General features: G+C 38.5%; 76 protein-coding genes, 1 tRNA gene and 1 pseudogene (1 of these 78 cut by a window edge). 34 read left to right on the top strand and 44 right to left on the bottom strand.

From position 1 onward, the window contains the following. Positions 1 to 266: 266 nt before the first annotated feature. A complete protein-coding gene (locus tag Q4489_RS09555; protein WP_303479524.1) occupies positions 267 to 1379 on the top strand; it encodes a DUF3083 family protein in 1113 nt (370 codons plus the stop codon). A gap of 80 nt (positions 1380 to 1459) precedes the next feature. Beyond that, positions 1460 to 1999 (top strand): peptide-methionine (S)-S-oxide reductase MsrA, encoded by a 540-nt coding sequence (gene msrA, locus Q4489_RS09550; RefSeq protein WP_303479522.1) that lies wholly within the window; start codon positions 1460 to 1462, stop codon positions 1997 to 1999. A 45-nt stretch (positions 2000 to 2044) separates the two neighbouring features. Here msrA and Q4489_RS09545 read toward each other — a convergent pair whose 3' ends face one another. Further along, positions 2045 to 2893, bottom strand: coding sequence for a tetratricopeptide repeat protein (locus Q4489_RS09545; RefSeq protein WP_303479519.1), 849 nt, complete (start codon positions 2891 to 2893; stop codon positions 2045 to 2047). 259 nt (positions 2894 to 3152) lie between these two features. Between Q4489_RS09545 and Q4489_RS09540 the strand changes: the two genes are divergently transcribed. Beyond that, positions 3153 to 4571: a diguanylate cyclase gene (locus tag Q4489_RS09540; RefSeq protein WP_303479516.1), complete on the top strand. Its 1419-nt coding sequence runs from the start codon at positions 3153 to 3155 to the stop codon at positions 4569 to 4571. A 55-nt stretch (positions 4572 to 4626) separates the two neighbouring features. Here the strand turns inward: Q4489_RS09540 and Q4489_RS09535 are convergent, their stop codons facing one another. The 4 genes from Q4489_RS09535 to folB all read right to left on the bottom strand — a co-directional run bounded on the left by Q4489_RS09535 (position 4627) and on the right by folB (position 7770). Further along, positions 4627 to 5784 (bottom strand): acyl-CoA dehydrogenase family protein, encoded by a 1158-nt coding sequence (locus Q4489_RS09535; protein ID WP_303479514.1) that lies wholly within the window; start codon positions 5782 to 5784, stop codon positions 4627 to 4629. A 302-nt stretch (positions 5785 to 6086) separates the two neighbouring features. Then, complete coding sequence (locus Q4489_RS09530) at positions 6087 to 6902, bottom strand: undecaprenyl-diphosphate phosphatase (protein ID WP_303479512.1); 816 nt, start codon at positions 6900 to 6902, stop codon at positions 6087 to 6089. A gap of 2 nt (positions 6903 to 6904) precedes the next feature. Next, positions 6905 to 7414 (bottom strand): 2-amino-4-hydroxy-6-hydroxymethyldihydropteridine diphosphokinase, encoded by a 510-nt coding sequence (gene folK / locus Q4489_RS09525; RefSeq protein ID WP_303479509.1) that lies wholly within the window; start codon positions 7412 to 7414, stop codon positions 6905 to 6907. Further along, positions 7414 to 7770: a dihydroneopterin aldolase gene (gene folB, locus Q4489_RS09520; protein WP_303479507.1), complete on the bottom strand. Its 357-nt coding sequence runs from the start codon at positions 7768 to 7770 to the stop codon at positions 7414 to 7416. The genes folK and folB overlap by 1 nt, the downstream gene beginning before the upstream one ends. A 123-nt stretch (positions 7771 to 7893) precedes the next feature. Between folB and plsY the strand changes: the two genes are divergently transcribed. Then, positions 7894 to 8490 (top strand): glycerol-3-phosphate 1-O-acyltransferase PlsY, encoded by a 597-nt coding sequence (plsY, locus tag Q4489_RS09515; protein WP_303479505.1) that lies wholly within the window; start codon positions 7894 to 7896, stop codon positions 8488 to 8490. A 62-nt stretch (positions 8491 to 8552) separates the two neighbouring features. Here the strand turns inward: plsY and tsaD are convergent, their stop codons facing one another. Continuing rightward, complete coding sequence (gene tsaD, locus Q4489_RS09510; RefSeq protein ID WP_303479536.1) at positions 8553 to 9578, bottom strand: tRNA (adenosine(37)-N6)-threonylcarbamoyltransferase complex transferase subunit TsaD; 1026 nt, start codon at positions 9576 to 9578, stop codon at positions 8553 to 8555. Positions 9579 to 9804: 226 nt separating this feature from the next. Here tsaD and rpsU point away from each other — a divergent pair, with 226 nt between their 5' ends. The 4 genes from rpsU to rpoD all read left to right on the top strand — a co-directional run bounded on the left by rpsU (position 9805) and on the right by rpoD (position 14460). Beyond that, on the top strand, positions 9805 to 10020 hold the full coding sequence (rpsU, locus tag Q4489_RS09505; protein WP_074500846.1) for a 30S ribosomal protein S21: 216 nt from the start codon (positions 9805 to 9807) through the stop codon (positions 10018 to 10020). A gap of 32 nt (positions 10021 to 10052) precedes the next feature. Further along, positions 10053 to 10499 (top strand): GatB/YqeY domain-containing protein, encoded by a 447-nt coding sequence (locus Q4489_RS09500; protein WP_303479495.1) that lies wholly within the window; start codon positions 10053 to 10055, stop codon positions 10497 to 10499. Positions 10500 to 10651: 152 nt separating this feature from the next. Next, positions 10652 to 12406 carry a DNA primase gene (gene dnaG / locus Q4489_RS09495; RefSeq protein ID WP_303479491.1) on the top strand — a complete coding sequence of 585 codons (1755 nt, stop codon included), beginning with the start codon at positions 10652 to 10654 and terminating at the stop codon, positions 12404 to 12406. 149 nt (positions 12407 to 12555) lie between these two features. Beyond that, positions 12556 to 14460, top strand: a complete 1905-nt coding sequence (gene rpoD / locus Q4489_RS09490; protein ID WP_303479534.1) for an RNA polymerase sigma factor RpoD — start codon at positions 12556 to 12558, stop codon at positions 14458 to 14460. 74 nt (positions 14461 to 14534) lie between these two features. On the opposite strand, the gene Q4489_RS09485 is transcribed toward rpoD, so the two are convergent. Further along, positions 14535 to 15662 (bottom strand): MbnH family di-heme enzyme, encoded by a 1128-nt coding sequence (locus Q4489_RS09485; RefSeq protein ID WP_303479488.1) that lies wholly within the window; start codon positions 15660 to 15662, stop codon positions 14535 to 14537. Next, entirely contained in the window at positions 15659 to 16393 is a 735-nt protein-coding gene (locus tag Q4489_RS09480; protein WP_303479485.1) for an MbnP family copper-binding protein, read from the bottom strand. Before Q4489_RS09480 ends, Q4489_RS09485 begins: the two co-directional genes overlap by 4 nt. A gap of 222 nt (positions 16394 to 16615) precedes the next feature. On the opposite strand from Q4489_RS09480, the gene Q4489_RS09475 reads away from it, so the two are divergent. Both Q4489_RS09475 and Q4489_RS09470 read left to right on the top strand, forming a co-directional pair. After that, positions 16616 to 19363, top strand: coding sequence for a choice-of-anchor B family protein (locus Q4489_RS09475; RefSeq protein ID WP_303479483.1), 2748 nt, complete (start codon positions 16616 to 16618; stop codon positions 19361 to 19363). A 162-nt stretch (positions 19364 to 19525) separates the two neighbouring features. Next, positions 19526 to 19602 (top strand) — tRNA-Ile (locus tag Q4489_RS09470). 135 nt (positions 19603 to 19737) lie between these two features. Here the strand turns inward: Q4489_RS09470 and Q4489_RS09465 are convergent. The 4 genes from Q4489_RS09465 to Q4489_RS09450 form a co-directional block, all read right to left on the bottom strand. Beyond that, positions 19738 to 20640 (bottom strand): type II toxin-antitoxin system RelE/ParE family toxin, encoded by a 903-nt coding sequence (locus Q4489_RS09465; RefSeq protein ID WP_303479482.1) that lies wholly within the window; start codon positions 20638 to 20640, stop codon positions 19738 to 19740. 1 nt (position 20641) lies between these two features. Then, positions 20642 to 21712: a DUF3696 domain-containing protein gene (locus tag Q4489_RS09460; protein ID WP_303479479.1), complete on the bottom strand. Its 1071-nt coding sequence runs from the start codon at positions 21710 to 21712 to the stop codon at positions 20642 to 20644. Between the two features lie 2 nt (positions 21713 to 21714). Continuing rightward, entirely contained in the window at positions 21715 to 22926 is a 1212-nt protein-coding gene (locus Q4489_RS09455; protein ID WP_303479478.1) for a DUF262 domain-containing protein, read from the bottom strand. Positions 22927 to 23084: 158 nt separating this feature from the next. Then, positions 23085 to 23777 carry a transposase gene (locus tag Q4489_RS09450; protein ID WP_303479477.1) on the bottom strand — a complete coding sequence of 231 codons (693 nt, stop codon included), beginning with the start codon at positions 23775 to 23777 and terminating at the stop codon, positions 23085 to 23087. Positions 23778 to 24224: 447 nt separating this feature from the next. On the opposite strand from Q4489_RS09450, the gene Q4489_RS09445 reads away from it, so the two are divergent. Then, a complete protein-coding gene (locus Q4489_RS09445; RefSeq protein WP_303479476.1) occupies positions 24225 to 25973 on the top strand; it encodes a diguanylate cyclase in 1749 nt (582 codons plus the stop codon). An 8-nt stretch (positions 25974 to 25981) separates the two neighbouring features. Here Q4489_RS09445 and Q4489_RS09440 read toward each other — a convergent pair whose 3' ends face one another. Beyond that, positions 25982 to 27184 (bottom strand): MFS transporter, encoded by a 1203-nt coding sequence (locus Q4489_RS09440; RefSeq protein ID WP_303479474.1) that lies wholly within the window; start codon positions 27182 to 27184, stop codon positions 25982 to 25984. Between the two features lie 20 nt (positions 27185 to 27204). Next, positions 27205 to 27945 carry an SDR family NAD(P)-dependent oxidoreductase gene (locus tag Q4489_RS09435; RefSeq protein WP_303479472.1) on the bottom strand — a complete coding sequence of 247 codons (741 nt, stop codon included), beginning with the start codon at positions 27943 to 27945 and terminating at the stop codon, positions 27205 to 27207. 119 nt (positions 27946 to 28064) lie between these two features. On the opposite strand from Q4489_RS09435, the gene Q4489_RS09430 reads away from it, so the two are divergent. Then, the gene (locus tag Q4489_RS09430) at positions 28065 to 28682 is read left to right on the top strand and encodes a TetR/AcrR family transcriptional regulator (RefSeq protein WP_303479467.1); all 618 of its coding nucleotides are present in this window, start codon (positions 28065 to 28067) and stop codon (positions 28680 to 28682) included. Between the two features lie 68 nt (positions 28683 to 28750). Here Q4489_RS09430 and Q4489_RS09425 read toward each other — a convergent pair whose 3' ends face one another. Both Q4489_RS09425 and Q4489_RS09420 read right to left on the bottom strand, forming a co-directional pair. Further along, complete coding sequence (locus tag Q4489_RS09425; protein WP_303479465.1) at positions 28751 to 32290, bottom strand: M1 family aminopeptidase; 3540 nt, start codon at positions 32288 to 32290, stop codon at positions 28751 to 28753. Between the two features lie 10 nt (positions 32291 to 32300). Continuing rightward, on the bottom strand, positions 32301 to 33203 hold the full coding sequence (locus Q4489_RS09420) for an ABC transporter ATP-binding protein (protein WP_303479463.1): 903 nt from the start codon (positions 33201 to 33203) through the stop codon (positions 32301 to 32303). Between the two features lie 232 nt (positions 33204 to 33435). Here Q4489_RS09420 and Q4489_RS09415 point away from each other — a divergent pair, with 232 nt between their 5' ends. From Q4489_RS09415 to Q4489_RS09405, 3 genes are all read left to right on the top strand, one after another. After that, entirely contained in the window at positions 33436 to 34959 is a 1524-nt protein-coding gene (locus Q4489_RS09415) for a sensor histidine kinase (protein WP_303479460.1), read from the top strand. Beyond that, positions 34952 to 35668, top strand: coding sequence for a LytTR family DNA-binding domain-containing protein (locus Q4489_RS09410; protein ID WP_303479457.1), 717 nt, complete (start codon positions 34952 to 34954; stop codon positions 35666 to 35668). The genes Q4489_RS09415 and Q4489_RS09410 overlap by 8 nt, the downstream gene beginning before the upstream one ends. A 138-nt stretch (positions 35669 to 35806) precedes the next feature. After that, positions 35807 to 36742 (top strand): C1 family peptidase, encoded by a 936-nt coding sequence (locus Q4489_RS09405; protein WP_303479455.1) that lies wholly within the window; start codon positions 35807 to 35809, stop codon positions 36740 to 36742. Here the strand turns inward: Q4489_RS09405 and Q4489_RS09400 are convergent. From Q4489_RS09400 to Q4489_RS09385, 4 genes are read right to left on the bottom strand one after another with little or no spacing between them, the layout of a single operon-like run. Beyond that, a complete protein-coding gene (locus tag Q4489_RS09400; protein ID WP_303479453.1) occupies positions 36739 to 37998 on the bottom strand; it encodes an ATP-binding protein in 1260 nt (419 codons plus the stop codon). The genes Q4489_RS09405 and Q4489_RS09400 overlap by 4 nt on opposite strands. Positions 37999 to 38041: 43 nt before the next feature. Beyond that, positions 38042 to 38734 (bottom strand): response regulator, encoded by a 693-nt coding sequence (locus tag Q4489_RS09395; protein ID WP_303479450.1) that lies wholly within the window; start codon positions 38732 to 38734, stop codon positions 38042 to 38044. Beyond that, a complete protein-coding gene (locus tag Q4489_RS09390; protein WP_303479448.1) occupies positions 38734 to 39120 on the bottom strand; it encodes a DUF3019 domain-containing protein in 387 nt (128 codons plus the stop codon). The genes Q4489_RS09395 and Q4489_RS09390 overlap by 1 nt, the downstream gene beginning before the upstream one ends. Further along, positions 39110 to 39952 (bottom strand): MipA/OmpV family protein, encoded by an 843-nt coding sequence (locus tag Q4489_RS09385; RefSeq protein WP_303479445.1) that lies wholly within the window; start codon positions 39950 to 39952, stop codon positions 39110 to 39112. The genes Q4489_RS09390 and Q4489_RS09385 overlap by 11 nt, the downstream gene beginning before the upstream one ends. Positions 39953 to 40108: 156 nt before the next feature. Here Q4489_RS09385 and Q4489_RS09380 point away from each other — a divergent pair, with 156 nt between their 5' ends. Together Q4489_RS09380 and Q4489_RS09375 are read left to right on the top strand one after the other, a co-directional pair. Next, positions 40109 to 42145, top strand: a complete 2037-nt coding sequence (locus tag Q4489_RS09380) for a beta-propeller domain-containing protein (RefSeq protein WP_303479442.1) — start codon at positions 40109 to 40111, stop codon at positions 42143 to 42145. Between the two features lie 44 nt (positions 42146 to 42189). Further along, complete coding sequence (locus tag Q4489_RS09375) at positions 42190 to 42723, top strand: hypothetical protein (RefSeq protein ID WP_303479439.1); 534 nt, start codon at positions 42190 to 42192, stop codon at positions 42721 to 42723. A 71-nt stretch (positions 42724 to 42794) separates the two neighbouring features. Here Q4489_RS09375 and Q4489_RS09370 read toward each other — a convergent pair whose 3' ends face one another. Beyond that, positions 42795 to 43856 (bottom strand): YCF48-related protein, encoded by a 1062-nt coding sequence (locus Q4489_RS09370; RefSeq protein ID WP_303479428.1) that lies wholly within the window; start codon positions 43854 to 43856, stop codon positions 42795 to 42797. 175 nt (positions 43857 to 44031) lie between these two features. Here Q4489_RS09370 and Q4489_RS09365 point away from each other — a divergent pair, with 175 nt between their 5' ends. Beyond that, a complete protein-coding gene (locus Q4489_RS09365) occupies positions 44032 to 44880 on the top strand; it encodes an HDOD domain-containing protein (protein WP_303479426.1) in 849 nt (282 codons plus the stop codon). Between the two features lie 96 nt (positions 44881 to 44976). Next, positions 44977 to 45108 (top strand): hypothetical protein, encoded by a 132-nt coding sequence (locus Q4489_RS09360; protein WP_303479424.1) that lies wholly within the window; start codon positions 44977 to 44979, stop codon positions 45106 to 45108. 36 nt (positions 45109 to 45144) lie between these two features. Here the strand turns inward: Q4489_RS09360 and Q4489_RS09355 are convergent, their stop codons facing one another. The 3 genes from Q4489_RS09355 to Q4489_RS09345 form a co-directional block, all read right to left on the bottom strand. Beyond that, on the bottom strand, positions 45145 to 49053 hold the full coding sequence (locus Q4489_RS09355) for a response regulator (protein WP_303479422.1): 3909 nt from the start codon (positions 49051 to 49053) through the stop codon (positions 45145 to 45147). Between the two features lie 18 nt (positions 49054 to 49071). Continuing rightward, positions 49072 to 50223, bottom strand: coding sequence for a PQQ-dependent sugar dehydrogenase (locus Q4489_RS09350; protein ID WP_303479419.1), 1152 nt, complete (start codon positions 50221 to 50223; stop codon positions 49072 to 49074). Positions 50224 to 50687: 464 nt separating this feature from the next. Further along, on the bottom strand, positions 50688 to 51068 hold the full coding sequence (locus Q4489_RS09345) for a YacL family protein (RefSeq protein WP_303479416.1): 381 nt from the start codon (positions 51066 to 51068) through the stop codon (positions 50688 to 50690). Positions 51069 to 51365: 297 nt separating this feature from the next. Between Q4489_RS09345 and Q4489_RS09340 the strand changes: the two genes are divergently transcribed. Continuing rightward, the gene (locus tag Q4489_RS09340) at positions 51366 to 52115 is read left to right on the top strand and encodes a hypothetical protein (RefSeq protein WP_303479414.1); all 750 of its coding nucleotides are present in this window, start codon (positions 51366 to 51368) and stop codon (positions 52113 to 52115) included. An 80-nt stretch (positions 52116 to 52195) separates the two neighbouring features. Here Q4489_RS09340 and Q4489_RS09335 read toward each other — a convergent pair whose 3' ends face one another. Next, entirely contained in the window at positions 52196 to 53467 is a 1272-nt protein-coding gene (locus tag Q4489_RS09335) for a carbohydrate-binding protein (RefSeq protein WP_303479411.1), read from the bottom strand. A gap of 471 nt (positions 53468 to 53938) precedes the next feature. Between Q4489_RS09335 and Q4489_RS09330 the strand changes: the two genes are divergently transcribed. Then, positions 53939 to 54814, top strand: a complete 876-nt coding sequence (locus Q4489_RS09330; RefSeq protein WP_303479410.1) for an AraC family transcriptional regulator — start codon at positions 53939 to 53941, stop codon at positions 54812 to 54814. A gap of 212 nt (positions 54815 to 55026) precedes the next feature. Continuing rightward, positions 55027 to 55827, top strand: a complete 801-nt coding sequence (locus Q4489_RS09325) for a CsgG/HfaB family protein (protein ID WP_303479409.1) — start codon at positions 55027 to 55029, stop codon at positions 55825 to 55827. 74 nt (positions 55828 to 55901) lie between these two features. On the opposite strand, the gene Q4489_RS09320 is transcribed toward Q4489_RS09325, so the two are convergent. Beyond that, positions 55902 to 56504, bottom strand: a complete 603-nt coding sequence (locus Q4489_RS09320) for a LysE family translocator (protein ID WP_303479408.1) — start codon at positions 56502 to 56504, stop codon at positions 55902 to 55904. A gap of 171 nt (positions 56505 to 56675) precedes the next feature. Then, a pseudogene (locus Q4489_RS09315) lies at positions 56676 to 56876 on the bottom strand (VF530 family DNA-binding protein); the annotation flags it as partial. A 356-nt stretch (positions 56877 to 57232) separates the two neighbouring features. Between Q4489_RS09315 and Q4489_RS09310 the strand changes: the two are divergent. Beyond that, positions 57233 to 60028 (top strand): bifunctional aconitate hydratase 2/2-methylisocitrate dehydratase, encoded by a 2796-nt coding sequence (locus tag Q4489_RS09310; RefSeq protein WP_303479404.1) that lies wholly within the window; start codon positions 57233 to 57235, stop codon positions 60026 to 60028. A gap of 199 nt (positions 60029 to 60227) precedes the next feature. Here the strand turns inward: Q4489_RS09310 and Q4489_RS09305 are convergent, their stop codons facing one another. The 8 genes from Q4489_RS09305 to ampD form a co-directional block, all read right to left on the bottom strand. After that, entirely contained in the window at positions 60228 to 60557 is a 330-nt protein-coding gene (locus Q4489_RS09305; protein WP_303479402.1) for a hypothetical protein, read from the bottom strand. Between the two features lie 94 nt (positions 60558 to 60651). Further along, positions 60652 to 62589, bottom strand: a complete 1938-nt coding sequence (locus Q4489_RS09300; protein ID WP_303479399.1) for a S9 family peptidase — start codon at positions 62587 to 62589, stop codon at positions 60652 to 60654. A 142-nt stretch (positions 62590 to 62731) separates the two neighbouring features. After that, positions 62732 to 64162 carry a dihydrolipoyl dehydrogenase gene (lpdA, locus tag Q4489_RS09295; protein ID WP_074498306.1) on the bottom strand — a complete coding sequence of 477 codons (1431 nt, stop codon included), beginning with the start codon at positions 64160 to 64162 and terminating at the stop codon, positions 62732 to 62734. Between the two features lie 198 nt (positions 64163 to 64360). Further along, entirely contained in the window at positions 64361 to 66058 is a 1698-nt protein-coding gene (gene aceF / locus Q4489_RS09290; protein ID WP_303479397.1) for a dihydrolipoyllysine-residue acetyltransferase, read from the bottom strand. 21 nt (positions 66059 to 66079) lie between these two features. Further along, a complete protein-coding gene (gene aceE, locus Q4489_RS09285) occupies positions 66080 to 68758 on the bottom strand; it encodes a pyruvate dehydrogenase (acetyl-transferring), homodimeric type (RefSeq protein WP_303479394.1) in 2679 nt (892 codons plus the stop codon). 137 nt (positions 68759 to 68895) lie between these two features. Further along, positions 68896 to 69651, bottom strand: a complete 756-nt coding sequence (gene pdhR, locus Q4489_RS09280) for a pyruvate dehydrogenase complex transcriptional repressor PdhR (RefSeq protein WP_303479532.1) — start codon at positions 69649 to 69651, stop codon at positions 68896 to 68898. Between the two features lie 333 nt (positions 69652 to 69984). Then, the gene (gene ampE, locus Q4489_RS09275) at positions 69985 to 70917 is read right to left on the bottom strand and encodes a beta-lactamase regulator AmpE (protein ID WP_303479387.1); all 933 of its coding nucleotides are present in this window, start codon (positions 70915 to 70917) and stop codon (positions 69985 to 69987) included. A gap of 120 nt (positions 70918 to 71037) precedes the next feature. Then, positions 71038 to 71628, bottom strand: a complete 591-nt coding sequence (gene ampD, locus Q4489_RS09270) for a 1,6-anhydro-N-acetylmuramyl-L-alanine amidase AmpD (protein WP_303479386.1) — start codon at positions 71626 to 71628, stop codon at positions 71038 to 71040. 66 nt (positions 71629 to 71694) lie between these two features. Between ampD and Q4489_RS09265 the strand changes: the two genes are divergently transcribed. The 10 genes from Q4489_RS09265 to yacG all read left to right on the top strand — a co-directional run bounded on the left by Q4489_RS09265 (position 71695) and on the right by yacG (position 80276). After that, positions 71695 to 72216 carry a TIGR02281 family clan AA aspartic protease gene (locus tag Q4489_RS09265; RefSeq protein WP_303479384.1) on the top strand — a complete coding sequence of 174 codons (522 nt, stop codon included), beginning with the start codon at positions 71695 to 71697 and terminating at the stop codon, positions 72214 to 72216. An 11-nt stretch (positions 72217 to 72227) separates the two neighbouring features. Beyond that, complete coding sequence (gene nadC, locus Q4489_RS09260) at positions 72228 to 73127, top strand: carboxylating nicotinate-nucleotide diphosphorylase (RefSeq protein ID WP_303479382.1); 900 nt, start codon at positions 72228 to 72230, stop codon at positions 73125 to 73127. Between the two features lie 340 nt (positions 73128 to 73467). Further along, on the top strand, positions 73468 to 73893 hold the full coding sequence (locus tag Q4489_RS09255; RefSeq protein ID WP_303479380.1) for a prepilin-type N-terminal cleavage/methylation domain-containing protein: 426 nt from the start codon (positions 73468 to 73470) through the stop codon (positions 73891 to 73893). A 42-nt stretch (positions 73894 to 73935) separates the two neighbouring features. Next, entirely contained in the window at positions 73936 to 74349 is a 414-nt protein-coding gene (locus Q4489_RS09250; protein ID WP_303479378.1) for a prepilin-type N-terminal cleavage/methylation domain-containing protein, read from the top strand. 154 nt (positions 74350 to 74503) lie between these two features. Next, positions 74504 to 76210: a type IV-A pilus assembly ATPase PilB gene (gene pilB, locus Q4489_RS09245; protein ID WP_303479375.1), complete on the top strand. Its 1707-nt coding sequence runs from the start codon at positions 74504 to 74506 to the stop codon at positions 76208 to 76210. Positions 76211 to 76241: 31 nt separating this feature from the next. Continuing rightward, a complete protein-coding gene (locus Q4489_RS09240; protein WP_303479371.1) occupies positions 76242 to 77489 on the top strand; it encodes a type II secretion system F family protein in 1248 nt (415 codons plus the stop codon). Positions 77490 to 77661: 172 nt separating this feature from the next. Next, positions 77662 to 78546 carry an A24 family peptidase gene (locus Q4489_RS09235; protein WP_303479369.1) on the top strand — a complete coding sequence of 295 codons (885 nt, stop codon included), beginning with the start codon at positions 77662 to 77664 and terminating at the stop codon, positions 78544 to 78546. Further along, a complete protein-coding gene (coaE, locus tag Q4489_RS09230) occupies positions 78546 to 79151 on the top strand; it encodes a dephospho-CoA kinase (RefSeq protein WP_303479366.1) in 606 nt (201 codons plus the stop codon). Before Q4489_RS09235 ends, coaE begins: the two co-directional genes overlap by 1 nt. A gap of 78 nt (positions 79152 to 79229) precedes the next feature. Continuing rightward, positions 79230 to 79976: a cell division protein ZapD gene (gene zapD, locus Q4489_RS09225; RefSeq protein ID WP_303479363.1), complete on the top strand. Its 747-nt coding sequence runs from the start codon at positions 79230 to 79232 to the stop codon at positions 79974 to 79976. Between the two features lie 63 nt (positions 79977 to 80039). After that, positions 80040 to 80276, top strand: coding sequence for a DNA gyrase inhibitor YacG (gene yacG / locus Q4489_RS09220; RefSeq protein WP_074498274.1), 237 nt, complete (start codon positions 80040 to 80042; stop codon positions 80274 to 80276). Positions 80277 to 80395: 119 nt separating this feature from the next. Here the strand turns inward: yacG and mutT are convergent, their stop codons facing one another. The 3 genes from mutT to Q4489_RS09205 all read right to left on the bottom strand — a co-directional run bounded on the left by mutT (position 80396) and on the right by Q4489_RS09205 (position 84830). Continuing rightward, positions 80396 to 80812 (bottom strand): 8-oxo-dGTP diphosphatase MutT, encoded by a 417-nt coding sequence (mutT, locus tag Q4489_RS09215; RefSeq protein ID WP_303479361.1) that lies wholly within the window; start codon positions 80810 to 80812, stop codon positions 80396 to 80398. Between the two features lie 72 nt (positions 80813 to 80884). Beyond that, on the bottom strand, positions 80885 to 83584 hold the full coding sequence (gene secA, locus Q4489_RS09210; RefSeq protein WP_303479358.1) for a preprotein translocase subunit SecA: 2700 nt from the start codon (positions 83582 to 83584) through the stop codon (positions 80885 to 80887). 346 nt (positions 83585 to 83930) lie between these two features. Then, positions 83931 to 84830, bottom strand: coding sequence for a M23 family metallopeptidase (locus Q4489_RS09205; RefSeq protein WP_303479355.1), 900 nt, complete (start codon positions 84828 to 84830; stop codon positions 83931 to 83933). Positions 84831 to 84869: 39 nt separating this feature from the next. Here Q4489_RS09205 and Q4489_RS09200 point away from each other — a divergent pair, with 39 nt between their 5' ends. Next, positions 84870 to 85328 (top strand): DUF721 domain-containing protein, encoded by a 459-nt coding sequence (locus Q4489_RS09200; protein ID WP_303479354.1) that lies wholly within the window; start codon positions 84870 to 84872, stop codon positions 85326 to 85328. Positions 85329 to 85393: 65 nt separating this feature from the next. Here the strand turns inward: Q4489_RS09200 and lpxC are convergent, their stop codons facing one another. The 6 genes from lpxC to murC form a co-directional block, all read right to left on the bottom strand. Further along, positions 85394 to 86311 (bottom strand): UDP-3-O-acyl-N-acetylglucosamine deacetylase, encoded by a 918-nt coding sequence (lpxC, locus tag Q4489_RS09195; protein ID WP_074498259.1) that lies wholly within the window; start codon positions 86309 to 86311, stop codon positions 85394 to 85396. A 147-nt stretch (positions 86312 to 86458) separates the two neighbouring features. Then, the gene (gene ftsZ, locus Q4489_RS09190; protein WP_303479351.1) at positions 86459 to 87628 is read right to left on the bottom strand and encodes a cell division protein FtsZ; all 1170 of its coding nucleotides are present in this window, start codon (positions 87626 to 87628) and stop codon (positions 86459 to 86461) included. A gap of 74 nt (positions 87629 to 87702) precedes the next feature. After that, positions 87703 to 88938 carry a cell division protein FtsA gene (ftsA, locus tag Q4489_RS09185; protein WP_303479348.1) on the bottom strand — a complete coding sequence of 412 codons (1236 nt, stop codon included), beginning with the start codon at positions 88936 to 88938 and terminating at the stop codon, positions 87703 to 87705. A gap of 5 nt (positions 88939 to 88943) precedes the next feature. Beyond that, positions 88944 to 89723 carry a cell division protein FtsQ/DivIB gene (locus Q4489_RS09180; RefSeq protein WP_303479346.1) on the bottom strand — a complete coding sequence of 260 codons (780 nt, stop codon included), beginning with the start codon at positions 89721 to 89723 and terminating at the stop codon, positions 88944 to 88946. 5 nt (positions 89724 to 89728) lie between these two features. Beyond that, entirely contained in the window at positions 89729 to 90661 is a 933-nt protein-coding gene (locus Q4489_RS09175) for a D-alanine--D-alanine ligase (RefSeq protein ID WP_303479342.1), read from the bottom strand. Next, a protein-coding gene (gene murC / locus Q4489_RS09170; RefSeq protein ID WP_303479339.1) for a UDP-N-acetylmuramate--L-alanine ligase crosses the window boundary here: on the bottom strand, positions 90651 to 91248 show its end. Its footprint extends 857 nt past the window's final position; the window shows 598 of its 1455 coding nt (coding positions 858-1455); its start codon lies beyond the right edge, outside the window — the gene reads right to left on this strand; its stop codon occupies positions 90651 to 90653. Before murC ends, Q4489_RS09175 begins: the two co-directional genes overlap by 11 nt.

Raw genomic sequence — 91248 nt, 5'->3', positions numbered from 1 at the left:
CACGGCACAAGCTCTGCCTTGTATAAATACCAAACAAATTGCTGCAAAAACAAACTTGAAAGATCAACACGCTCTAAGGAGAAATATCAACATCATAGAAAATTAACAATAGATAGTAAGGGGCTTAGCTAAAATAGCGATAAAATATTGTCATAAAAGTTTCATCATTGTTCACTAATAGCTCGTCTTCAATGACATAAATTTGTCATATCCACCACTTATAATCGCCGCGAATCATCACATTAACCAACAGACAGGGAATTTCAATGTCTATAGTTCGTAAACGCAGTGCCTCACACAAAGCTTTTATTCCTGCTAACGCGAGAGATAATCAGTATATTTTAGCAGAATTTCCAATCAGCAATGAATTACTCAATAAAGTAAGCCCAACGCTTGATCAATCAAATCAACAGGCCTACTTTCAATTTTATCAGAGCATGTCTCAGTTATTGTTTACCCTATGTAACGACTTTGCCATTAAAAATTGTGTTTTTGTTGCCAATGATAAATTAGTACGAGTGCGTTACAGTCAAGAAGTTCATCAATGGCAAACAAGCCAGCAAATTCTTTTCTACTATGATCCAAACATTCATGAATTACAAAATTCATTTTTTGATGCCAATGTACGCGCAAAAAAAATAACACTGCTGTTTCTCGCACAAGGCGATGACATCAGGCAAAATGCTGCTGAATTTCACCAAAAGGTGCTCAAGGTTTTGTTGTGTTACCAAGAGCAATTAGCCTTACCTAAAGAGGACATTCGAGTTCGAGATCACCAACATATCACGTATGATATTTTCGCTCGAAATAAAGGTTGTACGGGTGTTACAGCACATAAATTACGTACCATGGTTCAACGATATGCCAATCAAGGCACTAAAATACCTGATAATTGTTCTAACATTACTTATGCAGTTATTAATCTAGCAATCAACAACCGATTGCTAAATATGGTTGAAATCGATCCTCAATCGATTGATCCCTATAATCCGTTATATACCTTTTTAACCGATAGTTTTTCACTAGTAGCAAAAAGGTTTAATTTAAATAACGGCGCGCTGATTGCTAATGGACTCGTGCCTATTGTCAGATACAGCGCACACGAAACGGTTTCTACGATTGGTGAATTACAAATGTTAGGCTACAATCCTGAAAACAGCCCATGTGGCATCATAAGTAAATGGCAAGCAGATCAACTAACCGACAATGTACAACTTATTTTTGTCGCAACACGCGATAATCGCAGCGATCATGGCTATGGACGATTTCTTAATCAAATAGAACAAGCAACGCGATTATTAGCGACAGAGTTGGCACTTCCGCCAGAAAAAGAGGAATTAACGGTGAGGTTTCACCAACATATTGCATATAACGTTTAGATATAAACTCGGGTACTATTCAACCTCGTGAAGCACGGTATAATGCGTTTCTTTATTCCACCTAATTATAGGGAGTATTTATGGCGTCAACTATTGAAAAAACAACGTTAGCCGGAGGTTGCTTTTGGTGCATCGAAGCAGCTTTCAATAGTTTACAGGGGATTATAAGCGCCGAGTCTGGTTATATGGGCGGACATACTGACGCTCCTACTTACAAAATGGTGTGTGAAGGAAATTCTGGGCACGCAGAAGTTGTTCAATTAACATATGACAGTGGCATGATAAGTTTTCGTGAAATCTTAGAAATATTTTTCACCTTACACGATCCAACGCAATTGAACCGTCAAGGCAATGACATTGGTACTCAATATCGTTCAGCAATTTTTTATCACAACGACGAACAACAACAAATTGCCTCAAACATCATTAAAGAACTTAATGAGTCTACAGCTTTTTCAGCACCAATTGTTACTGAAATAAACCCATTAAGCCCGTTCTTTTCTGGGGAAGATTACCATCAAGATTATTTTAACAATAACCCTGAAAATCAATATTGTCAGGCCGTTGTTTCTCCAAAACTTGCTAAATTTAGAAAAACATTTGTCGAAAAATTAAAATAACGTTTGCTTGTTCCAAAAGAAAAGCGCTTAAGCGCTTTTCTTTTATTAATACATCAAGGTATATAGTTTCCGACGATATTTAGTGGCAAGAGGATCACCGTCTGGCAAGGCTTTAAGTACATCTAGCAATAACTGTTTACTATCCGCATCACTTGAGTCTTGCTGAACTAAACGAAACAATATCGTTAACGCTTCTTCATTACGATTTACTTGATTATATTGCGCAGCCAATTTCCGTTTTAGTTCATTGTTTTCAGGCTCTTTTTCAATTGCTTGTTCTAATGCTTGAATTTCTGGCGAATCAGCAGCTTCATTGGCTAACTCCAATTTAGCAACTAAAGCTGCATAATCACTGTCTTGATCGACCATTTTTATCGTGCCAAGTAATTGTTCAGCTTCTGATATTTTGCCTGTCTGTAAATAAACATCAATCAAAATAAATTTAATATCAGCTCGCTCTGCATCTAGTTGATGTGCTTGAGTAATTAAACCAAACGCTTGGTTCACATCGTTCTCAGCTAAACATGCTTTTGCCTGAGTTAAAAGCTCATCTTCAGGTTTAGGTAAATGCTTACCAATAAAGGCCTCAATGCTCTCATCCGTTTGTGGTCCTGAAACCCCATCAATAGGTTGTCCATCTTTGACTAAAACAGCCGTTGGTAAACCTTGAATGCCAAATTGCGCAGCAATTTGTTGCTCAGCCTGACAATCAACCGTTGTCATTAAGATATGTTCACCTGCACCCGATACTCGCGCTGATAATTTGTCTTTTAATTCGACACTTTCTGGCACTTGCTCAGCCCAAAAAGCGACTAATACGAGCTTCTCCTTTGAATCTTCCAATACAATCTTTTGAAAGTTTTCCATCGTCATGGCTACGGTTACATTCGACACAATTATTCCTCGTCAGATTATTTACTTTTAACGTGGGGGCAAAGGTAAAATTAACAAGTGTAATAGCACTAAACTCTCCAAATAAGCTAGGAACTTTGCCTTTATGGTTTAAAGCCTTTTTGTAATCACAATCTTACCTTAAAACATTAAGTTATAACTAAGTGATTAAATACTTATTTCAATTGATATTAATTAACGATATAGTGAATTTACGCTTGTTTCGTAGTCGGCGTAATAATTTTCACTAATATTACAAAAAATGATGAAACATGCTGTATTGATCGGTTTTTATGCTTTACTCCTTAGCGAAAGTTTTTCGTTGATGGCGGCTTCGTCAAATACTATTACTATTCGTTATTGTATCGACCCAGATTGGGCACCCTACGAGTCACTCATTAATGAGCAACATGTTGGACTTTCTCGCCAATACCTATCGCTCATTGAACAAAACGCCAATCTTAGCTTTACTCTTGTCCCCACAAGTAATTGGCAACAAACACTTGAGTATATTCAAACAAACAAGTGTGATTTGATCCCCATGTTAAATAGCACTTTGAACAGAAAAGGCTTTCTTGACTTTACAAAAGTGTTATTTCGCGCTCCAAATGCACTTTATGGACATTATAATCAACCACTCATTGGGCATTTAGCAAATATTAATCAACAATCGGTTGCTGTGGTTACCGGTTATCGTTTACACCGATATTTATTAGAAAACTACCCTGAAATTAATATTGTTGAAGTAGAAAACGAAGCGCAAGGCTTAGAAAAAGTACAAAATAAAGAAATTGATTTTTACTTAGGTTCTTTTCACGGAGCCAATAAATACATCAAAGACAATGCATTAAATAATTTAAGAATAGTAGGTATATCTGAACTAGAAGATAAACTTCGTATCGGGGTGAGTAAATCATTATCAGATATGGTACCAATACTTAATCAAGCTATTTCACAAATAACGGTTGCAGAGCACGCGCAAGTGTTTTCATATCTAAAAGAAATAAACACCACCCAAGTGAAAGACTATAGTATGGCGATTAAATCAGCTTCTGCGTTTTCCGCGGTGATCATTTGTTTATTATTTGGCTATTGGCGCTCAGTTAACAATGCAAGCATTCTAGAGGCAAAAAATAAGGCGTTGCAGCTTGCCCACCAACAGCTTGATGATAAAAATAAGCAACTTGCTGATCTAGCCATTCGTGACTCGTTAACCCGCTTGTATAATCGCGGGCATTTATCTGAGTGCATTCAACAACAAATAAAACTTAAAGAACGCTACAATAAAGATGCCTGTTTACTTATTTTAGATATTGACGATTTCAAACAAATAAATGATCAATTTGGTCATAAAATTGGCGATGACGTACTACAATATTTTGCAATGCAGTTAACAGAATGTGCCAGAAATACAGATATTGTGGCGCGTTGGGGAGGCGAAGAATTTGTTATACTTTGCCCTGAAACCAACATAGATGAAGCTAAAATTATCGCAAAACGTTTTCAGCAATGTTTATTTGAAACATCTTCAGACGATCTACCCTGTGTAACCTGTAGTATTGGTATCGCCCCATTGCGCGAAAGTAAAAGTGCAGATCAATGGTTTATTGCCGCAGATAATGCAATGTATCAAGCCAAAGAGCTTGGCAAAGATACCATTTTCACCATTGATAATGCCTAGTTGAAAAAGTGATTGGTGCGCCTAACATGAGGCGCACCAATCACAACGCTATGCTCTATTTCACTTCATTGAGTAGCTCGCGGGCAATAATCACTTTTTGTATTTCACTAGTACCTTCATAAATAGAGGTTACACGAACATCACGAGCAAATCGCTCCAACGGATATTCTTTTATGTATCCGGCACCACCCATCATTTGCAAAGCATCATAACAAGCGATATTTGCTTTTTCCGCGGCAAAAAGTTTCGCCATTGATGCTTGTTTTCCAAACGGCAAGCCTTGTTCTTTAGTATAAGCCGCTTGCATTAATAATAATCTTGCAGCTTCAAGCTCTGTATAACGCTCTGCAAGTTTCCATTGTAACCCTTGAAAATTAGCAAGCGGTTGATCAAATTGCTTACGTTCTATTAAATACTCGCGCGCATAATCCATTGCGGCTAAACCAATACCGAGTGCCAGAGAACCGATACCGATTCTACCACCCGCAAGTTCGCCTACAGCAACACCGAAACCTTTGTTTTCTTGGCCAAGTAATGTCGACGCAGGCACACGACAATTTTCAAAATGTACTTCATTCGTGGGCGATGCTTTCTGCCCCATTTTATCTTCTGTTTTACCTATATTTACACCCGGTGTACTCGCTTCGACAATAAAACATGATATGCCTTTGCCTTTTTTGGCGCTCGAATCTGTTACTGCCCAAACAACAAAAACGTCAGCGAATGTTCCGCTCGTTATGTATAACTTGCTACCGTTAATAATAAAGTCATCACCTTCTCGAACAGCGACTGTTTTCATTCCAGCAGGATCAGAACCAGCAGAATTTTCAGTTAAACAAAAACCCCCTGCACGATACTCTCCACCACACAGTTTGGGTAGATATTGTTGCTTTTGAACTTCATTACCAACCGCTTGAATAACTTCGGCCACCATATTTGTGACTGAAGTAGTAACTGCCGTTGAGGCACACGCCTTTGCTAATTCTGTGATCGCTAAACTAAATGCCACACTGCCAGCTTCTACTCCGCCATATTCGGCTTTGATATTAAGCCCCATAAAGCCAAGTTCAGAAAGTTTGGCTAAATTTGATAAAAATAACGACTCATCGGGTGATTCGTCTAGTTGGCTGGCAACAGGTGCTAACTCAGATTCAGCAAACTTCTTTGCCATATCTTGTATCATCACTTGCTCTTCAGTTAACGATAAATTCATTTGATTTGCCCCTTTAGTATTAGGCGTTAAAGGTTTCTTTTCATTCTATACAAAAATACCGTTATAAACACGAAATTATTTAACGTTTACGTTAACTGCAAATCAACATTAAAGGGGTCAGGTACAATTAACTTGAGATAGTTAACTATGATTTACTAGTTCAAAGTATCGCTTTATTAAAAATAACCGCGTACTTAGTATCTTCTTTATGATCAAATATAAAAATGCCAGTCGATTTAATTGACTGGCATGATATCTAGAGTGTGCTTAATGGTGGTCGTTAGCTTAGTATGTGCTATATATTATGCGAATATAAACCATAACAAACCCGCGCCAAGAATAAGGCGGTAAATAACAAAAGGCATCATGCCAAGCTTACCAACAATGATTAAAAAATAATGAATACAAGCATAGGCACAGATAAACGCTAAAACGCTACCTAAACCAAGCACTTGCCAATCAACAGTGGCTGCACTTGTGGCAAATTTATAGGTTAAATATCCACCCGGCATCATTATGCCAGGGATAGATAACAAAAATGAAAATCGAGCTGCATTTTCTTTACTTAAGCCTAACATCATACCAAATGTCATGGTAATACCTGAACGCGATGTACCAGGAATTAGCGCTAATGCCTGTGATAAACCAATAATCATCGCACCTTTAAAACCAAGTTGTTCAACTGATACATTTTCTTTTGCTTTAATATCTGCAAAACCTAACAATACGCCGAATAAAAGTGTTGTTGCTGCAATAACCGCTACTGTTCGTAAATGTGCTTCGATAAAATCGCTACCTAAAAGCCCTACTAAGCCTAGAGGAATAGAAGCGAATAATATCCACCACGCTAACTTGCCATCAAACGAATTACGTTCGTGTTTTGCGGGGCCAACTCCTAATGTGCCAAACCAGGCGACAGCCATTGCACCAACTTCTTTACGGAAATACAGTACCACTGCGAGTAAGGTACCCACATGCACCGCAACATCAAACCCTAAACCTTGCTCTTGCCATCCTAGTATTGCTGAAGGCAAAATTAAATGAGCTGAGCTTGAAATAGGTAAAAACTCAGTTAACCCTTGTATTAATGCTAACCAGAATATTTCTAGAAATGTCATGTTTATGTCAGGTCCTTTTGCGGTTGCTGCCAATGTAAGGCAACTTTTTCTAGTTGTTGTGTGTGTTGATCAAATGCTTGCCATAATTGAGCAAATGTTTTCTTTTCAATTGGATGTATAATGTCAGGCGCTATTTCTGCAAGCGGCCACAGTACAAAAGCATTAAAGCATATTTCATCACGCGGTAATTGTGCCGGTTGCTGACAAATCACATCATCATAAAGTAAAATATCTAAATCTAACGTTCTCGGGCTATATTTTTTTGCATCAAGCGCTCTACCATGACGATATTCTATTTGCCGTAATGTATCGGCAAGTTGATGCAAAGAATGAGTTGTAGTAAAACCAACAACCATATTATAAAACGGTGAGCCACTAAAGCCCACGGCTTCGCTTTCAAAAAGAGACGATAACGTTAATTGACCGAATAACGATGACAAGGCATTTAAACCACTCTCAACATTTTTTTGACGATCAATGTTACTGCCTATCGATAAATAAACACTGGCCATTAATCACACTGCCCACGTTCAATTTCTACCCCGACAGAGGTCGCATTAAAAACAGCATTGGGCTTGTGAATACGTAGCTTAATCCATGGGATCTGATATTGACTCATTAAAAAGGTGGTCATACGTTCCGCTAATGTTTCAATAAGATCAACGGGGTGTTCATTGGCAAAACGTTCTAATGCTTGAGAAATTTCAGCGTAATCAAGCGTTTTAGCTAATTCATCATTTTGTGCGGCTGGTTTAATATCCCAAGCCATTTCAACATCTAGCACCAATGTTTGCTTTATTTGCTTTTCCCATTCGTAAAAGCCAATCGTTGTTTGAATAGACAAACCACTAATAAAAACCTTATCCATTAGATTCTAAACTTAATTATTCTAAATTAAATGGCGAGTTTACCTGTACAAGAGTAGAAAAACTAGTTTGTTAAGGGCACAATGAACATAACGTAATGTTGTTTAACAGGGAAATTGAGTCAAATGTTAACGTTGACGCTAGCCATGGTTGTTTTTGCCTATCTATTGGGTTCAGTGTCTAGTGCCATATTATTGTGTAAGTTATTAAACTTACCTGACCCACGCACACAAGGCTCGGGAAACCCTGGTGCCACTAATGTATTAAGAATTGGTGGTAAACGCGCTGCAGCAGCGGTGTTAATGTTCGATGTGTTAAAAGGCACCATACCTGTTTGGGCTGCTTATTTTCTTGGCATTGAACCTCTGTATCTTGCCAGTATCGCAATCGCGTCTTGCTTGGGCCACATGTTTCCTGTTTTTTTCCAATTTAAAGGTGGGAAAGCTGTTGCAACAGCATTTGGTACTCTTCTACCTATTGGACTTGATCTTGGCGGTTTACTAATTTTAACCTGGTATGGTGTAGCCAGAGTAACCAAATATTCAAGCCTTGCTGCCATTATTACCGTCAGTTTAGCACCGCTTTATACTTGGTTACTTAAGCCTTTATACACCTTTCCAGTATTAATGCTCTCCGCACTGATTATTTTCCGCCATCGGCATAATATTGTCCGCTTATTAACGGGTAGTGAGCCAAAAATTGGTCGTAATAAACTTCCTTAACACAAAAAGCTAACCGCACTGGTTTATACAGCGAAGTATTGACACTTTTATACGAAGTGGTTTTATATTGCAGGTAAAGTATCTAATGGCCACCTTGGTGTTGCCTTAAAGCTTAAGTCAGCAAAAACCCCTGCTTTTAAACGCTGCATACCAGCATAGGCGATCATCGCGCCATTATCAGTACAAAATTCAGGACGAGGATAATACACTTTACCACCTAACTTTTGCGTAATATGTGCTAGTTTTTCACGTAATGCTGTATTGGCACTCACTCCACCAGCAATCACTAAGCGGTTTAGCTGACATTGTTTTAGTGCTCGTTTGCATTTTATCGCTAAGGTATCGACCACGGCCTCTTGAAAAGCGAAAGCAATGTCAGCGTGGGTTTGCTGGTCAAAATTACCAGCGGCTTGCTCTTTACGAATAGTATTAGCTGTAAAGGTTTTTAAACCGCTGAAGCTAAAATCTAACCCTGGGCGATCTGTCATTGGTCGTGGAAACTTATAGCGGCCACTATTGCCACGTTCGGCCATTTTGGCCAGCACTGGACCACCTGGATAATCTAAGCCAAGCAATTTGGCTGTTTTATCAAATGCTTCACCTGCAGCATCATCTACAGATTCACCCAACATTTCATACTGGCCAATACCATTTACCCGAACAAGCTGTGTATGGCCACCAGAAACAAGTAAGGCAACAAAAGGAAATTCAGGTACGTCGTCTTCCAACATGGGGGCTAACAAGTGCCCTTCCATATGATGAACAGGTACCGCGGGTAAATTCCAACCGTACGCTAAGCTTCTACCAATAGAGCAACCTACAAACAGCGCACCGATTAACCCAGGGCCAGACGTATACGCCACACCATCAATGTCTTTTGGCGTCATGCCTGCCTCAGCGAAAACTTCTTTAATTAACGGTAACGTTCTTCTAACATGATCACGCGAAGCTAATTCAGGCACCACGCCACCATAATCAGCATGTACTTTAATTTGGCTATATAAACGATGAGACAAAATACCTGCTTCTTCATCATAAATAGCAATACCTGTTTCATCGCAAGAGGTTTCAATACCTAAAATTCGCATACTTACCGATTCACTTGTCATAGATTAATCAACTTGGCGGCGATTTTACCTAGCAAAGTCGCATTTCACCAGAGAAAAGCAAAATTAAACTTTACTTTCTACACGCTGTGGCAGTAGAATACCGCACCATTTTTTAACAGAGTGGGCGGAAGTAAGGTAATTTTCATCAAAATTACGTAAAGCTCTTCGTCAAATCTATAGAGATTCAACTAAGGTAAGAGGCACAATGCCAGTAATTAAAGTTAGAGAAAACGAACCATTTGACGTAGCGTTACGTCGCTTCAAACGTTCTTGCGAAAAAGCAGGAATTTTATCAGAAGTTCGCCGTCGCGAATCATACGAGAAGCCAACTTGGGAGCGTAAGCGCAAAAAAGCTGCTGCTGTTAAGCGCGCTGCTAAGAAATTATCTCGTGAGAACGCACGTCGCGTTCGTATGTACTAAGCCAACCTTAGTTGCATATCTGAGTGAGTAGCATGAGCCTACTAGAACAACTCAAAAGCGAAATGAAAAACGCTATGCGTGCCAAAGACAAAATTCGTCTTGGCGTTATTCGCATGGCGTTATCTGCGATTAAACAAGCAGAAATTGACCACAATACAGAAGCTACAGATGAGAATATCATTGCGATTTTGACCAAAATGGTTAAGCAACGCAAAGAATCAATCAAAATGTACAATGAAGGTGGTCGCACAGAACTTGCAGAAATTGAGCAAGCCGAAGTATCAACACTTGAAACCTTTCTACCGCAAGCACTTAGCGATGATGAAATAGCAACGCTAATTCAAAACGCGATTGCTGAATCGGGCGCAAGCTCAATGGCAGACATGGGTAAAGTGATGGCTATTTTAAAGCCGAAGATGCAAGGCAGAGCTGATTTAGGTGCCGTAAGCGGACAAGTTAGAGCTACATTAAATAGCTAACTAATCAAGCACGTTTTGTAAGAACCGTAAATGGCAACATTTGCGGTTTTTTTATCCCTGAAAGTGAAAACTAAACCATTTTACGGTAACGTATATTACCAATGTGTTTAAACACTTTTTAACCCGCTTAACCTAACACGAGGATAATCGATATGGCCGGGATGATCCCGAGACAGTTTATCGACGACTTATTAGCTCGCGCTGATATTGTTGAAATTATAGATGCTCGTGTACCTTTAAAAAAAGCAGGGAAAAACTATCAAGCATGCTGCCCTTTTCATACCGAAAAGTCACCTTCTTTTTCAGTCAGTCCTGATAAACAATTTTATCACTGTTTTGGTTGTGGTGAACACGGCAATGCTATTTCATTTTTAATGGAGTTTGATCGTTTAGAGTTCCCCGATGCGATAGAAGAATTAGCCAGTTTTTACTCAATGGATGTGCCAAGAGAGCAATCTCATCAGACACCTGCGCAACTTAAACAGCAACATCAAGCCTATCAGCAAAAACAAAATGATTACGAACTTATGGCAAACATAAGTCGATTTTATCAACAACAGTTAAAAGTTTCCGATGATAAACAAGTCGCCATTGATTACTTGAAAGGCCGCGGTTTAAGCGGACAAATTGCCAAAACATTCGGTATTGGCTATATCAGCGATCAATGGGATGGCATGATGAAAGTTTACGGCCAAACAAGCGACTCTCGTCAACAATTAATTGATTTAGGCATGGCAATACAAGGGGAACGTAACCAACCTTATGACAGGTTTCGTGGCCGCATAATGTTCCCTATTCACGATAAACGTGGCCGTGTTATTGGCTTTGGTGGCCGAGTGTTAGGTGATGGCACACCAAAATATTTAAACTCGCCCGAAACACGAATCTATCACAAAGGGCAAGAGTTATACGGCTTATTCGAAGCAAAACAAGCCAATAAACAATTACAGCGTTTAGTTGTTGTTGAAGGTTATATGGACGTAGTAGCACTTGCGCAACACGGTATAAACTACGCTGTCGCCTCTTTAGGCACTTCAACCACAGCTGAACAAGTTCAAACACTCTTTCGGACCGTAAAAGAAGTCATTTGTTGCTATGACGGTGATCGCGCCGGAAAAGATGCTGCATGGCGAGCCATGGAAAATGCGCTACCGTTAATTCAAGATGGTATCACCTTAAAGTTTGTTTTTCTGCCAGACGGTGAAGACCCTGACTCATTAGTTAGACAGCTCGGTAAAGAAGGCTTTGAGCAAGTGCTCGCTGATGCATCCCCTTTATCTAAGTTTATCTTTGATAAATTTTTAGCAGATAACCCAGCGAAAACCCATGAAGAAAAAGCCGCGTTAATTGATCAATTACAACCCTTACTCAACAAAATGCCTGATAGTATGATCAAAAATGCATTGATTGAAGAAATGGCCTCTCGATTCAGTATCTCCAGTGAAAAGCGTTTACGTGAATTACAAAGTAGAAACAAAAAAACAGCCATTAAAGCGGCTACAAAACCAGCAAAAGTTACCCCTGTAAGGCTAGCCATTGCATTATTGATTGAGCATCCCCATATAGTAAAAGCACTGCCAGATTTAAACATGTTAGCAGGCGTAGAATTGCCTGGCGTAGCATTGCTGAATCAATTGATTATACTGTGTTCACAAAACCCAGAAGCTAACAGTGCGCAATTGCTAGAGCACTTTCGAGGTACAACTGAAGGTGAGCAATTAACCAAATTAATGTGTTGGCAGCACCTCGTAGTCGACGACGCTGCCGAGCAAGTATTTTTAGACAGTATTGAAAAACTGTTAAACCAGTTTGTAGAACAACGAACGGAATATTTACTGGCAAAAGCCAGAACAGATGGCATGACGCCGCAAGAGAAGCAAGAGTTACAAATATTATTAAATGCTTAACAGGCATTTATTTTTGTAAACTTGCTATAATTTATATCATGTGAGTTAACTAACGTTTATTTTCACAAGGTATTAAACATAAATAGTACAAACCAACAGATATTATCGCTGGTAATTTTACAATCAATTTGCTAAAATTTTCGGCTTTACTGTTCGTATTTTATCGTCAAAAAACAGGTGGACACTCGTCAATGGATCAAGCCCCACAATCTAGACTCAAAGAGTTAATAACCAAAGGTAAAGAACAAGGTTACTTAACTTTTGCCGAGGTTAACGATCATCTTCCTCAAGACATCATAGATTCAGATCAAGTTGAAGACATTATTCGAATGATCAATGACATGGGTATTCAAGTATTTGAACATGCCCCTGACAGCGATACATTAATGATGTCAGAAGCTAATACTGATGAAGACGCTGCTGAAGCAGCGGCACAGGCATTAGCGACTGTTGAGAGTGAAATTGGTAGAACAACTGACCCAGTACGTATGTATATGCGTGAAATGGGTACTGTTGAACTTCTAACACGTAAGGGCGAAATTGTAATCGCCAAACGTATCGAAGAAGGTATTAAAGAAGTACAGCGTTCTGTTGCTGAATATCCCCCTGCAATTAACTACTTGCTTGAACAATGGGATAACTTTGAAGCAGAAGAAGGCCGTTTAAGCGATATAATTTTAGGGTTTCTTGACCCTGATGCCGAAGAAGATGAAATTCCGGCAGCTGCAACGCATATTGGTTCAGAACTTTCTGAAGAAGAATTGGACGATGAAGACGAAGATCTTGAAAAAGATAAAGACAAATCTGACGATGACGAAGATGAAGAGGAAGAAGATACAGGGCCAGATCCTGAACTTGCTCGTGAAAAGTTCGGTATGCTTCGTGAAAAATATGAAGCGGCAAATAAAATCATTGATGCAAAAGGCCGTGTACATAAAGATGCCGTTGCGGCCATTGATGAACTAGCTGAAGTATTTAAAGAATTCAGACTTGTACCGAAGGTTTTTGACAAACTTGTTAAGAACATGCGTCAGGTTATGGACAAGTTACGTGTTCAAGAACGTTTGATCATGAAGCACTGTGTTGTTGGCGCAGGCATGCCAAAAGCAACTTTTATCAAGATTTTTCCAGGTAATGAAACATCTAAAGATTGGTTTGTTGCACAGCAAGAAGCTGGTGAGGCATGGTCAACTAAATTAGCTGATGTAGAATTAGACGTTGAACGTTGTATTCAAAAACTTGGTCACCTTGAACAAGAAACCTTTTTAAACGTACATGGCATTAAAGACATTAACCGTCGTATGTCAATTGGTGAAGCAAAAGCTCGCCGTGCGAAAAAAGAAATGGTAGAGGCTAACTTACGACTCGTAATTTCTATCGCGAAAAAATACACAAACCGTGGTTTACAATTCTTAGATCTTATCCAAGAAGGTAATATTGGTTTGATGAAAGCAGTAGACAAATTTGAATACCGTCGTGGTTACAAATTTTCTACCTATGCAACATGGTGGATCCGTCAGGCTATTACGCGTTCAATCGCTGACCAAGCCCGTACAATCCGTATTCCTGTGCATATGATTGAAACCATCAATAAGCTAAATCGTATTTCTCGCCAAATGCTTCAAGAAATGGGTAGAGAGCCTACTCCAGAAGAATTAGCAGAACGTATGATAATGCCTGAAGATAAAATTCGTAAGGTATTAAAAATTGCCAAAGAGCCAATTTCAATGGAAACCCCCATCGGCGATGATGAAGATTCGCACTTAGGTGATTTTATTGAAGATGGCAGTGGTGAATTACCCGTTGACTCAGCAACATCTGAAAACCTTAAAGACGCAACACACGAAGTACTCGCTGGGCTAACTGCGCGTGAAGCTAAAGTATTACGTATGCGTTTTGGTATTGATATGAATACTGATCACACGCTTGAAGAAGTGGGTAAACAGTTTGATGTAACACGTGAACGTATTCGTCAAATTGAAGCAAAAGCATTACGTAAGCTTCGCCATCCTTCTCGCTCTGAGCAACTTAAGAGTTTCTTAGACGGTGAATAAGCAGGTCAAATAAAAATGAAAAATCCAGCCAAGTGGCTGGATTTTTTTTGTCTAACAATCATGACTATTAAACGCTATTTTACCTGTTCTGGTGGCCCGAATTTTGGGTTAGTTAAGAACGTTTGATCCGTAAGTGTTGCTAAGAATGCCAGTAAATCTTGCTTGTCTTGTTCAGTCATTTCAAAGCCTCGAACAAATGGACTTTTTAACGGATTTTTCCTGCCGTCACCAACAAATTCACCTTGCATCAAGCTTCTACCACCAGCAGCATAAAAGTCTAATACCTCACCTAACGTTGTAATACTGCCATCATGCATATAAGGTGCGGTAACTTCGATATTTCTTAGCGTTGGCGCTCTGAAACGTCCGTTATCTCGCATAATTTCAGACACCTCTGCTAGGCCAATATCTTTGCTCGGATAGCCTTTCGTGCTATCAGTAAAATATAAACCGGTATTATGAAAAGGACGACGATCTAGAATTTGCCGTTCATGACTGGTTGATTGGGTAAAATTAAAACCTCCATGGCAATGATGACATTCTAACTTTTCTGAGAAAAATAAGTTCATGCCGCGAATTGCCGCCTCAGAAATTGCAGTATCTTCCCCTTGGTAAGCGTATTGATCAAAGGGGGCATCCAATGAAATCAAACTTCTGACAAAACTTGCAAGTGCCTGAGAAATTGTCACAAAAGAAATACTTTCATCGGGAAATGCCGCAGAGAATAGCGCGGGATAATCTCCCTGCTTAAAACGATTAAGCACAGTTTCTTCGTGTTGAGTGATGCCAAGTTCAATGGGCGCTTCTCCAAACATGGGAATTAACACTTGCTGCTCAATAGACGTAATACCATCATGTGCCCAAGTCAGTGTTTTATTATATGCCACATTAACCAATGCTAAAGCATTTCGTCGATGAGCCTGCCCTGTTGCTCCAGTAGAAGTGTGCCTACTTTCTGCAAAAGCAAACGCTTGCTGATGACAACTAGCGCAAGATTGAGTTTGATTAAACGACAATGCATTATCATAGAAAATTTTTCTGCCAAGCATGACCTTTGCTTCACTCATCGGGTTATCAGCGGGTACTTGAGGTTTAGGAAAACCAGCCATTATTGGCCATTGATACTCAGGTGGCTTAGCATCTTTGCCACAAGCAATAATCAACAGCAAACATGCTATCAGAATTAGAGAGTATATTTTCATAGCGAATTCGGCGTACGGCGTGCAATATTGGCAAAGATTAATTGGCAAGCAATATTATCTCGTGCACTTTTACAGTTACTTTGTTCACTAAAAACAATATCATTAAACCATGGCGCAATATCCAACTGAACAACACCCTGCTTGATTTTTCCTAACGAAATACTTACTCGATTGGGGTGTACACATGCTTGTTTGGGTGATCTAAGTGCACTGGCAGATGAACAACCTGTTGATCCTAAATGAAACAACCAATTCTCAGTATTACTTTGCATTTCAAAGCGCATAAATTTATGGCCGGTTTGCCATACCCAAAACATATTTGGCACATTTAATGGGCTTTGTTGCATCATTGGGTTTTGATGGTTTAAATCAAAAGGCACACCCACAGTGGCTTTTAGTTGCTTGCCTTTTAGGTTATCTGAAAGTTCAAGCTGCCAAGTTGCATTTGTTTCATCAGCGCAATTTACCCCGAGCAAAGCAACGTTTTGATGCTGAGAAGGGGTTTCAGCCAACATTACTGGTTGCCATTTTTGTTGTTCATTCAAAACAGCGATATCACTGAGATACAAATATAATTGCGACAATTGCCACTTATTGGCTAGCAGCGAATTACAATTAAGCGGAATTCCTTGATAAAGAATATCTACCGTTATTAGATGCTTTTTATTTGCTTGCGAACAACCTATGATTGTGAACAAAAACGCTATGTATATCCAAGTTAGGTACTTCATTAAAAACCTTATAATCAGTCACAAAAATAAACAGCTAACATAGATATTATTCATAAATAGTGACCAAAAAGCCAGTGAGTTTACAAGTATAGTACGCCAATACTGACAACTAATTAATACACACACCACATTATTAATTTCATATATAAGTTAAAACTTTATGCCCAAATTGTTAAGTTATACTAAAGAAAGTGAATTCAATGTAAAAATGGACATTCTATAATGAGAACCACCTTAAGCGCGATTCTATTACTGATATCGGCATTATTAACTACACAAGCGTTAGCCCATTCAGAGCACGACAGAGCACGATTTGTTGCCCCTGATGGAAAAGATATTGGAAAGTGCGATAACGCTTTACGCCCCTGTAAAACGATTGCATACGCTGTAACACAAGCGAATAAAGGCGACAAAGTATTAGTCGCTAGTGGCGAATATCATATCAACGACACTAACGAACTTTTTTATTTAAAAAGTAAAATTGTACCAATACGCGGTGGTTATAATAAATTTGATCACTACCAAAGCCAAAGCCCAGCAACCAATATTTCTACTCTTGTAGGTATTCCTCATGAATTTGCTAACGAACTTGCCAGTCATGGTTTTAACATCATTACAGATCGTAAAGCACTTAAAAAAGACGATAGATTAAAAGCTAAGCTAACAGCTTATCAAAGCATGCAATCTGTCCAACAAAACGTTAACTGTGTTAATGGTAAGGCGGGCAGTTTTGATTGCAATAATATTGATTTGCTCGGTCACTTACCCTTAAGCGAATTATCAACAAATAGCGGTGCTGCCAGTGATATTTGGGGACATGTTGATTTAAACACGGGTAAAGAATACGCCATTATTGGTTTAGAGCGTGGCGCAGCGGTTATAGATGTAAGCGACCCTAGTAACCCGACAGAGGTAGGTGCAGTAAATGGCAGAGCCGTTGTTTGGCGAGATATTAAAGTTTATCAATATTTTGATAAAAACATTAGCTTATGGCAGGCTTATGCCTATGTCACCTTAGATGGCGCCTCTCCAAGTAATACCGAATATGTCACGATCATTGATTTAAATAATTTACCCCATTCAATCAATGTGATAGAAAAAAATCAAACCGTTTATAACGCCCATAACGTTTATATTTCAAATGTGGATTATAGCCTTAATATTGCGCATCCAAACACTACACCGATTTTACATTTGGCCGGCACCAATAAAAAAACGGGACAATTTCTTAATTATGATTTAACCAACCCTAAAACGCTAACGCAACTTACTGACAGCTATCAATCAGAACTTTCCGTAGGTTCTCGACCATATACACATGATGGTGCATCTATGACCATCAAAGATAGCCGAAAAGATACTGATTGTGTTAATGCTCAAGCCTTTTGCACTATCTTTTTCGACTTCAATGAGTCGGAATTTTTACTATGGGATATTACAGACACAGCTAAAACAACCGGCTTAGGTCGCGCAAGTTATTCTGGTGCACAATACGTACATTCTGGTTGGTCAACCGAAGACAATAATTATGTCTTTGTGCATGACGAGCTTGATGAAGTTAATTTAGGAATTAATACAACTCTGCGCATTTTCGACATAACTAATTTAAAAGCCCCTACACAAGTGGGTACATGGATAGGTGACAGCAAAGCGATTGACCATAATGGTTTTGTACGTGGTAATCGCTATTACATGTCAAACTATGAACGAGGCTTAACGGTATTAGATATTACCGATCCAGCATCACCTGAACAAGTGGGCTTTTTTGATACCTTCACACCAAGCGATAACGCGAGTTTTAATGGCGCTTGGGGAGTTTACCCTTTTCTCCCCTCTGGCAATATTATTGTCAGTGATATCAACAGCGGTTTGTTTATCTTTAAAGATAATACGCTAGACGAAGCACAAGGCACGGTTGCCTTTAGCCAAGCAAATATTACCACAAATGATAATGAAACATTGTCAATCACCATTGAGCGCAATAATGCAGATGCCACGAGCAATGAGGTTTCAGTTGACTATGTTATTTTGCCTGGCAGCGCTGATAGCAATGATTTTCAGGTAGCGAATGGTTCTCTTACTTGGGCAGCCAATGACAATTCCCAAAAAACCATTGAAGTAGATATATCTGAAAACAATATAGGTGTTGAAAATAACGAGACCTTTTTCGTTAAGCTTTTTAACCCTTCTAATGGTGCTTCATTGGGTCATAATAGCTACATAACCGTAACCATTAATGGAGAGCCTGACTTTGGCGCGGCATCATTTGCCCTTGCAGAAACACAAGTGCCAGAGACACAAGAAACGCTATCTATCGCCGTTAATCGCCTTGGTAATTCACAAGGTGAGATCAGCTTCGCATATCAATTAACAGGCATTCAAGCCAGTGTTGGAGATGATGTACTTGATGCTGCTGGCCAATTAACATGGGCTGACGGTAATAATGAGACACAGTATATCGATTTAACAATAATTGACGATGAACTGGAAGAACAAGCAGAAACCTTTAGTTTAACGCTCTCACCCATTGCCAACGGTCGTATTGGTACAAATGGTACCATCACGATTACCATTGCTGACGATGACACAAACAACGCGCCAAACGTTACTTTAAGCGAAAATTTCCAAGTAAATACTGGTCAAACAGTGAACTTAACCGCAACAGCTCAAGATAACGATAATGATGATATGACCTACCAATGGCAACAAACTGCGGGCACAAATGTGGAACTCACCAATGCAGACCAATTAGAAGCTAGCTTTATCGCTCCTAATAGCGCTACAAATTTAACCTTTAGCTTTACCGCTACTGATTTTAGAGGTGCTACGACTACAGAAAGCATTGAAATAACCGTTGTTGCGCCAACGGTAACAGAACCAAACTCTGGCGGTAGTAGTGGTGGTGGTTCATGGTATTGGTTAACATTTCTGATGATACCAATGTTAGTTGTTCGTCATATTAGGCGCTAAATACGCTTGAGCAATGCAGCTATTAGTGCTGTATTGCTCAACAAATAAGCTAACAAACAGATCATTGATAAAATTTAAAGTTCTAGTGGTGACATTAAAATAAAAAATGCTTATACTGCACGCCGATTTGTGAAAGCATTCACAATCACCTTTCAAATAAATGGCCCTTTAGCTCAGTTGGTTAGAGCACCCGACTCATAATCGGTAGGTCCCCAGTTCAAGTCTGGGAGGGGCCACCATTTAATTCAAAGCTTTCAGCGTAATTACCTACTAACTTTTATTAAGGTCACCTTCAAAAAGTAGCAAATTTGTAGCTATTAGACATTTTATAATTCGCTCATGCTGACAGAAGTACTGAACGATTAAAAGTATACTTAAGCTTCAGCGTTTGTCATTTCATCGAATATTCTTTTAGCTCTTTCAATATTCGTATCATAACCTTCATTGTTTGATTTTTTTATGAAACCTAGTAGTAAAATATTTACTTGGTCATGAAGCTTGTAAAGAACTCTTATAGTCCCACCAGAATATGCATCAAATCTTGCTTCCCAAATAGAGTCAGCGTTCTGAAGCTGCTTAAACAAAGGTTCATTACCTCTAAACCCCCTTTGATTGCAGTATCTTAGTTTGTTATAAACGACAAGTTTGTTGTTAGAATCTAGCCCATTAAACCAATCAGTTAGATTCGATGAAATTATGCTATTGGGACAAGCATTAGACAATTCAACCGCACTGTATTCTTCAGAAAGCAACCTTCCATGTTCTTTGTTTGCTATATTGTCAATTACAACAGTATATGAATTGTATTCTCCCGCTTCTGTTCTGGTGAAAGTGAGTTTATGGTTTCGCCACAACCCACCAGTTTCGAGGCTAAAAAGCTTTGCGTTAAAATAATTAGATATGCTAAAAACTTCAGGCCTATCATGTAGACCATAACCCGCTATGTAATAGGTATACTGGCTAATATTATCTAATTGTTCGTCGTTAAAATAATCCAACGCTGGTGATTTATCAATAATTTCATATAAGACTGTTAGTAAATCTAATTCATTTCGTTCCTCTAGGTGTAAAAGGAAATCATTAAAGAAAAACCCTGAACTCAGTTCTAGCTCTTGCAATCCTGCATTGTTATCAGTATCTAGATAAAATACAACTCTATCATCATCACCTACAAACAATTCCAAGACGCCTTGTAAAGAGCTCATAAACAAGGAAATTGCTTCCTCTTTATTTACAGCGGGAAAACTATTTGTATTAATACAAAGCAAATGCTCCATTTTATTTCCTTGCTAATTTAGCCCTCACCTTAAGTGACTGATCAAAAAAACCATTAGGCCAAAAATCCAACTTTCCATTTTCATCCATTTTAGGCGTCTGAATATTAGTTTCGGAGTCAATACTTTCTTTAGATAAATAGTGAAAAATGACTTTATCATGTGAGATTAATTTGTTCTTACAGGCTAACCTAATGCCGTCCATTAAATGATCACTATGTGTTTCAACAATAATTTGTGCACCATGAGAGGCAGCTAAGGCAATTAAAACTCCCATCGCCGTCTGTCCCTTAGGATGAATATGTGTTTCGGGGTTTTCTATTAAAACTAAAGTGCTATTCTCTCGCCTTTGATCCCATTCCTTACCCCAATCAAAATCCCAATCATGCAAGGGACGTTGAGCAACATGACCTAATAAAGATGCGATAACAGGTAAGGCATGACTAATGCCGAACCCTACATTTTTAGAGCGGTAAGAATTAAACTCTGCTTGTGCAATATCTGCTTTCTTATTAAATATATAATGAAACTCAAGGTTTGGTGATATTTCAGATAACCAGCCCTTTAAAGCCAAAGGTAAAGTTTCTCCTTCACTACATTCGTGCAGTATAGATTGTGGAACAATACTCCAAGCCAGCTTATCTATAAATTCATAGACATATTCACCTCTGTCTCCTAATTTAGGAATAGAATTTTCATCATTACTCAATGGAAGAAAAGTTTGCGGCCCTAAACGATCGGCAGATAAATATGAAATAATTGGAGATAACGTTGGATATATTTGTAACTCATCTTTTTCATGAAGTGCAAGCGTATCTATCCCATTTCTATCATGTTGAAGTGATATTTCAATTAAAGATTCAGGGTTTACAAACTTAGAGCGTAGCTCTTTAATTGTGCCGAAGCCATCAATATAAGGAGATTTTCCCTCTGATGCTCTAGCATACATTCTGATTGACTGAATTATAGAACTTTTACCACTGTTATTAAGCCCTGAAAACAATGTCAGATTTTTTAACGGTAAATCTAAATCTCGAAAAGACTTAAAGCCTTTTAAGCTAACTAAATTGAACATAATTAATCCACAAAACTAGATATGAGGTTATTAAAGGCATTATACCTATATGAAACCCCTCGAATTGCTTGAGATGCATGTCGACTGATTGAGTTTAACAAATTTGAATCTTCTTTTAACATAATTCTATATTGCTCAATAAATTCCTGTTTATGTTTTAACAATATATTGAACCTATCATCCGATAATTCACATAGTATATTTGACCAACATTCGAATAGCGCTTTATTGATAGGTGATTTCTTCTCATCAAAAATAGTAGATTTTCTAAATGCATGATTGCCGAATAGCTCTTTAGCTCTATACATTGCTAGTTGGAACTTATGAGTAATGATTCTAACTTCATTACAGCGAATATTTGGAATATTACCTTCAGGGTAAATTTTCAATAATTTTTTATGGTCTAAATCAGGGAGTAAATTTATCACTCTCATTGAATCGCTTAACCATTTCTCAAGGTTAGCCTTAAAATCTTTTTTATCTAGTACATAAAATGCAACAAAACGAAGAATTAGTTCCCTAACAGCCATACGCTTATCATTTAGTTTAGAGTTGATCGCATTAATGAAGTAACTATTATCTTTTAACTCCGTTAATAAAGCCGTTGAAATTCCTTGATATAAAGCATGTCTTATTTCTTGTGTAGTTAACGGTAAGCCCCCAGTATTGATCCTTTTAAATATGTTTCTTTTAACTTCTTCTGGTGTACCTGGGTTAATAACAGTAAATCGAAGCTCTGTTTCCAAAATTGTATTTAAAACTCTTTGGCACTTAGGATCGTCTTCCATCTTTGAAAATGTCATACCTCCAAATTTTTTATGCAAAAATTCAAGTTTTTGAAGCTTTAAAGGTAGACCTGTATCAGGGTTGGAAAGTAGAAAATCTCGGATTGTAGAAAGACGCTGAAGACCATCTACAACCTCCCATTCACCTGACTCATTTGCCGCTACATAAAACATAGGCAATGGTATTTTGAGCATTATAGACTCGATCAACTGACTTCTTCGTGTTTCATCCCAAACTTCACTTCGTTGAAAATCTGGTGCTAGTTTAATCGTCCCCTGCTTTAAGCGTCTTTTAATTGCATCCATAGATACAACTTTTTGCTCAATTGATATTTTATCAGGATCAAATGGCTCCAAAATTTCCTCTTCAAACTCTTCATCAAAGTCATCGTCATTAGAAATTACACTAATTCTATTGTCAGTATCCACGCAATAAATCCCTACAAGCCAAAATAATTACGTTCATTCTAACCAGAAACTATTCACATTCAAAACAGATTGAAAAAAAGGTTCAGCTATTCGGATAGCTCAGGGACAGACCACGTTTATCTATTGTCGTTTCGGGATAGCTCAGGGACAGACCACGTTTATCTATTGTCGTTTCGAGGTCTTCCTGGTTTACCTGGCCTAACTCGGCGACCAAGCACTTTTGCAACTTCTTGCTTGAATTTATTGTTTCCTAAAACATAATTTCCATTGGTAGTATTTCGAATTTGTTCAATAGTCTTGATGGTTAATGTTGAATCAAATAAATGCCGATATGATGTAATTCTCTCGCTATTATTGTTTCCAAGCGCTATATAAAATGGGTGTTCAGTGATCAAATCGTTTCGTTCGCCCAATCCATTATGGTGAAAACTGCTCCAATTATACTCATTAAGCGTTGATACCAAATTAGCCCTTACTGGGTTTAGCTCTATATAGCGATAACAACTTAATACATATTCCTCACTTTGTACCAAACATGACTTAAAGCGCCCTTCCCATAACGTTCCACTTCGTTTATATGTCCGATTGATGTACTGTACATAACGCTGGCCTAATTGCTTCATCATAAGTGCTAGGCTATTAGGATATTCAGGTGTTACTAGTATATGAATATGATTGGTCATTAAAACGAATGCATGAATATAACAATAATATTCCTTTGCATACTCTTTGAGCCAGCTTAGGTAGTTTTGATAATCTTGTTGACAGTAGAAACAAGCTTGGCGGTTATTTCCACGTTGAATAATATGATGAGCGACATTAGGTAATGTCACTCTTGCACGTCTTGGCATAATAAGCATCCTTGCATATTGAACCAAAACTATAGCACCAAAAAACAACTCCGCCAGTAATGGCTAATTCAAAAGAATAATAAACAAAAAACAGATCCGATTCATTAAACGTGGTCTGTCCCTTTATTAATAACGAGTCGAAGTATTGATAATGCATAATGTACTAGCTAAATTTCGACTCGCTTAGTTTTTGTTTTCACTTTTTTCAAACACTCACGTTTGATTTAGGTCAATTAATAACGCTACATACTAGTGTAGAGTTCTGCCACGTTTTCATTCAGTCAAACCAAAACATGCATTTTATAATGCGATAAAAGTAAAACAAATAAACTCAACATATGTTAACTCAGCGCATATTTATCTATAAAATCACGTAGTTCTCGACTTTTACCCAAAAAAAAGTGAGAATTACATTTGACGCATAGCGCTAATAAACAGAGAAAAATCATGGAAGTACGAATCAATATCCTTAAATTATTTTTAGTTATTTTTATGGTTTTTCCGTCGCTTTTCATTTCAAATTCTGCATTTAGTACACCTTTTGATGAACCCAGTGTACTGATTAAATCTTCCAGTGTTGAATTAACAGAGTTCTCCATGAGTTATTTTGTGGATAACTCAGAGAGTATGTTGATAAACGATATATTGTTGCAGCGATTTACCCCAATAGTGAGTAAATTATCACTAGGCACAGATGCCAAATTTACTTGGGCTAAAATAAAGGTACATAATCAGCAGCAGCAAGCCATCACACTTTATTTACATCACCCTCATGCTTATCACTTAAAGTTTGTCAGTTTTTATGAAACTCAAAACAAGAAAGTGCTTGAAAAATTCGATATCCCACTTTATCAATCTGGCAAAAAGCCACTTATGTATGGTGGTACAGCTGTTTTTCCATTTACACTTGCAGCAAATGAAACGAAAGCGATTTATGTAAAGAATGAATCTTTTTCTCATCAGTGGTTTCAGTTAAGCATGTATGACGAGCAAGCTTCAAAGCAAGCATTAGTTGGTACGGGTAAGTACATTGCGTTATTAGTAGGGATGATGCTAGCGCTGATGATTTATAATTTCTTTTTGTATATTTCAGCACGTAAAGTAGAAAATTTCGTTTACGCGTTATATCTAATTTCAGGCACGATCTGGGTATCTCTATCGTACGGTGTTGCAGCCAATTTCTTCGGTGTATTTAGTGCAGAAGTGTTCCAGTTAAATTCTAATGTCTTAAGTATGCCAAGCTTTTTAGTGTTATTTATTATGCTAATTTTTGACACGAAGAAGCGTTACCCTAAAGAACACCTTGCGCTAAGTTTGTTATTAGTTCTTTTGGTAGGCGATTTTATTTATAGTTTATTTGATATCTCTGCAGCATTGAAGCCTGCCAGTACATTAGCTGCCACAATGATGCTTATCACCTTTGGGGTTTCTATTTCTTTATGGCGAAAACGTGAACCACTGGCTAAATACTTCTTTTTAGGCCACTCAATGTTCATTATTTTTAACATGCTAGCGGTTTTCTATTACAAGGGGTTAAGTGATTTCAATCAAATAAACAGCCACGGTGTGGGCATTGGAATTTTATTAGAAGCATTAATGATGGCATTCGTTTTATCTTATCGTATTAAAGAGCTAGAGCGCATAAAAGGTAAACAGGAAGAATTGAAGCGCTTAGCTGAAACTGACCCGATGACAGAGCTATTTAATCGTCGGTATTTTCAAAAAGCGGCTCAGCAAGCAATACATGATGCTAAAGAAAAGCAAAATACTATTAGTATTATGGTAATTGATATTGATCACTTTAAAACCATCAACGACAATTATGGCCACTCGATGGGGGATGATATCATTATCACGTTTGCAAAGTTACTTATGCAGCATCAGCGAGATAATGATATTGTTTGTCGTTATGGTGGTGAAGAGTTTTTATTATTACTCCCAGGTTGTGATAGTGATAACGCTTATAAAGTCGCCGAAAGGATCCGCCAAGCAGCCAGTGAAGAAGTGATAGTAAACACACAACAAAACCCTGTTACCTATACGGTGAGTATTGGCGTACATCAATTAGATTTAACTAGCGATACCATACAAAGTGCTATTAATGCAGCTGACAAAGCGTTGTATCACGCAAAATCAGCAGGGCGTAATCAAGTGAAATTAACACAAGAAAAACTCGATGTTTTAGCTCAAGCTTAAAAAGTACCTTATTCAATAATGCTTGAATAGGGTCGCTGGTTTTCCTCTGCCTTTTGCATAATGAAAGCAATCAGCACAGTAAACATGGCAAAGCCTCCAGCGACATAACCTATTATATCTACCGCATATTGGCTAGAAACCCAGCCTCCTACCATTGCACCAATACTAATACCTAAATTACATATTGCCATATTAAGTGATAAGGCAAATGCTTTATGATCTTTAGCTACTTGCATTATTCTTACCTGCGTAATAACAAACGCGGCCATATGTGTAGCTCCCCAAAGTGCTAGTATGATTATGGCAAGTACCTTCCAATAAATGCCAATAAAAGTCAGTAGCAGAACAGCCATAAAGAAAATTAACATGAGATAAATGGTTGGCTGCAGAATTTGTTTAAAAGTGGATCGTCCAATCAGCCAATTACCTACCACGCCAGCACCACCAAAGACTACCAACAACCAACCTATTGCTGCGTTACTAAACGTAGTTACAGTTAAGATAAAAGAAGAAATATAAGTATAAACAGTAAACATTGCTGTGAATAACAACATTGATAACACTAAATGTAATAAAAACAATGGTTGTAATAACAATGGCCTATCATTTTCATTAGCGATACTTTTTTTAGGCACTTCTGCTGGAAAATAAAATACAATACCCACTATGGCAAAAAGGCCGAGTATTGATAGCAGCAAGAACGTAAGCTGCCAATTATATTCCACAGCGATAAAAGCACTAAGTGGAATACCTAACACTGTGGCAATTACTAACCCTAAGTTGACACGGGAAATGGCCCAATGCTGATGATTATCACCTGAGATATCGACTGCTGTCATGGCAATAATACTTAAAATAACGGGTAAAAACCCACCTTGAATAAATCGAGCAACAACAATCACTTCATAATGAGGCAGCAGAATAACAACAACATTTGCCAAGGTAAAAGCGCTGGTGGTGAACATAAAATAACGTTTCGTATCAAATACGTTCACCATTAATGTTAAACAAGGCCCAGCCATCGCAGCGCCTAATGCAAACCATGTAACAAACCACCCCGCTTTTGCTAAAGAAACCCCAAGCTGTAACGAAATTTCAGGCAAAAAACCTATCATGGCAAATTCGGTTGTAACAACCACAAAAGATAAAAAGGCGAGAATGTTCAAAAGCACAAGCTTATTCGGTGCTTTAACGCTTGGTTGATTTCTCACCTTAATGCTCCCTGTAATAATTACGCGTTAGTGCCGCCGTCAATGGTTAACCCGGAAGCCGTCATGCATTTTCCTTCTTCGCTGGCAAGAAAAGCTACAACTCCGGCAATGTCGTTTGGCTCAGCATATCGCGGTATACACATAGCACTACGTTGCATATCGCTATATTCACCATCTGCTGGATTCATATCCGTATTTGTAGAACCTGGATGAACGATATTAACCGTGATACCTTTCTGACCTAAATCACGCGCTAGCCCCTTAGTAAAACCAATGAGTGCAGCTTTGCTGAGGCTGTATAAACTTAACCCCGGCATTACCGCACGCTCTGCAAGGTTACTGCCAATAGAAATTATTCGACCACCAGACTTCATATGAGCAGCAGCTGCCTGTGAAGCAATGACTACGGCACGAACGTTAATGTTAAGGGTTTGATCGATCTCTTCTAGCGTAAGTGCTTCTATCGGTTTTGGACTAAAAATGCCCGCATTATTTACTAAAATATCAAGTTGACCAAACTCTGCTATTGTTGCGTCAACAGCAGACATTATTGCTTGAGGGTCGGCATTATCGGCTTTGACCGCAAAAGCTTTGTTACCCATATCTCTAACTTTTGCCACTACACCGTTTGCTTTTTCCGCATTGTTAACATAGGTAATCACCACGTTAGCGCCTTCTTGCGCAAGTCGCTCAGCGATTGCAGCCCCCATTCCTCTGCTACCACCGGTGATAAGGGCTACTTTATTTTTTAATCGTTGCATACTCTTTCCTTATATCTGTTAATATACGTATCGAACGTTACAAAAATATACAGTAGCATTATTTTTTTATTTTGTAACGATCATTATAAAATAAATTTACCGCATCATGGAGCACAATAATGAATAAGCGCGGAAGACCACGTAATTTTGATAGAACAGAGACCCTTAGACATGCCATGATGACTTTTTGGCAACAAGGTTACGATAATACTTCGATGGCAGATCTCGTAACCTCTATGGGGATTAACACCCCTAGTATTTACTCAACTTTTGGTTCGAAAGAAGCTTTATTTAAGGAAGTTGTTACTCTTTATCGCGCAACAGAAGGCAGTAAAATATGGCTTGAAACCATGCAAGAAAAGTCTGCCAAAGCAGCCATAAAAACCCTATTAACATTGAGTGCAGAAGAATTTACTCACCTAAATAGACCAAAAGGTTGTCTGATCATATTAGGAGCAATGAATCAAGATGACACAAATTTATCGGTGCACCATACACTGCAAGAGTGTCGGGTAGAAAGTAAAGAAAATCTTATTACCTTGTTAAAACGGGATATTGAAAACGGCATGCTGAATCCAGAAATTGATTGCCATGCCATTGCAACGTTTTACATCACCCTTCAACAAGGTATGTCTATTCAAGCCCGTGATGGCGCTTCAAAAGAAACACTTCTCTCAGTAGCTGAATTTGGCCTACTGACTTGGCCAATACTGACCAAATCAAAAGTTAGCCAGTAAGGTACAAAACTGGCGGTAAAACTTTAATAACGCACACCGCATTGAATTACGACGGTGTGCGCTAAAACTTATAAGGAGGGGAAGTAGAATTGATTATTTTCTCTATTGCTATCAAGTAATAATAACTCGGAATCTAGCTCAATATGGCTAGGCTTTGTTTCCAATGACCACACCTTACAGGCGTTAATGCCCTGCTTTGTATTCGCGATAATGTCTGTACTCGCTATTAGCTTTTCGTCATCGGTAAATGCACTTAACTTCACCGTTGTAAGATCTGTTTTATTATCTTGCAAACATACATTGATCTCATGTCCTTGTTCAGACTTGCTCAGCTCTGCACTGGTAATTTCAACATCATGAACAATGATCTTTTTAAACCAGTTATCTACCAACTGTTGTTGTTTAGCAGTTTTACCTTCCGTTAAATAGGCAATAAAGTCTAACGTTGTTGCTGGCTTATTTGGGAATGAATGTAACGTGACTAGCTTTTTTAACGCTGTATTGATAGCCGATTCGCCAAGTTGCTGCTTAAGCGCGTACATAGCGGCTGCACCTTTTGAATAAATTAAATAATTTTCATCACCGCGGTAAAGAGGTAGTTCATTAATATTGGTACGTGAACGCCCAGAAAAGTAGCGCTGCTGCTCATACTTAATAAGCTGTTTTACATATTCATCACCATATTTTCGTGCCAATAATACCATTTCAGTATATTTCGCCAGCGTCTCTACTAATACGGCTTCCCCCTCTGTTGCAGCGCCATTTAATCCATGTCCCCACCACTGGTGCGCGACTTCATGCACCGTTCGACGGTATAAATGATCAAAGCCATCTTTATTCGTCAAATCAACATGAAATCCAACCTCTTCACCAATGAAAACAGTCTGTGGCAAAGCATAACCAGTAGCTGGGAAAAAACTTGGGAACGGCACCAAACGCAAGTTATTGGTCATTACTGGGCCAAAGTGTTCATTGCCATATTGTAGAGCGTCACGAATAGCGCTTAAATGACGTTCAGCATAATTTTCTTTACCTTCTGGGTAGAAAACATCAACATTCGTATGTGCAATTTGAGCCGTTTTCACCGGTAAGTTTTGCGAAACAATATGCCCGATATTTCTCACTTTGCCTTGCGTTCGGTATTGGTAGATTTTTCTATTACCCTCTTGCCATTGTTTAACAAGCTTGCCTGGCGCAAAGGCAATGTGGTCTTCACTGGTTACAATAGTGGTATCTAACGTCGCCCAGTCATAAAGCGCAGACATATCACCTTGATATTTTTCTAGATCTTGTTCGATTGACTGATGCGAAAGTTTAGGCAAAGCAAACTTTTCGCGTAACCCGTTATTGGTTAATTGATAATGTTTAACATAGCCTAAAAAAGGTAGATAACGTAAGAAACGAATGTAACTGTAATCACTGTTTATAACGTTATCTCCAGGCACACCTAAGTAACCGTTTTGCTGATAATCGGCAACAAAGCTTAAAGTTACAGATTGACCCGGTTGAATCGGCTGAGAAAACGCGTAAATATGCGTTTGATGAAATTGATCATAAGAGACTTGTTCTGCATTACCTACTGCCACGTTACGGTAGTTAAAGGGTAAAGGGGTTGAGAACACCAACTGTGAAATCGCCCTATTACTACGATTAACTAACTGGTAATTGGCATTAATTGTCAAGCGCCTTTCATCAGGCATTAATTCAACGATTGTCGTAATTTTCTCAGTAGACAGTGACGGTTGATCTTTTAAGTAAGCGTATTTGTTTTCGTAACTTGCTTTCCACACATGCCGACTACTGCTTGATTGGTAATGACCTGTATACCAAGTCTGATGAACGATATTACCAAGGGTTATAATAACTGCTACTGCACCACAAATGAGTATAGCTTTCTCATTACGACGCCATAGCACAGGCGAAGTAAAGGCTGATGATAACTCTTCTCCTCGACGGAAAAACTTAAACGCAATAAGCGATAAAACGATAAGTAAGCTGTACCTAAAGCTTAAGTAGCCAGCAAGTGCATCTAATTCTCCACCAAAGCCAACAAACTCAGAGTAACTTAAAGGAGGCAATTGACCGAGTGTCCATAATGGGTGCTCTAAACCAAGCGATTGCAGTAAACTGGTTTCAAAAAAGACAAATAAGGCAAAGCTAATACCTAATGCTAAATATTTATTTGGCAACAATGCATGTACCACAACGCAAAGCGTTGCTAACCAAATCAACGGAAGTCCAAAATAAACATACATCGATAAATAAACATCAAAGTCAAACTCTCCACCATTTGCCGACTGCATGATGATGGAAACAATAATACTCAAGGTAATAAAAAATAGCGGGACAAAGCATAGCGCTAGCAAACGGCCAAAAAACAATGCAGCATTACTAACTCGCGTACTATCGATAAGTGATTTAACCTTACTTTGCTGATCACGCCAGCACAATTCAGCAGCAAGAAATAACATAAACAAGCCACCAAAGCGCGGCAAAATATCGGCAATATATCGATTAACGGTGATCATCGTAGAGGCAATTGCCGACGTACCTAAGTTTTCAAGATGTATATAACCAAAATATATTTCGCTACTAATTAAAAACACTAGTGCGCAACACATGGCAAGGAAGGTTTTGGTTTTAAAACTAAGCTGCCATTCTTTATGCGCAATGGTAAGCACACTATAGGCGGGTAACCGAGCTCGAAGCCGAGCAATGAAAGGAAGCGCAAACGAACTTGTTAAAGAAAACGTCATGCGCTTTATCCAATTTGGTATCAACATGCTTTCATCTTGCATTGCATCAATTTTAAAGTTTTTCACATGATGCATTATGGTATAAACCGTGACAGCTAATGCGGCGAAAATAACCAGTAAGCGATTGATGATTAAGACCCTATCCAACGTAGGTAGCTGCGTATTTTTATCTGATGGCTGCCATTGTCTTACTTGCTCAAAATAGGTGCTTAAAGCAAAAGGGTCTATCCATGAATACAATGAAGCCAACTCAGCAGAAACCACTACTCTACTTGCCATCAACGGGGAACCATTAATGCTTAAAAAGAATTGGTAGGCAAAGAAAAGTAAACACGCTATTAAATACAAATAAATACTGCGTTTACCATATAAACCAATCGCAAAAAATATCGCACAAACAAGTAAAACGTTAGGTAACGCTAGTACAAATAACGCCCAACAAAGGCTGGCAATAGGTAAACCAAAATAGATAGACTGTTGCGTTGCTAAACCAACGAAAATACCAGCGCCAAAGCTCAGGTAAACAGACCAACATAGAATAAAAAAAGCAATAAACCTCGCTATGAGTACTTGTGTAAGTTTGGTACTGCTTGCATACACAATACCTGCCATGTCACTTTCAAAATCTCGGATAGTCGCTTGCGTTGAAAATATCGCAACGAGAACAGGCAATAGCAAAAGTTGAATAGCAAACGTTTTGATCAGAAAATATGAGCCACTGATCTGAATATCCATATCCGGCGTTTGCTTATTTATAACAAAAGCACCAAAGGCAAACGTTAACACCATAGCAAGTAACCAAAGCCAATGACGACTTTGTAATTTTAGCTCGGCTATTAATAAGCTTTTCATACTAAATTCCTTACTTATTTAATTGTGAGTCAAGCGCGTGGCAATGCAAAGCTGTAAAATAAGCATCTTCTAAATCAGGTGATACTTGATGAAAATCGGCGCTAGGTTGATGCTCACTATAAACATGAATGGTAGCGTCTCCCGCGAATAACCGTTGACTGATAACTTGTGCCTTTGGGGGAATGTCTTCAAGGTTGGATTTACAGGTTTTTATCTGCCAAATTTTGCCCTTAACTTGTTCAATCAATTGTGCAGGAGAACCTTGTTTAACAATTCTGCCAGCTGCAAGTATCGCCATGTTAGAACAAAGATGACTGACGTCTTCCACAATATGCGTTGATAACAGCACCACTTTGTCGCGGCTTATCTCAACGAGTAAATTATGAAAGCGATTGCGTTCTTCTGGATCGAGCCCTGCTGTAGGTTCATCGACAATAAGCATTTTAGGATCGCCCAATAATGCTTGCGCTATGCCAAAGCGTTGCTTCATGCCGCCTGAAAATCGACTGACGGCATTATTTTTATGCTTTATAAGGTTAACTTGTGTTAGCAACTTATCGATTTGAGCATGGCGTTGTTTACGATCAGTTACGCCCTTTAGTTTTGCTAGGTAATCAAGTAATTCGTAGGCAGATACTCCTGGATAAACACCATAGTCTTGAGGTAAATAGCCCAACTGTTTGCGCATAAATTCAGGGTGTTGAATAATATTTTCGCCGGCAAATGTTATCGTGCCCGAATCCGGCTTTTGCAAGGTTGCAATCGTCCTCATCAAACTCGACTTACCAGCACCATTTGGCCCTAAAAGTCCGAACATGCCTGAGCTAATTGACAAATTAACATGGTCTAACGCGGGAGTATTTTGTTTCTTTTTCTCTGCGTAAGTTTTACATAAGTCTGTGATTATTAGCATATATCCGCCACAATGAGTGTTACATGGCGTAATTGTTATTAACTCTTAAGGACTTTGCGAGCAAACAATGACCAAGGTCGTATCTTCAGTGACGAATGTCAGTAAAAGGAAAAAATGACATCATAATAGTCGTTGATCATGAAAATAATGCTTTTTGTCATTTAATTACTGACATTTAACAATAAACACAGCAATATCATTTATTCATTTATCTATTACAGCAAGCGATAATATGCCTTCAAACGCATTGGTAACAAGATTTTCTCATTTCTTATTCTCTCCTGTTATGCCGTTCAGCCTATATATATTCTTGTTGATGTCATACTCTTATTTAACGGCTCCTCAACATACATGGCTGAGTTATTCTCATCAATTTATCGTGCTGTGCCTAATTATTTCACCGGTGCTTTGGTGCAAATATCAAAGCTTACGATCTGAAAAAATAGTAGCACTCACTTGGTGGGCTATTGGCTTTATCATATTGCCATTAGGACATTTAATTCTTAGTGAAAGATACAACAGCTATGAAAAGTTTTTTGATAACACGTTAGGCATCTTTATTTATCTAGCAGTCATTGAAGCCATTATATTTTTAAAACGAAAAATGAAACCACTGAATCTATCGAAGTTTAAAGATAAAGTCACAATGGACAACATATTGCTCGCCATCATAGTGTGTTTTAGTTTGTTTTGGTCATTAGTGTTTAACTCGATTGACAATCCAATGGAAAACCAACCTATTCACATTCTTATAGACATTAAACGAAACCTGTTACGTATTGACGAATTACTTCTTTACTTTATTCAGTTTTTTGCCTTTTATCTGTGTGGCTACTTTATTTATTGGGTAAATCATCATGTTTTAATAAACAACGTTATGGCTCGATTTGGCGTATTTCATTATTTATGGGCGGCCTGCACATTCACGTTAATAGCCGCGCCACTTTTAAGTCAACTAATTCTATTTCTACCGATTAATAACGTTGAGTTCACTTTGTTACCTAGCGGTAACCATGATCCCTTTGATATTTGGAATTTACGCATTACTTTTATTATCATGATGATAAGTTTACCTTTGATTTTAGCCTTTAAGTGGCAACAACAAGTTGCAGAAGTATCATTACTCAAACAGCAAAACACCGAAGCAGAATTAAAGTGGTTACAGCAACAAATTAATCCGCATTTTTTATTTAATACCCTTAATAATCTGTATTCGCTGGTATTAACCAACAAGTCCCAAGCGCCTCAATGTATACTGCAGTTATCCAATTTATTAAGATTTGTGGTATACAAAGGAGGTAATCATCGTGTGAGTTTAAAAGACGAAATTGCTTATTTAACTGACTATATGGCACTACAGGAAATCCGCGTTAGCCATAAAGCAAACATTACCGTTAATATTGACCCAAAACTAGCGGGTAATACAGAATATAAAATAGCCCCATTACTGTTGATCGTACTCATAGAAAACGCTTTTAAACATGGTATTGATGCAACGGATAAGTCCGTTTGGTTATCGGTCGATTTATCACTTAAAGGCAATGAACTTAGTGTAAGGTGCCATAACTCCATTGATGATAGACTAAAAATAAAACAAAAAGAATCGCAAGAAAAACAAATAGACGGTGGCCTTGGGCTTGAAAATTTACAACGTCGATTAGCGCTTGATTACACCAATAAGCATCAGTTGAATATCTCGGCACAACCACATGAATTTTTAGTAATCTTAACAATAGAGCTAGAAAATAATGGATAAGCTTAACGCCTTAATCATTGACGACGAACCACTTGCACACGATATTTTACAAAGCTTTTGTGACAACGTACCGTTTATAAACGTTGTTGGACAGTGTTATTCAGCCACCCAAGCACTTGATTTCCTATCTAAGCAATCTGTTGACCTGCTATTTTTGGATATTAATATGCCAATGCTTTCAGGCCTTGATTTGCTTAAAGTATTAAAAGAAAAACCACAGGTTGTTATCACCAGTGCTTATCAAGAATACGCATTAGAAAGTTTTGAATTAGATGTGAGTGACTATCTTTTAAAGCCTTTTTCATTCGAACGCTTTCTACAAGCATGTAATAAGTCCCTTAGTCACTACGAATTAGTTCAACAAGCAACACACACAGATAAACCAAATGCTATTAAGCAAATATTTGTTAAAGTAGATAAAAAGCAATTAAAAATAAACTTAGCAGACGTTAGTTGTTTTGAAGCTTACGGAAATTACGTGAAAGTTTGGCGTGATGGTCAAAGCGTTTTAACACCAAGAACACTATCAAGTTTTGTAGAGCAACTTAAAGACACGTGCTTTTTACAAGTGCACAAATCAGCCATAGTAAACCTTGAACATATTAGTTTTATTGAAGGAAACCAAATAACGCTCATCGATGAACGAGAGATCAATATTGGTAAGTCGTTTAAAGCGCAAGTATTAGAAAAAGTTGCTCAAATCAAATAATATCTTTCTTAAGCGTGTGTTGAACACCGATTAATTTAATTTTTAGTACAAAAATTAAAAGCTACTTGGTAAAAAGTTTATATCAGTTATTATGCTAATCAAAACAAGCTGCTAGAACTTTCATATATAAGGATATACATGCAACATTTATACTGCCGAAGTGTCGTGCCAAATGCTCAATGCACTGCATCCCCGCTATATCAACAAAACTGTGATTCAAGTCATTGGCAAGCATGTGCTCAAGCACGTGTTGATCTGCGTGAGTTTATTATTTCACCGGTGATGGATCAGGGTTTACTGAATGCTTGTACTGGGTGCGCATTATCAGCTGCAATGGAGATCACATTAAATAGACAAAAAACTGAGTTTTTTGATGATTGCAGCCAAGTTTCTAAAGCCTCTGCAATGTATATTTACTATCATGAGCGCTTATTAGCTGGCAAAGAACTACAAAACACACCTGTTTTGATCAGCGATGGTTTTCAAGCATTACAGCTTTTCGGCGTATGTTGTGCGGACTTATGGCCCTACCCTAAAACACATGTTCCAGACTCTTTATATCAATTAATAAAAACCGCAACCCTTGAAGAAATTACTCAAAACCTTGAACAAGTGCTAGTGGAAAAACAAGCAATTATTCAAAAGTTAATGAACGAAAAACCCTCCCCAAAAGCCATTAAACAAGCTAAAACATTCAGACAAGTTAAGTATTGCCGCTTAAGCATCGAACACGGAATTGACGAAATAAAGCATGCGCTTAGCAACCAAACGCCTATTATTTTTGGTTTTATGGAACCTCGCAGTTTTTTTAATATTCCATCTTCAGGCGTTATGCCTATTCCAAGTGAAGAAGAATTACGTATCGGCGGCCATGCCGTTTGTGCTGTTGGTTTTGATGATGAAAAACAAGCGTTACTGATTCGTAATTCTTATGGGGAAAATTTTGGTTTATCTGGCTATCTCTATATGCCTTACGAATTTATTTTGGGTACCTATAAGCTTGATGGAGAAAGCTTACCTAATGCTTTTGATTTTTACTGCTTACTTGAAGAAAGTGATGTTAGCACTACCTAAGCTTTAGGTAAGCTGATAATAAATTTACAACCACCAAGCGAAGATTCGTTTACCTGACAGTAACCACGATGTGAGCGACAAATACGCTCAACAATCGCTAAACCTAAACCAAAGCCGCCTAATGCTTTATTGCGGCTTTTATCAATGCGATAAAAGGCATCAAATACTTTATCTCGTTCTTCTCGGGGGATACCACAACCGTCGTCTTCTACAATTAACTCAATGTTGCCACTTTCATGCTGAGTGAGCGAAACGACGACCTGTTGTTTAGCGTACCTTATCGCATTGCTCAATAAGTTTTGTAGCGCGCGTTCAATAAGCACGGCATTACAATAAAACTCGCAATGGGTTGGCAGGTGACATTGGATCTGTTTGTCAGATAGGCGAATTCCTTTATCAACCACTTGATTAACAATCAACACTAGGTCGTTCTGTTGTTTGTTATCACTTGCGTCAATGTTTTCTAGTCGCGCATAGTTAAGCATTTCATCAATGAGCGTCGACATTTCTGTGACATCTTGCTTCATTTCAGATCGATGTTGCTCTGGAACTTGTTCTAACATTTCAAGTGAAAACCTTAATCTTGCTAACGGCGTTCTAAGTTCATGCGACACTGCATTAACCAACTGCCGCTGATCAGAAACTAACTGGGTAACGCGTTGCGCCATGGTATCAAATGTTTTTACAATATTACTGATAGGTGATGATTTGCTCTTCAAGCCCGTGATTGCGAAATTGCCCTTGGCAATTTGTGCGGTCATTGCATTTAATCGATTGAGATCTTGCCATAACGGTTTACTCCATAAATAAATAATCAGCGCGAGCAACAGATAAGACAAGCAAAGCAACATGATTTTTAATGTATTATGCTCAGCTTCCATCGCGCTAACCTTTATCGGTCCAAACATATACACTTGTTGGGAGCGCTGCTCTTTGACATAAACAATGAGTTGATCAAAAGCATCATAGGTTACGACTGGCTTGTGTGCTGTTAACTGTTGCAGTTGCGCTGGTAACCATGCCACCTCTTGCAAAGCAAGCATACTTACCGGCATATTTAACATGGTAGAGAGTGACGATAACGGCAAAGGCTGTAAGGTTTGTTGTTCTACAATAACGCTTAATGATTTAACTAGCGGCGGGTTTTCATTATTTATTTGTGGGTACCATTGCTGCCATAGTGATTCGGTTAACCAATTGATGGTCACTAAACCTAGCACGATCACGAGAAATAAATGAAAAAATAAGCGGTTCAATGTTGCCTCAATGCCTCATCACAGTGAAAAGCTTTCCGTACCATTAACTGTGCCAAGCCGTTTTACTCAACATATAGCCTTTACCCCAAACAGTGATAATACGAAAGGGTTGTTCTACGTTATCATGTAATTTTTTACGAAGTCTAGACACTCTCACATCGACACTGCGATCTAAGCCGTCGTATTCACGTCCGATCATTTTCTGATGAATATAATCACGGCTTTGCGGCTCCCCTGCGTTTTCAGCTAACAACCATAATAATTCAAATTCATGGCTTGTTAAGTCAATAAGTTGATCTGACAACATCACTTTTCGAGCCGTTTTATCTATAAACAACTCACCATATGTGAGAGATTCAACAGCAAGTTCAGGAGCACTCTTACGCCGCAAACGCGTATTAATTCGAGCAAGTAGTACCCGTGGCTCAATGGGTTTTGTTAGGTAGTCATCAGCGCCAATTTCTAAACCCAATACGTGATCAATATCACTGTCTTTAGCTGTTAAAAAAAGTATCGGTTGTTGATAAAATGGTCGTACAGCACGACAAATTGAAAAACCATCTACTTTCGGTAACATTACATCAAGAATGGTTAAGTCAGGCTGGCTTTTTTTTATGTAATCTAGCGCATGATCGCCACGATGTAACACCGTAACATCAAAACCATTTTGTTTTAAAAAGTCTTTGATCAATTTAGCTAAACGTTCATCATCTTCAACCAACAATATGTTTGCCATTAAAATACACTCCACTGAGCTCGTAATTTACGTCTAAATTTTCTTGGTGCACTTGCATTTACGCGAATTTGTTTTTGCGCCAATATGGTGTTCTGTTCACGTAAACTGAATACCATATTTTGCTGTAGATGAATATTTAATCGTGTGGCGATACTTGCCGTATTTTGCCAGCAAGTTAATTGCTCAGTGTCTTGATATAAACAATAATCACCAGCGTTTGGGGTTTGCCAATTAACATTTACTGTCATGGTACAAGGTTCACCCATTTTATTCACAATACATATGGTAGGTGAAATACTGAATACCACTTCTTTTGCATTTACAAGTGGCTGACTAAGTATTCCAGCGATAAGTAACCATCGCTTAACACCGAGTTTAAAACGCATATTCCATCCCTAGAAATACGGTATCTATTTGTGATGAATTAATCAGTGGGCTGTTAGCTGTATTAGCATCAAGCAACTTTCGTTTCCAATAAAACGATAAGCGCCACTGAGTTGAAATTGCTTTCGTGAATTTCACATGAAAAACCGGGTTGATACTGGTTTTACCTTTAAAGGTTATTTGAGTAAAAAGACTGTCTTGTTGCTCAACGCCATAATAGTAATTCACTAGTTTACGGCTATTAACCTGTGCGCCTAGACCAAAAGAAAGTTGGCTATGTTCAATAAAGGGAACCGTTACTCTATGGTTAACACTCAGTTCCCCCGTGTAACCTTGGTAAACACTCGAAACATCCCACAGAAGTTTTGCCATAACATCAGTGTGTTGTTCAATAAACCAATTAACTTGCCCACCGGCATCAAGCGCCCAATCTCGATCATCAACTTGGTTTATATCAATAGATTCTTTTGCCGCGCCATGAAAAGCATTATTCATGCTTACAACAAAGATATTTTTTGGATGCCAACGAGTAAAATACGCTTTTTCTTGGTTAAGCTGGGTAACAGCACTAAAAACCAAACGTTCATTTTCTAACAATGAATAACCTAGCAACCCATTATCAAAAAAAAGGTTTTCACCGTAATAACTTACAGAAGGAACAAGCACTAAAGGTATATTGTCTCCGCCATTGAGCGGATTCGTATGAACACCACCGCCAAGCGCGATTGAAAACTGCCATTGCGATACAGGTGCGCATGAATCACTATCAGGGTGACAACTAGCAATTGCAGTATAAGTAATAAAACAACATAGCAGTGCTAAATACTTCAACAAGGTTACTCCGAAAATTTTTGCCTCAATTTACCACAGAAGCCAACAAATACTAGCGGCGATTACACCTGATTACATTTAATAGCAATTGGCAACAGCAGTTCACCTTAACTTCATTCATAGTAATTCAATAATCCATAGTATTCGATAAGGAACAACATGACGACCTTAAAAGTTAGCCTTTTAACGCTGTGTCTCTGTGTTGTTGGCTGCGATTCAGACAAAGCAAGCATTAGTGTGACACAAAACATTCACGCAATCCCTCCTTTAAATGCATTGGAAAATTCAACAACTCCGTTAAAAAAAGCAGATCGTCATAGCTTTCAACGACATTTACGAAACGGTATTTATTTAAGAAGTAAAGCGAGGAATAAATATCCTTTAGTACCAATATATAATGAAGATCACGCAGTAACATCGTTAAGTTATTCATCATCGGCAATCATAAAAAATAATACCTTCGCAGGCGATCGAATAAAGCAAAACGATCAATATATATTTATCGCAACTAATCCGCACTATAACGATCAGACAACTGAAGAGTCAGCGCCGAACATTAAAATTTTATCACGGCATCAACAGGGTGATATCACGCCAGTTACATATGTGCCATTGAGGTTAAACGATGCCGCAATTAATGGGATATATATCACGGAAAAGCGATTAGCAGCTTTCAGTAATCAACAACATTATGCCGGTTATGCAAGCAAAAATACCTCTGCAAACGCATCATTTTTTCCTGTAGGGCATAGTTTTCACTTATCTATTGTTGATATTTCATCACCTGAACAAGCGATACTGCAGCATACTTTCACCATTGATGGACGTATTATTGATAGCAGAAGAATTGGCAATAAGCTGTACTTTCTTAGCAGTTTTTCCCCTTATATTCCTGGGCTGCCACTTGCCAACAACGACGCTGAACACCTTGCGAATTTTCGAAAAATCTATTCAACACCAATATCCGACATTCTCCCCAAAATAACCAATGCTCAAGGTATTAGCTCATTACTGGTAACGTCTGAACAATGTTTTACTCCTGCCACCAGTAACGAGGATGATGGTTTCGATGGCATAACAACACTGACAGTACTTGATGTTAATGAGCCAGAATCAATCACATCACTGTGCGTTAATAGCGATATTCAAGGTGTTTATACTTCGAACACAGCAATGTATTTATACAACACCAAAAAACAAAACACGGCTAAAACCTCTGCAATTCATAAATTTTCATTTAAAGAGCAAGAATTTAGCTATAGCGGCTCCGTTGAACTTCCAGGAGGTTTTGGCGAAATCAACGCAAACTTACGGTTCAATGAGCATCAGTCAATGCTACGTGTAGTGACTACTGAAGGAAGTACCAATACAGGTTTTGAACATCAGTTATTTGTCTTACAAGAATCCACAACTGGCCCGCATAAAGAACTTAAGATTATTTCACAGTTACCCAATGATACTCAGCCAATAAAAATAGGCGCTGCCAATCTTAATCACCATGAGCAACAAGATATAAAAGCAGTGCGATTTGTTAATAATGTAGCATTCATACTGACATATTCAGCAACCGATCCGATCTATCTGATAGACTTATCAACACCAGACGCGCCGTATATACGTGGAACATTTAACGTACCTGGCTATTTATCGTCCCTACTGCCTATTTCAGCTGAACTTTTACTGGGTATTGAGCAACACTTTCCAAAAAATCAAAATGACAATGTTCAATTAAACAAACCAAAAGCACAAGGAGCGAAAATCAGTCTTTTTGATATCAGTAACATCAATTCACCGAAAGTAATCGCTTCTTTTACACAGCCCGCAGCCTTCACTCCCGTTGAGTTCAATTATCTTGCACTCACACACCACACATCTAAACATGACGAACGTCATCGTTTTGGAATTCCTATGGAGAGATGGCATGTGAATAACGAACAACAAAATAGCAATATAGAGACTTGGACTAAAGAAAACTTTCTAACCTTAATAGAAATTACCAGCGAAAACACTGATGCTCAATTGCATCATATTGGCAATGTATTTGCGATTAATGATGCTTGGAATGTAACCCCGACTTTCCCTTCATCATTAGGTGATAGAGCAATTTTTAACCTTGACGATATTTACTACTTACATGGTAATCATCTTTGGCGCACGTTCTGGTATGCACCAGAAAATATTTTTGGTCCCTATTAACGTTTACCCCACTTTATAAAAATAATCATCACAGTAGGAATTATATGAACAAAATAAACAATATTAACGAATTTTATCATCACCACCTATTGCGCATTTTTGGCCTTTTGTTTGGAATATTAATGGCGATCACCATCGGTGCATTTTTGCTTAGCCAATATCAACAGAGCAACTTAAAAAAAACGCCTATTAATCATCATGCACCGACGATTAAAAGCATTAACGCATACAACGCTTTTTCAGGCAAAAAAGTGACTTTAATTGCCGAGGTTGATCACGCTAAACGGCTACCAGTACATTTCAATTGGCAACAACTCACCGGCCCTACCGTTAATTTCACAACTGACGATAATAAAATATCGTTTCAAGCACCTAAAATATCAAACGATATTAAGCTAACATTCTCATTAGTTATCAATACTGCGCAACAGAAAACACAACGTACCACTGAAATTATGATTAAAACCTCAGATAAAACGGTAAATAAAGAATTTTTATTTATTGCCATCATTCTGGCAAGTTTACTTGCTTTAGCGCTTGAGTTGTCAGCCAGAAAAAATAAAACCAACGGTAGCTAACTAATGTTGAAAGCTGAAATTAATTAAGGCACAACGGTGCTGTCAGATATTACGTAGCACCGTTCATGGCATTAAGGTTTTACGCGAACGACACCTACTTTGCCTTTCGCGCCTGCGGCAATAAATATTTCGCCTTCATTTGCCAGTGTATAAAAGCCTTTATCACCTTGTTCAGCATTTTCATTATCAAAGGTTTGCCACTTTTTGCCTTGATCAAAAGACAAATCACTGCCTGTTTTTCCTGTAGCGATACACAATCGTTCAGAACAGCTCATTGCGGTTCTCAGGCCTCTTTGCCCGGCATTTACTAATTGCCACTGTTCATCAAAACGTGCAATGTTGGCATAGGCTTTAGGGCGTTGTTGATAATCACCACCGAGAACAAACAATTGTTGATTATGATTTAACGCCAATCCGTAACCACCTGCTGTTTGTGTTGCTTGATACAGCGGAACTGATTGACGCTGCCATGATTCGCCCCAATCATTAGATACATAGACAGATGCAGAGAAACCACCGGTTGTGATCCATGCTTTGCCCTGCTCGCCGATGAGTAAGGTATTACCAGAAGCAGCAAATGCCGCCTCATTGGCTTGAAACTTTGGCAACTTATTGATGGCAATGCGTCGCCATGTTTTTCCACCGTCTTGTGTTTTTTTGACAACATAATAGCCATCAACGGGATCACCTAATAATAACCCCGCTTGATTATCCCAAAAACCAATGGAATCAAAAAAACCTTGCTCATCTTCATTTTGATAAAGTAAGTGCCAACTATCTCCACCATCTACGGTTTTCAATAACTTAGAATCGTCACCTGAGCCCACGCTCATAATAATGGCGGTTTTCTTATCAAAAACTTCAATATCTCTAAAATCTAACGATTGCTCACTATTTACTGACTTATCAAACCAAGTATTTCCCTGGTCTTCACTGACAAACACACTGTTGTTTGTACCCGTGACCCACATTTTACCATCCACCATAGCACTGCCACGTAAAGAAGGTTCATTAGGTAATTGTTGTACCTGCCATGAAAGCTCATTTGCCACCGCTGAAAAGCTTAATGTAACCAGCATCAGCAATGTGGTTAAAAAGTCAGTACGATCGAATGTTCTGTTAGATGTTTTCATTTTTATGGTTACTTTTATTGGCTGTTTAAAAGAGATACTTAAAATTTGCATTGTTTATTTTAACAATTTGAGCGATAGTAAAGTGTCGTTTTTTTAAACAAAGTGTTAGTTTTATTCTCATCATAATGAATGGGAAGCATAACGAAAACAAGAACAATAAAAAAAGATCAATATTATGCTAGAAGTCGATGAAAAAGTATTAGCGGATATAAAACGTGGGTTTTCAGTACCGCCTCAACCTGAGTTGCTGCTACGCTTACAACATGTTATTGCGGCAGATGAACCTGATATTAATCAAGTTGCATCAATTATCTCTCAAGATGTTGCCGTTTCCTCTACCGTGATTAAAGCCATTAATTCGCCCATTTACGGTTTAGCTCGCTCTATTTCCGATATCAATAAAGCGACCAAGTTTATTGGTTTAACGGGCATTTCAACGTTAGTGACTAACATTTTGATGCAACGCTGCTTTAGTCAAAATGATTCTAGTATCGCCTTAGAAGAGTTTTGGGATAATGCTCAAAGCATTGCTAGTACTTCAGTTAATATTGGCAAAAAAATAAAATTAGCGGTATCTACCGATAAACTGTTTTCGTTAGGGTTATTTCACGATTGCGGCATTCCTGTTTTGGCAATGAAATACCCAAATTACTCAGAAATTTACCAGCAAGCATTTAATACACCTAGTAAAACCTTAACGGCCATAGAAGATGAGATTTTTCACGTTAATCATGCCACCATTGGTTATTACGTTGCTAAATCTTGGCGTTTACCCAAGGAGATTTGTCAGTTAATTTTATGCCACCATGATCGTCAATTTCTCTCAACATCTCAAAGTCGATCCCAACAAGTCTATTTTGCTATTTTAAAAATGGCAGAAAACCTTGTTTTTCAACAAAAGCACTTCCGTGATGCACCTGATTGGGAAGCGATTAAAGAAGATGTTTTTTGCTGTTTAGACTTTGATCAGGAAGATTACCTCGACCTCTTAGAAGAAAGCATTGAATTACAAGCAAGTGCTTAATAAGTTTAGGGTCTGCTGCTCTTCGAGATTACGTTTTGTCGAACAAAACGCTTTTTATTCGAGGCGTGAGCAATGATACATGGTTATTCCATGTAAATGGCGAACAACGATGAAGATATAGCGTTTAAGCTGAACCCAAAGGGCAGTGTTTTTGGTCATTTATACGTCGTTATTGCTTTTGCATGTGGAATACACATTAATCGCAATGCCTTGCCCAAATACCAATAAACTGCTGAAAAAACAAACACGAGAGATCAACATACCTTATTCTACGATAGAAAAGTATTGCGAGAGAATCGATTTTACTTTTTCTTGGCTTATAGGTTTGGTGATGTACTCATCCATTCCTGCAGCTAGGCATTTTTCTCGGTCTCCTTTCATAGCATTAGCTGTCATAGCAACGATAGGAATCGTTTGATAGCTAATACCTGCTTCTCCTGCGCGTATTGCTTCGGTTGCTTGATAGCCATCCATTTCTGGCATTTGGCAATCCATTAAAATCAACTGAAAATAATCATCATCAAAACTATTTAATGTCGCTAAGGCTTCCAGGCCATGTTGTGCAACCTCACATTCAATACCAAATTTTGTTAATACACCTTTGGCGACTACCTGATTAATACGGTTATCCTCAACCAATAATACGCGTGGGTTAACAACGTCATCGATAGGTTTATTCGAAGCGTTCGTGCGTTCTTCTTTATAAGAAATCGTGTTACTTAACACATTATCAATACCTTTATTATCGGCATTCACAATAGATAACAGAGCATCTGTCGTCACAGGCTTTGTGATATGTTGATGTAAGTTTAACGACATAAAAGGACTAACAATACTTGGCATATTCACGGGCGTCATAATAATGATATTTAGTGCATCAAAGCGACTATCAGCATCTAATCGTTCAATGAGGTGATTTTCACCAACAAGCGGTAATTCAACATCGATTAATATTACATCAAATAACGGCTTTTCACTTGCAACAAGTTGTTCGCACATCATTATTGCTTGTTTTCCATCCTCAGCATATTGCGCATTAATCTGCCAATGATTGAGTTGACGACAAAGCACTTCACCAGCGGTACGGTTTTTATCGACAACAAGCACGGAATTTATCTTATGGTTTGCTGGTTTAACCGGTAATTTATCTGTCGCTTTGTTTAACAATATGTGACATATAAACTCACTTCCTTGCTCATGTTCACTGACAACTCGAATATTTCCTCTCATTTGTAAACAAAGCTTTTTCACGATTGCTAAACCTAAGCCTGTACCGCCATATTGGCGAGTTGTTGATGCGTCTAGTTGTTCGAAAACGTTAAATAACTTAGCTTGACGCTCTGTAGGTATGCCAATACCGGTATCTTTTACCGATATCGTTAATTGATAATCTGTATCGCTAGCTTCATTTAGGGCTACACTAACCACTACCTCACCTTTTTCAGTAAATTTAATTGCGTTTGCGACTAAATTTATCAATATTTGACGAATACGGTTAGGATCTCCCATCACTAAACATTGCTCGACCTCTGTTGCATCCAAGATTAACTCAAGCCCTTTCTGTTGCGCTTGCAAAGACATAGAACGAATAAAGCTGGAAAGCGTGTCAATTATATTAAAAGAAATATGCTCTAAATCTAGCTTCCCAGCATCAACTTTTGAAAAATCTAAAATATCATTAATTAACGTTAATAAAGAATTCGCACTTTCTTGCGCGATTCTAACCCGCTGACTTTGATCAATATCAAGCTTGGTATCTTGTAACAGATCTAACATACCTATCACGCCATTCATGGGTGTGCGAATTTCATGGCTCATACTTGCGAGAAATTCATTTTTGGCATTGGCTGCAGACTCCGCTTGAAGTTTAGCTTGCGTAAGCGCCATTTCATTTTCAACGCGCTCTGTAATGTCGTAATTCACACCGATTAATGCTTTTGTTTTACCGTTTATATCAACTAATGCAAGTGCAGCAGCTTGAATGTGCCTTACCTCACCTGATGGCCAAATGATTTTAAATTGAATTTCAAGCTTTTGATCGGCGATATTTGATTTGTTAAATGCCTCCTGAACACGCGCTTTATCATCTGGGTGAATACTGTTTTCCCAAACCTCAATTCCTCCTGAAAATTTATTACGATCAATGGCATAGAGCCTGCACATCCAATCATCCCATTTCAGTACATCATTTACGACGTCATATTCCCAAACACCAATACCCGCAGAGTCTGCCGCCAATGTCATTCGTTGATTGAAACGTTTAATTTCTTCTGCTGTACGCACACGCTCTGATACATCTTGAATAGAGCCAAACACTCTAACGCAGTTTCCGTTTTTATGTTCAGCTGTACCACGGGCTACAGCCCATATTTCTCGGCCTTTTGCCGTAACAATTTGACACTCAACACTAAACGAACCACCTTTTTCAGTCACATTTTTTAAGGCTTCTTCAATGCGCAGCCTACTTTTCCCTTCTTTATAAAACTCAAGGGCGGTGTGCAAATTGGGCTGGTAATTATCATCAACTTCATGGATCATTTTTGTCATTGCTGACCAATGTAATGTTTCATTGGTTAAATCAACTTCCCATGCACCAATACGAGCTTGATGTGCCATTTGCTCCATCATTCTTTGCTGCTCAAACATACGTTTCTGTTGAAATTGTCGCGTGAATTCTACTCCTACCCAATTGCCGATAAGCTGGATAAGTTCAAGTTCTCGCTCGCTAAATGGGTTCGCAGCCGGTTCAGGGCTTGAAAAATTTAACGTACCGAAACGTTTATCTTCTACGTAAATAGGGACACCAATATAACTTTCTAAAGAAAAATTTTCATAACATGGGTGTTCACGTATTTCACTTTCGCCTACATGATGAAAAGCTTTAGGTTCATTGGCTAAGTAGGTATGCCAGCAGTATGTATGGTCAAAGCTAAACTGAGCGCCTGGTGCTAATTCTCCATTCGGTGATATACAATGAAGAATGGTGTATTGACCTTCTTTTATCTCACTTAAAATGCCGAAAGGTAAATTAAATAATTTACTGCCCAGCGCAAGTAATTCGTTAACTTTCACATCAAATGCAAGCGCAGTATTTGAAGTAATACGATGTAATTCACTTAAGGCTAATTCAGTTTTTTTCTGTTCTTCGATATCATTTTGAATAACAATAAAATTTTCAATTCTGCCATGCTCATCATGTTCATTTTTTAATGCAACTATAGTGGTATCAAACCATAATGTTCTACCAGCATTGTCTATATTTTCCGATTGACCATGCCAATATCCTTCTTTAAGACAGGTTGCAAAAATTGTTGAAAAAGTTTCCTGAGAATAATCATCAGAGCAAATAGTAAATACGCTTAAACCAACCGACTCATGTTCCTGATAACCATAAAATTTCACGAAATTTTGATTTACGTAAGTTAGCATGCCTTGCTGATCAATTTTGTAAACAACAGCATGTCGATTAATAGCAAATTGATACTCAGCACTTTCATTTTTAGCCTGTATTAGCTCAGTATAATTTGTTTTAAGCGCTTTCTGAGTAGGTCTAAATAATATGATGTAAGCAATAAGAAGCCCACCGATACTAAGAAACCAGGTGACTGTTTTTAATGTAATTGCTAGCGCAACTCTTTCTTGTGCTTGTTGTTCAATTAAAGTAACAGCTTTGTTTAAGTCGCTTAGTAAATTTTCTATCAGGTGAGCTGGTAGATATGTTGCAATATAAGCGTTAATTTCGTCTACATTTTTTAATGATAATATGGTCGATACATGTTTATTTAAGAGGTTGATTCGTTTATTAAGATCCAAAGGAGGATCAAAATAAAACCGAGTTAATTTTTCAGAAAACAGCTCATCATTGGCTAGAATAGTATTGGTTAAAAACTGTTGGTTTTCATTGATTTTTAAGGTTGCTGCTTGCAGAAGTTGAGTGATATTCGGTGTGCTTTGGTTCTTCTCTACGGACCTCGAATATTCATGAATGTGCAATGCTATTTTTTGTGACAACATGCGTTGCATTCCAGCAACATTAATAATACGCGCATCATGCTGCTGTTGTTTAATAACATTACTTGTCAGTGCATAAGATAACGTTGCTAACAATGCAAAAAAGCATAACGCAGTAATATTACGCTTTCTCACTTTTCGCGTTAACGTTAATTCACTCATGGCAAAATCCTTTTATACTTATTCCGTTTTTGATAGGACAATTTTATGAACACCTTTACCATCTAAGCCAATATAAATATTTCCATCATTACCTTGAAGCAGGCTTCTGACTCGCCCTACACCTTTTAATACTTGGTATTGGTTAATACTTTGTTGTTCATTTATCTCAATAGCGACAATATAACCAAACTTCATCGAACCCAGTAATAGCTTTCCTTTTAAACGAGGAAAAACATCTGAGGTCACATGAATAAAGGCAGAAGGCGCTATTGACGGTTTCCAGTATAATTTCGGTTGAGTCATCCCCTCCTTTTCGGTCAATTGTGTAAAAATGGTGCCATTATAATTAACGCCATGACTAACAACGGGCCAACCATAATTACCACCTTTTTCGATTAAATTAAGTTCATCACCACCTCGAGGTCCATGTTCATGCGACCAAAGCTGTTGAGTATCAAATCGATAAACCAACCCTTGAGGATTTCTATGACCATAGCTATAAACAGCAGCCTTTGCCTTGCTAGTACTCACAAAAGGATTATCTTCAGGTATCTGCCCATCAAGGTGTAAGCGGAGTATTTTTCCAGCATCACGAGTTAAATCTTGCGGATTTACATCACGAGCGCCACGATCGCCAATAGAAAAATACACATAACCGTGATTATCAAAGGCAATTCTACTGCCATAATGTTGGCCACGCGTTGTGTTCCCCGTTGCTTTATAAAGCACCTCCACATCAACAAGTGCTTGCTTATTCGATGACAATTTAGCACGAGCTAATGCGGTATGACTGCCTTCAGGCTTACCAGCCTTACTTGCATAAGTAAAATAAAGCCAAGGATGTTCTTGATAATTAGGGTGTAAAGCAATATCGAGCAAACCTCCTTGCCCATTTGCATCAATAGCAGGCAAACCTGATAGAGTATGTTTTTTACCCGTTTTAGGAGAAATTAGGTATAAAGATCCGCTGCGTTCTGTCACCAATAGCTCGCCACTTGGCAATTGCACCATGCCCCAAGGAACATTTATACCGCTTGTGACAAGTTCTGTCGTAAATTTATCAGCATAAGTTTGAGTATCAAGCGGATGTGAATCTAAAGCATAGCTTTGCTGAGAAAATAAGATGACAGTCAGTAAAAACTGACACTTTAATATTGATTTTAAAGACATTAAACGATGACCTCCTGCATTGGCATAATTGCCTTTATGCTGATTATAGTGTTCAGACCGTTTTAAACAGTACCACTTAAACGCTTCAACTTTATTTGAATGCTTTAGAAAACATAGCAAAATCTGCGAATATTATCTCATGACGAATAGAATCCACAGAGTAATTAATCGTAAGACTTGATAATACAAGATGAACAGTATTGCCATTATTGTCAAACAGTTACACTTATTCTTCTTTCATTTTTGAAGCTATAATTTTGACAATAAAGGCTGAAATTATAAGAAAACAGAAAAGGTAATGTATGTATCATCACAACTTACAGCCCTGCATATGCTTAAATCGCAGTAAATAGCTCAATATCACATTCACACACGACACACTTTATATTTAGGTTGCTTTCATTATTTGCCCGAGTGAGCAAAATATCAATAAATTTAATAAGATAATTCAACTTGATTTAATTTTAGTTACTATTGATGAATTGCTCCCAAGACAACAATATATAACGTAAATCATCAACACCACAGCTCACTCCTTCTTGAAAGTCAAATTGTAACGCATCAGCGATTAATTCATCTGGCATAATCACTTCACCATTAAGCATCACGTTCATGTTTACCATGGCGTCTTGGCTATTCAGCGTTAGTGTGTATTCACTCCCCATAATCATTAATTCTTGTTCTTTGCCTTGCTCAATACGTTTAATCGCTATTAATATTTTTGATAATTTATCAACATCACACCCAATTTCAGTTTCTAGCCAAGGCCCTAATAATTGGTGGTCTAAAGAAAAGTTGGCTTTCGCCTGTCCTGTAATAGGATCATGAATAAAATCGTATTCCATCGCTGTCTCACGCGGTGAATGAGTAATATAAGTATAGAGGAAAAACGTCTCTAACGCGCGACTTATCATATGTTATTACTACCTGAAAAGTCGGTTATTGACCGTTTTTCTTAACACATAAATACCATTTTAGTTTTCGATGAATACCAACTGATTATTAACATCATCAGCCTTAAATGGCTTTTTAGATTATTACCCCAACTTAAAACACAGAAAGCTAAAAAGTTCATTATTATCTTGAACTAAGGCGCAACTAGGAGGTCTATCGTTACAGTGTAATTAACGATAATTTAAATAGTGTTAAAAGGAATCTATTCAGCTTTATTTTTCTCCATCGCTATTCACCTAGTTTTATTATGGGTGATTAGTCAAGCAAAGGTGAGTATTGATAAAGCCATTGAGCATGTAAAGCCAATAAAAAGTTATTTATATCAACGACCACAAATAGAAGAAACCCCGTTAACACCTTCTGAGAAACCTACTAAAAGTGTTCAAATAGAAAAAGATAATAAACACGTAACCGAAACTGCTAAAGAACGTGTTGCTGATGTATCTGTTACACCTAAAGCCAAGATTCCAACGTCTACACCTGTTAACCAAGAAAAGAGTCAATCTTTACCAGCGATAGTTAACAACCCAGATAAGATGCTTGAAAAGAAAAAGGTTTTGGAGTCCCCTTTAAGCACAAAAACATTTAGTGCTATTGAAGCAATCAATGAAAAACGTGAACAAGCAATGTTCGACAACGTTACACGACTTGGTGAAGGTCAAGCAAAAGGATCAATCTTCAACCCTAAGCCTGCACTTGTTCCTCACTCAACCGTAACAATTAATGTGGATGAAAAACGTAAAAATGCAACGCAAACGCTCGGTGGTGGTATAGAAATGATTAAAGGCGAAGATGGTACTTGTTACGTTGAACGCGATTTATCTTCAATTGGCATGAGTGGGGTAACCTCACGAGAAAGCTTTGCATGTGGATTATCTGAATTCGATAAGGCGTTTAACGCGCACATGAAAAAGCTCAAGCTAAAATTAGGAAAATAATTGTTGAACACAATATTAAGATGTAATCCAAGTTAAGACACCATAATTGGGGTCTTAACTTAAATTAAACATCCGTTGTTCTATTGTGCAGTGTATAAAGCAGGCGTTACATTTGGTGCCCAATTTGGTTGAGATACATGATCAGAAGCAACTGTATATTCAGTTCCCATATACTTCACTAGATCGCCCGTTTGATACGATACATTTTCACCCCAAATACTTGTAGGCATGTTACGTAACCATAACGAAGGTGTGCTTGCTGGTGCCCAGTCATTTTGTGCTGTATGGGTGCTATCAGCCTTATAAATTACATTATTATATGTTACATAATCACCAACAGTATAACTGTTACCTACTTGCCATTGAGGTGCATAGTTATCCATTGTGTCGAATTCATAACCTGCTGCTTTTGCAAGCTGAATAAATGCTGCTAATTTGGGTAAGTTTTTAGTCGCACCTTGACCACGCTTTCCGTCTTCAAACAAAAAGTCATGAGTTAAAATAACTACTTTATCTGCATGTAAACGATCGCCACAAGGGAAGTTATGCGCTTTCGAATTAACAGGGTTAATCGTCACTGGTGCACAAGCATTTAACGCTGCATCCACGTAACTTAGCATAGTGTCGGCTTCTGTAAGACTATTTGCAGGGAAAGGGATCCCCCAGTTTTCAGGTGCCCAATCAAGATCCCAGCCATGTAAAATATAATTTTGATCTGAAAGAATATTAGATACTTCAATACCCGCCACAGAGCTGTTAGATGGGTTATCTGGATCACAGACATACCCTGGCTCCCAGGGTAAAAAATCATCTGATGTTGCACATAAACCATCTGCTTTCAAATCCTGACTTGAGCGCCAACCGTTTGTGTAGGGTAGTCGAGCAAGCGTCTCTGCTTGATAGTTTGGATAACTGGTAATGTTTGGCAAATACTGCATTAACACTGTTAAGTTTTTGGCAAACATTGATGCATCATACACTGGGTCAACATATGAATTAATTTGATGTAACCCTGTAGCATTACAATCAGCACCACTTGTAGGTCCAAACTCATCAACACAATTATGTACCATATGATCATAGCTATGATTACCGACAACATGACCATCATTAAGTGTTTGTTGTAAAGCTACTAATGCTTGATCTTCATTTTCATCACCTATGCCATCTAAATGCCAAGCATTGATATAAAAAGTAGCTTTTATACCACCAGCTTTCAATGTATCTAATAAAGCGGGTGTTGCATTCATTGGACCATCATCAAAAGTAAGATATATTTTTTTATCATTTGCTGTTGCTGTTGTAGCTGCACAAGCTAAGGCAATTACACACGCTAAATTTGTAAATTTCATTTTTATTGTTTCCTTTCACACGTTTTTAAAAGCCATCGATCAGTTTCAATGGTTGGTAAATATCCTAGAACAGTGAGAAAAGATAAGTGGTACTAAACTCTTCAATTTATGTAAATTTCTAACATAGTCTTTCAATCTCTGCAGAACATTGATTTTGTAAACTTAACGACTCAAAGTTTCATTTCGACAGATCAGGTGTAGTACCTTTATTCACTCAAAAATTAATAAGCCGAGAAACTAGTACATCTACTGAAAGAGTTTATTTACTTAAAAGACGCTGAACAAAAATCATGCAAAAAGCTCTTACATAGATGTATTTGTTATAGTTTTGATCAAAAAAATGAAAGACAAAAAAATAGTATTTACGCTATTATTTTTCAATCTTCACCGTCCCCCATTTAAATGTGAAGCATGGAAGTTATCGAAATTTACAACTGATAAATTTTAAGCATTTGAAGATAGGAGACCGCTATGAAAGCAACCTGTGGCAAAAGTATTCCAAGTGACAGTTGTTCTTGGCGTTTCGCACAAGTCGATTTAGACAGCATTGAGTTCAATTGGCATTATCATCCAGAGTATGAAATTTGCTTAACCTTAAATAGCATCGGCTCAAAACATGTAGGAGATCATGTTAATTATTATCAGCAAGCAAACTTGGTGATACTAGGGCCCAACCTACCTCATAGTTGGCATTGTCGGCCACTAAAAGGTTTTAAACAACTCACAGTATATGTGGCTCAAATTCCACAGCAATGGCTTGATTCTTTAGTACAAGAGAACCCAGAGCTAAAAATATTAGAAAATTTTTTAACGCTCACCAGACGCGGTATTGAGTTTAGCAATGAAGTTGTTGCCAAAAGTACCAATATTTTTAAAGCAATGACCTATGCTGATCCACTAGAACGTTACTTACTGTTACTAGAGCTTCTTAATCTCATGGTAAAAGATCAACATGCAACAGTATTATCAAGCAGTACTTTTAGCAAAGATTATCAACAAAGTAGTTCAGTTGCTAAACTCGATAAAGTGATGAGCTATATTTACCAACACTATACTGAGCCGTTAACAGTAGAGAACTTAGCAGAGCTTGTGCATATGAGCACCAATCATTTGCATCGCTTTTTTAAACAAAGAACTGAACACACCATTAACCAATTTATCAATCAACTACGTATTGGCAAGGCATGTAAGCTATTAATTGATAGCGACACGCAAATATCAGCAATTAGCGATAAATGTGGCTTTAACAACCTCTCGAATTTTAACCGTCGGTTTAGAATGCTTAAAGGGGCAACTCCTAAAGAGTATCGGAAACGAATTAAACATCCAACCGCATGGTGTGGGTAGTATTACCTCGTGAAAAATTCAGCAAACGATCATATTTATAATAAGCGGCATCAGTATCGAAACCTCAATATACGCAGTTTTAAAATATGATTATGTAAAAAAATGACTAGCGACTAAATAGCATTTAACGCTACTATATGTATAGTTTTCTTGGGCTTACCTTGTTTTATGGCACCCCTTGAGTGATTGGAAGTAAATGAATGGAGTTTTTTATGAAGAAAACCTTTAATACAATAATGTTTTCTCTAGCCTTTGGTATTGGTTTATCTGGGTGTATGAGTACTAGCCCGTCTATGGGGGGGTCATCAGGGAATACTGTGTCAGGTGGTGCAGCTGGCGGAGAATCGTCAGGACAAAATAGTAGCTTAGAAAATTGTACACAAACACTAGGTACTTTGTCTGTTTTTGAAGATACGCACCAAGATTGGTGGGGGTACTATCAACGTCATTACCCTAATTTAGGCAGCACGCTTCCTGTGCTACGTACTATGATCCAACAATCAAATTGTTTTGTTTTAGTAGAGCGCGGCAAAGCAATGGCGGCGGTAAATAAAGAACGTGAATTGATGAATTCTGGCGAATTACGCAGTAACAGCAATTTTGGCAAAGGCCAAATGGTTGCAGCTGATTACACCATGCAACCTTCTATTCAATTTAGTGAAAAAGGAACGGGTGGTTTAGGCGGCTTAGTAGGCGGTATTGGCGGCTTACTTATTGGTGGAGCTAAGAGTAACGAAGCAGCCACAACATTATTGTTAGTTGATAACCGCTCAGGTGTGCAAGTATCGTCTTCTGTTGGTAATGCGAAAAACTGGGACTTTAAAGCATTCGGTCTTGGCTTCTTTGGTGCATTAGTTGGCGCCGGTGGCTATAGTGATACGCCAGAAGGTAAAGTCATTACCGCAGCATTCGCCGATTCATATAATCATATGGTTAAGGCATTGCGTAATTACAAGGCGCAACAAGTTGAAGGTGGCTTAGGAAAAGGTGGAAAACTTACCGTAGGTGGATAAACCTTTCTATCATTATGTCTTGCACTTTCTGTGTTACAGCTTCGCAGAAAGTGCAATTACTCCACACTGATTAGCTAAATGGCTATCGTTGATTCAATCATCGGTACAATAGACAACACGAGTATCAATGCCATAAAGCGATTAAACCAAATGATGAATCTAGGATTTTTCAATACTGTTTGCAAACCCGTTCCCATACTTAGCCAAAATAATGAGCAAGGTAACCCAAAAACTAAATATGCCGCTGCAATATAGAACACTTGGGTATTTTCGCTATTTGCAGATGAAGTGAATGCAATAATAGCGCTAACTGCCATCACCCAAGCTTTTGGGTTGACCCACTGAAACGTAGCTGCTTGCATAAAGGTAAAAGGCCGCTTTTTCTCTTTAGCTGTAAACTCTACAGGTAACGTGGCAATTTTATAAGCTAAAAATAATAAGTATAAGATCCCGATTATTTTAATCATTAAGTATATATTTGGAAATTGTCTAAACAAGGTTACCAAGCCAAAGCCTACTGCTATGACCATAATTGGAAAGCCAATATTAATGCCAAGAACATGAGCAAGGCTTTTACGGAACCCGTGATTTACACCTGAGGTTAATAACATCACGTTATTAGGTCCTGGCGTTCCAGAAGAAGACAAAATAAAAAGTACAAGTGCGAGTAATTCCATTACAGGTTCCAGCAGTGGTTCAACATTTAAACATCAACATTAAACTAAAACCTGACAACCTAACATATACACATATTTATAAATAAAACCTATACAGTTTATTGTTAATCAGCAATTGCAAGCATAAATCGTTTACTATGAATTAGGCCAACTAACACCATGAAAAACTTTTAAATACAGAGCTTCAACCTTAGCTCTCGCCCATGGTGTTCTGCGAAGAAATTTTAAGCTAGATTTAATTGAAGGATCATGATTAAAGCATCGTATATCAATATTTTCTCCCATCGCTTTCCAGCCAATTTTCGCTTCTAATTCTCTTAAAATGGCTTCAAGTGTTTTGCCGTGTAATGGGTTGTTCGACTGATGATTCATGAAATTCTCTTAAAAAGTTTAGTCACTTACCTGAGTAAGTATTATAACACTGTATATCAGGCTACGAATACGCACAAAATTCAGTAAGCTACGTTACTAAAAACTCGAGGCGAAAATAGTTAACTGATCTAAATTCAAGTGATGAATCAAGGCGGCATAATAACGACAGGCAAGCGGTATTTTTTTGTGGATAATATAACCATTATAACTAGGGTTTCTATTAACTATAAATGTGATGAATGGTGTTTATTGCCGCAAGGGATTCGAAGTAAGGCAAAAATCAGGTAAACTATAGGCAATTAATTGTCTGCTGATGACAAGTTATTGGCAAATTAAAAAGCTAAAGAGAGTATTAAATGAGTCTTTATTTAGAATATATCAAAGAAATTGAAAGCCGTAAGACCGATTTAGGGCTGGCACCTAAGCCTATCGATAGTGCAGAATTGTTATCAGAAATCATCGCACAAATTAAAGATCAAAACCATGAGCATCGTGAAGATTCATTAAACTTCTTCATTTACAATACATTGCCAGGCACAACTAGCGCTGCTGGTGTAAAAGCAATATTCTTGAAAGAGATTATTCTTGGCCAAGAATCTGTAACTGAAATTACACCGGAATTCGCGTTTGAATTGCTTTCTCATATGAAAGGTGGTCCTTCAATTGAAGTATTACTTGATCTGGCATTAAGTGACGATACATCTGTTTCAGCACCTGCTGCTGCAGTATTGAAAAGCCAAGTATTTCTTTATGAAGCAGACACTTCACGTTTACAGGTTGCTTATAAGGCAGGTAACACTGTTGCGAAAGACATTCTAGAGAGTTATGCAAAGGCAGAATTTTTCACAAAACTGCCTGAGGTTGACGAAAAAATTGATGTTGTAACTTATATCGCTGGTGAAGGTGATATCTCAACAGATTTACTTTCTCCTGGTCATCAAGCCCACTCACGTGCTGACCGTGAATTACACGGCAAATGTATGATCACACCAGAAGCTCAAGATGAAATTAAAGCGTTACAAGCTAAACACCCTAATGCAAAAGTTATGCTTATTGCCGAAAAAGGTACGATGGGTGTAGGCTCATCACGTATGTCAGGTGTTAATAACGTCGCGCTTTGGGCAGGCGAGCAAGCCTCTCCTTACGTTCCATTCATTAATATAGCACCTGTTGTTGCCGGTACTAACGGTATCGCGCCTATTTTCTTAACGACAGTTGATGTAACGGGTGGTATTGGTCTTGACCTTAAAAATTGGGTGAAAAAAGTAGATGCAAACGGTAATACTGTTACTGACGCTAATGGTGACCCAGTTTTAGAAGAAGCATACTCAGTTGCAACTGGCACTGTATTAACTATCGATACAAAATCCAAAAAGCTTTACAAAGGCGATGAAGAATTAGTCGATGTATCTTCTGCGTTTACGCCACAAAAGATGGAATTCATGAAAGCAGGTGGCTCCTATGCTGTGACCTTTGGTAAGAAGCTTCAAACACTTGCTGCTGCAACATTAGGCATTGATATTCCACAAGTTTACGCACCATCAAAAGAGATTTCACACGAAGGTCAAGGCTTAACAGCCGTAGAAAAAATCTTTAACCGCAATGCGGTTGGTGTGATATCTGACACACCGCTTCACGCCGGCTCTAACGTTCGGGTTAAAGTGAATATTGTGGGTTCACAAGACACCACAGGACCAATGACTTGTCAGGAACTAGAAGCAATGGCTGCTTCTACGATTTCACCGTTAGTAGATGGTGCATATCAGTCTGGTTGTCACACTGCATCTGTTTGGGATAGTAAAGCACAAGCAAACATTCCTAAATTAATGAGCTTTATGAATAACTTTGGTCTTATTACAGCGCGTGATCCAAAAGGTGTTTATCATGCAATGACGGATGTTATCCATAAAGTATTAAATGATATTACAATAGATGATCGCGCCATTATTATTGGTGGTGATTCTCATACTCGTATGTCTAAAGGGGTCGCATTTGGTGCTGATTCAGGTACCGTTGCTATCGCACTTGCTACGGGTGAATCAGCAATGCCAATTCCTGATTCTGTTAAAGTAATTTTTAAAGGTAAAATGAAGTCGCACATGGACTTCCGTGATGTTGTACACGCTACGCAAGCACAAATGCTTAAGCAATTTGGTGGGGAAAACGTATTCCAAGGTCGTATTATTGAAGTACACATTGGTACGCTTATGGCTGACCAAGCATTTACGTTTACAGATTGGACAGCAGAAATGAAAGCGAAAGCTTCTATCTGTATCTCAAACAATGAAACGTTAATTCAATCAATTGAGCTTGCGAAAAGCCGTATCCAAATCATGATCGACAAAGGTATGGACAATGAAGCGGGTATGTTAGCGGGCTTAATGGCGTTAGCAGACAAGCGTATTGAAGAAATTAAGACAGGCGCTCAACCTGCTCTATCACCAGATGACAATGCGAAATACTATGCTGAAGTTACTGTTGATTTAGATGCGATTTCTGAGCCAATGATTGCTGACCCTGACGTAAACAACGAAGACGTATCTAAACGCTACACACATGATGTTATTCGCCCGGTTTCATACTACAAAAACAAATCTGTCGATTTAGGGTTTGTTGGTTCTTGTATGGTTCACAAAGGTGACATGCAAATCATTGCGCAAATGTTACGTAACCTTGAAAAGCAAAATGGCTCTATTGAATTTAAAGCGCCATTAGTTGTTGCACCACCAACGTATAACATTGTTGATGAATTAAAAGCAGAAGGTGATTGGGAAGTATTAGAAAAATACTCAGGTTTTGTTTTTGATGATGACAAACCAAAAGGTGAAGCACGTACTAAATATGACAACATTCTTTATCTAGAGCGCCCAGGCTGTAACTTATGCATGGGTAACCAAGAAAAGGCTGAACCAGGTGATACTGTAATTGCTACATCAACACGTTTATTCCAAGGCCGTGTAGTAGCAGATACCACTGAGAAAAAAGGTGAATCACTACTAGGTTCAACACCATTGGTAGTGCTTTCTACTGTATTGGGTCGTTTCCCAACAATGGACGAGTATACAGCTGCCGTTGAAGGTATCGATTTAACGAACTTCGAACCACCAACAGAAGAAATGAGTACTAAGTACATTCCAGTTAAAGCAGTTTAATGCCTCATTAAACTGAAAAGGGTTGCTAAATAGCAACCCTTTTTTAATACCTTACGATTATTAACACCCTTCCCACTTCAATGCTTTATTTATTTTGATGTAATTAATTATACGAACCTGTGCCCTATCAAATTATGTAAATTGAAAGACCTAATACTCATCAATAACTCTATTAAGATAGAAGTACCCTTAGAACAGGCTATTTCGATGGACACTCAACATTTGCAGCTAAGGAAGGAAGAATATAATTTGGATGCGCAAGGCGATCATCATATTCTTCTACACCTCTTAAAATTTCAATTTTAAAACCATAAGATTTACATACGTCTAAAGATTTTCTAACCAAAAACGTGGCTAAACGATTAAACGGAATTTTCTCTTGTGCACGAACAACAATATTCACACGCCCATCATCTAAGGTGCTTTGCTCAAAATGAACACCATGATCAAAGTCAAATTGACTATTCGATTGAGTACTTGCGCAACCTGACAGCGTTATAAGCAAGCTGATTATAAAGTATTTAACCATACGTATTTACACCTTAATTTATAAAAATTACTTAATAAAGAATAGCAAAAAGCCAGCGAGTACGCTGGCGTATTTCGACACTACAGGCTAATACTTATTTTAAATGCTGCTCTAAAAAATCTTCCATCTGCTTGAAGGCATCCAGCCTGTTATCTTGCTCGTCTAAATAATGTGTGCCCCATTTATACTCAACATATTTGATGTCTAGTCCTTTATCTTTAGCCTCTTGATAAAATTCTGACGACTGTTTAGTGCGTACTTGTGTATCGTGAGTTCCATGTAACAATAATATCGGAGCTTTTATTTTATCAATATTGTTTATCGCTGAAAGTGACTTTAATTCTTCAGCTGTTTTATCATTGGTAGGGTCTCCTAATGTCTTAAGTACGAAAGCTCTTGACGTGCCTTCCCAAGCGTAATCTTTTTCTGCCATTTCGAGTAAATCACTAACACCAGCAATACTAATTATACAATCGTACTGATTAGGCTTTTGGAATGCGGCAGTTAATGCGGCATAGCCGCCATAACTATAGCCTGCAAAACACATACGCTTTTTATCTACAAGATTTTTTTCTAGTAACCAATCAACACCATCATACACGTCTTGCTGCATTGCTTTACCCCATTGCAAGTGACCTGATGCCTGAAATTTGCTACCAAAACCACCAGAACCGCGATAGTTTACCTGTAACACTGCATAACCTTTAGCCGCAAAAAATTGAACATATGGATCAAAGTACATGTAATCTCGAACTCCTAAAGGTCCGCCGTGAGGCCAGACAATTAAAGGCGGTTTATCTCCTGAACTTTGTTGAGGTAGTGTCAAATACCCTGATAAAGGCAAACCATCTTTAGCTTTAGTATAGAAAGGTTGAACATTAGCTAAAGGTTGCTTTTCGAGCTTCGGATACTGACTAAACCAAAAACCACCCGCCTTTTTTTCTAAATCAAGCCAAAAGAACTTCCCTGGGCTATTGTCGTTTAATGCTGAGACTAATAGCTTTTTTTTATCTTTACTTAAACTGTAAATCGTCGTTTGATACTTTTTAAAGGTATTTTTTACCAATGTTGATAACTGAGTATTTTCTGGCACGAAATAATGATGCTTTTTAAAATGTTCAAAGTAATAAGCACCAACTACTTTATTTCTTTCGTTATTATATAATACGCCTTCTACGTCAAATTCATCATGGCCAAAGAGCATAGATTCAAACTCGCCAGTGGCGATATCATAAAGCCATAAACTTTGCTTTCCTGTCTGCCTATCTGACAATACATACAACTTTTCATTTTGCACCACTACAGGGTAAAATGTTTCCCCTTCGAATAACTTTCTTTCGTGAAGTAATTGCCATCGGGTATCAACATTTTTCCTGTACCAAATGGTTCTGACATCTCTTTCTTTTTCATCAACACCGTAACCGAATACTACGTTGTCTTTTTCATCAACAACCCACGAATAAACGTTGTAAGTATTCGCAAAAAGCTTCTCGAAATTACCCGTGTATACATTAACCTTGTAAACCGATTGCCCTTTATCACGTGTATCATAGGTTTGTAATATCACGTGCTCATCATCTTTTTTCAATAATGAAACTAACGACATATCCCCCATCTGCTGCAGTTCCCACTGCGGAAGGTCTCTCGTAACTTTTCGTTTTAGCTCTCGAAGATCACTACCATCAATATTTACTGAGAAAACTCGTGTCATTTTAAAATATCGATTAAAAAACTTTTCAGAGTAACTTGCAATGATAAGCAGACGTGTATTATTTACCCAGTAAATATCATCAATGCGATCACGAGATTTTTTTAACTGTGCTATCGGTGTAACAACATTACTACCAAAATCGCTTACTACGACACTCGGTCCATCATCTGAATTGTAAACTGCGGCAATCTTGTCACCATTTGGTGACACGCTCGGAGATTCGATCATAGGTAAATGACCAAATGCTGAATATGTTAATGTCTTGCTAGCTTCAACGGTAGTAGAGAACAGAAATAAAAGAAGTAAAATTCTGAAAAGCATGGAGTTTATCATCCTTGAAATATTACATTACAATTACGCACATAGTACAGGAGGATTTATTTTTGTCATTATATTCTTTTGGAGATCAAAAAAGGCAGCGTAAATCGCTGCCTTTTTATCGAAACGTTAAACGTTCAACAATTTATTTCTTTTTCTTAACCGCTTTCGGGTTAGGTAAATCAGTAATTGAACCTTCGAAAATTTCTGCTGCTAAACCAATTGATTCATTTAACGTTGGGTGAGCATGAATGGTTAAGCCAACATCTTCTGCGTCTGCGCCCATTTCAACAGCTAAGCAAATTTCACCTAACATTTCACCTGCATTGATACCGACAATAGCACCACCAAGTACACGACCTGTTTCTTTTTCAAAGATCATTTTAGTTTTACCTTCAGTACGTGCTGAAGCAATAGCGCGACCAGAAGCAGCCCACGGAAAGTTAGCTGTTTCAATGTTTAAGCCTTGTTCTTTCGCTTCACGCTCTGTAACACCAACCCATGCCATTTCAGGATCAGTATAAGCGATTGAAGGAATACAACGTGGATCAAATACGTGTTTTTTACCTGCAATAACTTCAGCAGCAACATGTGCTTCATGAACAGCTTTATGTGCAAGCATTGGTTGACCAACCACATCACCTATCGCAAAAATGTTGTTTACATTAGTACGTAACTCATTTGAAACATTGATAAAACCGCGCTCATCAACATTTACACCTGCTTTGTCAGCGGCAACTAGATGACCGTTTGGCTTACGACCAACTGCCACTAAGATTTTGTCATAACGAACTTGTTTTTCAGGCGCGTTCTTACCTTCAAACGTCACATATAAACCATCATCTTTTGCATCTACAGCAACCACTTTGGTTGAAAGCATGATGTTGAATTTCTTTTTATTGTACTTAGTATATACCTGTACAATGTCTTTATCTGCTGCTGGAACCAATTGATCAGCAAATTCAACGACAGAAACATTTGAACCAAGTGCTTTATAAACCGTACCCATTTCTAAGCCGATAATACCGCCACCTAGAACAAGTAACTCTTCTGGCACATCTTCAAGCTCTAGAGCGCCTGTTGAGTCAATGACACGTGGGTCATCATTTGGAATGAAAGGTAAATCAATCACCGAAGAACCACAGGCAATAATTGCGTTATCAAAGTTAATGGTGGTTTTCCCATCGGCACCTTCAACTTCAATTGCTTTGTCTGAAGTAAATTTACCAAAACCTGTTACAGTTTTAACTTTACGTGCTTTAGACATTCCACCTAAACCACCAGTTAATTGACCAATAACGTCTTCTTTCCAACTACGAATTTTATCTAAATCAATTTCTGGTTTACCAAAGGTAACACCGTGCGAAGCCATTGCTGCTGCGTCATCGATTACTTTTGCAACATGAAGTAATGCTTTAGAAGGAATACACCCTACATTCAAACATACACCACCTAATGTTTCGCGGCTTTCAACTAATACGACATCTAGGCCTAAATCAGCAGCACGGAATGCCGCTGAGTAACCGCCAGGACCTGCACCTAAAACTACTACTTGAGTTTTAATTTCGTTACTCATGCTAACCTCAATTAACTTGTTGTTTAGTCACTTGCCACTTATAAAAATTAAAGCCACAAGTATTTATTCATTTGATTTTTCTGGCTCGAAGTTTACTTAAACTCGAGCTAAATCGCCATCTTTTATCTTACTTTCTAAGACCAAAGTAGCAGAAAGTAATCAACATTATTGCTGATTACTTTCTTTTTCACTTTATCTTTATAAAATAAGCTTGCGAATATCACTCATTACCGATGCTAAGTGAACGGTAAAACGTGCCGCTAAAGCGCCATCAATTACACGGTGATCATAAGACATCGAAAGCGGTAACATTAGCTTAGGTTCAAAATCTTTACCATTCCATTTTGGTTTCATTTCAGATTTTGACACACCTAAAATAGCAACCTCAGGGGCGTTAACAATCGGCGTAAATGCCGTACCACCAATACCACCTAAACTTGAAATTGTAAAACAACCACCTTGCATATCAGCAGCTTTTAGCTTGCCTTCACGCGCTTTAACGCTAATTTCGAGCAGCTCTTTTGAAAGCTCATGAATACCTTTTTTGTCAACATCACGTACAACAGGCACAACCAAACCGTTTGGTGTATCAACGGCAACACCAATATGGATGTATTTTTTCAAAATTAAGCTTTCGCCGTCTTCACTTAAACTTGCGTTAAAGGTCGGAAATGCTTTTAATGCGTCTGCTGCAGCTTTCATAATGAAAACGAGTGGTGTAATTTTAAACCCTAACTTTTGTTTTTCACAAACAACATTCTGTTCTTTACGGAAAGCTTCAACATTCGTGATGTCGGCTTCGTCAAATTGCGTTACATGTGGAATTGTTACCCAATTTTTATGTAAGAAAGGCCCTGATATTTTTTGTATGCGCGACAGTTCTTTTGTTTCAATGTCACCAAACTTAGAAAAATCGACAGGTTTACTTGCCACCACTTGCAAGCCACCCGAACCACTAGCTACAGCATTTGAACCTGTTGCTTTAGGACGAGATAATTCGTATTTCACATAAGATTGAACATCTTCTTTTAAAATACGATCTTTTCGGCCAGTACCTTTGACTAAGGTTAAGTCAACACCAAATTCACGCGCTAATCGACGAATTGACGGTGATGCATAAACTTTACCAGTAGCTTTAAACTCGCCAGCAGACGGATGATGAGGCACAGGTGCCGCTTTTTTCTTAGGTTCTGATTTCTCTGCAGCTGGCTTTTCAGGTGCTGGTTCAGATGCTTCCGGCTCTTCTATCGCTGCTGGAGCACCACTGTTAGTTTCAAGCTTCACAACAAGTGAACCTTGCCCTACTTTGTCACCAACACTAATGCAAACTTCTTTAACAATACCTGCATGTGAAGATGGCACATCCATGGTAGCTTTATCTGTTTCTAATGTGATCAAGCCGTCTTCTTCTTGAACTTCATCACCTACAGATACAAGAACATCAATAACATCAACTTCGCCATCGTCACCTATATCAGGAACTACAATATCAATGACTTCACTGCCACCTGATGCCGGTTTAGACTCTGACTTAGCATCTTTTTCAGCTTCAGATTCAGAATTAGAGTCAGACTCAGGTTTTTCTTCCGACTCAGCGCTCGTATCAGGCTCTGGCTCGTTCTTAGGCGCTTCTTCATCGTCAGATGAATCACTGTCACCAGCAACCTTTAACTCACCTATAACATCACCTTCTTTAATTTTGTCACCTACACTGACACTTAGCGAGGTTAACTCGCCAGCCATAGGTGCAGGAATATCCATTGATGCTTTGTCAGTTTCAACAGTAACGATACCTTCATCTGCTTCTATTGAATCACCTTCGGCAACACAGATTTCAATGATTTCAACTTCTTCGCCACCTACATCTGGGACTAGAATTTTTTGAACATCAGACATAATCTTCTCCTCTAGTCTTAATTATGCGTAAAGCGGGTTAAGTTTTTCAGTATCAATATCAAAACGCTTAATTGCTTCTGTTACAACCTTACGCTCAACATCACCTCTGTTGGCTAATTCATATAATGAAGCAACGACAATGTAAGCAGCATTCACTTCAAAATGACGACGTAAATTAGCGCGGCTATCAGAACGACCAAAACCATCCGTACCTAAACAACGATACTCTGTATCAATAAAGGCACGTACTTGGTCTGAATATGCTTTGACATAATCAGTCGCGGCAATAGCCGGACCTGCCTCTTTCGTGATCACTTGCGTAATATAAGGCACTTTTGCCTCAGCTTCTGGGTTTAGCATATTGTCACGTGTTATCGCTTGGCCTTCGCGTGCTAACTCATTAAATGAAGTAACAGAATATACATCAGAAGATACACCGTAATCATTTGCCAAAATTTGTGCAGCCTCACGAACTTGAAGTAAAATTGTACCTGACCCCATTAATTGAACATTGGCTTTAGCAGATTTTGCTTCAACGCGTTCTAGTTGGTAAATCCCTTTAATAATCTTTTCAGCAATGTCTTTATCTTCTGGTAAAGCTGGATGCTGATAGTTTTCATTCATTAACGTTAAGTAATAGAAAACATTTTCATTTTCTTCGTACATGCGACGTAAACCGTCTTGTACAACCACCGCAACTTCATAGCCGTAGGTTGGATCATAAGTAACACAGTTTGGAATAAGACCCGCTTGTACATGTGAATGACCGTCTTGATGCTGTAAACCTTCGCCGTTCAGGGTTGTTCTACCCGCCGTAGCACCTAATAAGAAACCACGCGCTTGCGAATCGCCAGCAGCCCATGCTAAATCACCAACACGTTGGAAACCGAACATAGAGTAATAGATATAAAACGGGATAGTCGTTGCATTACATGTCGAATACGAAGTACCAGAAGCAACCCAAGAGGCCATTGCACCTAGTTCATTAATACCTTCCTGTAACACTTGGCCTTTTTTATCTTCACGATAATAAGCAACTTGATCCGCATCTTGAGGAACATATTTTTGTCCTTCATTCGCGTAAATACCTACTTGACGGAATAAACCTTCCATACCGAAAGTACGCGCTTCATCCGGAATAATTGGCACGACACGTTTACCAATTTTCTTGTCTTTTAATAAGGCATTTAATACACGCACGAATGTCATGGTTGATGACACTTCGCGATCACCAGAACCTTTTGTAATGGCATCGAACGCTTTTAATGATGGAATTTCTAATTGTTCATCAGCTTGCACGCGGCGTGCTGGTAATGAACCGCCTAGCGCTTCTCTGCGAGCACGCATGTACTGCATTTCAGGGCTGTCTTCATCAAATTTGAAGAACGGTAACTCTTCAATTTGATCATCACCAATTGGCATATTAAAGCGATCACGGTATTGCTTGATTGATTCAATGTCCATTTTCTTGACATTGTGTGCAACATTTTGAGCTTCACCTGACTGCCCTAAACCAAAACCTTTTACGGTTTTAGCAAGAATAACCGTTGGGCGACCTTTCGTTTTAATTGCTTTTTCATAGGCTGCATATACTTTTACAGGATCATGACCACCACGGTTTAAACGCCAGATATCTTCATCTGACATATTAGCAACCATCGCTGACGTTTCAGGGTATTTATCAAAGAACTTCTCGCGAGTATATTTACCGCCCTTCGCTTTACAGTTTTGATATTCACCATCAACGGTTTCATTCATTAATTGCACAAGCTTGCCAGAAGTATCACGAGCAATTAATGGATCCCAATAAGAACCCCAAATTACTTTAATCACTTCCCAGCCAGCGCCGCGGAAGGTACCTTCCAATTCTTGAATGATTTTACCGTTACCACGCACAGGACCATCTAAACGTTGTAAGTTACAGTTAATCACGAACGTTAGGTTATCTAAGCCTTCACGAGAAGCTAAGCCAATTGCACCCAATGATTCTGGCTCATCACATTCGCCGTCACCTAAAAAGCAATAGACACGTTGCTCAGAGCAATCTTTGATACCGCGATCCGTTAAGTACTTAAGAAAACGAGCTGTGTAAATGGCCTGTAATGGACCTAAGCCCATAGATACTGTTGGGAATTGCCAAAAGTCATCCATTAAATGAGGATGAGGATAAGATGAAAGCCCTTTACCATCCACTTCTTGACGGAAGTTTGCCATTTGCTCTTCCGTTAAACGTCCTTCTAAAAAGGCACGAGCATAAATTCCAGGAGAAATATGGCCTTGAGCGAAAATAAAATCACCACCATTTTCCGGCGTTGCTGCCTTAAAAAAGTGATTGAAACCTACATCATAGAGTGTTGCAGAAGAAGCAAATGAACCAATATGGCCACCTAGCTCTAAATCTTTTTTCGATGCGCGTAAAACTAAGGCCATCGCATTCCAACGAATCGCAGCGCGTATACGCTGCTCAATAGTTTGATCCGCCGGCATGTGCGGTTCTTGCCCAGGAGGAATGGTGTTTACATACGCTGTGGTTGCATCAAACGGTAAATGTGTGCCACTACGGCGCGCTTGATCAATTAGCTTTTCTAATAAGAAATGAGCACGTTCTGGACCTTCGTTTTCCAAAACCGCTTCCATTGATTCAATCCACTCTTCTGTTTCTAATGAATCGATATCCATGTTTTCTGGGAGCTCAGACATAGTATTACTTAGTCTCCGATTTGTTATTTATAAATGTAAAATTTGTAGATTGACGATTACTTTTATTATCGCTAGCGACAACCAAGTAAGCATGAATCTGCCAACTTCTTAACCTTATGCCTTAATGGCTTAATGGCTTAAATTCGCTGCATTCGACGAATTGAACGTTCCATACGGCTTTGTTCTTCAGTCAAATTCAGTAAAACTTCTTCAATAAATGCTAAATGTCGATGACTCGCGCCCCAAGCTTTTTGCGGTTGCCCGCTTAATATAGCGTCGAGTAATCGTGTTCTATATTCTGCAATTTTGGCGAAAATATCAGGACGTTGCGCCAAAATTGTAAGGTTCTTCTCGATGTTATCTATCACCAGTAGCGACATGCTTCTGGCAAGATGTAAAATAACACCATTGTGCGAGGCAGCACATATCGCTAAATAAAACTCATAAACTGCCGCGGCTTCTTCATGATAATTTTGCTCAATTTGAGCATTACCAATCGCTTCATGTTTTTCTTTGATCAACTCATAGTCAGCAGCCGTACCACGCATGGCTGCGTAGTAAGCAGACATACCTTCAATGCCATGGCGAAATTCTAATAAATCAAATTGTGACTCATTACTTGTCGCCATTAAGTCAAACAGCGGGTCAGAAAACCCCTTTAAAATTTGATCACTAACAAAAGTACCACCGCCTTGGCGGCGATTAATTAAGCCTTTTGCTTCTAACTTTTGTATTGCTTCTCTTAATGAAGGCCGTGAAACATCAAACTGTTTCGCCAGTTCACGTTCAGGCGGTAATTTTTGCCCAGCCTTCAAACTTCCTTCTAAAATCATCGTTTCCAATTGCGATTGAATCACATCTGAAAGCTTTGCCTGTTTTAGTGGCTGTTTGATGTTAGGAAGCACCATAAATATCCATCTTATACAAAATGTTATCACGCAAAATCGTGCATTATTCAGCACCAAATCATCGTGGTAAATTGGTAATACCAATGTAAAAACTGATGTAAAAATAACAAACAACAGCAGCAATGTAAATAGAACATAGCCTAGTTGTTGAAAAAAACAACAATAATAAATCACAAAAATTGGCGGCGAATCGTAGAGAAATTAACGAGAAAAAATGCGAAAATTCAATATAAATAAGCCTTTAGAAAAACTAAAGGCTGTTAAAATAAAACACAAATATGTATCAACAAAAAATAATTAGTTCATAAATTCAAAAACTTAGCTAATTACGCCTGTTAAAATTAAAATTGCGACAACAGCTAAACATAACAATAGCGTTCGTTTTGCTAGCCTTACTAACAAACAAGGCTCAGCAGTACAGTCGTCTTGTTCGATCATTAAGTCTTCTGATCGCTGTGCAACACTGATCAATACCTTATGTGGTAATTTTTCAACATCAAACAAATTTTCTAACCAAATAGGCAGTGCTTTTGAGAAGTGGCCCACCAACATATAACCAAAGGCTACTATTCTGACTGGCAACCAATCAACAAAAAACAACAACTTGCTGTTAAAGCGCTTAACTTCTGGGTACTCATCATATCCTGCTTCTTGTTGTTGCTCAGTAACTGCTTCATGATCATCAACGGCAGTGCTCTCCCCCAAATCAGCTTTCATTAACTGCTCTTTACGCTCAAGTTGACATTTTGGTGATTCATTAAGTTTCGTGAGCAAACGGTAAAATAAAGCCCCAGGTGCACCAAAAAGCACAAAAAAGATCATGATGGCAATAAAATAACGGTAATTTAACCATACTAATGATTGGCCAAAACCTAGTTCAGGTAAGTTTTTATCTTGAATCAGTTGTTGGTGGTATAAGCTACAGGTAGTTTGCTCACCACGAAATGCTGCCATCAAATACTGTTTATAGGTATCCCGCGTTTTTACACAACCAAAACAAACGATCAAAACCAACGTAGAAACAATTAAATGTAATATACCGTCACTAATTATGCTTAGCACTATATAACAAAGTGCTGTGGGTACTATGATAAAAATCCCATTTGCCACCATTGAGCGTTGTGGTGCTGCCAATGTTTTAATTTTTTTAAACATTTTTAAGTAACGCTGGTAATAAACACTGAATTGCCATGTTGACGAAGAAAGGAACTTTTCTGCGGCTAAGGCAATTAATAAACTGATCAAGCTCATGATTGCTTCCATTTTTCCATTATTGTTGCTGTATACTTTTAGTAAGTAGCTATGTTCAATTAAAGGTATATTCTATTCTGACTTCACAAGGTTAATGAGTGCTACTCATTTATTCTGTTTCTAATTTACACCAGATAACGTGTTAAGTAACGATTTATAACGCTGCCAATCAAATGCGGGGCCAGGATCTGTTTTTCGCTCTGGCGCAATGTCACAATGCCCCGTGATGTTTCCATTGATTTGCTGGTAAGTTGATTTCAGTAACTGCGTTAATTCTGCTAAACATTTGTATTGTTCATCAGTATAAGGAATGTTATCAGTACCTTCTAACTCTATACCAATGGAAAAGTCATTACATTTCGACTTCCCTAAGTATGAAGAAACACCCGCATGCCAAGCACGATGATCGAAGGAAACATATTGTACAATGTGCCCATCACGTCTGATCAAGCAATGCGCAGATACCCGTAATTGATATATTTCGTTAAAACTCGCATGAGCATTTTTGTCAAGACGACCTAAAAATAAATCACTGATATATGGGCCACCGAACTCACCAGCGGGTAATGAAATATTATGAATAACCAATAAACTGATATCTTTTGGTAAACATTGTTCGCGAATATCAAAGTGCGGTGATTCGCATTTTTCAGCTTTCGAGTACCAACCTTTTACAATTTTGTGTTCACTTTGCGATAGTGAATCAGTCATAATCATCTTACAATATCGATGTACATTTAAACGCATCATACTGCGACACGGGAGTGATTAAAAGTTTTGAACCAGAAAACACCACCGGAAATAAGCTTTGCAAAATATTTTGTTTGGGTAGCTTGGATAATCGCCATTGGCTTACTTGTTTTTTTCTTTCAAGATCTGCTCGATGAACAATGGAACCCTAATAGCTCACCTGAATTTCGTCTGTCTAATTCAGGAAAAGCCGAGGTGGTTTTAGCCCAAAACAGAGCAGGCCATTATGTGGTTAAAGGCACAATTAATGGTAAGGCCGTAACATTTTTATTAGATACGGGCGCTACCAATGTCTCTATTCCGGCGCATATTGCTGATAACCTTAACCTAACAAGTACGGGTAGCCATATTGCCCAAACTGCCAATGGCAACGTACGAGTTTTTGATACCACGCTCAATGAGCTTAGCATTGGTAACTTATTTTTATACGATGTACGCGCTAGCATTAACCCTGGTATGAAATCAGATGAAATTCTATTAGGCATGAGCGCACTGAAACAGGTAGAATTTAACCAATCTGGTACCCAACTGACTTTAAAAGAAAGATAAGAGACTTATTCATGTTTTCTGCGCAATTAACAAATGATATTAATCAATCGGTCACTCGCTCTTTGTGTGAAGATCTAGGTGTAAATACACTGAATGATATTACTTCATCCGCTGATATTACCGCCGAGCTTATTCCTGCCGATGAGCAATCTGTAGCAACAGTGATCACACGTGAAGACTGTGTCATTTGCGGCGTAGAATGGGTAAATCAAGTATTTACCCAACTGGATAGTGTACTCGCTAACAGTAAAGCACAAAACACTGACATTACTTGGTTCGTCAACGATGGCCAAACAGTAAAAGCAAACACCACTTTATTTGAACTTAAAGGTAATGCAAGAACCTTACTGACTGGCGAGCGCACAGCATTAAACTTTCTACAGTCTTTATCAGCAACGTCAACCGTTACCGCTAAATACGTTGAACGCTTGTCTGGCACAAACACTAAATTACTAGATACCCGCAAAACCATTCCTGGTCTAAGATTGGCACAAAAATATGCAGTAACATGTGGTGGCGGTGTTAATCACCGTGTCGGCCTGTTCGATGCATTCTTAATCAAAGAAAACCATATAGCAGCCTGTGGTGGAATAACCAAAGCGATTACAACAGCACGCCAAAATCATCCATCAAAAACAGTTGAAGTGGAAGTAGAAAGTATTGAAGAGCTTACCGAAGCATTAACAGCTAAAGCCGATATTATTATGCTAGACAATTTCACACCAGAAATGATCGAACAAGCGGTAGCCTTAACTCAGAGTATTTCAGCAGGTAAAACAAAGCTGGAAGTATCCGGTAATATGACCTTTGATACCTTAACGACTTATGCGAAATCTGGCGTAGATTTTATTTCAGTAGGTGCCATCACTAAGCATGTTAATGCTATTGACCTTTCAATGCGCTTTGTTTAGCCAGATAGCAATAAACCAACACTAAAACTGCACAGTTCATTCTATAAAAAGGATGGTCTGTGCGCTCACCTAAAGCTAATCTAACCCAATTTCAATTCGCTTATTAATGTTAAAGAATAACCATTTAAAGTCGCACTTACGTAGAGCAAAACTTTTAACAATTATCGGTTTATTTTTTGCTTAGCTCGTTACCAACTTATTAAAAATCAGCCCGATTTAGTACAAAAACAAGTAAATATAAAAAAAATTCGAAAAAAATTGCACACAATATTTTACATTTCGCATTTTTTGGCGCAGTATGAATTTAGCCCCCGTAATAACTAGTATGGATTTACTTATTATGAAAAAGACACTACAAAACATTTTAACCGCTAAAAAAGGCCAAAAAGGTTTTACTTTAATTGAATTGATGATTGTTGTTGCAATCATTGGTATTTTGGCTGCTGTTGCGTTGCCAGCTTATCAAACGTACTCTGATCGCGCTGAGTTTTCAGAAGTAGTACTTGCAGTAACGCCATACAAAAGTGCGTTTGAAGTTGCCGCACAAACTGGCAGAATTACCGCTCTAGCAGATGCAGATCACGGTACTAACGGTATTCCTGCTGCTGCTGGTGCAAGTGGACAAGTATCTAAAGTAGAAGTAGTAGATGGTGTAATTACTGCTACAGATGTAAATAATGTGACATATACAATGACACCAAATGGTGTTACAGCGCCAATTCAGTGGACACCTGGCGGTACATGTCAAGCTGCTGGTTTATGTTAATCAGTTATTAAGCTCCTACGGGAGCTTTTTGCTTTCTGAATTATGAAAAAATTAAATAGCGGTTTTACCTTAATTGAATTAATGATTGTTGTAGCAATCATTGGTATTTTAGCCGCTATTGCTATCCCTGCCTTTCAAACTTATTCTGACCGTGCACGCTTTGCAACAGTTGTTGCTGCTGCAGATCCAGCACGAAAATTAATCGATATATGCGTTCAAACCGATATGGTTGCTGATTGCAGCACTTTACCCGAAAAACCTGAATGGTCAGCAACAACGCTAGTTGATACGGTAACCTTTTCTGGCAATGCTACTCAAATAACCATTACCGTCATACCAGATAATATTGGTGGTATTACTTCTGGCGATACCTACATTTTAATCGGCAATGTAACCGGTGGAAGAGTGTTATGGTCAAACGGCACAGGTGGCTGTATAGCGTCAGGGCTCTGTTAATAATTATATTAATAACAATTACTTAAAACTTTAAAGGGTCTACAATTTTACGAAAATTAATTTTCTCACAAAAACATTCCCCTTCTTTGTGATTGTGAACAAAAATGCGTTACACTGTAGAATAATAATATAAATTTAATGTAACCAAGGTGTTATGAAAGGACTGCATCAACAATCTAGCGTTTTGTCTGCTTTATCTAAGCATGATTTAGTACCGACTGAAATGGTCGATAAAATCAGTGCAGATTTTATTCAGCAATCAAAACCTTTTGTACGCTTTCTTGTAGAAGATAAAAACTATAACGCGCAAAAAATTGCCACTATATTATCAAGAAGCTTTGGTTACCCATTAATTGATCTAGCACACTTTGATACCAGCCTTGTTCCCGAAGGTATACGTAACGAAAAACTCATTAGAAAACATAATGCCTTACCGCTATTTTTACGTGGAAAAGTGCTTTATGTTGCCATTTCAGATCCGACAAATTTAGATGCCCTAGAAGAAATTCAATTTAATACCGGCTTTACCACCGAATTAGTATTAGTGGATGAAAAAGCATTACACAATTGCATTGAAAAAGTCTTAGAAGAAGAAAGCGGCGCGCTTGATATCAGCGATATTGATACCGAAGAATTATCGGGTATAGATGTTCAAGAAGATCGTAACGATGATGAAGATACCGCAACAGGCGATAAAGAAGATGCGCCTATTGTGGTGTATATCAATAAAATACTGCTGGATGCCATTAAAAAAGGGGCCTCTGATTTACATTTCGAGCCCTATGAAAAATCTTATCGTATTCGTTTTCGTGTTGATGGCATTTTAACTGAGGTCGCTAAACCTCCTATTGCTTTGTCATCGCGTATGGCGGCTCGGTTAAAAGTAATGTCTAAATTAGATATTGCAGAACGACGTGTCCCCCAGGATGGACGGATAAAACTCGCATTATCAAAACGAAAATCAATTGATTTTCGTGTTTCAACCCTTCCCACCATGTGGGGCGAAAAAATAGTAATGAGGATCTTAGACTCTTCTAGCGCCATGCTTGGTATTGATATGCTCGGTTACGAGCCAGAACAAAAACAAATATACATGGATGCCCTAGCGCAGCCACAAGGCATGATACTAGTAACCGGGCCGACAGGTTCTGGTAAAACGGTATCTCTTTATACTGGCCTAAATATTTTAAATACCGCAGAGCGAAATATTTCTACCGCAGAAGATCCAGTGGAAATTAACTTAGAAGGTATCAACCAGGTTCAAATCAACACCAAAGCGGGGTTAACCTTTCCTAGTGCGTTACGTTCATTTTTACGGCAAGATCCCGACATTGTCATGGTGGGTGAAATTCGTGATTTAGAAACCGCAGAAATCGCGATAAAAGCGGCCCAAACAGGCCATTTAGTCTTATCAACGTTACACACAAACTCTGCCGCAGAAACCCTGACACGACTTTTAAACATGGGCGTTCCTTCTTATAACGTGGCAAGCTCTGTCACAATCATTATTGCACAACGTTTAGCAAGAAGATTATGTACGCAATGTAAAGAAGAAGAACATATCCCTGAGCCTGAGCTGCTTAATCAAGGCTTCTTACCTGAACAGCTAGATAATATGACCTTGTTTAAACCTGTCGGCTGTGAACAGTGTACTGGTGGTTATAAAGGCCGTGTGGGTATTTATGAAGTTATTCGCATTAACGAGCGTATTTCCAGCATCATTATGAAAGGTGGCAATTCATTAGATATTGCCGCACAATGTCAAAAAGAAGGCTTTAACAATTTACGGCAGTCTGGGTTGAAAAAAGCCATGCAAGGCGTAACCAGTTTAGAAGAAGTAAACCGTGTAACGAATTCATAGCAACAACACTCAGCGATAGCAGGAATAGTGTATGGCAGTGTCAGCAACAAAAGCAAAAGTAGCCGCGCCCAAAGCGTTAGATGTCTTTATATGGCATGGTGTAAACCGTAAAGGCAAAAAAGTTAATGGCGAACTTTCCGCTGTTAATATGATGGAGCTTAAAGCACAACTTCGCAAACAAGGTATAACTCCTGGCCGCGTAAAAAAGAAACCTAAACCGTTATTTGGCTTAGGTGGTGATAAGCCCATAAAACCCGCCGATATTGCTGTAATTACTCGACAAATTGCTACGATGCTTGGCGCTGGTGTACCGTTAGTACAAACCATCGAGATGATCGGAAAAGGCCATAACAATGGTAAAATGCAAAAATTACTCGGTGATATAGGTAATAAACTACAATCGGGTATTCCGCTTTCAGAATGTTTAAGAGAGCACCCGCGTTATTTCGACGACTTGTATTGCGATCTTGTGAATTCAGGTGAACAATCAGGCTCGCTAGAAACCATATACGACCGCATTGCTACCTATAAAGAAAAAGCAGAAGCGTTAAAAGCAAAAATTAAAAAGGCTATGACCTACCCTATTGCGGTATTAGTGGTTGCCGCTGTTGTTACCTCCATCCTGTTAATTTTTGTTGTACCTGTATTTAAAGAAATTTTTGATAGTTTTGGTGCGGAACTTCCTGCCTTTACCCTTATGGTTATTGGCATATCAGAATTTATGCAAGCCTATTGGTATATTGGATTAGGCATATTGTTTGGAGCGGGTTTTCTGTTCAAAAGAGCCCACAGAAATAGCTTAAAACTTAGAGATACTGTTGATAAAAATATTTTAAAAATTCCAGTCATTGGTGATTTATTGCAAAAAGCAGCCGTTGCCCGCTATGCACGCACATTATCAACCACTTTTGCTGCCGGTGTACCTTTGCCTGACGCTTTAGAATCTGCAGCTGGTGCCTCAGGCAATGCAGTATTTCGTGATGCAATTTTAGATATTCGTGCAGAAGTTTCATCGGGTATGCAGATGAATTTAGCGATGCGTAATTGTAATATTTTTCCTGATATGGTGATTCAAATGGTAGCGATTGGCGAAGAGTCAGGTGCTGTTGATGATATGCTAGCAAAAGTAGCTACCGTGTACGAACAGCAAGTAGACGATGCGGTAGATTCATTAACCAGTTTGCTCGAGCCAATGATCATGGCGGTATTAGGTGTCGTTATTGGTGGTTTAATTATCGCGATGTATTTACCGATTTTCCAAATCGGTCAAGTGGTTTAGTCATCAATAATAGTGCACTTTGCTTCATGTTTTTTGTCATTTTCAAACGATGTTGTGTAAGGCGCTGTAGTTCAAGTATAAAGACCTAGACAAATTCAATACGCATTAGCTAGTTTTCTTTTCAAAAGCATTCGCTTACACTGTCTTTAGTTTTTATTAAGGCAGTGTCATTGTGTTAGAAAATTTTCAATTATTGTTTTCCACCTCCCCAGCTAGCTTTTATCTTACCGTTGGTATTTTAGGGCTATTAATTGGTAGCTTTTTAAATGTGGTTATTTACCGCTTACCCAAAATGTTAGAACAAACTTGGTACCATGAGTGTCGGGAATTTTTAGCTGATGAACTCAGCGCTCAACCTGTAAAAGAACAGTCGCCAATCACTTTATCAAAACCTGCATCAACTTGTCAGCATTGTCAGCATAAGATCCGCTTTTATGAAAATATTCCGGTTGTCAGTTGGTTAGTTTTACGTGGAAAATGTAGTCAATGTAAACAGAAGATCTCTGCAAGATATCCTATTATCGAAGCAATAACCGCACTATTAAGTATTGTTGTTGCTGTACACTTTGATGTGTCCGCAACAACAATAGCCGTTCTATTACTAACTTGGGGTCTGATTTGCCTTACCATGATTGATTTTGATCATATGTTACTGCCCGATCAAATCACTTACCCTTTATTATGGTTAGGGCTGTTGATTAATATTAACGGCTTGATTGTTCCTTTAGATGAAGCTGTAATTGGTGCAGTTGCCGGTTATTTAAGCTTATACAGTGTGTTTTGGTTGTTTAAATTAATAACAGGTAAAGAGGGCATGGGACACGGTGACTTTAAGCTTATTGCCGTATTTGGCGCATGGATGGGCTGGCAATTACTACCTTTATTAATTTTAATGTCTTCAGCCGTTGGTGCTATCGTTGGCATTGCATTAATACTTTTTAAAGGACATGGGCGTGAGCAAGCAATCCCTTTTGGTCCATATATTGCTGTCGCTGGTTGGGTGTGTTTATTATGGGGACAAGCTATCTGGCAATGGTACCTTGATTTACTACTATAATGGCGTCGTTAATTATCGGTTTAACCGGCGGAATCGGAAGCGGAAAAACCACTGTCTCTGATCAATTAGCCGGATATGGCATCGATATTATTGATGCCGATGTTGTTGCTCGTGAAATAGTGGCTAAAGGAAGTGATGCGTTGAATAAAATCGAGGCACATTTTGGCAACTCAATCCTCAACAAAGATAAGTCTCTAAACCGAAGTGCGTTAAGATCGTTAATCTTCCAACACGAACATGAAAAACAATGGTTAAATAGTTTATTGCACCCACTCATTAGGCAACAATTACTCGACAAATTGGCTGCCGCACAAAGTGAATACGCGGTACTTTCTGCACCACTATTATTTGAGAATGGTTTAGATAAATATACTGATCGCACGTTATTAATTGATATAGAACAAGACGCACAAATATCGCGTAGTGTAAAACGGGACAACAGTAACGAAACACAAATTCGCGCAATAATTAACAGTCAAATGCCTCGAACAGAAAAGTGTTTGCTTGCTGATGACATAATCAGTAACACTACCCTAACGTTTTCACAACTGAATGAAAAAGTGAAAGAAATTCACCTAAAATACTTAGAATTAGCAAAGAATTAAAACTATTTCCCTAAAAAATTAGCCATTTAATTTATGTATGGTTAAGATAAGCGGTTAGATTCCCAGTAAAAAGTGATTATGACTAGCATTTTATACGAACACCCTTTGAACGAACGGATCCGAAACTATTTAAAACTCGAGCAATTATTTGCTCAGGTGGAGGAATGTTTAACGCTAGACATATCATTAAGTCACCAAGTATTTTTCAACGCATTATTTGCTATTCTTGATACCCTTGAAAGAAACGACATACGCGGTGATTTAATAAAAGATTTAGAAAAGTTAGAACAAAACCTTGTCGTTTGGTCTAAGTCTCCAGAAATTGATAACAGTGCATTACAAGATACCTTAAGAGAAACTGTTGCACTTTTAAGCCAATTAAAATCTCCTTCACCGCAGTGGTTACAACTTAAAGACGATAAATTTCTTGCTACACTCAAGCAGCGCTTTGCTATGCAAGGAGGCAGCTCTAGCTTTGATTTACCACAACTTCGATTTTGGTTAGTTCAGCCAGAACAACAAACGCGTGAGCAGCAATCAGAGTGGCTTTCATTGCTTGAGAACATGTATCAAGCGCTTGCTTTAATTCTCAAGTTTATCCGTCAACGTGGAACTTATCAGCAAATAAATACCAATAATGGTTTTTTTCAAGAAAGTGGTGACGGGTTATTGCTGTTAAGAATGAAAGTACCTGAAGGCGCTGAGTATTACCCAACGGTAAGTGGTAACCGCATACGATATTCCATTCGATTTATGTGCCCATGTGAACAAACTGGTCGTAAGTACTGTGATTTAGCGATACCCTTTGAGTTAGCCCGCTGCTAAACCATCTGTTATATCAATTACAAAATCTACTGTTATAATACGCATTTTTTATGGGAGGAATAAATGACCATTAACGTGAATTGCCCAACCTGTCAAAAAGACGTAATTTGGCAAGCATCGAGTAAATTCAGACCTTTTTGCAGTGAGCGCTGTCGTTTAATTGATCTTGGCGATTGGGCCGACGAAAATCACAAGATAACCCAACCAATTCAACAAGATGTTCCTCTGACAGAAGAAATGATAGACCAACTCGAAGAAGAAGTGTTACAACACAGCAAGTTTTTCATCGAACCTGAATAATCGAGATAAGCTAAATTGAGCATAACCAGCCGTTCCCCTGTACACCTATTGCAGTAGTTTAGCGTTAATAATGCCAAGCTATTTCATAGGTTTGAAACTTGGCATTTAAGCATGGCTATTCACTCATTGTTGTTTTGAAACCAAGCAGTTACAGCATCAATAATCGCTTCATTTGCCTTAGGGAACTCAAGGGCTTTTAGTTCTTCTACATGATACCAACCTTCACCTTGGCCTTCTTGAGCACAAGGCTCACCTTGGTAATTATCAATTATATACACGTCAAGCAGTACACTTTTATCGCCGTAGTCATGTGATACTTTAATCAATGGTAAGCATGATAAGATATCTATCGCTACCTCTTCTTGCAGCTCTCTATGCAGAGCTCCAGCAACACTTTCACCTTGTTCAACTTTACCACCAGGAAATTCCCATTTTCCGCCTTGATGCGCGTTGTCGAGTCGTTTAGTTAAAAATATTTGATCGCCATTAATAATGACACCTACAGCAACATGAACTTGTTTTACCTTTGTATTCATTTTATTCACTCAAAATTAGCCATTAAAAAGGGCTTTAAAAAAGCCCTTTTTAATATTATCAATTTTTCAAACTTAGCTAAGCTTGCCATGACATTGTTTATACTTTTTACCTGAACCACATGGACAAGGTTCATTACGACCAACTCGTGGTATCGCGTTTTCACCTGCAGGTTCACTGGCTGATTCATGAGTAAAGGCTTTAGGTGCTTCGTCTGATTTTCTGTGTTGCTCTTCAACGGCTTCAACATCAGATTCAGCTTGAATTCTTACTTTACTTAAAATACCGATTACATCATGCTTCAAGTTATCTAGCATCTCTGAAAACAGTTCAAACGACTCACGTTTGTATTCTTGCTTAGGATTTTTTTGCGCATAACCACGTAAGCCAATTCCTTGTCTTAAGTGATCCATTGCCGCTAAGTGTTCTTTCCAATGTGAATCTAAACTTTGTAACATCACAGCTTTTTCAAATTGACGCAATACATCAGGGCCAACCATTTCTTCTTTTGTTTGATACTCTTGTTCAATGGTCTCAAGAATTTTCTCACGTAATGTTTCTTCGTGCAGTTTTGTGTCTTCTTCAAGCCATTGAGCGATTGGCATCTCAATCGCAAAGTCACCTTTTAGGCGCTCTTCTAACCCGGCAATATCCCACATTTCTTCAAGAGATTGTGGCGGAATATGCTGTTCAATAACACTATTAACAACATCAGTTCGAATATTCGCAATCACTTCTTTAATGTCTGCTTCATCCATTAACTCATTGCGTTGTTCATAAATAACTTTACGTTGATCATTCGCTACATCATCAAATTCTAATAATTGCTTACGAATATCAAAGTTGCGACCTTCAACTTTACGTTGTGCATTTTCAATGCTTTTTGTCACCCAAGGGTGCTCAATTGCTTCACCACGTTCCATGCCTAATTTACGCATCATGTTAGTAATGCGTTCAGAAGCGAAAATTCGCATTAACGAATCTTCCATCGATAGATAAAAACGTGTAGAACCAGGATCACCTTGGCGACCAGAGCGGCCACGTAATTGGTTATCAATACGGCGTGATTCATGACGTTCTGTTGCGACAATATGTAAACCGCCTAACTCAAGCACTTTATCGTGTTCTTCCTGCCATTCTTCTTTTACTTTGGCAATTTTTTCTTCACTTGGGTTTTTAAGCGCTGCAATGGCAGAATCTAAATTACCGCCTAAAACGATATCCGTACCACGTCCTGCCATATTCGTGGCAATTGTTACTGCGCCAACTTTACCTGCTTGAGCGACTATGTCAGCTTCTTCTTGGTGAAATTTAGCATTCAACACTTTATGTTTAATTTTAGCTTTTTTCAAAAATGAAGATAAAAATTCAGACGTTTCGATACTAATGGTACCAACAAGTACTGGCTGGCCTCGTTTCACACAATCTTGAATATCTTCTAAAATAGCTTCAAACTTTTCTTCTGCCGTTAAATAAATCAAGTCAGCCATGTCTTTTCGCACCATTGGCTGGTTGGTTGGAATAACCACAGTTTCTAAACTATAAATATGATTAAATTCAAAAGCTTCGGTATCCGCAGTACCTGTCATACCTGAAAGTTTTGTATAAATACGGAAAAAGTTTTGGAAGGTAATAGATGCTAATGTTTGGTTTTCATTTTGAATATTAACACCTTCTTTCGCTTCTACAGCTTGGTGTAAACCTTCTGACCAACGACGGCCTTCCATCGTACGACCAGTATGTTCATCAACAATAATGATTTCATCATCTTTAACAATATAATCAACATCTTTTTGGAACAATTTATGCGCGCGCAGTGCAGCCATCACATGGTGTAATAAGGTAATATTACTTGCAGAGAATAATGAATCGCCTTCTTCAATTAAGCCTTTTTCTTGCAATATTTGCTCAATACGAATTTGACCACGTTCAGTTAAATAAATTTGTTTAGCTTTTTCATCAACGGTAAAGTCACCTTCAACAAAGTCGGCTGATTGGCCAGTTTCTTCATCTTTGTCTTCTTCACTTTGTATATCAAGTGTTGGTACTAACTCATTAATAGAACGATATAGTTCAGAGCTATCTTCTGCTGCTCCAGAAATAATTAATGGTGTTCGCGCTTCATCAATTAAAATAGAGTCAACTTCATCAACTACAGCAAAGTTTAACGGTTTTTGTACACGTTCTTCAGGAGAAAATGCCATGTTATCGCGAAGATAATCAAAACCAAATTCGTTATTGGTACCGTAGGTTACGTCAGCTTCGTACGCAGCTTTTTTATCAGGGGGAGACATACCAGGTATATTGCAACCAACCGTCAACCCTAAGAATTCAAATAACGGGCGAGACCAGTCAGCATCACGTTTTGCCAAGTAATCATTCACCGTAACAACATGAACACCTTTGCCTGTTAATGCATTTAAATACGAGGGTAAGGTTGCTGTAAGTGTTTTACCTTCACCGGTACGCATCTCAGCAACTTTGCCGTCATTGAGCACCATACCACCGATCATTTGTACATCGAAATGACGCATGCCAAACACACGCTTACTTGCTTCACGCACAACAGCAAACGCTTCTGGCAATATAGCATCTAACGTTTCATTGTTTGATAATCGGGTTTTAAACTCAGCAGTTTTTGCTTTTAGTTCTTCGTCGCTCAACGCTTCGATAGCTGGTTCTAAGGCATTTATTTTTTCTACTTCTTTGCGCATTTGTTTGATAAGTCGATCATTACGACTACCAAACAGCTTTGTCATTAACTTTACAAACATCTCGTATAACCATTGTTAGAAGAAAATTCTTCAGCTTATAAAAATAAAAGTGATCGGTCTAAGCCGATCACCAGAAACTTACATTTTACTAGGACAAATTGAATTTTACTGTGCACATTCCACTCACGTTGATGATTTTACCTTCACACCTATTAAACCCCTGGTAAATAGGTTGCCATCAATCGTTAATAAACTGGAGTTTAATTGCCCTGTTATTTGCACTTACTTGTCAGTAATTCCGTATTATCGCATGTTTACGTAGAAAAACTACCTACCTAATACATTGCTTGCCAGAAAGCGTGAAAAATATCATACAACATATGCAATTATTCAATAAATCTTAAATCTATTTTGCTTTGCGATAGACATATTTAATAGGGTCAATTTGCTTATTATTACGCAAGATTTCATAATGTACATGCGGTCCAGTAGATCGCCCTGTACTTCCCATCCGTGCAATAACTTGCCCTTTACTCACAACGTCACCAATCTTAACTAAAATCTCTTTATTGTGACCGTAGCGTGTTTTTAACCCTTTACCGTGATTAATTTCGATTAAATTACCATAACCGTAACGACGGCTAGCCCAGGATACAACGCCTGCAGCTGTGGCAATAATTTCAGCATCTTCTTTACCAGCGAAATCAACCCCTTTATGCATCGCAGGTCTTCCTGTAAAAGGGTCTTTACGCGTACCAAAATACGACGAAAGCCAACCTTTCGTAATAGGGCGACCGGATAAATAACTGGTATTTTCTATATGGTGACCTAACGTCAAAGATTCAAGCAAGTTCAATTGTTTTTCTTCAAACGCGAGTGATGATTCAACACTCGTAATGTCTGCAAGCAACTCTGCTAAGGTTTTAGTTTGACTTGAAAGTGTTTGTTCTATGGGGCCACCACTTGGGGGTAAGTCTTGGAAATTAAATTCTTTCGCAGGAATATTTGCTTCTTCTGCTAAACGATCGCCTAAGGCATTAAGCCTTAATACTTGGCTTTGCAGTTCAGCTAATTTCATGGTAAGTGCCGTAACCTGTTGCTTACTTACCGTTAATGCTTCTGGCTCTTTAGTTGGAGATTTAACGGTAAATGTTGAGCTGTTAGGCACTGCATCTGCAGACATAAAAAGGTGAACAACAAAACCAGAAATAACGGCAAATACTGTAATAGCAGACAACCAATGAAACTTATTAAGCTTCATTGAGAATCTTACGTTTTTTCCTCGGTATAGTAGTGTTAAACTCATACTACCTATTTCACCTTTTGTTGATATTTCATAAATACGATGGCTAGAAAAAATAAATCACCGTTTGATGCGTCTAGCTTACTAAAATCGTCAGCAGGCACTTTGGCACAAATTGCCACAAAAACCAAATTTTTATCACAGCTTGAAGACATCATCCGGCAGTCTTGTCCTGACTTGCCAGAGCAAGTGTGGCACATCAGTAACTTTAATCAGAACACCTGTGTTATTGGTGTTTCTTCTGCAGTGTGGTCTCAACGATTACAATTTGAGCGAATGAACATTTGTCGTAAACTCGCTGAAATAACGCAAGGCCAGTTCAATCAAATTGAAATTAAAGTTCGCCCGTTTGCAAATCAAATAGCAAAAGAAAGCGCTGACTCAAAGCCACGCAAACACCTTTCCAAAAATACCGCTAAGCAACTTGAAGCTGTTGCTGAGCACGCATCTGACTCACTTAAACAAAAAATTCTTAACTTAGCTAAACTAGCTGATAGGTAATACCAAAACTGTATTTTGCCACAATAAATAAAAAACCGAACAAATGGTTCGGTTTTTTATGTTTATTAGAAGCTCGTTGCACTCGCTTCTTGAAATTCTATCGGGGAAACCGATGAGTCTTCATACGTTACCCATTCCCAAGCATCTTTATGCTTGAATACTTCCCTTAATAATAAATTATTTAATCCGTGTCCTGATTTAAATGCACGTAATTCAGCCAGCATATTATGACCACACATAAATAAATCACCAATGGCATCTAAAATTTTGTGTGTAACAAATTCATCGTCATAACGTAAATCATCTTTGTTTAACATTTGAAAATCGTCTAGCACAATCGCGTTTTCTAGACTGCCGCCTAACGCAAGATTATGTGAGCGTAGTAACTCGATATCACGCACAAAACCAAAGGTACGTGCTCGACTAATTTCTTTTATAAAAGAGCACGTTGATAAGTCCATCGTTTTCTGTTGAACCGTGTTGGCAATAATCGGGTGTTCAAAATCAATTGCAAAATCAATTTTAAACCCTTCGTGTGGACGTAACTCAGCCCACTTATCGCCTTCTTCTACTCTAATTGGACGTTTAATACGGATAAAGCGTTTTGCTGTTTCTAATGTTTCAATACCTACCGATTGAATCAGATAAACAAACGGTAAGGAGCTACCATCCATGATCGGAATTTCGTGAGAATCAACGTCAATAATTAAATTGTCAATTCCCATACCTGCAACAGCAGCTAACAAGTGCTCGACGGTGGAAATCTTCACACCTTGTTCATTCACTAAACAAGTACACATAGTGGTTTCACCAACAGCCTCTGGCGTTGCTTTAATATCAACAACAGGTTCTAAGTCTACACGGCGAAATACAATACCTGTATTTGCAGGCGCAGGACGGAGAGTGAGCTGCACCTTTTTACCTTTGTGTAAACCAACACCTACTGCTGAAACACTCGTTTTTAATGTACGTTGTTTAATCATAAGTAGCCTTCTTAAGCTCTAATTAATTGCCAAATATGGCACCACCTTTCGAGCGGCGGCATAATATAGCAAAAATGCTTAACAAAATCAAAATTTAGCAAAATACCTACGCGTTATCAGCGTATTTATATCGGATTAAATATATTCTTAGTCAGCTTGTTTTCTCAAAAACGCTGGAATATCTAAGTAATCATCAATCGCTGCCGCTGTCACTTTTTGTGTTTGTGCCTGAGCATTTGCTTCTGGCATTGCTGCTGATTGCGTATTTACTTCTGGTTGTGGTGTCGAAGTAAATTCTTGGCCAACCGCAATAGGTTCAACTGCTGGCGTCGGGTTCACTAACGTGATATCAGGCTTACGCTCTGCACCAATACCTGTTGCAACAACAGTTACTCTTAATTCATCAGTCATTTCAGGATCGATTACCGCACCAACAACAACCGTTGCATTTTCAGAAGCAAAAGCTTTCACTGCATTACCGACTGTTTCAAATTCATCAATAGAAATGTCCATGCCAGCAGTAATATTAACTAAAATGCCGCGTGCACCGGCTAAATCAACATCTTCAAGCAATGGGCTAGAAATCGCAGCTTCTGCTGCTTCTTCTGCTCTGTCTTCACCTGATGCAATTCCTGAACCCATCATTGCTGTGCCCATTTCAGACATTACCGTACGAACATCGGCAAAATCTACGTTTATGAGTCCAGGACGGGTAATAAGTTCCGCAATTCCTTGAACAGCACCTAGCAATACGTTATTAGCAGCTTTAAATGCATCTAATAATGACGTACCAGGACCTAACACTTTTAATAACTTTTCATTTGGAATAGTAATTAACGAGTCTACGTTTTGTGCTAAAAACTCAATCCCTTGATCTGCGTAGTTCATACGCTTTTTACCTTCAAATGGGAAAGGCTTAGTCACTACAGCAACTGTTAAAATACCCAATTCTTTAGCAACTTCTGCAACAACTGGTGCCGCGCCAGTTCCAGTACCACCGCCCATACCAGCAGCAATGAAAATCATGTCCGCACCTTGTATGGTTTCTTTGATGGTTTCGCGGTCTTCTTCTGCGCTTCGACGCCCAATTTCTGGGTTAGCTCCAGCACCTAAACCTTTTGTGACATCACCGCCTATTTGTAGCGTTACATTCGCTGATGAGTTACGTAAAGCCTGTGAGTCTGTATTTGCCGTAATAAATTCAACACCTTCAATGGTTTGGCAAACCATATGTTCTACGGCGTTACCGCCACCGCCGCCAACACCAATAACTTTTATTACAGCTTCTTCGTTATGATCTTCCATTAATTCAAACATTTTATCTCTCTCCGATTGTTATGTTTTGTTCCACCAAAACTTTTAAAAATAACAGGGTAACAATGTCACCCCTTTTAAAATTCACCTTTAAACCAAGCCAGAATTCTCGTGCCAATGCTGGTGACACCCTCTGTTGATTTTTCTTCACTTTGACTTTGTTCGTTCGCTTGCATGCCATATTGCAATAGTCCTACCACTGTCGCGTAGGTAGGATCATTAACGTACTCTTTTAAACCCGCTATGCGTTGAGGGGCTGCAACACGAACTGGCATTTGAAAAACTTCTTCTGCAAATTCAACAACGCCTTCCATTTTTGCGGTACCACCGGTTAACACATAACCCGCTGCTATTTGGTCTTCTAAACCACATTGGCGTAACTCTTCTTGGATAAGCTCGAATAATTCGTGATATCGAGGTTCAACAACTTCAGCCAATGTATGACGAGACATAGAGCGCGCAGGTCTACCGCCGACACTCGGAACTTCAATATTTTCTTCCATACTCACCATTTGGCGTAGTGCACAGGCATACTGCACTTTTATATCTTCCGCATGGCTTAACGGTGTTCTAAATATCTTAGCAATATCACTGGTTACTTGATTTCCAGCAACAGGTATAACCGCGGTATGACGCAAAGCACCACCAGTAAATACAGCAATATCCATGGTACCTGCACCAATATCTACTACACAGATACCCAGCTCTTTTTCATCATCAGTGATCACGCCATAACTTGAAGCTAAGGCTGAAAAAATTAATTGATCCGCTTTTACGTCACAACGCTCAACACATTTCACAATATTTTTTGCCATATCATTAGCGCACGTTACGATATGTACTTTTGCTTCCATACGTACACCAGACATACCTATTGGACTTTTTATACCGTCTTGGCAATCAATCGAGTATTCTTGTGGCAACACATGCAACATACGTCTTTCTGCTGAAAGCGGTACTGAACGTGCGGTATGGATCACGTTATCAACGTCTTCTTGCGTCACTTCTTGATCGTTAATTGGCACCATGCCGTTTTCGTTTTGACAACTAATGTGCTTACCTGAAATACCTAAGTACACAGAGGTAATATGACAATCAGCCATCAATTCCGCTTCATTAATTGCGCGTTGTATAGATTGGATCACGAGGTTTAAATCGTTTACGCCGCCTTTATCCATTCCTCTCGCCGGCTGACTCCCAACACCAACGATGCTAAGTTGGTTATCTAAAGTAATTTCGCCCACAGCAACAGAGATTTTGGATGTACCAATATCCAAGCCTACTACTAAATTTCTGTCATTAACTTTTGCCATCTAAGTTAAACTCTTTCTTTCTCTGTTAAAGGTTTCCAACCTACTGAAAGGCCGGTGTCATAACGTAAATCCACATAATCTACTTGTTGCTTTTGTTCAGCATTTTTTTTAATTTGTGGATATACATCGATAAATCGCTGTATTCGTTGTACTCTATTTTCTCGACCTAAATTTAGCGATACGCCATCATTTAGTGTGAGCTGCCATGAATATCGCTCTGAAAGCATTAATTCATCAATGCCCAGTTCACCAAATGCCAAAATCTCACTCAAATTTGTGTAGTTTTCTAACGCGGTTTGTTCACTACCTTCTGGGCCGTAAAATGCAGGTAAATGTTTAACAACCCTTGAAGTATCTGCCTGAAATGCAACACCTTGTGTATTAATTAAAAAATCACCATTCCAAAATGCAACGGGCTTTTGATCTACTACATAAATTTTCAATTCATTTGGCCATTGCTTTCGCACAGAAACAGAGTACACCCACGGTAAATCAGCAACATGCTGTTGTACCTTATTCACATCAACGTTAAAAAAGTTACCTAAATTTATCGTTTCGATAGCCTTTTCGATATCTAATCGAGTGGTATATGGCATTTCACCCATGATTTCCACAGAAGTTACCGGCGTAGATTCTTGCGCAGATAAGCGCTCTGACATCAACCATCCCATATAACAAAGCGATAAAATAACCAACACAAAAAAGCCAACACCAAACCAAAAACCCCAATGAAGTTGCTCTGCTTTGTTGCTTTGCGAAGTTGCTTTTTTCTGCTTAGTTGCCACTGTGCTTATTTGCCTTTATTTTCTATGCTTAATTCAACAATATTGGTTACCAGTTCAACAAACGATAACCCATAAACTTTCGCCGCTTTCGGCACTAAAGATGTTTCTGTCATTCCTGGTACCGTATTTACTTCTAATACCTGCCATTGGTTCTTATCATCACGCATAACATCAACACGGCCCCAATCTTTAGCACCTGTAGATTTAAATGCTTTCAATGCAATGTTACTTAGCACTTTTTCATCATCATCAGATAAACCACTAGGGCAGTGATAAAGTGTTGTGCTTGATTGATATTTCGCCTGGTAATCATAAAAGGTATTTGGCGTTTCCATATGAATGGCTGGCAATGCGTTATTACCAAGAATTGCAACAGTGTATTCAGGCCCTGAAATCCATGCTTCTACTAATACTTCATCATCATATTGAAAGGCGGTTTCAAGGCTATGAGTTAATTCAGTGGCACTTTCAGCTACCGACATACCAATACTAGAGCCTTCATGCGCCGGTTTAACCATCACTTTATTGCCCAGTTTTCTCAGGATCGTCTCAGACTGAGCACTGTTAAAGCTATCTTTATGTACTATCTCAAATGCAGCGGTTGGAATTTCCGCCGATTGCATCACTTGTTTAGAGCGTATTTTATCCATCGCAAGGGCTGAACCAAGTACACCAGAGCCGGTATATGAAATATTCATGTACTCTAAGGCACCTTGCACACTACCGTCTTCACCGCCTCGACCATGCAAAGCAATAAACACGTGATCAACATCGGCCTTTGCTAAATCAGACAAGCAATAATCTTTAGTATCAATTAACGTGACTTTAAAACCGGCTTCGGTTAAGCCGTTTGCTACCGCCTGTCCTGATCGTAATGACACTTCTCGCTCTGCCGAATCACCGCCAAATAATACCGCAATATGAAGGTTAGCTTTCATCGCTGCCTCCTAATATCGCATCATTCGCTAATGAACGCGCAAGCGCACCAATATTACCGGCACCTTGAGTGATCACCATGTCACCATCAACGAGATGACTGGCCAGTAGCTCAGGGAGTTTCTTTAAATCGCTTACGTAAATGGGCTCTACTTGGCCTCGTTGCCTTATGCTTCTAGCTAAACTTTTGCTATCTGCACCTGCTACAGGTACTTCACCAGCGGCATAAACATCAAGCAAAAATAAGCTATCGACTTCAGACAACACTTCAGTGAAGTCTTCATATAAATCTCGTGTTCGAGAATATCGGTGCGGTTGAAAAATCATCACTAAGCGTTTGTCTGGCCAACCATTACGCATCGCTTTGATCGTTGCGGCAACTTCACGTGGGTGATGACCGTAATCATCCACCAACACCATATGCCCTTTATCAGTTGATAAGTCAGCCAGTTGTTCAAATCTTCGTCCAATGCCTGCAAAGTTTGAGAGAGCATTTTCAATCGCTTGATCAGCAACACCTTCATCGGTTGCTACCGCAATACTCGCTAACGCATTTAACACATTGTGCTGACCAGGCAAATTAACGCTC

The sequence above is a fragment of the Thalassotalea sp. 1_MG-2023 genome, assembly GCF_030546745.1.
In the GTDB taxonomy this organism is placed as follows: Bacteria; Pseudomonadota; Gammaproteobacteria; order Enterobacterales; family Alteromonadaceae; genus Thalassotalea_C.
The sequence above is the reverse complement of the archived record's forward strand: the minus strand, read 5'-3'. Positions and strand labels throughout refer to the sequence as shown.

What these genes read in the sequence shown, in the direction of transcription:
- Q4489_RS09555 (WP_303479524.1), top strand. Translation starts at nt 267, where the DNA reads ATGTCTATAGTTCGTAAACGCAGTGCCTCACACAAAGCTTTTATTCCT.
- msrA (WP_303479522.1), top strand. Translation starts at nt 1,460, where the DNA reads ATGGCGTCAACTATTGAAAAAACAACGTTAGCCGGAGGTTGCTTTTGG.
- Q4489_RS09540 (WP_303479516.1), top strand. Translation starts at nt 3,153, where the DNA reads ATGATGAAACATGCTGTATTGATCGGTTTTTATGCTTTACTCCTTAGC.
- Q4489_RS09535 (WP_303479514.1), bottom strand. Translation starts at nt 5,784, where the DNA reads ATGAATTTATCGTTAACTGAAGAGCAAGTGATGATACAAGATATGGCA.
- Q4489_RS09530 (WP_303479512.1), bottom strand. Translation starts at nt 6,902, where the DNA reads ATGACATTTCTAGAAATATTCTGGTTAGCATTAATACAAGGGTTAACT.
- folK (WP_303479509.1), bottom strand. Translation starts at nt 7,414, where the DNA reads ATGGCCAGTGTTTATTTATCGATAGGCAGTAACATTGATCGTCAAAAA.
- folB (WP_303479507.1), bottom strand. Translation starts at nt 7,770, where the DNA reads ATGGATAAGGTTTTTATTAGTGGTTTGTCTATTCAAACAACGATTGGC.
- plsY (WP_303479505.1), top strand. Translation starts at nt 7,894, where the DNA reads ATGTTAACGTTGACGCTAGCCATGGTTGTTTTTGCCTATCTATTGGGT.
- tsaD (WP_303479536.1), bottom strand. Translation starts at nt 9,578, where the DNA reads ATGCGAATTTTAGGTATTGAAACCTCTTGCGATGAAACAGGTATTGCT.
- rpsU (WP_074500846.1), top strand. Translation starts at nt 9,805, where the DNA reads ATGCCAGTAATTAAAGTTAGAGAAAACGAACCATTTGACGTAGCGTTA.
- Q4489_RS09500 (WP_303479495.1), top strand. Translation starts at nt 10,053, where the DNA reads ATGAGCCTACTAGAACAACTCAAAAGCGAAATGAAAAACGCTATGCGT.
- dnaG (WP_303479491.1), top strand. Translation starts at nt 10,652, where the DNA reads ATGGCCGGGATGATCCCGAGACAGTTTATCGACGACTTATTAGCTCGC.
- Q4489_RS09485 (WP_303479488.1), bottom strand. Translation starts at nt 15,662, where the DNA reads ATGAAAATATACTCTCTAATTCTGATAGCATGTTTGCTGTTGATTATT.
- Q4489_RS09480 (WP_303479485.1), bottom strand. Translation starts at nt 16,393, where the DNA reads ATGAAGTACCTAACTTGGATATACATAGCGTTTTTGTTCACAATCATA.
- Q4489_RS09475 (WP_303479483.1), top strand. Translation starts at nt 16,616, where the DNA reads ATGAGAACCACCTTAAGCGCGATTCTATTACTGATATCGGCATTATTA.
- Q4489_RS09465 (WP_303479482.1), bottom strand. Translation starts at nt 20,640, where the DNA reads ATGGAGCATTTGCTTTGTATTAATACAAATAGTTTTCCCGCTGTAAAT.
- Q4489_RS09460 (WP_303479479.1), bottom strand. Translation starts at nt 21,712, where the DNA reads ATGTTCAATTTAGTTAGCTTAAAAGGCTTTAAGTCTTTTCGAGATTTA.
- Q4489_RS09450 (WP_303479477.1), bottom strand. Translation starts at nt 23,777, where the DNA reads ATGCCAAGACGTGCAAGAGTGACATTACCTAATGTCGCTCATCATATT.
- Q4489_RS09445 (WP_303479476.1), top strand. Translation starts at nt 24,225, where the DNA reads ATGGAAGTACGAATCAATATCCTTAAATTATTTTTAGTTATTTTTATG.
- Q4489_RS09435 (WP_303479472.1), bottom strand. Translation starts at nt 27,945, where the DNA reads ATGCAACGATTAAAAAATAAAGTAGCCCTTATCACCGGTGGTAGCAGA.
- Q4489_RS09430 (WP_303479467.1), top strand. Translation starts at nt 28,065, where the DNA reads ATGAATAAGCGCGGAAGACCACGTAATTTTGATAGAACAGAGACCCTT.
- Q4489_RS09425 (WP_303479465.1), bottom strand. Translation starts at nt 32,290, where the DNA reads ATGAAAAGCTTATTAATAGCCGAGCTAAAATTACAAAGTCGTCATTGG.
- Q4489_RS09420 (WP_303479463.1), bottom strand. Translation starts at nt 33,203, where the DNA reads ATGCTAATAATCACAGACTTATGTAAAACTTACGCAGAGAAAAAGAAA.
- Q4489_RS09415 (WP_303479460.1), top strand. Translation starts at nt 33,436, where the DNA reads ATGCCTTCAAACGCATTGGTAACAAGATTTTCTCATTTCTTATTCTCT.
- Q4489_RS09410 (WP_303479457.1), top strand. Translation starts at nt 34,952, where the DNA reads ATGGATAAGCTTAACGCCTTAATCATTGACGACGAACCACTTGCACAC.
- Q4489_RS09405 (WP_303479455.1), top strand. Translation starts at nt 35,807, where the DNA reads ATGCAACATTTATACTGCCGAAGTGTCGTGCCAAATGCTCAATGCACT.
- Q4489_RS09395 (WP_303479450.1), bottom strand. Translation starts at nt 38,734, where the DNA reads ATGGCAAACATATTGTTGGTTGAAGATGATGAACGTTTAGCTAAATTG.
- Q4489_RS09390 (WP_303479448.1), bottom strand. Translation starts at nt 39,120, where the DNA reads ATGCGTTTTAAACTCGGTGTTAAGCGATGGTTACTTATCGCTGGAATA.
- Q4489_RS09380 (WP_303479442.1), top strand. Translation starts at nt 40,109, where the DNA reads ATGACGACCTTAAAAGTTAGCCTTTTAACGCTGTGTCTCTGTGTTGTT.
- Q4489_RS09375 (WP_303479439.1), top strand. Translation starts at nt 42,190, where the DNA reads ATGAACAAAATAAACAATATTAACGAATTTTATCATCACCACCTATTG.
- Q4489_RS09370 (WP_303479428.1), bottom strand. Translation starts at nt 43,856, where the DNA reads ATGAAAACATCTAACAGAACATTCGATCGTACTGACTTTTTAACCACA.
- Q4489_RS09365 (WP_303479426.1), top strand. Translation starts at nt 44,032, where the DNA reads ATGCTAGAAGTCGATGAAAAAGTATTAGCGGATATAAAACGTGGGTTT.
- Q4489_RS09360 (WP_303479424.1), top strand. Translation starts at nt 44,977, where the DNA reads ATGGCGAACAACGATGAAGATATAGCGTTTAAGCTGAACCCAAAGGGC.
- Q4489_RS09355 (WP_303479422.1), bottom strand. Translation starts at nt 49,053, where the DNA reads ATGAGTGAATTAACGTTAACGCGAAAAGTGAGAAAGCGTAATATTACT.
- Q4489_RS09350 (WP_303479419.1), bottom strand. Translation starts at nt 50,223, where the DNA reads ATGTCTTTAAAATCAATATTAAAGTGTCAGTTTTTACTGACTGTCATC.
- Q4489_RS09345 (WP_303479416.1), bottom strand. Translation starts at nt 51,068, where the DNA reads ATGGAATACGATTTTATTCATGATCCTATTACAGGACAGGCGAAAGCC.
- Q4489_RS09335 (WP_303479411.1), bottom strand. Translation starts at nt 53,467, where the DNA reads ATGAAATTTACAAATTTAGCGTGTGTAATTGCCTTAGCTTGTGCAGCT.
- Q4489_RS09330 (WP_303479410.1), top strand. Translation starts at nt 53,939, where the DNA reads ATGAAAGCAACCTGTGGCAAAAGTATTCCAAGTGACAGTTGTTCTTGG.
- Q4489_RS09325 (WP_303479409.1), top strand. Translation starts at nt 55,027, where the DNA reads ATGAAGAAAACCTTTAATACAATAATGTTTTCTCTAGCCTTTGGTATT.
- Q4489_RS09320 (WP_303479408.1), bottom strand. Translation starts at nt 56,504, where the DNA reads ATGGAATTACTCGCACTTGTACTTTTTATTTTGTCTTCTTCTGGAACG.
- Q4489_RS09310 (WP_303479404.1), top strand. Translation starts at nt 57,233, where the DNA reads ATGAGTCTTTATTTAGAATATATCAAAGAAATTGAAAGCCGTAAGACC.
- Q4489_RS09305 (WP_303479402.1), bottom strand. Translation starts at nt 60,557, where the DNA reads ATGGTTAAATACTTTATAATCAGCTTGCTTATAACGCTGTCAGGTTGC.
- Q4489_RS09300 (WP_303479399.1), bottom strand. Translation starts at nt 62,589, where the DNA reads ATGCTTTTCAGAATTTTACTTCTTTTATTTCTGTTCTCTACTACCGTT.
- lpdA (WP_074498306.1), bottom strand. Translation starts at nt 64,162, where the DNA reads ATGAGTAACGAAATTAAAACTCAAGTAGTAGTTTTAGGTGCAGGTCCT.
- aceF (WP_303479397.1), bottom strand. Translation starts at nt 66,058, where the DNA reads ATGTCTGATGTTCAAAAAATTCTAGTCCCAGATGTAGGTGGCGAAGAA.
- aceE (WP_303479394.1), bottom strand. Translation starts at nt 68,758, where the DNA reads ATGTCTGAGCTCCCAGAAAACATGGATATCGATTCATTAGAAACAGAA.
- ampE (WP_303479387.1), bottom strand. Translation starts at nt 70,917, where the DNA reads ATGAGCTTGATCAGTTTATTAATTGCCTTAGCCGCAGAAAAGTTCCTT.
- ampD (WP_303479386.1), bottom strand. Translation starts at nt 71,628, where the DNA reads ATGACTGATTCACTATCGCAAAGTGAACACAAAATTGTAAAAGGTTGG.
- nadC (WP_303479382.1), top strand. Translation starts at nt 72,228, where the DNA reads ATGTTTTCTGCGCAATTAACAAATGATATTAATCAATCGGTCACTCGC.
- Q4489_RS09255 (WP_303479380.1), top strand. Translation starts at nt 73,468, where the DNA reads ATGAAAAAGACACTACAAAACATTTTAACCGCTAAAAAAGGCCAAAAA.
- Q4489_RS09250 (WP_303479378.1), top strand. Translation starts at nt 73,936, where the DNA reads ATGAAAAAATTAAATAGCGGTTTTACCTTAATTGAATTAATGATTGTT.
- pilB (WP_303479375.1), top strand. Translation starts at nt 74,504, where the DNA reads ATGAAAGGACTGCATCAACAATCTAGCGTTTTGTCTGCTTTATCTAAG.
- Q4489_RS09240 (WP_303479371.1), top strand. Translation starts at nt 76,242, where the DNA reads ATGGCAGTGTCAGCAACAAAAGCAAAAGTAGCCGCGCCCAAAGCGTTA.
- coaE (WP_303479366.1), top strand. Translation starts at nt 78,546, where the DNA reads ATGGCGTCGTTAATTATCGGTTTAACCGGCGGAATCGGAAGCGGAAAA.
- zapD (WP_303479363.1), top strand. Translation starts at nt 79,230, where the DNA reads ATGACTAGCATTTTATACGAACACCCTTTGAACGAACGGATCCGAAAC.
- yacG (WP_074498274.1), top strand. Translation starts at nt 80,040, where the DNA reads ATGACCATTAACGTGAATTGCCCAACCTGTCAAAAAGACGTAATTTGG.
- mutT (WP_303479361.1), bottom strand. Translation starts at nt 80,812, where the DNA reads ATGAATACAAAGGTAAAACAAGTTCATGTTGCTGTAGGTGTCATTATT.
- secA (WP_303479358.1), bottom strand. Translation starts at nt 83,584, where the DNA reads ATGTTTGTAAAGTTAATGACAAAGCTGTTTGGTAGTCGTAATGATCGA.
- Q4489_RS09205 (WP_303479355.1), bottom strand. Translation starts at nt 84,830, where the DNA reads ATGAGTTTAACACTACTATACCGAGGAAAAAACGTAAGATTCTCAATG.
- Q4489_RS09200 (WP_303479354.1), top strand. Translation starts at nt 84,870, where the DNA reads ATGGCTAGAAAAAATAAATCACCGTTTGATGCGTCTAGCTTACTAAAA.
- lpxC (WP_074498259.1), bottom strand. Translation starts at nt 86,311, where the DNA reads ATGATTAAACAACGTACATTAAAAACGAGTGTTTCAGCAGTAGGTGTT.
- ftsZ (WP_303479351.1), bottom strand. Translation starts at nt 87,628, where the DNA reads ATGTTTGAATTAATGGAAGATCATAACGAAGAAGCTGTAATAAAAGTT.
- ftsA (WP_303479348.1), bottom strand. Translation starts at nt 88,938, where the DNA reads ATGGCAAAAGTTAATGACAGAAATTTAGTAGTAGGCTTGGATATTGGT.
- Q4489_RS09175 (WP_303479342.1), bottom strand. Translation starts at nt 90,661, where the DNA reads ATGAAAGCTAACCTTCATATTGCGGTATTATTTGGCGGTGATTCGGCA.